A 115343-nucleotide genomic window follows, 5' to 3' on the forward strand; every position below is an offset into this window, starting at 1 on the left:
TTGCTAGGATTGAACTTAGTCATTCATTTCGTCATAATAAACATCGGTTTTGCTTAGGATCTGCTGTACCTGCTCATACTGCTTTTTTGTCAATCCTGTATCGTTCAAGAAGAAAAGCCCGCTCCACTTGATTTTTTTTACAGAAGCCAAGAATGGTTCCCATTGAAGAGGATTATTGGTAAACGGTACATAGACCAGTTTGGGATTGTTTTGCAGCGCTGCAGGGAAGCTGGTAAACTTGTTGAATGAAAAATTGGCCTTCTCTAAATTTTTAAGGGTAGCAATAGATTTTGGTAGCGTAGTCAACCCCGCGTTTTCGATACCGATTTGTTTTAATTCCGGCAACTGCTCAAATAAATCGGGCAGATCGTTCAGCTTAGTTTCACTTTTATAATGGCCAGAAAGGGATAGGAAGTTCAGTTTGCCAAGACTAAAAATTTCTTTGGGAAAAGCGGTAAATAGATTACCATTTAACCCCAATTGTTTTAAATTCTTGAGTTGTGCAAAGGATGCAGGCAAAGTCGTCAAGGGGTTGTTGCAGTCGAACTCTTCCAGTGCTGTCAGGTTTGAAATGTTTTCCGGAAGTGTGCTGAGCTCATTTTTGCTTAATGTGATTCTTTTCAGCGTGGGGTGGACAGTTTTGATCTCAGGAAAGCGATTGATAGTCAGGTTGTTGATTTCCAGTTCTTCCAGCTGACTACCCTCGTCAACCACCTTCTGTAGGATGCCGCTGTCGAGCTTCTTTCCTGAGATGGAAGAACTCAGCGATAAGGTTTGGATCTGGGAAAGATCGGTATTCAACAGTTCTTCGAAGTTCTCCAACGTCAGTTCTTGCCCATCTGTCTTTTTGATGCGCACCTGATCAGCAGCCTGCATGGGCATGGTTATCATGCCGGCTTCCATACTTTCCGAAGTACCCGCCTGTTCGATTACTCTTTGTGCTTCGGGAATGGGGTTTACCACTGGCGGCGGTACTTCTTTTTTCTTTTTCTTTTGTGCTGAAACGCTTAGCGTAAGTAAGGATAAGCTGAATACGATAATATATTTTTTCATGTTGGATCGACTTTGTGTTCATGCAAATATGCATAGCTCGATAAAGCAATTATTCGACCAATTTATATCCGCATGGCGCTGGTTTATGATTCGCTCTTTTTTTTCTAACATTCGATCCGTTCTTTTGGGTAGAGACTTTGTTTTATGCTATTATTTGCAATTTCTTTGTATACCCAATCGGGTATATTTATTTGTATTTAGTAACAATTATACCCAATCAGGTATAAAATTTAAGTCGGTTTATTCTTAATAAATAGTGTTGTTGGCCAACAGTTACATCCACAACAGGTAGCCAGTTAACGGACTTTCCGAAGTAAAGCCATTCACGTTGTCCAAAAAAAGTTTAATTTATACGATGTAAGGGAATAAACGTATCTTTGACAATCCTAATGTGGAAAATAATTAATTAGCGTTTCCCCCTATTAAAAGTATTGGCTGAATTGAAACAAAGATCCTTTTTTTTAATGGTTTACTGTCGCCTTTTGTTTTCGCTGGCGATAATTATGCTGTGCACAAAAGCGCATGCGCAGGAAAAAAGCTATTTCTTTAACAATAGGGGCATCAAAAACGGTCTTTCCAATGGTCGGGTGATTGCTATGGCCGAAGACCAAAATGGTTTCATATGGTTTGGTACGGCTTCAGGATTGAATCGCTTCGACGGCTATGACTTCAAGGTATTTCTACACAACGAGCAGGATAGCACCAGTATCAACGATAATTATATCGATAAAATAGTCAAAGGACCGCTCCACTCTTTATGGATCTATACACCAAAAGGCTGGAATAGATACAATGCGGCCAATGAACAGTTTGAATCCAAGCCCAAACGTTGGCTCGCCCAGCTTGGATTGCCCCACGAATGGTTCAAAACAATTGTTGCCGATCCCATCGGGAATTTTTGGTTTATCTACCCAGGGGAGGGGATTTATAAATACCTCATCCGGGAGAAGAAGTCGCAGCTTTTGAATATGCAAAACAGCAGCCGACCGCTTTACAGCAATGCGGTCTCCTCACTTGCATTTGATTCCAAACAGCAGAGCTGGATAGTGTATGCAGATGGAACAGTTGACGTACGAGGGGATTCGGATAATCAATTGGTCAGAAGGCTTCATGTGCCTGCAAGTAATGGCGAGCAAGGCTATCAACTTTTTATAGATGCACAGGATGATGCCTGGATCTATGTGCCCGGTAAGGCGAATGCAGTTTATTGGCTTTCTGCTGCAGATAACAGATGGCTGACACTGGATCGAAAAGTCGGTCAGCTTCAACTCAATAACGATATCGTTAACGGCATCGTGCAGGACGATAGGGGCAACATATGGATTGCTACAGATCACGGTGGAATTAACCTCGTTGATAAACAAAAGAGAACCATTAGCTATATCTCGAATGATTTTGGTACAAAAGAAATTTTGCCGGGAAATGCGATACAGTCGTTGTTAAAGGATGCGTCAGGAACAATCTGGATGGGGACCTTCAAAGCGGGAATTAATTCTTACAGCGAGACAAAGTCTTCGTTTCCACAATACCGTCATGATCCGAATAACCTAAAGAGTTTACCTTTTGACGATGTGAATTGTTTTGCCGAGGATAGACGCGGCAATCTATGGATCGGTACCAATGGGCGGGGTTTACTCTATTACGATCGGGCAGCGAAAACATTTACAAAGTTTCTGCAGGCCAACAATGGAAGCGGGCCTTCAAGTAATATTATTGCGAGCTTATATGTCGACCGCGATAACAAGCTGTGGATCGGTACTTATTTTGGTGGACTGAATAGTTACGACGGTCAGCGATTTACTTACTATCGACACGATAGCAAGCGGCCAGGGAGCTTATTGGAGGATAATGTGTGGGAAATATTTGAGGATCGGGAAAGACGTTTGTGGGTGGGAACATTAAATAATGGACTTCAGCTTTTGGACCGTAGCACAAATACCTTCGTGGATTACCGCTACAATCATCCCTTTAACTTTTCGGTCAATGCCATCATGGAGGACCGGAAGGGAAACCTGTGGGTAGGTGGTTCGGCCGGTATTGAACTGTATGATCGGAATCGAAAATTGTTGCAGCATTTTAGCTATCAGCAAGGTGCAGCAAATAGCTTGTGTAATACCACGGTACTGGATGTCATCGAGGATGCAAAGGGTTTGATCTGGATCGCAACACGCGATGGCTTATCGATTTATAGTCCGGAACAAAAAAAGTTTTTCAAATATCATAAAGCGGATGGCTTGCCCCACCAGACGATCTTGCGTCTCATTATGGATCATCAGCATGCGATCTGGGCCAGTACACCTAATGGCTTGTCCAGAATCTCTCCCCAATACCTAAAGGATGGTGTTAAATTGTCGTTTCGGAATTACGATGAAACGGACGGCCTGCAGGGCAATGTCTTCAATGATGACGCAGCATTTATCACCAAAGCAGGTGAATTGGCATTTGGTGGCAGTAATGGGTTCAATCTTTTCTTTCCACCTAATGACCAAGTGAAAGGGCATAGTTATCCGTTGTTGTTTACCGATCTCCAGCTGTTCAATAATAGTGTGCGTGTGGGGGAGCACTATGAGGGCAACCTAATCCTGTCGGAGAGTATATCCACCACCCATAAACTGGCTTTAAAATACGATCAGAATGCGTTTGCGATCCAATTTGCAGCGCTCAATTTTGTCAACGCCGGAAAAATAAACTACAGCTACCGGATGCAGGGGTTACATGACCAGTGGGTCAGCGTGGATGGGAACAGCCGAAAAATAAGTTTTACGGGATTAGCACCCGGAAAATATACGCTCGTGGTGCGTGCCGAAGAAAGTGGTGCTGCCGATCCAGTATACGCCAAGCTGGATATTGAGATTAGGCCCCCTTTTTGGGCGAGTGCCTGGGCATATGGTTTTTATGGCTTGGTCATCGTACTGGGACTGGTATGGGGGCGTTATCGGATCATCAGCCGTACCCGCCTGAAATTTAAGCAAGAACAGCAGGAACAGGAGCAGCTGCGTAGGCAGGAGCTGGATGCGATGAAGATCCACTTTTTTACCAATGTTAGCCATGAGCTTAAAACTCCGCTGTCCTTGATCCTGACACCAGTAGAAAAATTGTTGGATCAGCCTTATTCCGAAAATGAGCAACGGCAATTCAAATTGATCCACCGAAATGCTCGGCGCCTGCTCAATTTCGTTGATCAGCTGCTGGATTTCCGGAAACTGGAGCTTGGTGAGTTGCATCTGCATAAAAAGAACCTCCGGATTTTTGGGCTTTGTAAAGAGGTCTACGATTCATTTCTCGATCTGGCTGAAAAACGTCAGGTGCAGTTCGCCTTCGAAACCTTGGGCAAGGATGTTTGGGCCGCCCTAGATCCGGATAAAATGGAACGAATTCTGTTCAACCTGTTAACCAATGCTTTTAAATTTACACCCGAAGGCGGGAAGGTGACCTTATCTGTCGACACCAGAGGGGATGATAGGCTCGAAATCCGCGTCAGCGATACGGGGATAGGTATTGCTGACGATAGGTTGGAAAAGATCTTTGAACGTTTTTTTCAGAACGAACTGCCCAAACATATGATCAACCAGGGAAGTGGTATTGGACTGGCCATCAGCCGGGAGTTTGCCAAGCTGCATCAGGGTACCCTGCATGTTGAAAGCGAAGTCGGACAGGGAAGTACATTTGTGCTGCAATTGCCGTTGCAAGATATCCAGGATCGGAATGAAGCAGTGTCCGATGATGTACTAGCGGAAGACATAGGCTCCGCTCTTTCGATGCAAAAAACCGTACTGTTGGTGGAAGACAACGACGACTACCGCAGTTACATGAAGGAATTTCTCCAGCCGTATTTTCAGGTTATTGTGGCCTCCAACGGAAAGGAAGGCTGGCAGAAGGCCCTTGCAGAGCATCCCGATCTGATCGTCAGCGATCTCAATATGCCAGAAATGAATGGTGCGGAGCTCTGCCAGAAGATTAAGACAGACAAACGGACGGCTTTTATTCCTTTTATCCTGCTGACTGTCGTCAATTCCGAGCAGCGGCAGCTCCAGGCCCTCGAAATGGGAGCCAACGATTACATCACCAAGCCGTTCCGCATGGAAATGCTGGTTTCAAAAATGAAAAATCTACTCGCTCAGCAGGATCGCTTTAAGGAAACCTATCAAAAGCAGGTTTCAGTAGCCCCCAGTGAGCTGGACACGGCTTCACTCGATAATGAGTGGATCACAAAAGTGCTGGCCTACGTAGAGGCTAACATGGGCAATTCGAACCTCTCCGTGCAGGGACTTGGTGAGGCATTTGCCTTGGGCAGAGCGACCTTGTACCGGCGGATTTTTGACTTGACCGGCAAGACACCAGTGGAATTTATCCGGAGCATCCGTTTGCAACGGGCGCAGCATATGCTCGAGACCGGACAGTGGTCGATCGCTGAAATTGCCTACCAAGTGGGCTTTACGGATCCCAAATATTTCACCAAAGTTTTTCGTGAAGAATGCGGGATTACACCATCTGCCTATCAGGAAAAACACCGCCAGAAGCTTTAAAAGGGGAGAAGTGAAACATTTTTCCCCCTATATTCTGCGAAAATTCATCCCTCAAGCATAGCCAATATCCTAATTTTGATGCAATGCTGTAACCAATTTATTGATTGACCACTCAGGTTACCGTAAGGGAAATAATTTCAAAATTATAAACGAACTGATAAATATGATTTGTTTGTCCACTGACAGTCATTCGACTTGTCTTGAACGCTCGACAGTACATTTTTCTAAAAAGGTAGCCTTTTTAGGGATATTTATGGCGTCCATCACCTGCATGGCTCATGCGCAAACCCGCATTTCTGGAAATGTGGTGGATGAGCAGCGGCGTCCGCTGACTGGCGTTAATGTCAGCGTCAAAAATTCGAATAATGTGACACTGACTAATGTCACGGGGGATTATTCGATAAAAGCACTTCCCACCGATACGCTTATCTATACGTTCGTCGGTTACTTGCCGCAACGTAGGGTCGTAGGCGATCTGAAAGCCATCAACATCCAATTGTATAAAGATAATATTCAGATGGAGCAGGTGGTGGTTGTCGGCTATGGTAAACAGAAACAACCGACCGTGACAGGTTCCGTCAGTGTGGTAGCAGGTAAAGATCTGGTACAAACGCCGGTAGCCAATGTCAGTAATATGCTGGTCGGTATGGCGCCGGGTATCACTGGGATACAGAACAGCGGTGAGCCTGGACAAAATGCGACAACTTTGCGTATCCGCGGGACATCCACTTTGAATGGTGCCAATCCGCTTGTCGTTATCGACGGTGTGCAACAGCCTGCGGAAAATCCATTTACCATGTTGAACGCCATTGATGCCAACGATATTGAGAACGTCAGTATCTTAAAGGATGCCTCGGCGACAGCGGTATACGGTATCCGTGGCGCTAATGGCGTGATTATCGTTAGCACTAAGCGGGGCCGCTCGGGAAGACCTGCTTTTAGTTTCTCGGCCAACACGGGGTTTACGCGCGCAACATCGCTCATGGGCATGACCAATTCGCATGACTTTGCTTCCAGCAGAAATGAATCGATCCGAAAACTGGATGCTTCAGGAAACGGTTCGTATAATAATATGTTGTTTTCGGAAGATGAGCTTTGGAAGTTTAAAAACAACCGCGATTATACAGCAGCAGAAATTGCAGCCATGCCACTCAACGAGCAACAGAAGCAGCAGCTGCAAAACAGTCCGGCACTGTATTACACCAGTCACGATTGGTACAAAGAACTCTTCAATGGCACAGGACGTCAAAATCAATACAACTTAAATGTTTCGGGAGGCAGCGAACGATTTAAATATGCCAGTTCGATCGGATATTTTGATCAGACGAGTATTCTGAACTATACAAAAATAGCCGGAGCAGATGTGGATCCAAAATTCTCTAGATACACTTTCCGTAATAATTTCGATATTGAGGTGGTCAAAAATCTGGATATCAGTGTCAACATCAGCGGCCAATTCCTAAAGAATAAAATTGCCAACCCCAAGTCGGATAATTTTAGTAACGTGCAGGGATCTGACCTGGCTTCGCGATATCAGTCTTTATTGCTCAACTTGAAGCATGGGCCTTTTATATCGCCCGGAATCGTTGACGGACGAATTGTCCTGAACTTTCTTGGAGCCGATGGCAGCGCAACGAATCCCATCGGTACGGTAAGAGGGGGAAATGGAGGCTTCCCGAGTCAGGTGATTAATCCGCTCAATCTTGTAACGCGCGGCTACGGCGTCACACAGGGAACCAACCTCAGTGCGCAGACGGTGCTGAAGCATAAAATGGACTATCTGACGCGTGGTCTTAAATCCCATTTCACGGTGGCTTACGACGATAATTATGCAAAAGGATATACCGTGACGCCAGGCGTGCCGACTTATTCGGCTTACCGAAATCCACAAAACCCGACAGAAATCGTCTACATCGGGGGCATGGTGAGTACCGATAATAGTCTCACCGACTACCTATTCAATTCCAGTTTTAGAAAAATGTATTATGAAGCTGGCGTAGACTATAACCGCGACTTTGGAAAGCATAATGTATCGGGGCTCGTCTTGGCGAATGCCCAAAAATACATTGATAACAACCTAGCTTTTAATACACCATCGGGTTTAATGAGCTTAGTTGGGCGTGCTACCTATAACTATGCCGAACGCTATTTGGCCGAGGTGAATATGGCCTACAATGGGACCGAACAGTTTGCTCCCGGTAAGCGTTTTGGCTTCTTTCCCGCTTTCTCTGCGGGCTGGATTATCTCCAAAGAGTCTTTCTTGCAAGACAACAGCGTCTTGAGCTTTGCCAAGATCAGAGCCTCCTATGGTGAGGTCGGTAATGATCAGATCGGTGGGATGCGTTACCTCTATTTGGCCAATTCATGGAATTTAGGGGATCAAAACAATGGCTATTATTTTGGAAGCACAGATGGCTCGGCAACCAATCCGCATATTCCAGGGGCGATTGAAGCGTCGGTCGGAAATCCGCTGGTCACCTGGGAACGGGCAAAAAAGAGCAACGTACAGCTTGACCTGAAATTTTTCCGTGATAAATTATCCTTTTCAGGGACTTATTTTAATGAAAAACGGTCCTCTATCCTTGTTCAGCCTAGCATTATTCCAGCGAATCTGGGCGTTGCCGGTACCCCGGTCTCCAATGTTGGTCGGGTAAGCAATAGCGGCTGGGAGTTTGAATTGGGCTGGGACGATAAGTTAAGCGAAGACTTTACCTACTTCTTAAAAGGAAATTTCTCCTACGCACGCAATAAAATAGATTACATGGCCGAAGCGGCTTTCCCATATCCTTGGATGAACCAAACGGGATACATGATCGGCCAGCCAAAGGGATTGGTCGCGGATGGGTTTTACAACAATGCTGCCGAACTGGCCAACCGTCCTTACAATAGCTTTAGCAATCTGGTGGATGTTGGCGACCTACGCTATAAGGACATCAATGGCGATGGTATTATCGATAACAACGATATGATCCCAATTGGCTATCCTTCTTTTCCGCTGATCTCGTACAACTTCCGTTTGGGTGTGACCTACAAGGGCTGGGACTTAAATACACTATTTATCGGTACCGCAAAAGGCTCTTATGATATCAGTAACACCTACTACGGCGGCAATCGTATCGTAGAGGAAGTTAATAATGGTCGATGGACGCAGGAAAAATATGAAAGTGGACAGGAGATCCTTTACCCGGCACTAAATGCTATTGACGGTGTATCCCAAGCCTCGAAAGTACGGAGTACATTCTGGCTGCGCTCAACAGACTTTTTGCGTTTGAAAAATGCTTCTGTAGGCTATACCGTCCGCGACAGCAAACTCTTGCAGCGTGTCGGGCTAAGCGCCGTGCGGGTGTATGCCAGTGGTAATAACCTCGTCACCTGGACCAAGCTCGTGAAAGGGATAGATCCCGAGTCGACTAGTCAGAATAGCAACGGCTATATATTCCCGCTTGTGAGAACATACAACCTGGGTGTGAACATTTCATTTTAAAACTTACAGATATGATCGATATAATACAACGCTATTGGCAAAAGGCTTTGTTTGCTTCCATGTCCATGGTGATCTTGGGAAGCAGTATATCTTGCCAAAAAGATTTTTTGCAGGTCCCTCCCGGGGGTAATCCGACGGTGGATACAATTTTTAACCAGTCCGCCAACGCTTATAATGCCATTGCGGGTGCCTATTTTGCCTCTTTGCGCCAGGGACTGAACTGGAACGGCTATTATTCACCGAGCACCGATGATCAGCTGGCGGGCAGTCAGGCTTTTTGGGTGCAGATCCCCGGCAGTGTGGCGGCGGTATCTATTCTTGGCGGTGGCTTTACCCCCAATTCAAATAGCCAGGACATGGGATCCAATGGTGGTTACGGCAACGACGGTTACACCGACAACTTTCAGGCGATCCGCAAAGCGTACCTCGTCAAGGAAAATATCGGCCGGGTGTCTGATATGAGCGACTCGGATAAGAAAATCGTACAGGCCGAAATGCAGGCGCTGGTCGCTTACCGCTATACGCAAATGTTTATCATGTATGGTGGGGTACCGATAATCTCCAAAAGTTTTCCACTGACTTCCTTAAACAATCTGGAAGAACTGGCCATCCAGCGCGCGCCGATAAAGAATGTATTGGACAGTATTGTAAGCTGGTGTGATCAGTCTGCGGCCATCTTACCTTCGCGCTGGGCAGATAATTCACTGGGCAGGATGACCAAGTCGGCAGCATTGGCAATTAAAGCAAAAGCTTTGCTCTATGCGGCGCGTCCATTATTCAATAATGCAACACCTTATCTACAGTTGGGGGCAAACAATGCGCTGATCTGTTTTGGGAACAATGATCCACAACGTTGGAATGTTGCGCTCGAAGCCAGTGAAGCCCTGATCAAAGAAGCCGAAGGGGCGGGGGGATTGCGTATTATCAATACGGGAAATCCGCTGGCTGACTACGGTACAGCTACTTCCACACCAAGCAACCGGGAAGTAATCTTAGCGTTCAAACAACAGGTGCCATCGTCTGGTGGTGCTGGTCCATACAATATTTTTAATGTTGTCAATTTTCATTATCAGGCCAATGGAGCCGTGTTGTCGAGCAGTATGCTGGAAAACTACTACAAGGCAGACGGCACAGAGCAGAGCTGGCCAGGGGTAGGTCAGACGGCTCCGTTTTCGGAATACCTTACCAAGTTTAAGGAGATGGAACCACGCATGCGCGCTGATTTCAACGGTTGGGAAATGCAGGCCGACAACAACCCCGGCGATCCCATCTGGCACATGAACGAGCATTATAAGGACGTCAACCATTTCGGTGCCGGACAGCCGACCAAGTTTTATTATAAAGCAGGGCGTCGTGAATGGTTCGACTTTCCGATTTTCCGTCTGGCGGCATATTATTTAAGTTCGGCAGAAGCATATAACGAAATGGGGCAACCTGTTGCAGCCCTCAGCCGCCTTAATGTAATCCATCAGCGTGCAGGACTACCGGCTGTTACTGAAACCAATAAAGATAAACTGCGCAAAATCATCCAACGGGAATGGGCGATTGAGTTTATCCAGGAAAAATACCGGTTTAACGACCTGAAACATTGGAAGGATAGCCAGATCGACAAGGGTATCATCGGTGGACCGATCCGTTTTCTGGTTTTTAATAACGGTGGTGACGCTTTGCCTTCGGGAAATACCAATTTTGGAAATGCGGTACGTTATAATGGGTTTTGGCATCCGAGGCAATTGTTAAATCCTTTCCCACAAGGTGAGGTAAACAAAGGTTATCTGATCCAGAATCCGGGCTATTAATTGATAAGACTGACCCTATTAGAAGACTTTAAACTATGAATACCTATTCAATGATAAAAAAGGCTACCGCCTTACTTTTTGCTGTTTGGTCGGGAAGCACTGCGCTGATGGCCCAGCAACCGGGCGAATGGATTGCTCCGGATTCTACCGACAGCCAAAAAGTAAAAAATTATGCTACAGTACGTGGACAGGAACTGGAAAAGATACCTGTGGCAAACTTAACCAATACCTTATATGGACATCTGAATGGACTGATGGTAGGCCAAACCAATGGACAGCCGGGGTACGATCAGGCAACACTCATGATGCGGGGAAGAGCAACGTACGATCAGGCTGCCCTGGTCTGTTACGTGGATGGTTTTCAGGTGGATATATCGTTCTATTTTCAATACCTTGCCGCCGGTGAGATCGCAAGTGTGACCATCTTGAAAGATCCGGTGAGTCTAGCCACATTTGGCATGAAAGGCGCCAATGGCGTGTTGTGGGTGACGACAAAACGCGCCAATACCGATACGTTTCGCATTGATGCGCAGGTAATATCTGGCATTCAGCAGGCTGTCAAGATCAGGAAGCCTTACGACGCTTATCAGTACGCCAATCTATACAATCAGGCCATCAGTAACGATGCCTATGCGCTCAATGGCAACCGCTTTCAATGGTCTCCGGTCTACAGCGATCAAGCCCTACAGCAGTACAAAGATGGATCCGGTACCAATGTGGACTGGCTCAACGAGTCGCTGCGAAATAACGGCCGCTACACCAATACCTATGTCAATATGCAGGGCGGCATGAAGGAGGTGGCTAAATATAACCTCTACCTGGATTATATGGATCAAACGGGACTCTTTAATATCCCGGGTGGCGCTGAAGCAAGCCGCAATACAGGCCTCAAAAGGTATAATCTACGCTCGAATGTGGACCTGAAGTTCTTTAAAATCTTTACTGGAAAGATTGATCTGGGCGGGCGTATCGAAAGTTATAGCCAGCCCTTTAGCAACAACACGTACGACAATGCGCAGAATTTTTGGAAGCGGCTGACGACTTACCCCAATAATATCTATCCCGTGCGCGATGCGCTGACAGGACAATGGTCGGGTAATGCACTTTATCCAAATAATCCGGTTGCGGAACTGAATGCCTTGGGTATGTATGCTTCGCATGACCGTACATTACAGGGAAACTTTAGCCTGCGCGAAGATCTGAGCTTCCTGACAGAAGGCTTGTACCTTGAACAGGCGGTTTCTTTTAACACCTGGTCGCGTGTGATCCAGAATAAAACCGCTACCTATGCCCGTTATTACGAAGGTAAACAGGCTACCGCCGATCAGAATACACCGATAGTTTTCGGAACCAACACCCCTTATGGGCAGTTGACCTGGCGGCAGTCCAACCTTTCGGCTGGATATAAAAGGCAGTTCGGTAAACATCATATTAACGCCGTGGTCAATTACTATGCAAGCGATATGATCCCTGATGCCAATGAGGATGCGTCAAAAATTGCTTACCACTATCAGCAGATTTCTGGAAGGGCATCTTATGCTTATCAGGAGAAATACTTCGCCGAACTCGGCTGGGGATACAGCGGATCGGATGCTTATGCACCGGGAAACCGCTGGAAATTGTATCCTGCAGCATCTTTAAGCTGGGTACTATCGGAAGAGGATTTCCTTAAAGATAATCCGGTGATCAACTATGCCAAGCTGCGCATCGCCGCGGGAAAGACCGGCAACGACCAGACACTGCAGGGTAGATACCTCTATCAGCAGTATTATCGTTTCCTCCCTGGCAGTGTAACGGGCAACAATAGTCTGTCTTTTAATGGTGGACTGGGATTAGGCCGTCTGGCTACGCCAGATATTACCGCTGAGCAAAGCATGAAATACGAACTGGGACTGGATATGCGGCTACTTAAAAATCTTGATTTTCAGGCGACTTGGTTTAGCGATCGCAGATCGGGCATCATTACACGAAACAACCTCATAGCGGGCTACCTGGGCTATACCGGCGCAGATATGTTGCCGCTTCAGAATATTGGTAAGGTGAACAATGAAGGGATTGAACTGGGGCTGAGTTATCAGGAGCAGATCGGAGCGCTACAGCTGAACCTGGGTATGATGGCGACCTATGCGAAAAACAAGATCGTTTATCAGGCCGAGATACCCAATAAAAATGCCTTCTCCAATACAACTGGGCGTGCTATCGGTACACCCATGGGGCTGGTGGCGGACGGCTTCTACCAATTTGAGGATTTTAACGCCGATGGCAGCCTGAAAGATGGACTCGCCAAACCAAGCTTCGGTCCGGTGCAACCGGGGGATCTGAAATACAAAGATCTGGACCAGAATGGCTTTGTCGACCAAAGCGATGTGACAGCTATTGGCAAACCGGCCTATCCTAAATGGTATTATGCATTCAACCTGGGCCTAGCGTACAAAGGCATTGATCTATCGGCTTTATTTCAAGGAGCAGCAGGTATGGATATTAATTTATTGGGTGCCGCTTACAATCAGGTGGTTCCTTTTGTGGGAAACACGACAATTTATCCCATTGCCGGAAATGCTTGGGCATATTATCCAACGGAGGGCATTGATACCCGCAATAACGCAACTTTTCCGCGGTTAACGACGCAGAGCAATGCGAACAACTATACCAATTCAACCTTTTGGATGAAAAATGGAGACTTCCTCAAGTTGAGGTCGCTGCAGGTCGGGTATACCTTACCATCCGCTGTATCGGAGAAATTGCACATGCAGAAGTTCAGGGTGTTCCTGACCGCTGTTAATCCATTTGTCTGGTCTTCATTCTACCGGAAATACCAAATGGACCCGGAGACACCTGCGGGCTATCCGGCGCTGAAATCTTATAATCTAGGAATTTCATTTACCTTTTAATTGTTTATCCCATGTATTTACGTGATCATATAACCACCAAAATAGCAATTGCGATAGCAGTGCTTAGTCTCTCGGGCTGTGGGAAGTCGTTTTTGGATACGCGTCTCGACACGCAGCCCACCGAGCATAATATCGATGGCAACTACGCAAGTCTGATGCAGCTGGCCAATACACCCTATGCTTATCTGTCCCAGCGAAACGAATTTGCGGCGCTGGACGGAAATCTCTTTGCTGCGGCTACCGATGAAGCCCAGCAGACCAATACTATAGGAGACGTTTACTTGTTTAATAATGGCAACTGGGGCGCGTTTAATAATCCCGACGATCGTTACAATATGTATTATTCGGGCATCTATGCCGCAAATTATTTTTTGGAATACATCGACAAAAAAGGGGGTGACTACAAAGCCTTGCTTGCTGTCAACCGCGATACCATCACGCAAGAATCGCGTACTAAGTACCTGAACGATGTAGCCTCCATGGGCTGGTCAATAGCTGAAGCACACGTGCTTCGGGCATACTATTATTTTGAGCTGATCAAGCGCTATGGCGGCGTGCCTTTATTGACCAAAACGTTTAGCGTGAATGAGAAGCCAGCTATTGCTGCTTCTTCGTTTCAGGAGGTCGTCGAATATATCGTGACATCTGTCGATAGCCACGTAAAAGACCTGCAGCCAAACTGGAAAACCTCACAATTTACAAATCTGGATGGCCGCTTTAATCAGGGTGCTGCGCTTATGCTGAAAGCGCGTGTGCTGCTCTATGCCGCCAGTCCGCTGCATAATCCGGGTAATGATATTGCCAAATGGCAACGTGCTGCAAAAGCTGCTGCGGAGGCATTGCAATTTGCCGATCGCATGGATGATGCAGGTGGAAAAAATGCGCTCGACAACAATTACAGAAATTATTTTCTTGGCAACAATACGCTCAATAGTGCCGAAACCATTATGGCGATCCGCTACACGGCCAGCAACGATCTGGAACGTGCAAATTATCCGATTGCCACACCCGGCGGATTGAGTGGAGTTACACCGAGCGAGAATCTGGTGTCGGCCTACGAAAAGCTGGACAACTATTCAGCGAGTAAGCCTTATGATAATCGGGATCCACGTCTCGGCTATACGGTCGTGGTGAATGGAAGTGAGTGGAACAACCGTACGATCGATCAGACAGCCGGCGGAACGGATGATAGGAGACGTGCCAACGCGAGTAGAACGGGGTATTACCTGAAGAAATTTGTTAATGACAATGTCAATCTGGTCAATAACGCAACCAATCCGCACAACTGGCCACTGTTCCGCTACGGCGATCTGCTGCTGATCTATGCCGAGGCAATGAATGAAGCTTATGGCCCCGATCAAGCCAATGGCTGGGGGCTTACTGCCCGGGAGGCAATTAATAAGTTAAGAGCCCGTCCGGGGGTTGATATGCCAGCGGTGCAGGCCAGCGGCAAAGCGGAGTTGCGTACAGCGATCAAACACGAACGTCAAGTGGAGCTGGCCTTTGAAAATCACCGCTATTGGGATTTGATCCGTTGGGGCGATGCCGCCACCGTATTGAATAAACCGATCTATGGTGTTACCGTAACAAAAACAACTTCTGGTACGCTGCAATACGAAACGAGACAAGTTCAAAATAGGGTTTTCATAGCGCCAAAGATGAACTTCTATCCTTTTCCGCAAGCGGAAATCCATATCAGCGGCGGGACACTAGTCCAAAATCCAGGCTGGTAATAGAAAAGCAAGCAAGCAAGCAAGCAAGCAAGCAAGCAAGGTTATGGAAGTTTATTAACTAGTTGAAAAAACAAAAAGAGGAGTGAACAGATGAATCTACTCAATTATAAGAATAACATGTACAGGATATTTAGTGTCTGGGCTATGGCCTTGACTCTGGCGGCCTGTCAAAAGGATGATTCGGCAAAGGAATATGGCGAGTCGCTCATTTACATGCCGCAGAGCGTTAATTTTTCCATGGGATCAAATGCGATCTATCCCGTTCCGGGATCATCCAATGGGATCAGTCCAACGGGAATGAACTATACCGTCGATGAACAATCCAACAAAACAAAAATCCTATTAGGTGCATCCGTATCCGGGACAGCGAAAGGCGCTTTTAGCGTTGACGTTAAAGCGAATACAGATACCGTTGAGCAGCTGTTAAAGCAGGGGACCCTTGGCGCGGATTACAAGGTGCTTCCGACCAAAAACTACCGCTTGCCCAATCGACTGGATGTGCCGGAGAATGGGTCTGCAACCTTTTATCTGGAAGTGGACAACAGTGTTATTACAGACCCGGATAATTTTGGTAAACATTTGGTTGTAGCGGTACAGATTGCCAATCCAAGCCGTTATACCTTGGATCAAAAACGAGCAACTACTGTGGTGGATATCAATATTGCAGGCCTGTTTCCGTCTGCAAATACAACATCGGAGATCAATGTAACGCCGGGCGCTACCATCACCATCGCTGGACAGAATCTCGACAAAGTGACCGCTTTGAAGTTTTCCAACAGCGAAACGGCAATTCCTATCCTTGCACAGTCTGCAAATAGTCTACAGGTGAAAGTGCCTGAGATGGGTGGCATCCCGCGCTCAACGATTGATTTGGTAACACCATTTGGAACAACAAAGAGTGCATTTGAATTGGTCAATTTAAATCTTGCCCTGCAGGTGTTTACGGATACTTATGGCGCCAATATCGGAGCCAATAAAGATGGCGACGATTACGGATCTAGTCAATCAATATCCACCAGCGTCTTTAAACGGGGAACCTCTTCGTTGGCAATTAAATATGCAGCAAATAATTACTCTCCCGGCGGACTGGTCAATACGGTTGGCTTTGAAGATAAAGGTTATAACTACATTACGTTCTGGGCGAAAGGAACGACTTCTGGTGCTGGGAATGAAGGGATACAAATGGCTTTAATGGGCGACGGAATGCCGGATGGCTATGGAAATGATTTTGCCGGAGTGGGGATTATCGTCACAAAAGAGTGGACCTATTATAAAATTCCAATCGGCAAAGGTGCCGCTAAACCGATGTGGAGTAAAGGAACGACCTTCCGAAAATTTGGATGGCGATTGAATAACTGGAACGTTCCGCAGGATGAAACAATCTATTTTGATGACATTCTATTTGTAAAATAAAAATTAACGCATAAAACTTATATCATAATGATGGCTAAAAAATCTTATTTATTGCTCATAACACTTTGTTTTTACTTGTGCTGCTGCTCAAAAAACAATGCCGAAATTATTAACGGATCTGCTGAGATTCAATCGCTGGATGCGGCATTTATGCAAGTGTCAAAAGCTGCCGTTGCAGGAACTACGTACGAGGCAGAGGTGTATCTTCCGTATGCTGGTGGTAATGGAGCAGCCTTTGAAAATGGAGCGTCCATCGCCTCAACCGGTGTCTTGGGCTTGACGGCGACCTTGCAGCAGGGGCGTTTGGAAAAAGGCTATGGCTCATTGCTATATAAAATAAGTGGTGTCCCGGCACAGGCGGGGACAGCATCTTTTGCTCTAACTTTTGGTGGTAAATCGAGTGTTGTTGCGCTCGAAGTCAATCAAAAAGCTGATGCTAGCTTGCTTTACTGGGGATTCTTTGATGATTCGGGGACGCCGATGCCTTTCTACAACGGCTTTGGTAAGAATCCGAGTATGGCCATGATGTTTAATGGCTGGACTGCGGATGGTAGTCGCGAATTTCCTTCGGCATTTTGCCAGGAAGCTTCCGCAGCGGGCTATGTACCACACGTAACCTGGGAACCCATGATGGGCCTCGATGAATTGATGTCCGGAAAATACGATAACGACATCAAACGCTATGGGGAAGCATTGGCTAAATTTGGTAAGCCGGTCGTACTGCGATTTGCGCACGAATTTAATGGGGACTGGTATCCCTGGAGCATGCAGAATGATCAAGTGGTACCCGTAGCTACTTATATCAAAGCCTTTCGCTATGTGCACGATAAGGTGCGTGCGGCAGGCGGTACAAATGCACGTTGGGCCTGGGCACCTAATAATGCCAATGGCAGTAAAAATCCGCAATCGGTAGAATCCTACTATCCGGGTGATGACTATGTGGATTTGATCGGTATGGACGGATACAATTTTGGGACCTCTCAGAGCTGGTCTACCTGGCAGTCCTTTGCACAGGTTTTTGGTCCACTTTATAACAAGCTAACTACTGCTTTCCCCAACAAACCTATTTTTATTGCTGAAATGGGCTGCTCATCGACAGGCGGTGATAAAGCCGAATGGATCAACGATATGTTTGTCCAGCTGGAAACGCAGTTTCCGAAAATAAAAAGTTTTGTATGGTTTAATATCAACAAGGAAACAGACTGGCGCTTTACCAACGGACAGGATGCGATAGATGCATTTAAAAACGGCCTAAGTAATGCTAGGGTAGGGGTAGACCCAACACTGGGTGGTGTGATCCAGTAAAGAATTTACATCAATAGGAATTACGATGAATTTATTTAAAACCTTCAATCAGCGAGGACAGTTTAGGTCTGGATAGGTTGATCGATTTGTATTCCTATTCGAAAGGCAGCCTATCAACTACAGATAGGCTGTTTTTGGTTTTGAAATTAGTGCGGACTGCATTGAATTTATTTCTTTGAAAACGATTGAACGACGGGAAATGTTTATTGCTTGACATCGATTCGGTCTATGGGAGACGCTGCCCAATGTGGCAGATTTCCCTATGTCTATCTATTAAAGCGGATTTCCTTATAACGGATAGTCCGCTTTTTTCTTCGACTGAATACTTCTTTTTTCAGCATGGAAAAACAATTCCATTAAGATAGCTGTACTCTATAAAAATTTAAAAGATGAAGGATAAATCGCAAATGCAGAAAATTGCACGGTATGGTTTAGGTGCATTTTTAGTTGTGGCGGGAATTGGACACCTGACATTTTCTCGTAAAGAATTTCGGGCTCAAGTGCCAGATTGGGTGCCGATCTCCAAAGACGACACCGTTGTATATTCTGGTTACGCTGAAATTGCCCTGGGGGCAGCACTCATACTGGCGCCTGCTAAACAGCGGTCGAAGGTTGGAAAAATTGCTGCTGCTTTTTTTACGGCTGTATTTCCTGGAAATATTGCGCAATATACCGATCGCCGTGATGGATTTGGTTTGGATACGGACGGTAAACGCCTGGCACGCTTATTTTTTCAGCCGGTGCTGGTAGCATGGGCATTAAAAAGCACAAGCGATACATAGATTCGAACAGTCTATAGCAGATCATTGTTTACGGCGGGTCCTCTGCGCAGGGGAGCAGCTTAAATGCATAAAGGTTGCTGGAGCTACTCCAGGCAACCTTTAATTTTTGTAATCTATTGCACGACGATTTGACCTGCCTAGATCCTGCTTTTAAACATATTTAATCGATTATCAATTTTCCTAGTTCCGAATTTCTCTTCGCATAAAAATGAAATAGGACCAAGCAAAGCAGATCATCATGGCTGCTGTAAGCCCACTGATCTGCGGCCATACCATCAGGAAACTCTCGCGAAAGGAAAGTGGTGCAGGAATGGCGCCAACCATCTGTTCCATGGCAATGGGGCCGAGGCTGCGTACCGATGGCATCAATAAGGTCGTAGTGGCATCGGTGTAAAGCTGGCTGGGCGATAGGCGGAGCAGGTTAAGAATGAGTTCGTTGTAGCTCAGGTATTCCTGCTCTGAAATGTAATTGGGATTGGGTAAAAATGGGCGTATGGCCAAGTTGACCAAAATCGGAAAAAATACCGTAAAAAACAGCCAGATGCCGATGGCTGTCAACGCTGAAGTTGCTGGCTGCCTAAAACGAATGGAAAGCAATATCGACAGACTGAGCCAAAAGGCAACATATAGTATGCTGATCAGGGTGAATCCTAAGATGCGCAGGAGTTCCTGTGGTTCTATCCGCACACCTGTGCCGATTAATCCTCCCCCGATCATGAGCAAGACGAGTGCGGTAAACAAGGTGCTCACAACAATCAGCGGAGCAAGAAACTTGGAAATTAAAAGGCTGTCGCGATAGATGGGCTGTGCCACAAGTCGTGTTAAAGTGCCGCTGTTATACTCGGAGTTAATGGCGTCAAAGCCGAGGGCTATACCCAATAGGGGAGCCAAAAAATTCAGAAACACATGGAATGGAGGGATCGAGTTATCCGTAGTTGTAAGCAGCTTGAGGTAAAGGAATGACTGGTCGGGATCTTTCATATTACCGACAGCTTCTTTAAGTCCTGAAGATGAAACATACAGGGATGCGCCAAATGTCAGTACAATCAGCAGGATCAGCACGATAAAGCGCCAGCTGCGGATATGTGTGGCAACCTCCTTATTGATCAATACATTCATCATTTTTATAATTTACTATGTTCGAAATACGTATGATAGATTTGGTCAAGCGCATAATCATTGCGCTGTACAGAAACAATTGCAGCGCCATGCTGTACCAGGATACGGACGGCATCGGCGGTGTTGTCTTTTTCTGATTTCAACTTAATACTGTCGCCGTCTAAAGAAAGAGTCCGAAGCCCGGGGAGTTCTTGGAGCGCCGACTCAAAGCGTTTACTGTCGCCACTATTTTCAAGCATGATAACTGTACTGACGCCTTCTTGTTGCTGGAGGTTGTTTGCCAAGCTGTCGATGGAGCCTTCGACCAGCAGTTTACCTCCTACAAAGATACCCACTCGATCGCAGACGCGTTGTACTTGATGAAGATGGTGCGAGGAGAGCAGTACGGTGAGGTTCTGCTCTTTGCTGAGCTGTTTGATCAGTTCCAAAAATTCGTCCACACCTTTGGGGTCAATACCCAGAGTTGGTTCGTCGAGTATAGCAACAGCGGGTGCTTTGATGAGCACTTCAGCCAGGCCGAGCCGCTGTTTCATTCCACGCGAAAAGGCAGCGGTTTTTTTGTGCATTTCGTTTGCCAAGCCCACTGTTTGGAGCATTTCTTGCGACTTTATGCGCGCTTGAGCTCTTGGTAGCCCATTGAGTTCCGCAATAAAACTTAAGTTTTCCAAAGCGGTCATTTCGGGATAAAAACCCACATTGTCGGGTAGGTAGCCTACCTTTCTTTTGACAGCGATAGGATTTCTTGTGGCATCATGTCCGCAAACGTAGGCTTTGCCAGAGCTCGGCTCGGTAAGTCCGAGCATCATTAAGATACTTGTCGTTTTACCTGCTCCGTTGGGCCCAAGAAGTCCAAAGATTTCACCCGGATAAATCTTTAGGTCCAAAGCGTCCACTGCTTTCGTTTTGCCATAGCTCTTTGTCAAACTTGACAGTTGAATAATAGGATCCTTCATGTTGAGAGTCTTTGGGATTATCAAATCAGGATTTATCTTCTTCCATATTTTCGGATGAGGTAATATATCAGTCCTATTGCCGCAAAGATGACCAATAGTCCGATCCAGCCAGAAAGTAGCGAAGTTTTAACAATAATGCGAAACGAAAGATCTGTAGTGCTGTTAGCAGACTTGACATCGAATTTAGCAGCATAATCACCGGCGATTGTTTTGTCCGGAACTTTAAGATTTACTTTGACATCAACGGATTTCCCCGCTTCAAGTTGCTTGATTGTAGCTGGGGTGAATGTGGCTTCCCAGCGGGTGGGCAGTTGTGATCCCAGTTCCAAGGTGTTGAGGGGAAGTGTTCCTGTGTTTTTAAGTTGCAGAACAATTTCTTTGTTACTGCCTGATACGACTTCGTCACTGAGCCTGCCGGTAGGCGTAGTCATCTCCAGCGCATAAGACCCTTTAACGACAGCTTCCAATTCCAGTTGGAAATTATCTATCGGTGAAGTTGCTTTAAGAGGAATTTTATATTTATCGGGTTTAGCGGTAATTGGGCAACTAATTTCGATGCCGATTTCTTGCGTTTTGCCCGGTTGCATCTGAATAGAGGTTACGAGCGATCCATCTACGCGATAGCTGATCTGCCAACCTTGCGGTAGCTGTGCATCTAAGTTGTAAATAAGGGTCTGGCTACTTGCGTTGGTTAACGTGGTGTTGTAGCGGAATGGCTCATTGCTGGGAGCTTCGATATTGAGCAACCTTGCTTCGAAGCTTGATTTGCTGGGAGCAGCAACCTGCGCTGAGAGGTAAAAACTGTTTGCAAACACCACAAGTGCAGCAAAAAAAGGCCTGAAAGATAGACGTGGGCGTTGGTTTGTAATTAGTAATTTTGTAAACATGATCCAATAACTAAAATTTATGTTTTAAGATAGAATAATAGCTTTCAAAAAATGCCGGTTCGGATTCCTGTGATTTCTTGAGGAAAAAACCGTCGCCAAATTATAAATCGATTGGAAGAAAATCAAGTTTTCCTTCAAATTTATTGTAAAAAATATGTTGGATTCTCTCAATCCTATTCTAGATTCAAGGCTCTGAAGGCCTTTTTGGTGATTGCCTTGGTGTTGTCTGCAAGTTCATCCAAGGTACAATTGATGGATCGGACTGGAATTTGTATATCCGCTTCTTCATGGAGTAACAGGTCGATGCGCAACAATCTGTTCGGTGTATGTTCCGTCGAACCGAGCAATTCATTGAAGAGTTCATCTACAATTTTGGGGCAGTTGCCCAGGTCAAAAGTAGCAAGCTTAATGTAACTATCCTTGCAGGGAATATGCACTTCAATGCTATAATTGTTCAATCTTTTCATGATTTCGGTAAGTTTGGAAAACAAAGAAGTTGGTCCCGTTCTGGAGACCAACAGCATACTAGTTGGTATTATAGGACTTAGGATATGTAAATTGTTCGAGGTTCCTTTTGTTTGGCTTCCTCTTTTTTTGGAATTGTCAGTTTGAGCATACCATTTTCATAATGAGCCTCAATGTTATCCTGATCCACCACATCTTTTTGCAGCTCGAAACTCCGTTGGAAAGATTGATAACTGAATTCCCGACGCGTATAATTGTCTTTTTGTTCTTCATGCTGCTCTTCCTTGGCGGAGGAAATAGTTAGAAGATTGCCATCAAGCGTAATTTTAAAATCCTCTTTGGCCATTCCTGGTGCTGCCACTTCAACTTCAAAGTTGTCGCCATTTTCCTTGATGTTTACTGCTGGGACCGTGGTGCTGGTAGGCGAGTAGTTTTTGTTGCCCCAGTTTAAAAGTTCACGGTTAAAATCATCAAACATGGGCGAGAACATCGATAAATTGTTCCAGTTTCTTTTTGCTAATTTCATGATAAACCTCCTTTTAATTAAGTGAAAACAACTTATTAAAATTAAAATTTTCAGCCGGCCGACTGTATCCGAACAATTGCAAAAAAAATACCACGGTGAAAAAGCTGAAATTTTTTCATGAAAACTGAAATTTTTGCATTTTTACTGACAAAATTTAGGTAAGAGTTGTCCGTTTAAATAATTATATTCGCATCAAATAGATCAAGTAACTAACCTGAAGATCGAATAAACCGCATGGAAGAAAAGAAATTCAATGAATTGACCAATGAAGAGTTGTTGGTTCTCAAAAAGAAATCCAAATCCACTAAAGTAATCAATGGTTCGATCATTGGATTTTGTGTGGGTATTGCTGGGTATAGCCTGTTCGTTGCCGGAATTACATGGCCGACGATTTTTCCACTGGTATTGGCTGTAATTGCCTATAAATATCTTGGTAAAAATGAAAAAGCTTTGGATGCAGAATTGAAATCCAGAAATCTCAGTTAGAAAAAAGGAAAACGATTACCGTTTCGCTGTTGTTTAATTTTTAAAAACAACAGCTATGAGAAGAGAACAAATAGAGGCATGGATTGCGCAGGGCTACAATGTATTGGATCATCATAAACCTAAAGTTGTGGAGGGTGATATCTGGGCGTATCTCAATCAATGCGATGGGCAAGGTACCGATGTATATGCACTTTCTGAACTGCAAAAATGGTCGGACGGCGAGCTTGCGCAGATGGAACTGAAAAAATATGTCGATCACTGTGGGCAGCTGGGCGAGAAGTTGTTTCTCCGTAATGAAGCAATTCGAAATAAAGAATTCGATAAATATGAGGCCTTTTTGAAATTGTTTTTTGCTGATAGTGCTGAAAAAGACATGGAGGAGGTAAAGTTTCTGGCTGATCGTATAAAACGGGTGAGTAAAGAAGAAATGGAAAAATGGGTGGTGTCAAATTATGTAAACGTGCTGCTATCTGATCTCCATTATCTGGACTATGGCGCTATTATCAACGGCATGGTGCTTCCTTCGGAAGAGGTTTTTATGTATACAGAAAATGGTCTCAATGAAACCATAGATTGCCACGTAACTCCCATGGAGTATTTCTCCCATACTGATCATGAAGATTACTGGATCAATCCAAATGTAAAGAAAGCATTATAGCTATGTATTATAAGAATTAAAATAAATTATATATCTGCTGGTATGTGACATCGTTATTCTTGTAAAGTGATGGCGTGCTGAAATTGACAGCGCTATAGCGCTAGATGATGTGCCGCTGCTCGGCAGCTACCGCCAATGTATGCTGCAAGTCTACAACCGCTCCGATGACGATAATTGCCGGATGCCCCATGTTATGTACTTTGCTTATCATGACAAGATCCTTGACTTTGCAGCATACTTGTTTCTGCTGGGGCAAGCTCGCATGCTGTATAATGGCAGCTGGTGTTTCCCCTTTTCCGTATAGTACGTAGGTGCGTGCGATTTCGTCGAGCTTACGCATTCCCATATAAATGACTACGGTCGATCTGCTTTGAACGGCGAGCGGCAGATCGGCAGAAAGTGTTCCATCTTTTTTCATACCCGTCAATGCCCATACCCCTTCACTTACACCACGGTGTGTTAGCGGAATGTCGTTGAGTCCAGCGCCTTGCATGCTGCTGATGCCCGGAATGTAGCTGATGTTAATAGATCGGTGTTGTACGGTGAGCCATTCTTCAAAACCACGTCCAAAAAGATAGGGATCTCCGCCCTTAAGTCGTACCACTCTTTCGAATTTGCTACAATAATATAAGATAAGTTCATTTATATCCTGCTGTGGGACGTATTTTCCATATGGATGTTTTCCAACATAGTGTTTTTTACAGTTTTTGTCTGCTATTTGTAGGATTTCCCTATTAATTAGGTTGTCATATAAGAGTACTTGAGCACTTTTTATCGCTTTATAAGCTTTTATTGTCAATAATTCTGGATCTCCAGGTCCGGATCCTACTATAAATAGGGTTTTTTGCTTTAAATTTTCCATTTTATTTATTTTTCAATCGTTTATATGTATAAAAATAATAAAAAATATGATAAAAATCATGTTTTAATGTATTTTTAATATGTTTTTTATGAAAAAGTATTATAAAAATCATATTTATTTTGATTTTTTAATTTTTTATTCCATAAATTAGTCTTGTTGAAACTAGAAATTGATTTTTATACAATAAAAACAGGGTCATGGATAAAAAAAAGGTTGTTATTGTCGGAAATGGGATGGTCGGTAATAAGATTTGTGAAAAATTAAAGCAGAAATCGAATGATTTAGATATCGTTGTCTTCTCAGAAGAGCAAATTCGAGCCTATGATCGTGTGCATTTGACTGATTATTTTAAATATTCTTCAGTTACTGAACTTTTTTTGTTGAAAAAAGAGTGGTACACTGAAAATAATATAGAAATCCATCTAGGTGATCCTATTGTCGGTATAAATGTTATAGAAAAAGAAGTTGCATCTCTAAAGGGGATTACCGTGAAATATGATTATTTAGTTTTTGCAACAGGTTCTGCACCTTTTGTTCCTCCAATACCTGGTATCGACAAAGAAGGTGTATTCCTCTACCGTACAATTGAAGACCTGGAATTGATTAAAGCATATGCGGCTAAAGTCAAGACAGGCACAGTTATGGGCGGGGGACTTTTAGGATTGGAAGCGGCTAAAGCATTGGTAGACCTTGGTCTTAAAGAAACGGCTGTGATTGAATTTGCCCCCCGTCTGATGCCCCGTCAGATTGACGATAATGCCAGTAAACTTTTGCAGCATAAGTTAGCAGCATTGGGTTTGACTTGCTTCTTGCAAAAATCCACAAGCCAGCTGTTGGGTGATCATCATCTCACTGGAATCGCTTTTAACGACGGGACCTCGCTGGAGACAGATTTATTGGTAATATCTGCTGGTATACGTCCTCGTGATGAGCTTGCCAAGAAAATAGGCCTTGCGGTCGGCGAGCGTGGCGGAATACGAGTTAACGCACACATGCAGACCTCGGATCCTGCGATTTATGCAATCGGCGAATGTGCCTTGGTGGAAGATATGGTCTATGGACTCGTTGCACCGGGTTATGAGATGGCTGAAATTGCGGCGGCTCATATCGTTGGTGATATCAAATCCTTTAAGGGGTTTGATATGAGTACCAAGCTAAAATTGATGGGAGTTGATGTAGCGAGTTTCGGAGATCCTTTTATCAGCGAACCTTATGCGCATACGATCGTACTGGAGGATCGCAATAAGGGGATTTATAAGCGGTTGAATATCAGTACAGACGGCACGCGCCTACTGGGCGGGATACTCGTCGGAGAAGCTGCAAGTTATAACATGTTGCTTCAGACGGTTAATAATAGTTTGCCGTTGGCAGAACACCCAGAACTTCTCCTTTTTGGGCAACAGCGTGACAGTAAAGCGCCTTCTTCTGGTCTGGAAGCTCTTCCGGATGATGCATTGATCTGCAGTTGCGAAGGTGTCACCAAAGCCGCAATCTGCAACGCGGTGGCCACAGGAGATTGTGAAAATGCGGATGCAGTAAAGAAATGTACCAGAGCGGGGTCGGGATGTGGAGGTTGTGTGCCTATGGTCAAAGACCTGGTCAACTACACCATGAAACAGCAAGGAAAATATATTCGGGGTACCATCTGCGAGCATTTCGACCTGAGTCGCCAGGAACTTTATGATCTGATGAAGATCCACGAACTGAAAAGTTACGAACGGGTGTTGGATGCACTGGGACATGGGCATGGATGCGAAGTCTGTAAACCTTTAATCTCTTCCTTGCTTGCCAGTCTCTGGAATGAAATGATTTTGGGAAAGGGCAATGATGTGGCTCAGGACAGCAATGACCGTTACCTGGCCAACATACAGAAGGGCGGGACGTATTCAGTTGTTCCGCGTATTCCAGGAGGTGAAATTACCCCCGATAAACTGATTGTAATCGGGGAGGTGGCTAAGAAATACAATCTGTATACAAAAATTACTGGTGGACAGCGCATCGACCTATTTGGTGCACATCTCAATGATTTGCCCTTTATCTGGGAAGAGCTCATTACTGCAGGTTTTGAGAGTGGACATGCTTATGGTAAGGCGCTTCGGACCGTTAAAAGCTGCGTTGGAAGTACCTGGTGTAGGTTTGGGCTGCACGACAGCGTTTCTTTTGCGATACGGATAGAGGAACGTTACCGTGGGCTCCGCGCGCCACATAAGATTAAATCAGCCGTTAGCGGCTGTATACGTGAGTGTGCCGAGGCTCAGAGTAAGGATTTTGGAATCATTGCGACCGAAAAAGGATGGAACCTCTATGTTTGCGGCAATGGCGGTAGTAAGCCGCAGCACGCGTTATTATTGGCATCGGATATTGATAGCGAAACGTGTATTCGTTATATAGACCGTTTTCTGATGTTCTATATCCGCACTGCAGACCCGCTGACGCGAACGGCTACCTGGCTCAACAAAATGGAAGGCGGAATAGATTATCTCAGGAATGTTGTGGTAGGGGATAGTCTGGGGATGGGTGATACGTGGGAGCAGGATATGCAGCTACTCGTCGACAGTTATCGCTGCGAATGGAAAGCAGCTGTAGAAGATCCTGAAATTCGAAAACGCTTTGTTCATTTTGTAAATGCACCTGATGAGAAGGACGATACTGTTCGCTTTGAAAGTTTTCGCGGACAGAAGAAAGCCGCCGATTGGAACATTAGGACTTATTAAATAGCTAATCGCTAAACTTTTTAATGAAATCATATGAGTACGAAAATTGACATGCAATGGCTGAAGGCTTGCCGGATAGAAGATGCCATTGAAAACGGTGGAGTCTGTCTTAAATTGAACAACGAGCAGGTCGCACTATTCTATTTCGCCCGTCGCAACGAGTGGTATGCTACACAGAATGAATGCCCGCACAAGCGGCAGATGATTTTAAGTCGCGGAATGCTGGGGTCTTTGGGAGACACGCCTAAAGTCGCTTGTCCGTTTCATAAAAAAACCTTTGCCTTAGATACAGGTGAATGTCTTTCGGGAGACGAATGCGCAATAAAGACCTATCCGGTAAAGGTGGAGAACGGGAGTGTGTTTATCGGAATGACCGCTTAGGTAAAAAAAAGTTAATCGAAAATCTTATTAAACAAAATACGATGGATTATATCAGCCCCAAAGAGGTAGCAAGTGCGATGATGAACACCGCTATCTACAAATCTTCGCTTCCGATCAAAGACCTCTTGATACGGGGAGCGCTGTCAGGTGCCTTACTGGCAATTTCTGTTACTCTTGCCCAATTGGCTACTTCCCAGACCGGGTTGGGTTTAGTTGGTGCATTTGTTTTTCCAGTAGGATTTGTGATTATTGTCATCCTCGGTCTCGAACTGGTGACGGGAAGCTTTTCCTTGGTACCATTGGCGTGGTTTGAAGGAAAGATCAATTTTAAAGCGATGGTCTCAAATCTTTTCTGGGTTTTTCTAGGTAATTTACTGGGTAGCGTACTCTTTGCGATTTTGTTTTGGGCTGCGAGCACGGAGACTGGTCAATTGAGCCAGCTTGGAAATATCGAACATAGTCTGATGCTAATCAGTGAAAAGAAAACACTGGGATACAGCGCCCATGGTGCTTCGGGTTTGTTTTCGGCTTTTGTCAAAGCCATTCTATGTAATTGGATGGTGTGTATGGGTGTGGTGATGTCCATGACATCGAAGTCTACGCTTGGAAAGATATTGGCGGCGGGTATTCCGATCTTTATATTCTTTGCTTTAGGTTATGAGCATGCTGTGGTCAATATGTTTGTGATTCCCGCAGGAATGATGTTTGGAGCAAAAGTAACGATTTCCGACTGGTGGCTGTGTAATCAGCTGATTGTTACGGCTGGGAACATTGTCGGTGGACTGCTCTTTACTGGGATGGCCATTTATTACACGTATCATCAAAAAGAAAAAGTGTCGGCTTCGCAAACTTAAATTTTATGGATCAAATGAAAAAACTGTTGACGGTATGTTTGCTGTTAATGATTAGCAGTCAGATGTATGGTCAGGAAAAAATAGTAAAAGGCAGTCTATTTGAAGGAATTGTTGTGGCAGGATATGCTGACCATGGTGCCTACATCAATTGTACGGGGCCAGCGGTGAAATATACATTCGCACCCAAGAGCTGCCTATTGGTCGGTTTATTGCCTAGCTTAAAGCTGAAAGAAGATCAGGTTGAATCGGGGAAGCCAAAGAACTCCTGGATCACGCCCTCTCTGGGATTTGGTTTAACCGCTGTATTCCGACATATTGCCATTCAGTTGCCAGCATTCTATACCGCAAAAACGAGTGCTGCTGATGGTAAATGGAGGTTGGGAGTCGGTATAGGGTATAAATTTTAAGGTGATGTATTTTTAAGGGAATATATGATTTGGGGAGTCGTTGGCTTTTCTAGCTAGTTTAACTCCCCATTGTTTTCTTCTGATAGATCCTGTAGAAGCTGGAGGTTTTTAATAAAAATGTCTTTTTTGTCCATCATGATGGCTCCTAATTCGATAAGTTCGCTCAGTGTGCGATATACGGTCTCGTATGTAGCGCCTACGTAGGAAGCTAAGTCTTTTTTGCTTAGGGATAACCCAATATATCCATCCTTATGTTCCTCGCTGAAAACACGGTGAAGTAACAATAGGCTCCAGGCAAGACGATTTTTAACAGCGAGCTGTGTCAGGCGGGTCATCTTTTGTTCAGAAAGATGTAGTTCGTCGGCAAAAAACAACATCAACCGGTAACTCAGCTCAGGATTTATGCGTAGTGTGGACAGGAAGAACGGCATTTCGACGAAGCAGAGCTGCGACACTTCCAGGGTTGTAGCAGAAATAGGGTACACAGTTTGTTCGGTACTGACCCCACGATGGCCAACGATATCTCCTTTTTTTGCAAATCGTACAATGGTTTCTTTATCCCCGAGATTGCGATGAACTTTGACGAGTCCAGACTGGACAAAATAAATACCCTGAACCGATTGCCCTTCGGTGATAAACTGTTCACCTTTTTTTAATTTGATATTCTTCCGATGAAGGTCGATCTGTCCGAGCCAGTCTTGTAAGACATAACGGCACATAAGGCAGGAGTGGTCGCAGGTATTTACTTTTTTCGATTTCATCAAAATCTAATTTGTATAGTGAGACGGTATTTTGTCGGTCCAAAGGTATTACCTATTCGTTTAAATTCCTATATTACCTTTTATAAAAAGGTGATATAGGATCATTTAATTTATTTCACCATAAAGCTGTAGGTATATTTCCTTCAGATAAAACGATAGCATGTTTTAAATTGTTAATCATGCAGGTACACTGTTTTAAATTACTGAATACACATGAAAAAGATCGAACTAGTCCCACTCGTTGGGATTCAAATTGAAGGTATTGGTCCGGTTAATCTCGGTGCGGGCCGTGCTGAAGTTCAAAGTGTACTTGGTACTCCTTCAGATGCGCTGGACGACCAATATTATTATGATGAACTCGAATTGAGACTTGATTTTAATGATCAGGGAACATTGGAATTTATAGAAAGCATCAATGGACCCAATCCGGAAAAAACGGAGATCAGTATCTACGGTGTTAATCCATTTCAGCTGGAAGCGACTGAACTTGTAACGATCTTAACGGATAAAAACCAGGGTGAGGTTGATGATGCCGAAGCGGGATACTGCTATACATTTTTAAATAGCTCTGTTGGTGTCTGGCGACAGATTACTGAAGAGGATGTTCAGGAGGAGATTGAGGAAATCAAAGCCGATGGCGAATACGAAGATAATGCGGATATGCTATTGGAGGATCTTGAAAAATCAAAATTCTTTTGGACAATCGGCATTGGAGTAGCGGGATATTACGCAGATTAAATTGAAGTAATTTATTGAAAAAATTGCCTAAACTCCAGAGGACTATGCTGTGTATTCTTTTTAAAGACTTTGCTGAATGACTGCGGATGCTCGAAACCTAATTCATAGGCAATTTCACTGATGGACTGGGAGCTGGTGCTCAAGCGCAATTTGGCATACTCGATCATTTTGTGCTGAATATGCTGCTGGGTGTTTTGTTGTGTATAGATGCGGAGCAGGCTGCCAAGATAGTTTGGCGATAGATTGAGCTGTTGTGCCAGAAAGCCAACCGTTGGAACCCCATGTTGTTGTAGCATATCCTGTTTGAACTGTGCAGTCAGCAACTGCTCAAATTTAGTGACCAGTTCCTGTGTCGATCGTTTGCGGGTAATAAACTGCCGTTCGTAGAATCGTTCGGCATAAATCAGCAAGCGCTCAATCTGTTTGATAATGAGTTCGCGGCTGAATTTATCGATATTAGACTGATATTCCTTTTCTATATTCTGAAGAATATCGACGATTACGGACTCTTCCTTGTCGGAAAGAAAAAGCGCTTCATTGACTTGATATTGGAAAAAATCATACTGGTGAATATGTTTTGCCAATTCGCTGTTCCAGAGGAAATCGGGATGGATCAACAGGATCCATCCACTGGGTTGCGCCACTACTTCCTGATTAATTTCCACCTTTAAAAATTGTAAGGGTGATACAAAGGAAAGAATACCCGAATCAAAGTCATAGTGCTGCTGACCATAGTTAAATCGGGCATTCACATTTCGCTTTAAACCGATCGAATAAAAATGTTGTATCCAATTCAATTTGTTGTCATTAACAGGGTAATGTACCTGACTATAGTCCACTAAGCTGATTAACGGATGCTCTGGTTTGGGCAGACCGCAAAAGCTGTGAAATTCCGACAAGGAATGAAAGCGAAATGTATTCTCCATAGGTGTAAATTTACTTATTTTCTATTTTTATTGGCAGCTAATTTCCTTTTTATACACAAAGTGCGATGTCTTATTCGGCCGATTTGTCAAAACCGGTTGATACGGTATAGCTTTTCCACTTTTCAATCTCCGCTGTCAACATGTTGATTTTATTTTTTGCCAGTTCATAAGCATCCTGGCCCATCAGTAAATGGACAGGAGGTTCTTGCAGTTTGCTCACCTCGATCAATAGTGTTGCGGCTTTCTGTGGATCGTTAACCTGATTTCCATTGATCTCGTGTTGGTGTGTGGCTTCGCTTTCGCGGGCGGTAATGTACGCAGCAATTGGATTGGCTGCGGTTTGTAGGGAGCCTTCGGATAGAAAGTCGGTTCTGAAGTATCCTGGGTAAACTACAGTTGTATGTACACCAAAAGGTTTCATTTCGGTCGCTAGGGCTTCGCTAAAACCAGCTACTGCGAATTTCGTGGAACAGTATACACCAAAGGCTGGGTAATTACCAACCAGACCGCCGATCGAGGCTATATTGAAAATGTGTCCCGATTGCTGACCGCGCATATGGGGGGCAATGTGACGGATGACATTAAGTGATCCAAAAACATTGACCTCGAAGTTGCGGCGTGTTTCTGATTCGCTCAGTTCTTCAAGTGCGCCGGTCTGACCATAGCCAGCATTATTGACGAGCACATCAATTCTTCCGAAATAATCAATGGCCGAAAGTACTGCGCGGGCAACATCTTTGTCATCCGTAATGTCTACTTCTAGCGGTAGAAAGTTTTCCACTTCACCAATTTCATTTTCCAGCGCCTTTTTTGTCCGCGATGTGGCAACGACAAGGTAATCTTGCGCAAGCAGCTCTTTAACTAAATTGAGACCTAACCCCTTAGAGGCACCGGTGACAAACCATACTTTTTGTGATTTCATGTGTTTCTGTTTTTAAATAAAAGAATAGTACAAAGGTGGTGAATCGCCGCACGACAGATGTAGGCAGATCAACGAATGTTGTAGCCAGATCGGGGATAAGGTGTTTTTTTTTCTTTAAAACAATTTTTGCTTTAGCGTGCTTTATTTAGGAGTGATACCAATACTATCAAGACTGGTATCTCAAAAAATGGTTAAATTCTAAAGACGTTGATATGTTACAAAAAAATGATGTTGCACCCGATTTTACCTTGTATGCAACACCGGATCAAAAAATTAAATTATCTGAATTTAAAGGACGTAATGTGATACTGGCATTTTATCCGGCAGACTGGAGTCCAGTGTGCAGTGATCAGATGGCCCTGTACAATGAAATGCTTAAGTATTTTAAGAAGTATGATGCCGAAATCATGGGCATTTCCGTTGACAGCAAGTGGTGTCATATGGCATTTGCAGAATCGCGTAAGCTTCATTTCCCGCTCTTAGCTGATTTTGAAGGCAAAGGTGAGGTTGCCAAGAAATATGGTGTTTACGACGAAGAAGAAGGCGAGTGCAAGCGCGCACTTTTTGTGATAGATAAGGAGGGTGTTATTGCGTGGAGTTATTTATCGCCTACTGCTGTTAATCCAGGAGCTGACGGTATTATCGAGGCGTTGGAAAATCTCAAATCAAATTAACTATGTCATTAAAACCAAAAGTCAGCAGCGCTGACCATATACTAGGTAATGGTCAAGCCGATTTGACCATTGTTGAATATGGCGACTATCAATGCCCACATTGTGGAACAGCTCATCCTATCATAAAAGAAATGATGGCTGAACTCGGAAGTCAGATCCGGTTTGTCTTCCGCAATTTTCCGTTGTCAGAAATGCACCCTTATGCCAAATCCGCGGCGCTGGCAGCGGAAGCAGCTTCACTTCAGGGTAAATTTTGGGAAATGCATGATGCTATCTTTGAAAATCAAAATGCCCTCAATGACGAATGGCTCCTGGATATGGCCCAAAAGCTGGATTTAGACATGGATAAATTCAGATCGGCTCTAAAAGATGAGTCGTTATTAGACCGTGTGGAAGGAGATTTTGAAAGTGGTATGATGAGTGGAGTGAATGGGACGCCAACGTTTTTTGTCAATGGCCAGAAATTTGACGGCGGAGCGGAAGATCTGGTACACGTGTTGGGCGAAAGCTAAGTGTATCAAGTGACGGATTGCAATTCAATTATTAAATAACAGAAATAAGAAAGTAAAATTATTCATCATGGCAACATTTAAAGTTCAAGACGGAACAGAAATTTATTATAAGGACTGGGGTACAGGCCAACCGATCGTTTTTCATCACGGCTGGCCTTTATCTAGTGATGACTGGGATGCGCAACTAATGTATTTTCTTCAAAAAGGATACCGTGTGGTTGCGCACGATCGCCGTGGACACGGGCGTTCGACACAGACTGCGGACGGGAACGATATGGATACCTATGCTTCAGATATTGCGCAGTTGGTAGAAGCATTGGATTTAAAAGACACTATTCATGTTGGCCATTCAACCGGTGGAGGCGAAGTGATTCGTTATCTAAACAATCACGGTACAGCGCGTGTTTCAAAAGCTGTGTTGATCAGCGCAGTTACGCCTACGATGGCTAAGAGCGCAACTAACCCCGATGGCGTGCCCATGGAAGTGTTTGACGAAATAAGATTGAATACAGCCACACGTAGGCAGCAATATTTTCAGGACTTTACCCTTGCTTTTTATGGCTATAATCGCGACGGAGCGGATGTGAAACAAGGTGTAATGGACAACTGGTGGCGACAAGGGATGATGGGGGGCATAAAAGCTCAATATGATTGTGTCAAAGCTTTTTCTGAAACCGACTTCACTGAGGAACTGAAAAATGTAGAAATTCCTGTACTCGTCCTGCATGGTGAGGATGACCAGATCGTGCCGATCGATATAACAGGTAGAAGAGCAGCGGAGCTGGTAAAAAACGGTACATTGATTACTTATCCCGGATTCCCACATGGAATGCCTACTACAGAAGCAGAAACCATTAACAAAGATATCCTAGCTTTTATTCAAGAAAATTAAAGGAGTTTAATCTCCTGGCCAAAAGGCATGGATATAAACAGAAAGAACTGCTACTAATGGGCAGTTCTTTCTGTTTGTATTAACCAAAAACTAAATTTATATGAAATAATTCCTTGCATAATCTGTTTAGCAGTTGATATTGGTGGTATTAATTAAATATTTATTAACATTACGGTAAATTATAAACCAAGTCAAAGTGCCAACTTTGGTGCAAAATTCTAAACCAGATTAAAAATGCAAAAGACATTACTAATCAGTATGGCATTGAGTCTCTCGTATCCCACTTGGGCTAACGTAGAGCGTAATCATGTCAAATTGGCTAAAGAAACGCAAGATGTTGCAGTTCAGTTTACCGTAAGAGGGGTGGTAAAAGGCAAAGAGGGAACATTCTTGTCCGGAGTCACTATCACGAATTTAACTAGCCAAAAAAACACTTCAACAAATGGTGCAGGTCAGTTTGTGATCGAAGCCAGTGTAGGGCAAAAACTCAAATTGACGGCCATAGGCTACAGTGAAAAGATCGTCAATGTGACAGGTGGGCAGATCGATGTCAACATGGAATCCAAAGACACTGAGCTGGAAGAAGTCGTTGTGGTCGGTTATGGGACTCAGAAAAAAGTGAATCTTACTGGTGCTGTAGACCAGGTGGGTTCAGAAGCTTTTGAGGGACGTGTACTGGGCAATGCAAGTCAGATGCTTCAAGGGGTAATTCCCAACTTAAATGTAACCCCAGCAGATGGTAAACCTAATCGGGCGCCAAGTTTCAATATCCGTGGTACAACTTCTATTGGTCAGGGAGGAAGTGCACTTGTTCTTATCGATGGTGTCGAAGGGGACCTTTCCGCTATCAATCCTAATGATATCGAAAGTGTAACGACGCTCAAGGATGCTGCTTCATCTGCAATATACGGTTCCCGCGGAACATTCGGGGTTGTACTTGTCACAACCAAACGTGCCAAGTCTGGAAAAACGTCTATTAACTATTCGGGCAGTGGTTCTTTTCAGAAACCGATCGCTTTACCCAAATTTGTGACGGATGGCTACGAATATGCTTCGCATTTCTTTACAGCCTATAATGCCTGGAACAATTATTCCTCTATTCCGAGCAAGCTCAACAAAACACAAATCTTTACAACAGATTGGCTGGAGGAATTTAAGAGGAGAAAAGAACAGGGAATTACGGAGCAGGTCACGGTGGATGATAAGGGCAATTATGTTTACTATGGTAATGAGGATTATTATGGCATGCTGATCAAGGACAATACCTTTGTCCAGGATCATAACCTCTCTATCAGCGGTAATTCGGAAAAAATGGATTACTACATTTCTGGCCGTGCTTACGATTATAATGGCATGTATCGTTATAATAGCGATAAATATAAGACCTATAATACACGTGCAAAAGCCGGACTTCAGGTGACAGACTGGTTGCGGATCAGCAATAACATCGATTTTAACTACGCCAAATACAGGGATCCTTCCACAGCGGGTGAAGGTGGTAATATCTGGCGTAATATTGCCGATGAAGGGCACCCTTCTTCACCAATTTTTAATCCCGACGGATCAATGAGTTTCTCGGCAGCCTACACCGTAGGGGATTTCATCTACGGCAAAAACGGTACCAACACAGCCAATCAGGATCTCCGCAATACCACGTCTTTTGAAACCAAGTTTTTAAACAATACTTTTCGTGTAAAGGGGGATCTGACTTTCAGAAATCGTGATTTTAGTTCGGTAAGGGTTCGTGTGCCTGTCCCTTATAGCACGCAGGAGGGAAAAATGCTGCGGTTGGAAACAAGCATGAATGATAATATTTATCAAGTAGACCAACGTTACCGTTACTTGTTCGGAAATCTTTACAGTGAATATGAACGTACACTAGGTGACCATTACTTTAAAGGTTTGCTCGGTTATAATTATGAACAACGGACTTATAATTCAACCTATATCACCAAGACCGGTCTGCTTAATGACGACGTAGAAAATATCAACTTGGCAGTAGGGCAGAATACTACAGCAACGGCGGGATATAACAAATACCGCAATGTCGGTGTATTTATGCGGGCCAATTACATCTTCAAAGACCGTTATCTTTTTGAATTCAATGGCCGGTACGATGGTTCATCCAAATTCCCGACCAACCAACGGTGGGGATTGTTCCCGTCTGCATCCGTAGGCTGGCGTATATCGGAAGAACCTTTCTTCCAGGTGGACAAAAAGGCGCTGTCTGACCTGAAGCTAAGGGCCTCCTATGGTTCCCTTGGTAATGGTAATGTGGATCCTTATTCCTATCTGGATATCTATGAAATCAAGATTATGGACCGGGTACTAAATGGTCAGAAACCTTCCTATACCTCGGTGCCTAAAGTTATTCCGGATAACTTAACTTGGGAAACTGCGCGTACGGCCAATCTAGGTCTTGATCTATCTTCGTTAAATGGGAAATTGACCCTTACCGGAGATATCTATCAGCGCAAGACCCTCAATATGTATACCCTTGGTGTCGCATTGCCGGATATTTTTGGAGCGGAGTCACCAAAAGGGAACTATGCGGATATGACAACCAAAGGTTTTGAACTGAGCTTGACTTATAAGGATCGATTTGATCTTAATGGCAGTCCGTTCAACTGGTCTGTGCGCGGAACGCTGGCAGACTATAAATCCAACATAGACCGTTATGAGAATAAGGAAGGTTTAATCAAAGACGGTTCCTATTACGAAGGACAGCGGATTGGTGAGATCTGGGGTTATGTAACCCAGGGATTATTCCAGAATCAGGCGGAGATTGATGGAGCAGCAAAACAAAAACTGATCAAATCGTCCAACAATGGAACAATCTATCCCGGGGATGTTCGTTTTACAGATCTCAATGGCGACGGTGTGATTGATTATGGAAACAATACAATCTACAGTCATGGTGATAGAACGGTCATCGGTAATGCCGATCCAAGGTATATCTATAGTTTTAACCTCAATTTGGATTGGAAGGGGATCTACTTTTCTTCATTTTTCCAAGGAGTAGGCAAGCAAAATTGGTATCCGAGCAATGAGTCGATTTTCTGGGGACAGTACAATAGACCTTATAACAATTTGCCGGAATGGCACCTCAATAATTACTGGACAGCAGATAATCCGAATGGCTATTTTCCACGTTATGCCGGCTATAACGAGTCTATTAAAACCACCCCCCAAACCAGATACTTACAAAATGTGGCCTATATTCGGATGAAAAACTTACAGATCGGGTACAGCTTTCCTAAGTCTGTGACAAACCGATTAAAAATCAGTAGTCTTCGTGCAGGCCTATCGGGTGAAAACCTATGGACCTGGTCGCCGCTTTACAAAAAGACGAAGGATCTTGATGTCGGCAACCTGGGCAAATCGGATCCTGAAATCGGAACAGGGTCCGGTGACGGATTTAATTATCCGATCATGAAGAGCATCAGTTTTAACTTATCTATTGGCTTATAGTTTTATATCAACATGAAAAGATTGTTTTATATACCTGTTGTTGCACTTTTGTTCAGTTCTTGCGAACTGAATGAGCTGCCAAAGGCAGGAGCTACCGAAGAAGATATCTTTGGTAGTGAAAGTGGATTGAAAAATTACAGTAACTCCTTCTATCGGAATATCACTTCGGGAAGTGACGCTTATAAGGGCGATGCAATGGCCGATTATTCTGCCGTAAATAGCCTAAATGATTTTATGGTCGGCGGTGCTTATAGCGCGGAAATCAGTTCGGGCTGGTCATGGACGACCTTGCGCAATATCAATCAATTGATCGCCAAGTGCAACAGTCCCAAATTGACTGATGCCATAAAAAATAATTATATCGGCCTGGCCCGCTTTTTTAGAGCTTGGTTTTATTATGAAAAAGTGGTGCGATTTGGCGATGTGCCTTGGGTAGATCATCCGCTGGCAGTGGATGAAACAGACATCCTCAAGGCACCACGCGATTCGCGCGAGGTGGTCATGAAGCATATCATGGAAGATCTGGACTTTGCCTACACCAATATCACCAATACGGGAGGCGACGGCAGTACGGTTAATAAATGGACAGCACTTGGTCTAAAGACAAGGATTGCACTATTTGAGGGTACATTCCGTAAATATCATAAACTCAATCTTGCTACACAGCCGGAGGTGTTTTTTCAGATGGCAGTAGATGCTGGAAAGATCTTAATGGAAAATGGCCCTTATGGACTTAATATCTCTGCAGATCCCAAGACCTCACAGCGGATGCTGTTTACAAGCAATGCACCTGTGACAAAAGAGGTTATGCTGGCGGTAACCTTTAGCAAGGATCTTGCGCTGTTGAATGATGCGAATTGGTGGTGGACGTCGGCTACCTATGGCCCCCGACTCAGTTTGGTAAGACCCTTTATCAATACCTTTTTGAATGTTGATGGTACCCCTTATACGGATAGACCCAACTTTCAGACGGAGGAGTTTTATGAGGAATGTCAAAATCGTGACTTGCGGCTTGCACAGTTGATCCGCACACCGGGTTACTCGCGTAATGGACAGGTGGCACCTCCAAATTTTGCGAGTTTCACCTATACAGGTTATCAACCGATTAAGTATACATTGGATGATTCATATTATGACAACGGCGGGTACAATACGAATGCGGTTCCGCTAATGCGTTATGCGGAGGTGTTGCTAAATTATGCCGAAGCGAAACAGGAACTCGGTACCTTCACCGATGCGGACTGGTCCAAAACCATTGGTGCACTTCGAGCAAGAGCAGGGATAAGTAGTGGAATCAATAGCTTGCCGACAAAAGTTGATAGCTATCTAAAAAATACATTCTTCCCTGAAGTAAACAATCCTGTGCTTTTGGAAATCCGCCGGGAAAGACAGGTGGAACTGGCACTGGAAGGATTCCGTTTCAACGATTTGAAACGCTGGAAGCTTGGACCGCTAATGGCCAATTTACCCTGGACAGGTATCTATATTCCAGCGCTGGATAAATTGATCGATATCGATCATAACGGTACACCTGATGTTGTCTTTTATGAAGGCAGTAAATCTGCTCCTTCGATCACTGTTCCAGCAGGAGTTGCCAAGGTGGCCATTGGAGGCAAGAGCACCAACTTCCAGACGATGACTTCAGACAATCATCTGGAATGGTTTAAAGCGGTGAAACGTACCTGGGATGATAACAACAAACAATACCTATACCCGATTCCTTCAGCGGCAATCGTGTTAAACAGTAATTTGACGCAGAATCCGGGTTGGAGTAAATAAACATTATTTGATCCGTTCTCTAATGATAAAGCCCCTTGCAGCATTACATGAGGCTTTATCATTAGAGTTTCCTGAACCAGTTATGTGAAAATATTAAACTTTTATAAATCAGAATTATCGGATTTTGCTGTTGCTATCGACGCTCCTGATATACCCCAATTTCATGAACGACAGCGCGATCTTTTTCAGGTTTGATGCTGAAACGTAATTTTTGTCCCAATACTTGGTCAAAGCGAAACATCTTGATGCGCCCCTGCTGCACGGCTTTGGCTGCGATAGGTTGCCATTTACCATCCTTCAGGTAAGATAGACTGTATTGTGAAGGATGATCTTTCCCTTCGGTAATAACGACACTGTTGAAGCTTTTGCTGCGTTCAAAATCCATTTCATACCACAGCTCCCCCTTAACGAGCGGGTTGGAGACCCAAGCGCTTCCAAAGTTATCATCGTTAGCAAAATCCATGATATTCATATCGTCACTCCAGCTGCTGTATGAAGGTACTTGCTTAGCGATATTGTGGTCGACAATAGGAGCTTGGTAGTCTGGTAAGGTGCTGTAGTTGGGCCTGTTTTTGTACAATGTGCCGATTTTTTTTAAGGCGTCGAGCGCATTCTGATCCATGAGACCATCACTGTTTGGGGCTACGTTGAGCATAAAGTTACAATAGGCACTGTTGTAGGGGATAATGAATTTCTCAACCAGCTCATTGACATCCTTAACGGCAGTATTTGGGAATGAGGTTTTCCAGAACCAATTCTGCTGCAAGGGAAGGCAGGCCATAGCAGGGAGTTTGTTGTGTTCTTTGGAAATAAATTGCCCCGCTCCCTGTTCGTAAGATTTGATATCTGTATAAAAGAGGGCATCACCGGGGTATTTTGCGGAATTGAGGTCCATCAATAGGCATTTGGGCTGTAATGATTTGACGAGGTAATAGATGTCATCGAAAGGAACATCGTCGTAAGAAATGCGTGACCAAGGGGCATCCCAGCCATCAATCACCAAGGCGTCAATTTCTCCATATTGAGTGAGCAATTCGGTCAGCTGATCTTTGATCAGCTGGATATGGGCTTTGGTAATTGTGTGCGGCCGTATACCTTGGTGCATATCCAGTATCGAATAATACAACATTACCCGAAGACCATTTTTGCGAAAGGCTTCAGTAAACTCTTTAACAACATCACGATGTAAAGGTGTATTCATGACATTATAATCTGTAGTTTTGGTGTTCCAGATCGGGAAACCACTGTGATGCTTGGTTGTCAGGCAGCCGTAACTCATATTTGCCGACTTGGCCGCTTTGGCCCATTGGTCTGCGTTGAGTTTGGGTGATTTAAACAATTCAAGAGCAGCATTGGGGTCTGACCAGTCCTGTTCCATAAAAGTTGGCATCCCGTAATGGATAAACATGCCAAATCCTAGATTGACAAAATCGAGCTGGCTCTGCTCAAGTATTTTTTTTGAAAAACTGGTTTGCGCAAACAGGCTTTGGCCCAGCAGGAGGAAACATAGACAGAGTAGTGTCTGGGAAATTTTGGACATAATTTGCTAATTTGTTAGGCTGTAAAGATAGGGAAAGAAGAAGTATCTTGTGTTTAATAGAAACCTAATGAAAGCCTAATAAAAGCCTAATGGTATCTTGGATCGATAAATAGATGTTATTTTTAAACCATGAACAGCGCCGGTAGAAATATATATCCCTGGGCATTTGGCACCAGCTTCCTGATCTTGACCCTGTTGATCGGTTTTTTGATCTTCAATACGTATAAGCTTGAAGATAAAAATTACCAGATTGGACAGCTCAATCTGATTCAGAATGCCTATGGTGCTGCAGTAATGGACGATAAGATATTCCCCGGTGGTAACACGATATTCCAAACTTCATTGGTGCCATGTCTTTCGATCTGGTCTAAAAAGGTGCCTACTGGTACATTAGATTCCTCTAAATTTGCTCAGCAATGTATGGAACCTTTTCTCAAACGCTTGCGGCAAGAGCAATCACTGGATAGTATTTTTCAGCAGATCGTACAGGAACAGCAACTTGATAAAGATCTTATTTACCTGTTTCATTTTGATAAATTGGAAGTTTACGATTCCACAGCTAAGGTTTGGAAGGTGTTTTATGAAACGGAACGTGATAATCCTGCTGGCGCCATAGCTGGTCGACTAGAAAATCCGGGGCTTAATAATCGGGTATTTGAACTATCGGTGAGTGATAAAAGTCCATGTCCCTATCGGTTTACCTATAGCCTATATGTAGATTATGAAAATCGGGGCTGGCGGATTGTACAACGGATGGCACCCGTATTTTTGCTGTCTTTGACCTGTATTGCGGTCATTGTGCTTCTTAGTTACCGGACTTATAGCAATTGGATCAGCCAGCGTAAGCTTGCCGATCTCAAAACAAGTTTTCTCAACCATATGCGCCATGAATTCAATACCCCACTGACGACAATACTGATCAGTGCGCACAGCCTGATCGACCCTGACACCAACAAAGATGAGCGCGAAGTGACACAGCTGGGACTAATCGTGGAGCGGCAGGCAAACCGACTTAAGGCTTATTTTGAACAGGTCATGGGATCTGTTGCCTTAGAGGAGCGACAGCCAAAAATCGTTCAGCTTCCGCTGAACCGGCTCACACAGCAGCTGTTGGATGAGCTTCGCTTGCGGTATCAAGATGAGATCGAAATCCGATACGAAGCATTAATGTCTGATATTGAAATGAAACTAGATCTAGATGATTATTTTTCGATCTTAGACAACCTTGTATCCAATGCCATCAAATTTAATGACAGTAATGAAAAATACATTTGGTTTACCTGGCGCTGCACAGAAGACCAATACTGTCTTCAAGTAGCAGATAATGGGTCTGGTATAAGCCCTAATGAACGGGCTAAAGTATTTACAGCATTTTATCGGGGAAGATTATCGGGAAATAAACCGGGGCTTGGATTGGGACTATATTACATCAAATCCTGTTTGGACCGTTTGGGATGGACAATTCATATGGAAGAGGGGGCAAGTGCGGGTACGATTTTTTATATTTACATGGGTAATGCGGCATCCAATGGCAAAAGACAAGATTGATATTCTTTTGATCGAAGACGAACCCGATTTGGGAGAGGTTTTTTCGCGCTATCTGCGCTACAAAGGATTTACGGTGCTTTGGGAAAGTACTGCTGAAGGTGGCTGGGAAAATTTTCAGCGCGTTTCTGTCAAACTCCTGATCATCGATATCCAGTTGCCTGATGGTAACGGTTTTGATCTTGCGCAACGGATGATTGCTAGCAATCCAGGACAGCCTGTTTTCTTTTTGACAGCCCTCCATGAGCGCAACTCCCGATTAAAGGGGCTTTCTTTAGGCGCGGTTGATTATATTTCCAAACCTTTCGATATGGACGAAATATTGCTTAAGATCCGCAATCTATTGAAAGTAGCATCTGTTTCCGAGAAAGATCCGGTTTTACAGCTAGAATTGGAGATTGGCAGCTTGAGGCTCAATATGGAACGGTTTACGCTGGAAAACGCAGTGAAAAAGGTGCAAAAACTCACCGTAAGGGAAGCAGAACTGCTGCATTACTTAATTTTGAATAAAAATATGTTGGTCAGCAAAAAAGATTTGCTCTTAAAGTTTTGGGGGAATACCGACTTCTTTAACGGTAAAAGTTTGGAAGTTTTTATCTCCCGGCTTCGCAAGTTGTTGCAAATAGATCGTAAACTTCACATCGAAAGTATCTATGGTGCAGGTTATATATTACATGAAGATGTATAATTACGTGACCATTTCAAACTGTCTTTTACACGAAAAACAATACAATGATATACGAAAACATTCTAAAAAATGTGTCGAAGTGCATTACGTTGACCGCGGAGGAGATCGCGCAGTTTACGGGTATACTCACGACAAAAAAGTTTCCCAAGAAGACCATGTTATTGAATGAGGGAGAAATCTGTCAGTTTGAAGGTTACGTGCAAAAAGGCTGTGTGCGGATCTACTACCTGGATGAAAATGGCTTTGAAGTAACGTTAGCCTTTGCGGTGGAAGATTGGTGGATTAGTGATATTGCATCTTTTCATTACCATACACCTTCCAGTCTCTATATGGAAACACTGGAAGATAGCGAATTTTTAATGCTGACACCGGATACTAAAGAGAGATTATTAGAGACTATTCCAAAATTTGAACGCGTATTTCGTATGCTTGTCCAACGTAGGCTTGCTGTCTTACAGAATAGGTTGATCCATACGATGGCCAAACCAGCGGCAGATCGATACCTCGAATTTATCGCACTTTATCCAACTATATCGCAACGAGTACCTCAGTATTACATTGCATCTTATTTAGGTGTTTCACCCGAATTTGTCAGTATTATACGCAAGCGGCTTGCCGCAAAGAAATAGAGGCAGCAGTATTGCCAGTGGCTCAATCTCTTTGGATGTAGTTTGAATTGGTTAAATATCGAGGTTATTTTTAGGCTTGAGCTTTATAGGATATAAAAATTGAGCTTCTCGGCAATTGTATTCTTTAAAACGTGTTGGATATTTGCTAACTTTAGGCTTGGGCTCCTATTGGATTGGTATGAACCCGTTTATACAGCCAATTTAAAGCAGTAAAAATGAGTATAGCAGACAATGATTTTGGGAATGCTTTTTTGTATTCCTGTTATTTTGAGAAAGTATTTGGTCATGAACAGTTCATTCCCGAACACGTCGTTTTTTTTCAGATTTCCGGAGAAACGCATCTTGACCATCAGAAAGGAAAAATGATCGCTACTGAAGGACAGATCGTTGTCGCCCGCAAAAACCAATTGGCCAAAGCTTTTAAGTATCCCGCTAAAGATGATATCTATAAATCTGTTTCGGTAGTTTTGCAAGCCAATCGGCTGAAGCAGTATGCGATGGATCATCATCTAAGTTCGGATAGAAAGTATGCGGGCGAGTCTAATATTGTACTGGAAAGCAACCTGTTTATCAAAAGTTATTTTGAATCACTGACACCCTATGCAGAGGCAGCAGACCGTGTGAGCCCTCAGATGGAACAGATCAAGATCTATGAATTAATTACTTTACTATTGGAGAGTTATCCGCAGCTTAAGGAGCTCTTGTTTGACTTTTCGGAGCCCCATAAGATAGATCTTGAACAGTTTATGGTTAAAAATTACAGGTACAATGTACCTCTTGAAAACTTTGCCAAGCTGACAGGACGCAGTTTGGCTAGTTTTAAGCGTGATTTTGAAAAGATATTTCAGACATCACCCCGAAAATGGCTACAGGAAAAGCGTCTTTCCGAGGCCTATTATCTAATTGAAAGTAAGCGTCAAAAGCCCGCTGATTTTTATCTTGATCTCGGTTTTGAAAACCTTTCTCATTTTTATGCTTCTTTTAAGGAAAAGTTTGGGATAACGCCAGCCACCATCAATTCAGTCGCTTAGCACTATTTTTTCCACCAATAGCTGGGCGCCGCCTGAACCTGATCAATGCTGATCACCTGACCGATCATTGGAGTTAGCAAGGATTGCTGTTGTTTTGTTGCTTCTATGGAAATGCGCTCCAAGGGTTCGTACCACGCATGATTGGCCAGTACAAACTTGGAGGAATGAACAGGAAATAGTACGGAAGCTTTGAGGTCATGTGCTGCTTGAACAACCTCTTCTGGCATCATGTGGATATGTTTCCAGCTGAGGTCATATTGGCCATTTTCCAGAATAGCCAAGTCGAAAGGTCCCAATTGGTTTCCGATTTCTTTGAAGTGGCTATCGTACCCGCTGTCCCCTCCCAAATAGAGCTTTTTTGTGGGAGTCTGGAGCGAATAGGAGGCCCATAATGTATTGGCCGTAAAGATGCCACGGCCTGAGAAATGTCGTGCTGGAGCGACTGTTACGTGAAAACCGTCCCCCAGGTCTACCTCATCCCACCAATCTCTTTCGATGATCTGTTCAGGGCGATAGCCCCAATATTCAAGGTGAGCACCAACACCAAGACCAACAATGACCTTTCCAACCCGGGGCTGTAATGCCTTTAGCGTTTTATAGTCCATATGATCGTAATGGTCGTGCGATATAAATAGGAAGTCAATCGCTGGTAGGTCCGATACAGTAGATACATCCGTGCCTTTAAAAGCCTTTACACTGCCGGGAATTGGAGAGGCGCTGCCGCTAAATACAGGGTCTACGAGAATGTTTTTGCCATCTACATGTAGCAAGTAGGAGGAGTGGCCAAACCAAACAAGTCCATGAGGCTGCTCGAGTAGTTTCTTCCAGTCGACATGTACTGTGGGTATATTATATTGGGGACTTGTCTCTTTCGAACGCTTAAAAAGATAATCGTATAGCGCTACAGTCCAAGGCTGCGAGAGCATGGGTGTTGGACTCATATTACGAAATTTCCCGTTTTTAAATTGCTTGGATAGCTGTATGCGCTGCAGTCTTTCGCCCGAAGGCCTTTTGCCAAATTGTGGATGCATCATAATGTATAGTCCGATGAAAGCAATGAAAACGGCCAGTCCTAGGATTATTCTTTTCAAAAATCGAAGCCACTTATTGCTGTTGTTTCTTGTTGTCATCTACATGTTTGTATGGCAACAAAGATAGGACTCAAAAGAAGGCTGTTTTTTTGCCGATAGCTCAATTTTATGTGCTGTACGGCTCACATACCGGGGATAGCACCACAATGTTGATTGTAAAGATGTCTGCCCCCGCAGTGGAGGCAGACGTCTTTTCAGCCCTTATAAGGTTTCTTAGCCGCCTCAATAAGTTCTTTCATTTCTAATTTGATATAGTCCACGTTTGGTGTAGATCCTGTTAAAAAGTAACGAATATTGCCTTCTTTGTCGATGATAAATTTTGCCGGAATACCTTTAACACCAAATTTCGCCGCCATTACCTCTCCAGTTTGCGGATCTTTTTGATCATCGTAAAGCACTTCAAACGGATAATTATTTTTAGTGATAAAGGAGACCACATTTTCTTTGTAATTTTTATCGCGTTCCCAGGTATTCATGAACAAAAATTGAACATCTTTATCATTTGCATACGATTCTTGTGCAGCTTTCATTCCCGGAAATGAGCGGACACAGGGTTGACACCAGGTTGCCCAAAAATCTAATACCACCACTTTCCCTTTTAAACTGCTCAACGAGACTTTCTCACCTTTCATATTGAGCAGCTCAAAATCAGGTGCGGGCTTAAAAACTGCCATTTCTTTGATATGGTTACGAATGTTCTGCGTTAATTCCGTTTGCAGGGAAGCGTTAAAACGTTCGTAGCCTTGATCAGAACCGTTCAATTCGGTATACAATTTCTTAAGATCATTTTCGACAGCAAACTGCCCTTTAGCATATAATTTGGTCAGAATATTATAGGCCTCTAGCTTTCTTCCAGTACCCATTAGTGATTTGTAATAGACCATTGCAAGACCATCCGCTTGTTCTGGAGCGACTTTTAAAGCATTCTCTATATAATTGAGTGCTTCGGCATATTTTTTCTGTGCAACGAGGATATTGACATAAGCGGACATGGAGCTCGCATAGCCCATACCTGCAAAACGGGCTTTATTATCTTTTTCATTCTCTGGAAGCGTTAAATAATAATAGCTATCGTCCATGGCAGTTTTTAAGAGCGGTGCCGCAGTTGCCGTGTCGCCCGCACTCAACAAAATTTGTCCCACAGGGATATAGCCGTTTCCGCGCCAGAATCGTTCTTTGAGCTCGCCCAAATAATGTACAGCTTTTTGTGCATTTCCGTCGTTGGCAAAGCTCTGTGCCAAAGTAGCCACTACATAATCATAGGTGAGGGGCTCTTCGCTGAAGTTCTTAACTGGCCACTTTTTTATAAGTTCATTATACGCTTTCTCTTTTGCCAATGGCGTACTGGCAGTGTAAAAAACATTGGTTATAAAGGCATCGCGGGTTAGTGATCCTTTTGGGTATTTTTTCTTTGCCAATTCCTCGACCGATGTTTGAAGATCTTCTTTGCCTAAAGAGCGCAGAATATTGATCGTCGTGCGGTAGTCTTCTTCAGACTTATAAGTCTTTAGCTCGCTCATTAATACATTTGCGAGCGAATCCTTTTGCTCTATTGTCCCTTTTTCTATAATAGGCAGATAGTGTTGGTATTTGTTTTTTGCGGGTTGTTGTGCAAATGCTGCTGTTAGCGCAAGCGCGAAAGCAGCCGTCAAGATTTTTCTTTTCATTATATATATGATTTTTAAGTTCCTTAATTTTCGTATCCTGGATTTTGTGTCAAGCTTCTATTGATTAAAATCTGAGCTTGTGGGATTGGAAATAAGACATCCGTCGCTTGCCAGTTTGATTTGATTGGAGCCAGTACAGCGTTAGCGCGATCGGTGCGTTTGAGATCAAGCCAACGATGGCCAAACTCACCAAAAAATTCATGGAGGCGTTCGGTCTCTATAGCAGACAATAATTGGGTTTGGTTTAAGCTTGTGTTAAGTCCCGCAAGTCCCGCACGACTGCGTACGGCATCTACATCCGTTCTTGCCTCTGTTAATTTTCCGAGCTTGGCCCTCGCTTCCGCACGGATAAGATATTGTTCAGCTAAACGTAGCATAATGTGATATTCGGATCCTGCGCCTGAGGACGCTTTATATTTGGTTATGGCATAATAGGTTTTATTGGATACCGTCTTTGAACTTGTCCAATTGGTCTTTCTTAAATCAGGTGTAGGCAAGGTCTCAAAACTGTTGTATACAGCATCTGGCAGTGTGTATCCCGGTGTCACTGTAGCTGTCGTTATATAATTGGCACCGAATGTGGTCACTCCAGTCTGATTTCCAAGTTGGAGAATAACCTCATTGCTCGAGTTTACAAAGTTTTTATCAGGTGTAGGCATACCGTAGTCAGTTGACTGCAAAACTTTAGTTGCATAAGATTCCGCATTTTGATAATCTTTTTGGTAAAGGTATACTCTGGCCAGTAAAGCGCTGGCGGCAGCCTTATTGGCGCGTCCTCGTGGACTGGCAGTAGCATCATAGGTTGGAGCCATTTTGCTCTCCGCATCTTTAAGATCTGCAATAATCTGATCATAAACTTGCTGTGCGGGCGTCCGTGGAAGTGCGGCGTCTTCAAATGCATGCAGGTCATCGCGCAACTGTAACGGCACATCACCATACAGATTGACGAGATAGAAATAGGCATAAGCTCTAAAAAATTTTGCTTCTCCCAAGAGTTGATCCTTTACACTTGGGGCAAGGGAAGTGGATGCTTCGAGACCGGATATCGCGTTATTCGCATTTTTGATAAGCTGATAGGTATTGTACCAAAAGTTGGCAACATGACCATTTGTATTCAGCAGATTATTACTCGCGAATTCGGAAGTATTGGGGTCGGCCGAATTGTACTGAAGATCGTCGGCTGCCAACCCGGTATAGAAAGTTGAGGTACCGGGAAGATTAATGCTTAATGTTGTGGTATACAACCCCCTGATCACGCTATTTGCAGAAGCATCCGTAGCGAACGCTTCACCCGCTAGCACTTGATTTGGAGGAGCACCCAACTCCACGAATTTTGAACAGGAGCTGACAAGCAGCGTTGCACTGGTGATGGCGGATAAAAATATATTGTTATTGATGTTTAATTTCATGGTTTCTAGTTTTAAAATTGACAGTTAAATCCAAATACAATCGTACGCAATGGTGGCAGTACTTGAGCAATCGTTCCAGTTCCTAAACCCGGAGGCCCACCTTGAACGGTTGTTTCGGTATCCAAAACATATTTGTTTTTGGCCCAGGTAAAGAGGTTTTGACCTTGCATAAAGACATTGCAATTGGACATTTTTAGTTTGGAAGTCCAGCTTTTCGGTAAGTTGTACGATAAATTGACCGACCTTAATTTTAGATAGGAAGCATCCCCATATACAGCATCAGAACTGGTATACTGGTTGTAAGATTTGCTTAATTCAGCCCCATCATTCGATACGCCAGGTATTGTTGGAATAATGGCACCTGGGATGTTTGCGTTGGTGTTCGTTGGTGTCCATCGGTCCAGCCAGTAATCGTTTTGATTGACCAAAGCCCCAGGTCTTGAGTTGAGGATTTTGGTTAAGCCAAACCGGTGATTAAATTGAAAGAATACGCCAAGTTCAAAGCCTTTGTAAGAAAAGGTATTGTTAAATCCACCATAGAATGGCGTACCTAAGTCAGCAACATAGCGGTCATCAAGTGTAATTGCTCCATCACCATTGCGATCTTCGTATAAAGCTCTTCCTGTTGCCGGGTCGACACCTTGATAGTGGTACAAACGGATCATATTGAGGGGCTCACCCACCAAGAAACTACTTGCATAGAAGGTGTTTTCAATTCCAGGAAATTCGACAAGTTTGTTTTTATAAAATGTCAAGTTTGCCGATGTTTTCCATGTAAAATTTTCATTGGTTACATTGGTGGTATTTAGTTCCAATTCCAAACCTGTATTTTGGATCAAAGCGGGTAAGTTTTCTTTGTAACTATTGTAACCTGTTTGGGTGCTCAAAACTAAATCGGTGATTTGGTCGGAAGAGCGATTCCTGAAAAAGTTTCCTGTAAACAAAATTCGATCTTTTAAGAAGCCCAGATCGATTGCAAATTCCAGTTTTTTGGTCGTTTCCCATTTAATGTATTCATTCGGAAGCGATCCCACGTTCATGGAAGGATTGTTAAGGTAGGGCGTTACTGATGAGTATAGCGGGAGGTACAGGTAATTTGAAATCTGGTCGTTACCAGTTGTTCCATAACTTGCCCTCAACTTACCAAAGCTTAAAAATGGCAGGTTATCCTGCACAAAGTCCTCTTTTCCAAAAACCCAACCTAATCCAATTGCGCCGAAATTTCCGAATCTATTTTTAGGGCCGAAGCGAGATGAACCGTCCCTTCTGAAAGTTCCATTAAACAAATATTTCTCTTTCCAGTCGTAATTTACTTTTCCGAATACTGCATTGTATTTATAATAAACAAGGTTGTTACTTGCTGTAAATTGTCCTGCGGCTCCAAGCGAACCTAAAAGAGCATCGTTTGAATAATTGGAACCATTGGTGGTCTGTGAGCGTGATGAGTTCTGTTGAAAGCTTGTTCCGATCAATGCCGTCAATCTACCTTCACCCACATTTTTCACATAATCCAGTGTCGGCTCAATAATCCAATTTTCGGCCTTTGTATTGGAAAAGCTGGAAGCACCAAGCGGGTTAGTGACGGTATTATTTAAGGACGTGATTGGTCGTTGATTATTTTGGTTCAATTGGGTGATGGTGTAACCAAAATTTGCTTTTGCCGTTAATCCTGGTATGATTTTATAACTCAAGTTGGCATTGGAGATCAGGTTATTGGTATTGCCAAAGTATTTCCGTTCGAGCAAGGCGATCGGATTATCAATAAATGTCGTTGATGGTAACCAGTAGTATTTTCCATTGTCGCCATAAATGGGATAATTCGGTGCCAGATTGTAGAGTGATGTCACATCCGACGAAGGCATATCCGAATTATCATTGGCATAGCTAACCGATAAAGCGGCATTAAACTTTTTATCGGAAGAGGTGTGATCCAAATTTAGGCGGGAGGAAAAGCGGCTATTTTTACTGTCTCCATAAAATACGGTACTTTCGCGTCTATATCCCGAGTTGAAGAAAAACCGTGTGGACTCGTTTCCGCCAGACATATTCGCTTGAACGTCGGTGATATGGCCTTTATTTCCAATCAGCATTTTCTGCCAATCCGTCGATTTGTTTTGATCCCATAACATAAGATCTGGCGCATTGTCGGCAGTAGGTGTCACGCCAGCATTGGCGAAAGCCTCTTTTCTTAAGCTCAGATATTGTTCTAGGTTTAACATGGGGATAAAGCGGTTGACCTCAGTAAATCCAGTATTGAAGTTGACACCAATACGGGTGCGGCCTGCAGAACCCTTTTTTGTCGTAATCAAGACCACACCATTGGCGCCCCGACTACCGTAGATCGCGGTGGCATCTGCATCTTTCAGCACATCGATTCGCTCGATATCCGCCGGGTTAATCATACTGAACGGACTTAATCCCCCCGAAGAAGCTGATATCCCAAAGGAATTGAGGTTATCCGTAGCAGGTTGTCCGCCGTTAAAGTTGGTAAATGGAACCCCGTCAATAACGTACAGCGGAATGGATCCAGAGGTCGTACCGCTTAATGAAGCCTGATTTCTGATCTGGATCTGAACGGCACTTCCGGGTATACCGTTGTTTTGAGCGATTAATACCCCGGACAATCTTCCGGATAGGGCAGCGAGTGGATTACTGACCGGTTGCGAAGTAATATCTTTCGCTGTGATTGAGGCAACCGAGCCGGTATTCAGTCGGCGTGTTGTTGTGCCATAGCCAATGACAACGACTTCTTCCAAACTACCTTCTTCAGGCTTAAGTTTGATCGGTGTAGGACTCGCAATAAGCTGTTTTGCTGGAATTTCGACCTTTTGATACCCTATAAAAGAAAAAGTAATAATAACATCGTCATTCGGAATACGCAGTCCCCATTGTCCATTAACATCGGTCGCTGTACTCGTTTGCATGGTGCGGTATTCTGCTTTTTGCCAGTCTTTAATGATCACAGAGACACCTGCTAGTGGCGTTCCATTTTCGTTGACTACTTGTCCTGCTATTTGTCGTTGATTTTGTTGTTTTTCCTTTACAGCGATAATATTGTTGTCCAATAGTTCCCATGTTAAGTTGCTTCCGGCAAGCGATTGGGAAAGAATATCTTTAACACTGATTTTCTTCCCGACAATATTGACCTTGGCGTCAGGTAAGATCGATTTGCTAAAGAACATTTTGTATTTGCTCTTCGCGTTGATGGTTTGAAAAACATCTTCAAGCTTTCCGCCCTGGATGGAAACATCGATTTTTTCAGTTTGAGAATAGGCAAAGCTTTGTACATGCAGGGTGCTTAGGCAAACAAGCAGTAGCGCTAATCGCGACTCTTTTCTAAATTTGGGTTTTGTTTTGATCATGTGAGTTATATAGGTTGATATTTTTAAAATAGTTCTAATTGATTTTTCCCCGTTTTCTTAATTTGAAAGTAGTTGACAGTTTGTAATGCTTTAAGAATATTTTCGAGTTGTTCGTTTTCGAATGTCGCTGAGTAGCGTTTGCTGGCAATTGCTTGATTTGTAATTTTAATCTCCACCCCGTACATGCGTTCTAGTTTCAATGCGATATCAAGTAATCTTTCATCTTGGATTGTCATACGGTTTAATAACCATTCAGTTTCTAGAGCAGACCCATCATTTTCAGCAATAGCGAATGGCTGGATAGCTATGGAGATAGGAGTCGCTACAGATTTATGGACGCTGGAGGAAGATGCCTCTCTGGATTCAGCTGTTTTTGTGATAACAAATTTTTGTTTAGGTTTTAAAATGAATTTCCGGGCGTTGGCTCCTGTTTTCCAAATCGATACCTTACCACGCACTAAAGCTGTTTCGGCATCATTTTCTTCCGCATAATCACGTACATTGAAGGCAGTCCCCAAGACACTGATTTCCATTCTCGGTGTATGAATAAGGAAAGGTTTAGCAGGATCTTTTGTGACATCGAAAAATGCTTCCCCGATTAAAGTCACTTCGCGTGTGCTTGAGTCTTTGAATGAAGTAGGATATATTATTTTGCTTGAAGCATTGAGTGTAACTTTTGTTCCATCTTGTAATACAATTTGACGCTGTTGTCCATTCGATAGGGTGACCTCTTGATTGTTGGGCGTTTTTGTTTTGTATAAATATACACCAGCAAATGCAATACACAAGACGGCAGCGGCGGCGGCAATTTGAGATAAACTGAAAGAGCGTTTCTTTCTAACCGGTAATCTAGCCATGATACCGCTATGAATACGATTTTTTAAGGCGTGCTGCACTTCTTCAGGAAGTGTTTTGAGAAGACTCGGCCGTGATGAGAATGAATCGAAAAAGCGCTCTACGGTGTCGATCTCTTGCGAATTGGCTTCGCCCTTTAAGTATTTGTCAATGAGCTTTTCAAGCTCTTGGTTAGGATATTGCATAAGATGAGTACAATGTTCACTACAATAGTGTCCCTGAGGGGGTAATATGTACTAGTGCAAATCTTGGTTTGTTTGTAAATTGCTTATTTACAGTTGAATAAAATTAAAAGAAGTGTCAGAAAATGCTGCATAACAAGTTTCTTTAGTTTGTGTATTGACACACCGAGATGATTTTGGACTGTATTTTGGGAGGTTTCCGTTAGATCGCTGATTTCTTTTGTGGTGAGTCCGTCGAGATACCGCATTTTAAAGATTTCTTTTCTTTTTTGCGGAAGATTGGCTACCCATTGTTCAATCAAAGATTTTAGATCCTTTTCGTCGTACAGGTCTCCCTCGGTACCATCTTGTCTTTGGTAGTATGAGGGATTTTCTTCAATAAGTACTGTTCTTCGTCTATTTTTTTTATATGTTTCGAAGACTTTGTATTTCATGCAGGTGAAAAGGTAGGCTTCCACATTGTGGATTTCTCTATTAGAGCAGTGTTTCCAAAGGTCGATAAATATGTCTTGTACAATTTCCTCACAGGAAGCTAGGTCTTCAAGCCTTTTATACGATTCATCTAACAGTACTGACCAATACTTATGATATAAAATGTTGAAAGCCGCTAAATCGCCTTCTCTCAGCCCAATCAATAGGCTTTCGTCATTGTGAGATGCATATTTATCGTTTTTCATGACATTTGAAGTGTGAAGCTGAGTTCCTCCAAGCCACAGCTTTTAAAGGAACTTACTTTTTTCAATTATACTGATTTAATTATATAAGGACAAGCTGTATCGGTATTTTTTACTTAGTTATAATCAATGTAGTGACCATTAGTTTGGAGTGATTTGACGCCTTTAATACACCTTAGCGATCATATTTTTTTGATTAGCACAAAAAAGCCGCCTTTTTAAGTTTTTATCCGTGACATCAACAATGACGGTTAAAACAACTGACATGTTTAGGAGGGTTTATATTCATAACAAATTGGTCTTTAGTTTGTATTGATATCAAAATTAGGTTGAATAAAACTAAAATAAAATTCACTTTCAATTTTTCGAATAAATTATTAAATAAGCATTTATTTGTATCGGTTGGCTGAATTTTACATAGTTTATTCAATAGATTACAATAAAAATTCTGTTTTGATACTCACCTTTCGAATTTAAGATGTCATGACAATTTAAAGGTGAACACACTCGTTTGTCGATAGGCCGCAAATAATCGATGGGCACGAAGACGATATATGGTCAGAAACAATTAACTTTAAGGGCGGAACACTGTTTTGCTCTTAAACCATCAAATATTCAATTGTTTAAAATGTTAACGAAAAATATCAAACGTAAAACCAATACCTTGTTACGTACAATATGTTGCTGTTCTTTTCTTTCGTTCAGTATGCTAAAAGGTTTTTCTCAATGTAAAATGACGAAAGACTATGTGGACTATGTCAATCCATACATGGGAAATATCAGCCATTTATTGGTGCCGACCTATCCGACCGTTCATCTGCCTAACAGCCTGCTGCGTATTTATCCCGAGCGAGGAGACTATACGTCAGACCGCCTATATGGTTTGCCGCTGATCGTCACCAGCCATCGTGGTAAATCGGCTTTCAACCTCAGTGCAATGGTTAAATTGCCGGATAGTTTGAAACCGGTACAATTGTACAGTTACGATCAAGAGGAAATCCATCCGTATGCCTATTCCGTGTTCTTGGATCAAGAGCAAATTCAGGTAGACTATGCGCTGTCGCACCAGTCTGGACTTTATACCTTTACTTTTCCCAACACCTCGACAAAATACCTTCAGTTCAACTCGCAGCAGGGAAAACTTCAATGGGATGGCGAGGGACTTTCGGGGGTACAGGATATTGGAAATGGTACCAGTGTGTATATTTATGCCATTCCCGAGTCCAATCCTGTTGCGGTGAAGCGATTGCAGGGCCAACAACTTGAAAAAGCAACAGAAGCTGCCGGTAAGAATTCGTGTATGATATTGGAATTTAGTCAGGCCGGCACTAGCTTGCGCATGAAATATGGTGTTTCATTTATTGATGTCGCACAAGCAAAAGCCAATTTGAAGCGTGAAATCAGCGATTTTGATCATCAGAAGCTTGCTGATAAAGGGCGTAAAATATGGAACGATGCCTTAGGTAAAATTGCTGTGGAAGACGGCAATGAATCCAATAAGCATGTGTTTTATACGTCTTTATACCGCAGCTACGAACGCCCTGTCAATATTTCTGAAGATGGTCGTTATTATAGTGCGTTTGACGGGAAGGTACATCAGGATGAGGGCAAACCTTTTTTTACCGATGACTGGATTTGGGACTCGTATCGGGCACATCATCCTTTGCGAGTATTATTGGATCCGGGCACAGAATCCATGATCCTGCATTCTTTTGTCCGAATGTCGGAGCAAATGGAACAGCCTTGGTTGCCCACTTTTCCTGAGATTACGGGCGATAGTAGACGGATGAATTCCAATCATGGCGTGGCCACTTTGTTGGACGCTTACCGCAAAGGAGTGCGTAATTTTGACATAAAGAAAGCCTATCTGGCTGCTAAAGGTGCGATTACCGAAAAAACATTGGCCCCCTGGTCGGGTAAGCCCGCAGGTAAATTAGACCATTTTTTTAAAGAGAAAGGATATATCCCGGCGTTGTACCCGGGTGAAAAAGAGACCATACCAGAAGTAAACGGTTTTGAACGGAGACAGCCTGTCGCTGTCACCTTGGGAACCTCTTACGACTTATGGTGTTTGGCACAGCTTGCTCAAGAATTGGGTATACAGGATGACTATGAGCTTTTTATGAAACAGTCTTTCAACTATAGAAATCTTTTCAATGAGCAGACCAAGTTTTTTCATCCTAAAGATGACAAGGGAAATTTTATCATGCCTTTTGACTATGTATTTTCTGGCGGACAGGGAGCACGGGAATATTACGGTGAAAACAATGCCTGGATCTACCGCTGGGATGTGCAGCATAATATTCCCGATCTGATCAAACTGATGGGTGGGAACGAATCTTTTGTCAAGTACCTTGATGAGATGTTCCAGCAGCCTTTGGGGCGTTCAAAGTTTGACTTTTATGCACAGCTTCCAGATCACACGGGAAATGTCGGACAATTTTCCATGGCAAACGAGCCGGCTTTGCATATTCCTTATCTCTATAATTATGCCGGACAACCTTGGATGACACAGAAAAGGATCCGCAAGCTTATCGGTGAATGGTTTAGAAACGATTTAATGGGGGTACCGGGAGATGAAGACGGTGGTGGAATGTCAGCTTTTGTTGTCTTTTCGCAAATGGGCTTCTATCCGGTTACGCCAGGTTTGACGTCCTACAGCATTGGATCTCCATTTTTCCAGAAGGTCAGCATACAGCTTCCAAATGGTAAGTCTTTTGTTATTATCGGCAAAAATGCATCAGCAAGAAACAAATACATTCAGTCGGCCAAATTGAATGGAAAAGAGCTGAATGTTGCGAAGTTGAGCCATTCGGACCTATTGAAAGGAGGCTCATTGGAGTTAGTGATGGGAGATAAAGCAAATCGAAATTGGGGAATAGCAGAGTAACACTGTTTTTTTCTAAATCTATATTTTAGAAATAAGCAAGCAAGCAAGGCGGTTAAGTGTGATATACACTTAACCGCCTTGTTTGCTATACACAAGTAGGCAATATGTTAAACAATGATACGAAACTTTTAGACTGAAAGTCAAACGCGTTTATTATATGAAAAGCAACTGGATCGTTGTTGTACGTTTCTACGCAATGATCTGCTATTTTTTGTCGAGTTCTTTTTTGAAAGCGCTTGGGGATTGACCATATTTCCTTTTAAAGGCCGAAGCGAAATAAGATGCCGAGGAAAAGCCGACACTGCTAAATATTTCGTTTATGGTTAGGCCCTCAGCGATTAGGCTCTTCGCTTTCTTCAATCTTCGCTCAATAATATATTCATTGACACTGCAGTCGAGTAACTGTTTGACTTTGCGGTAGAGCTGCACGCGGGATAGATGGAGGTCGCCGGCAATACCGTCGACACTCAGTCGCTGGTCTGATAGCTTGGATTCGACAATCGCAGCTAAGTTATTCAGAAAGCGTTTGTCGTTATCATTGACTTGCTCAGCTTGTGCGTTATCAAACTGTTCTACATTGCTGCTGTATTTTTCTTTAAGCTGATGACGTGACTGGAGGATGTTTGAAATGCGTATCCGAAGTAATTCAGCGTTGAATGGCTTAGTAATATAGTCATCGGCCATCAATTTACTTCCTTCGAGCATCGTATCTTCGTTGGCGAGCGCACTCAGTAAAATAACGGGAATATGTGCGGTCTGATAAAATGCTTTGATATCTTTTAGAATATCCATACCGCTACCATCAGGAAGCATGATATCCGTAATGACTAAATCTGGAAAATGAGTCTTCATCATGTTATTGGCTTGTTGGACATCTTTTGCTAGAAACAGATTGTATTCCCCCTCCAATAGCGAACGAAGATAATCTCTGATTTCATCATCGTCTTCGACCACCATAATGCTTTTTGACGTGTTGGACCGAAAAGAAAGATTGTTGTCTTTCACCGTTCGTGTAGTGTCCAGTATATCCTGTTGCTGCATCGGTGACTTTTCTGCGTTATCGAATTTAACGAGTTCGGCAGGTTCATAATGATTATTTCCAATGGGCAAGCGAAGGGTAAAGATTGAGCCGTGACCAGTTTTGCTGCTAACCGTGATTTGGCCATGATGCAGTTCGACAATCTGTTTGCTGTAGGCCAGGCCGATTCCGGAACCATCACGACTACTTGCGCCCTGATAAAAAGGATCAAAAATATGCTCAATATCGCTAGGGGCAATCCCCAACCCATTATCCATCACGCGTAGATAGAAATAGTCCTTAAAATTGTTTTCCTCCAATATAATTTCGATTCGGCCGCTCGCCGCCGTGTGTTTTATCGCGTTGGATAATAGATTGGATAAGACTTGTTCCATCAGGTATTCGTCCATCCAGACTTCTTTCAAGCGCGTTTTATTGACATAACTGATCGAGATCCTATTTTTCTTAAATAGCGGTCTGAAACTAGCTATTATCTGTTGAATAAAAGTGTCAATCTGAACAAGGCCAGCATGCAGTTTAATCTTCGATTTACTGATACGGTGGATATCAATGAGGTCGCTGACCAAACGTTGTAGTTTTTTTGCATTTCGCCTAATGCGTGACAATTGTTCTTTTACCCCTTCGGTCAGATCTGTCCGTAGTTGAAGGTCTTCGATAGGTGCAATGATTAGCGTCAGTGGAGTTTTGAATTCATGCGAGATATTGGTGAAGAAATTATTTTTGATTTCTGCCGCTTGCTGAATTTGACTGTTCATTTCGACGATCTGTTTTTGTTGCGCAAGAATCTCGCTATTCTGGATTTCCAGATGTTTGTTCTTTTCCCAGTTGCTTCTGATCACGATAATAGAAATTCCCCCAAAGACAACAGCTAGCACCAAGCTAACGACCAATACATTAAGAACGGACTTTTGGCTTTGGTAAATTTTATTCTGTTCCGTAATGAACTCCTGTCTTTTGTCAATATCGAGCTGCTGTTGTTTTATTTTATCCGACTGCAGGGCAAGCAACTCCGCGTTGGTTTTATCGATGACAGAGGTTGCGAGTATATTCTCGCGTCGGTAGTTTTGGTGGTTGATGATAGCCAAGGCCGTTCGAATGGCTTCGGCTCCGCCAGTGGGGTAGAGTATAGAAGCGAACATTTTGCCCTGTATGATCTGTTCAAGGCCATTTCCGGGACCAGGAAGGGCATCAACACCGATTATCTTAATGTCCTTTTTGATCTGGGCTTCGTCCAATGCTTTTTTTACCCCCATGGCCATCTGATCATTGAAGGTGAAGATGATATCACTCTGGATCATTTGGTCTATATGCTTACGCGTTTCCAAATAAGCTTTGTTTTTTTCCCATCCGCCGTGAATGATTCCGCTCGTTCGAATCCCTTTAGCATCTCCAATTTGCTGCATAAAGCCTTTTTCACGTTCTATGGAGGCGGATGTACCCGATAATCCAGTAACCAGGCCGATCGAACCATTGTTTTGTAAAATGGTGCGGCTATACTGGCCCGCCAGTTTTCCGATGGCAAGATTGTCTGCCCCCACATAGGCATTATATTGGCCTGAGGATGTCTTACGGTCAGTTACGATGACGGGTATATTGCGTTGAAATACCGAATCTACTATAGGGGTAAGGGGCTCGGCCTCATTTGGCGATACAATCAGAAGATCGATATCCTGTTTGACTAATTCCCGAATTTGATTAATCTGGACATTATTGTCGCCATGGGCATCTCGATAAAGAAAGTCAATATCAGGATTGAAGGAAAGTTCCCTTTTCATTTCTTCGAGCATGGTTTGTCGCCAGGCATCATTTCCGATACACTGTGAAAAAGCAATAATCCGCTTTTTCTTCTGGATCATTGGTTGACATCCACAAAAAAGAAGCAGGATCAATATGCCACCATAAATGAAATATTTTCCCATGATTTTTTTCCCTTCAATATCCGAATATACATTATTTAGTTTTTTTAGGCTAACCCCGTCTTTGTTAGTGTATTCTTTACACTGATATGGAAACTTTCAAAAATGTATCATTTTCTAAATTTTCTGTTTAAAAAGTGAAAGTTTTAAAAAGTAACGATAGGGTAAGGTTCAGGTTTTCAGTGTTTTAACGTTTTTTAAAAAATGTTACATAAATAAATGTTTTTGCGAGGCTCAAATTTAAGTTAAGATGAAACCAGGGTTAAATTTGGATTAATCAATTATAGATCATCACATGAACAAAAACACGGTACTAGCTTGGTCCTTTGTAGTGGCTTTAGGCGGATTTTTATTTGGATTTGATACGGCGGTTATTTCAGGAGCAGAAAAGGCCGTGCAGGAACACTGGCATTTAAGTGAGTTTCAGCATGGATTGACCATGGCCATTGCATTGATCGGAACGGTTGTCGGCGCAGCATTAGGTGCATTGCCTTCTGATAAATTGGGCCGCAAAAACACCCTATTTGCTGTTGCTGCTCTTTACTTTATTTCAGCGATTGGCAGCGCGCTGGCAAATGACTGGACAATATTTATTCTATTCCGTTTTCTGGGCGGTATAGGTGTTGGTGTTTCTTCAGTAACTGCACCCATTTATATATCGGAAATCTCCCCGGCAGCATCCCGGGGTAAGTTGGTTGGGCTTTTTCAGTTTAATGTTGTATTGGGCATTTTGATTGCCTATCTGTCCAACTATTTTATTGGTCAGGTTGGCGAAGAATCCTGGCGCTGGATGCTGGGGGTGCAGTGTTTTCCGTCGTTGTTATTTTTCTGTCTGATTTTCCTCGTCCCGGAAAGTCCAAGATGGTTGCTCCTCCACCGGGGGAATTTAGCTGAAGCAACACGGATTATGAAAAAAATTAATTCGGATGGTTACGAGCTTGAGATTTCAAAAATTCAGGAGTCTAAAAACAATTCCAGAGGAGAAGGCAAGCTCTTCGTTCGCGAAAATGCCAAACCTATTTTATTGGCTTTTTGTTTTGCGCTGTTCAATCAAGTTTCAGGTATCAACGCCATTATATATTATGCGCCCCGTGTATTTGAAATGGCAGGCTTGGGATCACAAAGTTCATTGCTTTCGACAGTGGGTATAGGGGTTGTCAATTTTATTTTTACGTTGCTGGCGATTAATTTTATCGATAAGGTTGGCAGAAGAAAGTTAATGTTGGTAGGCTCGATCGGCCTGATTATTTCATTGGCACTTGTTTCCCATGCTTTTTATACCAACCAGACCACGGGGTTTGCGATCACCATCTATCTGATGAGTTTTATTGCCTTTTTCGCATTCTCGCAAGGTGCGGTGATCTGGGTGTTTATTTCGGAAATTTTTCCGAACGATGTACGTGCCAAAGGACAGACATTTGGCAGCCTGACCCATTGGGTCATGGCGGCAATTATCACGTTTTGTTTTCCTGCCTTGACAGAAATGCTCGGCGGCGGCGGTACCTTCTTGATCTTCGCCCTATTTATGGTGCTGCAACTTGTTTATGTGCTCAAGTTTATGCCGGAGACAAAAGGGAAATCATTGGAAGATCTCGGACATACCATCAATCTACATTAGTCTTTAGCTGGATTAGGCTGATGGGCGAGTGACAATGTGATAACGAGTCGTGTGTGTCTATTGTCAACATTGAACGTAAAGGGAACTAAAATAATCAATTTGTTACGTGGTTTTGGCACTCAGCCGAAGCTTTGTGAAAAAAGAAGAAATATGAAAAACGGAGAAAAATCAATACAGGGTATTTGTTTTGGCGAGGTTCTTTGGGATAATCTTCCTACAGGTAAAAAATTAGGCGGTGCACCTTTGAATGTGGCTTATCACCTCAATAAACTGGGTGTTACTACGCGTATGCTAACACGTATAGGGCGTGATGAAAATGGTTATGAACTACGTAAGGTATGTGAGGATCTGGGTATCCCGACCGATTTCTTCCAGTACGATGAGTTGTTGCCGACCTCAACCGTAGAGGTTTCGATCGATGCCAAACGTGACGTGCATTACGATATCGTTTATCCGGTTGCTTGGGATAGAATAGCGGTGGACAATGTTGTTCTGGATGCTGTTGCCACGGTGGACTTTTTGGTATATGGCAGTCTGGCCTGTCGGGATGAAGTAAGCTTTCAAAGCTTACTGTTATTGCTTGAAAAGGCCCGCTTTCGGGTGATGGATGTCAACCTGCGTACACCTTATTTTGGTCCGGAAAAAATACATACACTGTTGGCATATGCTGATTTTGTGAAAATGAATGCCGAGGAGCTGCATATTATTTCCGAATGGAATGGCGCTACGGAAGCCTATACCGATCAACAGCGTGTAGACTTGATCATGGCGCGTTTTGCAATTCAGGAGGCAATTGTAACCTATGGTGCAGATGGAGCGGTGTATCATTATAAAAAAGATAATATCAGTTATCATTTTCCAGCCTTGAAAGTTCAGGTAGAAGATACCATCGGAAGTGGTGATTCGTTTTTGGCAGCTTTCTTAACAAAGAGGTTTCAGATGCAGGAAGGTGTCCAGCTGGAGGAAGTATTGGAATTTGCAGCGACCCTGAGTGGGTTTGTGACACAGAGCCGGGGGGCTTGTCCTGAATATAACGATGAGGTCATCAATCGATTTCAATGGTTGCATCCGATCTTCAATGGATGTCAGAAGCAACAGTAAGTATACTGCTTCTTTAAGAAGCAGTATACACGCTATCATAGTAAAATAATCAATCTAAATAATTAACCATTTACTCATAACCAATTATGTTTACAAGACAGAAAGCGATGCTGCTCCCGTCTTTGGCACTTTTTTCTGTTGTCGCATTTGCGCAGCAGACTGAAATCCGGGGAAGGATTACGGATAGTGGGACAGCAGCACCTATAGTGGGGGCATCTTTAGTGGTGAAGGGAACCACAATAGCCACCAAGACAAATGAAAAGGGAGAATTCGTCCTCCAGACTTCGGGCAATCAGGGCACATTGGAAATAAGTTATGTCGGCTATGCTACTCAGACAATTTCTGTAGCCGGAAGAAAGTTCCTCGATATTCAGCTTGCGAGCACCGAAAAAGGACTCGATGAAGTAGTTGTTACGGGATATCAAACGGAACGGAAGAAGGATTTGACGGGTGCAGTGAGCGTTGTTAATGTTGCTGAGATGATGAAGGCTCCGGAAAATAACCCGATGAAAGCGCTGCAAGGAAGGGTAGCTGGTATGACAGTAACTTCGGATGGTAGTCCAAGTGGAGCGGCAACAGTGCGTATGCGCGGAATCAGTTCCATCAACAGTAGTCAAGATCCCTTGTATGTCATTGATGGAACCCCCACACAGGGAGGAATGCATGAACTTAATGCGAATGATATCGAAAGTATTCAGGTTTTAAAGGACGCTTCTTCGGCGAGTATCTATGGCTCACGCGCAGCGAATGGGGTTATTGTTATCACCACCAAAAAAGGAAAGCTAGGTGCACCAAAACTTACGGTGGATGCCTTTGCCACAAGTACACATTTCAATAACCGGATGAAAGTGCTGGACGCACAACAATATGGTCGTGCACTATGGCAGGCAACCATCAATAACGGTGGAAACCCCAATGGAAATAATATTGGTTATCAGTTTGAATGGAATAACGACGCCAATGGCGTGCCGCAGCTCACTACTGTTTTTGTTTCCAAGTATATTGATCGTGAACATACGATGTATGCTTCCGATACCGATTGGTTTAAGGAAGTTTCGAAACCAGGACTGCAACAGTCATACAATGCGACATTGAGCTCCGGAACAGAAAAATCCAGCTCCTTTTTCTCTTTAGGTTATTTGCAGAACAGCGGGACACTCCGTTACACTGATTTCCAGAGAATATCCGCCCGGATGAATGCTGACTACAAATTGTTTGATGGAAAACTGGTTGTTGGTGAGAATTTTACGGTAAACAATACAGGTGAAGTGCAGGTACCTGGCGATGTGCTTGACCTTTCGTTGAAAGCATTACCCATTATTCCTGTCCATACAGTAGATGGAATAGGTTGGGGGGGACCAGCACTAGGAATGAACGACCGCCATAATCCAATGCGTGTACTTTACGACAATCGAAATAATAAATACAATTATTGGCGCTTGTTTGGAAATGCCTATGCCGATTTACAGCTAATAAAAGATCTGCATGTTCGAACCAGTTATGGCCTGGATTACAGTAATTTTTACAAACGTAACTTGGAAGTATCTTATCGCTCGGGATTTATGAACAGCAGCCGAAGTGGCGTTAATATGGAGCAGTCTCATGGGATGAAGTGGACTTGGTCCAATACAGCGACTTATCGGAAGACGATCGACAAACATACTCTAGATGTGCTAGCTGGTATCGAAATGAACCGTCAGAACGATATTAATTTTAACGCGTATACTGCTGGTGATGGTGCATTTGCCATAGAGACACCAGAGTACATGTGGCCAGGTGTGAGTACCGGTACAGCAGCAGTAGGAGGTGGCTCTACAGGCTTCTCGTTGCTCTCCTATTTTGGAAAAGCCAATTATTCCTATGACGAGCGTTATCTGGCTTCTTTCACCGTACGGCACGATGGCTCTTCCCGCTTCGGTAAAAATAACCGTTTTGCCACTTTCCCAGCGGTAACGGCAGGCTGGCGAATATCTTCTGAACGCTTTATGGCAAGTACAAAAAATTATATTTCTGACCTCAAGCTACGGGTTGGATGGGGGCAGACAGGTAACCAAGGGATAGGTAATCTGGCTACCTATGCCCTTTTCGTCCCCGAATATGGTGTTGCTGATCCCACATGGAACATCGTGGATGGTACAGCATACGATCTCTCGGGTACAGGAACTGGAAAATTACCATCGGGATACCGCAAAATCCAAACGGAAAATAATGATCTAAAATGGGAAACCACAACGCAGACGAATATTGGCTTGGACTTTTCACTGTTTAAACAAAGTCTCTATGGTTCGATTGACTGGTATGTCAAAGCAACAAAAGATATGTTGATCAATCCAGCCTACATCGGTGTGGTCGGAGAGGGCGGTTACCGCTGGGCAAATGGTGCATCCATGGAAAATAAAGGTTTGGACGTATCGGCCGGATATCGTAATAAAACAGCCTTTGGACTGGATTATGATGTGATGGCTGTCTTCTCGACGTATAAAAATAAGGTGACACATTTGCCCGAAGCAGTAGAAAACTCCTATGGCGGTCGTCAGGGGGATAATATTATCGGCCGTCCGCTGGGATCGTTTTATGGCTATGTCACCGACGGTATTTTTCAGAATCAGGACGAGGTGGATGCGCACGTCAATCAGACCGGTAAGGGGATTGGACGCTTACGTTATGTGAATGTATATGATGCGGACAATCAGATTACGGACATGGACCGTACTTGGATCGGTAGTCCTCATCCTGATTTTTCCTATAGTTTGAACATTGTGCTAAAATATAAAGGTTTTGACCTATCGGCGTACTTTCAGGGGGTACAGGGGATAGATGTCGAAAACTGGCTGAAAAAACAAACGGACTTCTGGAGTGTGGACGACGTCAATTCCAATAAAGGCGTACGTCTGCTCAATGCTTGGACACCACAAAATCCAACATCAACGATTCCCGCCTTACAGACGACAAACAACAATGACGAGGGCCGCCTGTCAAATTACTTTATCGAGAATGGATCTTATATGAAACTCCGGAATCTATCTCTGGGCTATACCTTGCCAACAGCAACAGCCTCTCGCCTGCGTATGAGCCGGCTAAGGATCTATGTGACCGGTCAGAACCTATTTACCGTTAAGTCAAAGAATTTTACAGGTGTAGATCCTGAAAATGTAGGTTGGGGGTATCCAATTCCAACGACCTGGACAGCCGGGGTAAATATTGGATTTTAAAAAGGGGAAAAATAAGGCTATACACTTATAAATAATTTATACGGATGAAAAAAATAACCACTAAAATAGCGATACTTATGGTTCTTGCTGGACTACTTCCAGGATGTACCAAATTTTTGGATCAAACACCCAATGGTGTGCTGAGCTCCGATCAGGTTAAGGAGCCAGAACGATTATTGACAGCGACTTATGCCGCTTTGGGCAATGATCATTATGATGTCCCTTTTAGCTTATGGCCCTATGGTACGGTTCGGTCGGACGATGCTTATAAAGGTGGATCGGGACCACAGGATATCCAGACCTTTCATTTTCTTGAGGTCTCCAATAACATTACAACCAATTTCGCGGAGTTGGATAAGTTATGGTTTCAATTGTACGTTGCGATTTCGCGTGCCAATACAACAATCAAGACCATACAGGAAATGGACAATTTCGACGGGAAGGAAGAAAAACTGGGTGAAGCACGTTTTCTGCGGGGGCATTTTTACTTTATGCTCAAGATCCTTTTCAAATATGTGCCTTATATCGATGAAAATGTACCAGTAGACAGCTATGAAACCGTATCGAATAGGGCCTTGACTAACGATGCGCTATGGCAAAAGATTGTGGAGGATTTTCAGTATGCGGTAGATCATCTTCCTCCTGTGCAAACGGAGGTCGGTCGGGCCAATCGTATCGCCGCTGCGGCTTATCTCGCTAAAGCTTATCTGTATAAGGGATACCGTCAGGACAATGCCGAACGTAATTTGGTGACAGGTATCGATGCGGGAGATTTGAAAAAGGTTATACAAAATACCGATATTGTGCTTTCATCGAACCATACGCTGGAAACCGACTTTGCTTTTAACTTCTTGCCGGGCAAATATGAAAATGGGACGGAAGCCCTGTTTTCAGTTCAGTTTTCAAAAGATGACGGGACAAAATTTGGGCGTGTTAACTTTTCTGATGTGCTCTCTGTTCCTATGGGGGTGGGCTGTTGTGATTTCAATAAACCGAGTCAAAGCCTTGTCAATGCGTTTCGCACAACGGGTAAAGGTCTACCACTGGATAATTATAATGCGTTGAATAGCTTTAATACCTCCGAGAAGTATGACCCGAGGTTATTCCATACAGTTGCAATCCCGGGCTTACCGTACAAGTATAGTAGCAAAAGAACATACGAAGAAAGCTGGAATCGTAATCCGGCGGAGTATGCTGTTTATGCCTCGTTAAAAGAAAATGTTGATCCCGACTGTGATTGTTTCGTTCCGATGGTACCCTTCTATGCGAATACAAAGAATCGAATTGTATTGCGCTTTGCCGATGTGCTGTTAATGCGGGCAGAGGCGCTTATCGAGCTGCATCGATCGGCTGAAGCACTGCCATTGATCAATCAAGTGCGTACGAGGGCAAAAAATAGCACCGCACTGACGGGCTATGCAAATGATAAAACGCTGATCGAAACCTACAAAAATGGTGATAATATTGTGTGGACCGAAGATAATGCCCGGAAGGCGTTACGTTGGGAAAGACGTTTGGAGCTTGCAATGGAAAATGGAAGGTTCTTTGATCTGGTACGTTGGGGAATTGCAGACCAGGCCATGAATGCTTATTATGATGTAGAAAAGTCACGTCGATCTTATTATTCCTCGGCACATTTTACAGCAGATAGGAATGAATATCTGCCGATTCCCGAAGCACAGATCAGATTAAGTAAGTATCTGTATAAACAAAATCCAGGCTATTAAATAGGCATTTATTGTTGAACGATTAGCATAACCAATTATTCCAATGAACACATTAAACAATTATATAAAAGTAGGGATTACCATCCTGTTTATCGGGCTTCTCGCTGCCTGCAAGCGTGATGCCGATAGCACACTCAATTTGAGTGCAGATGTAGATGTACTTTCTTTCAAGGTCGGCAATACCATTGGGAAAGTAGATCAGGCAAAAGGTACCATTCTTGTTATGGTTCCTGAAGGTACAGATCTTTCTGCGGTAGCTCCGACAATTGAATTGCCCAGCAATGCAAAGGTTTCTCCAGCTTCAGGCATCGCCCAAAATTTTTCATTTTCTGGCACAACACCGATTACTTACCGCGTGTTTAATGGTAATCTTTTCAATAGCTACCAGGTAACCGTCAAAGAAATCAAAGCAGAAATAACGGCATTCCGCATCGGAGAAAAAGCAGGGATCATTGATCAGAAAAATAAAAGCATTAAAATTTACCTACCCCTGGGGACAGACCTAAAGAATCTATCACCTGCGATAGAATTTACAGCCGGAGCAAGCATAACGCCCAATCAGAGTGGGCCCGTAGATTTAAGTTCCCCCATAAAATACAGCCTTGCGTATATGGGGCAGACTTTCCAATACACGGTAACTGCCCTATTGGGTACAGAACCCAAACAAATCCTTATGATTTATAATGGCGAAACCAGCGTTCCTCATTTCGACGGGTTAGGGGTGAGTACGGTGGATTCACCTTATCCCAATCCGAAAACCACTGGAATTAATGCAACACCTTTCTGTGCGTCTTTTGTGCGGGACAATAAAACTGGTGAAGGCTGGCACGGTGGAGCACTCTGGAATGCAAATAAAGTGACGATCAATCCGGCGGAATACGGGCGTTTCTCGATGATGGTATTGAAAGATGTTGCTGGTGATGTGCAATTGGAAATTCAATCGGATGGCGAACAGAATAAAGATTGGTTGCGTGCCAATTATTCGAAAGATCATGTCGGTGAGTGGCAAGAATTGGTTTTTCAGATTCCTGCTGGAAGAAAGGCTATTATTAACAATATACTGGTAATGCCACATGAGCATCCTAATGGGCAGCCCGTGGCATTTCCTACCCAACGGATGTATTGGGACGAATTGAAGGCATTACCCAAAGAGTAATCGAGTACAAACAAAACAAGTTATTATAAAAACAAAAATGATAGCTAATCAGGGATTAATAGAAAGATTTAAATCATGAGACCAAAAATGTATTTGCTTCCGACAGTATTCTTGCTCAGCTTGTTAACAAGCTGCAAGAATAGCGACGAGCGTTCGACAGTGGTAGATAAGCCCATAACAATACAACCTGTGGACAGTTCTACGGCTTGTATTTCGGGGCAGGAGGCTGGCCCATATCAACGATTCTATAGGCCTCAGCAGGGGTTTGTGGGCGATCCCATGCCTTATTACAATGCCAGCGATAAAAAGTTCTACTTGTTTTATCTCTATGAGAATGCCAACAGACACCCGATTTATAGCACGCGAACAAGTGACTTTGGAACATTTGAGGGCTATACCGAAGTATTGTCGTCGGGCGCTGTGGGGAGTCAGGATGAATGGATCGGAACAGGAAGTTTTATCAAAAAAGGAACAGTGTATTACTGTTTCTATACGGGGCATAACAGTGTTTTTACTCCAGCAGAAAAGATCATGTTGGCCACGTCCACTGATTTAATGAATTGGACTAAGCAACCAGCTATGGCACTGCAGGCTGCGGCGGGCTATGATCGAAATAATTTTCGGGATCCACAGGTTTATTGGGATGAAGGCCGAAATGCCTACGTGATGCTAGTCACGACGCGAAAAGATGGAAAAGGAATCCTTGCACGTTATCAGTCAACCGATTTAAGCAGTTGGTCTATGATTGAACCGCTCGTTGCGACCACAGGGACAGTAGAGAAATATGGAATCGAAACAGATGCAGAACTATTGGAATGCCCGGATTTATTTAAAATGGGCAATAAATGGTATCTCTTGTTTTCGCGGATCAACCGGGATGAACACCGCAAGACATTTTATCGTGTTGCGGATTCTCCGGATGGCCCCTGGACGATCTGTCGGGATGCCGAAGGTCATCATGAAACCTTTGATGGACTTTATCTCTATTCGGGCAAGACGGCTAGCGACGGTACGACACGTTATCTTTCCGGCTGGTGTTCGACCGGGCAAACAGTAAATAATAACAACGAACTGCCCTGGGCTGGAAATTTAATTTCACACCAGTTGGTTCAGGGAGCTTCAGGACGTTTATATCCTAAAATTCCGGAAGCCCTAAACAGTAAATTCAATAAGGAAGTTGCCTTTGAAAAACTGAGCAATGTTGGTCAAGTTTCCGAATCGAATAAAACCTATAGTTTGACAGCGCAATCGGGCGGAAGAAGTTATGCACAATTTAACCGGAACACTTCATCCGTTAAAATGACAATGACCATTGATGCTTCCCAATCCAGTCAATTTGGTTTTTCATTTGGCGCATGTGATGATCCGACCGAAGTGTATAGCATTGCTTTTGATCTGACTTCATCCAATCGTTGGAATATGCCCGCACTGTTTATGAACAAGGAGGCACGCGATGGCGGAGGAAGTAAAACAGAGCTCAATTTTACGCCACTTACAGTACCGACCAACCGGATTTTTAACGTGAAAATTATTATTGAAAAATCGATTGGTATCGTATATGTGAATGATCGTGTTGCTTTTACCAACCGGATCTATAAAATGGATCAAAACCCTTGGACTATTTTCGCGGATCAAGGAACAGTAAAAGTGAATGAGTTGAAAATCGAAAAATCTTCCTGACAATTTATAGGATATTTGCTTAGTGGAGCAAACAATAACCTAATTAGAAATCTAAACAAAAGAACAATGATGAGATTAAAGAAATACAGTGTTTTAATGCTCCTGCTAGGTGTTTTTGGTACAAGTCTGGCACAGACGGGACAGCATAAACAAGGGGATCCCGAAGAGAAGTATCGCCCACTTTACCATTTTACCCCACAGCAGGGCTGGATGAACGATCCCAATGGACTGGTCTATTTGAACGGTAATTATCATCTTTTTTTTCAGCATAATCCCGAAAAGCCCGTTTGGGGGCCTATGCATTGGGGCCATGCGATCAGTAAAGATTTAATCCATTGGGACGAGCAGAAGATCGCATTGTACCCCGACAGTTTAGGAACTATTTTCTCTGGTAGCGCAGTGATCGATAAAGACAACACGGCAGGTTTTGGAAAAGGTGCTATGGTTGCCATTTTTACCCATCACAATCATCAGGAAGAGGATCGAAAAACAGGATTGCATCAAAATCAAAGTTTGGCTTATAGTTTGGACCAGGGCCTTACTTGGACAAAGTATAAAGGAAATCCAGTTTTGCCGAATCCTGGTATATGGGATTTTAGAGATCCAAAGGTGATGTGGCATGCGCATAGCCAACGTTGGATTATGACCTTAGCTACAAAAGATTGTATTACTTTCTATTCTTCCAAAGATTTGAAAACATGGCAGAAAGAAAGTGAGTTTGGCAAAGAGTTGGGGGCTCATGGCGGTGTCTGGGAATGCCCTGATCTTATCCCCATGGACTATAAAGGAACTATAAAATGGGTTTTGTTGGTCAGCATCAATCCAGGTGGACCCAACGGTGGTTCTGTAACACAATATTTTGTGGGTGACTTCGATGGGCATCAGTTCCGAACAGCGGATACTAAAATAAAGTGGTTGGATTGGGGACCCGATAATTATGCCGGCGTAACTTGGAGTAATCTAGGGGATAGGCACCTGATGATTGGCTGGATGAGCAACTGGCAATATGCCAATTTGGTACCCACTACAAAATGGCGTTCTTCCTCAACCATACCCCGTGTTTTATCGTTGGATAAAATTGGACAGTCGTTCTATGTTGCAAGTACGGCGCCCAAAGAAATTGAAACTGCATTCCGACTGCTTAAAAAATACCATGGCGGCGGAACGAAGGAAGTTTCGTTCGGGCAACATCTCCCACAAGCGTACCGTTTGGACCTCAAAGATTTGAAGCAGCAGTCTTTTAAAGTGATCCTGTCAAATGAATCTGGTGACGAATTGTTTATTGGTTATCGTGAAGACCAAAATGCATATTACATCGATCGCTCTAAGTCCGGTGAAGTGTCGTTTAATGAGGAATTCCCAAAGATAGCTTCAGCACAACGCCTGCTGAACAACGGAACGCTCTCTTTCAGCTTGTATGTTGATGTGAGCTCTGTGGAGCTTTTTGCAGACGAGGGGCTAACGGTAATGACCAGTTTATTTTTTCCGAACAGGCCAATAACCAAGCTGCGTGTCCTGGGAGATAAAAAGCTGGAGTTTAAAGAACTGAGTATCTCCAAATTCAATATGCAATAAGACTTAATTGCTTAAGAATATAAGCCTGTCCGACTTGGTTGGACAGGCTTTTTTTTGCCCTTTGGACAGCCCTTTTGTTATCAACAAGAGTTCTTAACTAACTAATAGAAGATGTAAATGTAACAATCTTCTGTCTTTCAGTAATTTAATTTGAATTCATGTGCTTATTGATTAATTTAATGACCAAATAATCAATTGTGGACAGCGCTCAATAGTTATCTAATAAGTCTTTTGCGCATATTGGTATCAACCTAAACCAATGAGATATGTAAGGTTTGGTACTTGTCCAACTGATCCAATATTACACAATGTTAAATTTATCATTTCGTAGAAACGAACTTCGTTTTTTTGTATTGCTATTGTGCTTAGGCCTTTTGTCTAGGCAAGTAAAGGGGCAAAGTCATGTTAAGGACTTTAGTTTGAGTGATGGACAAAAAGTGCTTTTTTTAGGCAATAGTATTACTTACGCGGGGCAATATGTCGCCATGACCGAAAGTCTATTCCTGAGCAGTCACCCGAAAAGGAAACCTCAGTTTATTAATTCGGGCTTACCAAGTGAGACCGTTTCTGGACTCAGTGAACCGAATCATGCCGATGGAAAATTTCCACGCCCCTGTCTATTTGATCGACTGGACAATGTGCTTGATAAAATCAAACCTGAGGTGGTTTTCGTCTGTTATGGCATGAATGACGGCATTTACCTCCCTTTTGATGCTATCCGTTTTGAAGCCTATAAAAATGGAATTATCCGTCTGCACAAACGTTTGGTCGATCAGGGCGTCAAACGCATCCTATGGATGACACCTCCAGTGCATGATGATCCGAAGCTTCGGCTCAATGGCTACAATAAAGTATTGGATCGTTATGCCGAATGGCTTATTGGCTATGCCAAAATGCATTCCTGGGAAATCATAGACCTCCATTTTCCCATGCGTCGCTACTTGGAAGCTGGGATCGAGAAAGACGCTCAGTTTAAGCTGGCCGCAGATGGGGTGCACCCCGGAGAGCTGGGGCATTGGCTAATGGCTAAGGAAATAGTACAGCACCTGATGCCTGATTTCTCGATTGAAAGCACATGGGATGACAATTTGCACAATCAACCAAATCTTCGCCAGTTATATACGCTTGTTTTGAAAAGGCAGACGATGATGAAATATGCATGGCTGACCTATACAGGTCATAAACGACCTGGACTATCCAAGGGAATTCCAGTAGAAGATGCTAGAAAAGCATATGCTGTTATTCAGGATGAAATTAAAGCGTTGGGTTTCTGATCGGCGATAGCTTGCGATCCGAATAAATGAACTTTTAAGTATAAATCTATATCATGATGAAAATCAATTTTCTTAAGTGGAAGTGTGCAGCAGCTGTGGGAATGTTGCTGTGCATGACCGATGTTGCTGTGCATGACCGATGTTGCTATTTCACAGACCAAATCACCACCTTATGAAGGTGTTGCCGGTTGGCAGGAGACGCAAGATAAACGCATGGAATGGTTTAAAGAGGCCCGTTTTGGACTGTTTATCCATTGGGGATTGTACAGTGCAGCAGGTGGTTCTTTTGAAGGGAAACAATATCCACAACATTATGCCGAATGGATACAAACCTGGGGGAAAATTCCCAGTAAGCAGTATGCCGAAGTACTGAAACCAAAATTTACTTTAGGTTCCTTTGACCCAAAATCCTGGGCACGCCTTGCAAAAAAAACGGGAATGAAGTATATGGTACTGACCTCCCGACACCACGAAGGCTTTAGCCTATTCAATAGCCAGCAACCTTATGCCTTGAAAAATGATGTTACGGGTACGGCAAATTTGTCGCCGAAAGGAAGAGATCTTTACCGCGAAATTATGGATGCTTTCCGTCAGGAGGGAATGAAAGTAGGAGCTTATTATTCGCTCCTGGATTGGCAACATCCCGATTCTTATGAGGCCTTTCAGCTGAACCCGAATGTGGATAAGCATCAGCCAGATCATGAACGTTATAAAGCCTATCTCTATGGCCAAATTAAAGAACTTGCTCAAAATTACGGGCGATTGGACATGCTGTGGCCCGATTTCAGCAGCAAACAGCATGAGGGGGAAGCCTGGGGGACAAAGCATATTTTGACAGACCTGATCAAATGGCAGCCCAATATTATTATCAATAACCGATTCTGGAATGGACTTGAAAATAGGAATGGCGATATTGGTACTCCAGAGAAATATATACCGCCAACCGGCTTGCCCTGCATGTACTGGGAGGTAAGCCATACCATGAATGAAAGTTATGGTTACAGTGCGCACGATAAAAATTGGAAAAGCTTTCCCAAGATCATGCAATTATTTGTGGAAACGGTGAGTAAAGGAGGGAATTTTTTGTTAAATGTCGGACCCGATGGTGACGGAGCCCTTCCTCAACCTGCAGTGCAAATTATGGAGCAAATCGGGGAGTGGATGAAGATCAATAGCGAAGCTATTTACGGGACCACCGCGAGCCCTTTCCAAGCCTTGGATTGGGGGTATTGTACCCAAAAAAATGGGAAGCTGTATCTGCATGTTTTTGATCGCCCGGCCGATGGAAAAATAAATCTGCCCATCAAAAATAAAGTGACGGCTGTCTACGCCCTAGCTTCACCTAACATGAAGTTAAAATCTACTTTAGAAAACGGAAAACCAGCAATTCCTGTCGATATCTTCGATAGTAAGAAAGGACCGAAGGTTATTGTTGTCGAAATCCAGGGAAAACCAATTGTTGAGGAAAGCCTGACCCAGACACAGGCAGATGGACGTATCGTGATGAACGCAAATAATGCAAAATTACAGGAAGGAAAGGGATTAAAAATTATTGGTGCACATACCCATGATCCAAACCGCCCGAACGCCATTGGTCAATGGAAAGACCTTGCGGATAAAGTATTTTGGGATATCAAAATTCAAAAACCAGGGAAGTATCGTGTGCTCGTCAATTATCTGGCGAATAGCAAGCAGCACGGTAAAATTGTGCTTTCGATGCTCGGACAGCAGCTCCCATGGACGTTTGTCACTGAAAAAGAAGCTAAATTTAAGGAAGTGGCCATGGGAACCATTGAGGTATCCCAGCAAGTAATTGGTGAGCCCAGTACGAAGGTGATTTTGCAGGCTACAGCCATCGAAGGCGATACTTTGCCAGAGATTGCTTCGATTACTTTGGTTCCTATACAAGAATAAACTATCTTTAAGAAAACCTGAACAAATCATCCATACATAAACCATTTTGCCGTCAAGGACTGAAGAAGTACTATAGGGACGTGCAGAAGAATAAACTATCCATAAAGAATGAAAAGAAGAGAATTTATAGCCAAGGGAATTGTATCCTCTTTGGCTTTTACAATTGTCCCGCGCGTTGTGTTGGGAGGCAATGGATTTCTTGCGCCAAGTGATCGTATCAATCTTGGGTTTATTGGTGTCGGAAAACAATCCTATACCTTGATGAATGGCCTCAATCGCTGCAAGGAAATCGCAAGTCTGGCGGCCTGCGATGTAGACCGAAAAAAATTAGCTGCATTTATTGCAGCGACAACGAAAAAACAAACGGAATTGTCAAAAGCACAGACCGAGATCAAGGCCTATCATCATTATCGGGAACTATTGGATCGGAAAGATATTGATGCTGTTGTCATTGCAACGCCCGATCATTGGCATGCGCAGATTGCAGTTGATGCGGCTAAAGCTGGCAAAGATATTTATTGTGAGAAACCCCTTGCATTGACCATTGCCGAAGGCCGTGCCATGGTCGATGCAACCCGAAAATATAAACGTGTATTTCAGACGGGCAGCATGCAGCGTTCTTCCTATAATTTTAGACAGGCAGCAGAACTGGTTCTCAATGGCTATATCGGCAAAATCAAGGAAATCAATGTTTCTGTGGGCGAACCGGTCAAACAATGTGACCTTCCCTCCATGCCAGCCCCCGATTATCTCGATTGGGATATGTGGGTAGGACCTTCACCTTATCGCGGCTATAATCCGATATTAAGTCCACCTTTAGAGGACGATAAATGGGCTTGGTGGCGTGGTTACCGCGATTTTGGCGGCGGCTATATCACCGATTGGGGAGCACATATGTTTGATATTGTCCAATGGGCATTGGGCATGGATGATTCTGGACCCGTGGCGTTCAATCCTCCTAAAACACCGAATAGTAACAGTGGGCTCTCTTTTAGCTATGCAAATGGTGTTATCGTAAATCATAAACAATGGGGGGTACATAATGCGATCCAGTTTATCGGTGAAAAAGGGAAGATTGAGGTAAGCCGGGAGTTTATACGCTCGAACCCGGATAATTTAGCAAATCTTAAACTGACTTCTTCTGATCGTCGTTTGTATTATAGTGATAATCACTATCAGGACTGGGTTGATGCGATTAAAAAAAGAAGTAAGCCTATCTGTGATGTTGAAATAGGTCACCGGACGAGCTCAGTGTGCAATGCCATCAATATTGCATATGAACTGCAAAAGGATTTAAAATGGAACCCGCAAAAAGAACAATTTGATAACGAATATGCCAATCTCCTGCGTAGCCGACCTTACAGAGGAGAATGGGATTTTAAAAAGTTTTAGTAAAGAAAATAGGCGATTGTTTGTAAACAGGCTTAGCAAAATACGCTAAGCCTGTTAAGCATCCGCTCACAATTTTTTGATCAAATAGTGGGGAAAGATTCGTACCTGCTTCGTACCTTATTCGGATGCAATACAGATATGGCACAGCTATTGACTAGCTATTGACCAGACTCTGACCAGGAATTATCTGGTCAACTTTCGATCAATAACCGTAGCAAGATTGTCCACATCCGAAGGTGATACGAACAATACGAAGACGACCCGAAAACAGCATTAGGGATATAGGCAAAAAAAGGCCATGCAAAACAAGTTGTTCTGCTGACGGTTAACTGTCGAAAGCGAGTATATTGAAGAGATTATTCACACGATTTGATCACTAGATCGCTTTTCTTATCGGGAGATAAAAAAACATGGCCCGCTGATTTAAAACAAAGAGGACAAAAAGAAAATTTGCTATTCTGGAGAGATAATTGCTTTATTTGTACCCAACAATTATTACATTCGAACAGCAAAGGGAATCTTGATATGTCGCAATTAACAATAGTAGATCTTGCCAAAAAACTCGGCTTGTCAAAATCGACCGTTTCCCGCGCATTTCGGGACAATGTGGATATTAATCCGGCGACCAAAGCCCGGATATTGGCCATGGCCGAAGAAATTGGTTTTTCGCCCAATGTCTATGCAAGCAGTCTGAAAGCAAATAAAAGTCTGACCATCGCAATTATTATTCCCGAATTTGGTAATAAATTTTTCTCGCAGGCAATCAAAGGAATCGAGGCTGTGGCACGCTCTAAGGGTTATCATACGTTAATTTACGTCACGGATCATCAGGTCCAAAACGAGGCCTCAATTGTCCGCTCATTGGCCAATGGACGTGTGGATGGTGTTATTATTTCAGCTTCAGGTGAAGGTAAAGATCATTCGCATTTGCAGCTTTTGGCTGAAAGGGGAATACCGGTTATGTTTTTTGACCGTGCATATGACGACTGGAAGGGCGGATACATCACAGGTAATGACCTTGATTCTGCTTACTTGGCAACTAAACACTTGATCGATAACGATTGTAAAAGGATTGCTTATCTCGCGATCAATCCGAATGTCTCCATAGGTAAGGTGCGTAAAGATGGCTACGAAAAAGCGTTACAGGAAGCTGGAATTCCGATTAGAACGGAACTTATTCTGGATACGGTTAACGATGCCGATCAAAATATGAAAGCTATTGCCAGGTTGATCAAACAGGAAAAACCCGATGCCATCTTTGCCGCTGTAGAGCGCCTTGCCATTTCGAGTATACGCGTCGCCAAGCAGCGCGGAATCCGTATTCCTGAAGATCTCAAAATCATTTGTTTTTCTTGTCTGGATATAGCCGACCTGATTGATCCTGCACTGAGCGTAGTGAAGCAGCCAGCCTATGAAATGGGCGAATTAGTAACAAAATACCTATTGGAAAAGATGGATAATCCCGAAAATAATAAGTTTGCTAATTCGGTTTATCTTGATTCCCAGCTTATTTTTCAAAAATCTAGTCTGAAATAAGAAAAGAAATATTTGTTTTTTGTTATCCCATTATTTAGCTTTGAATACTTTCGGGAACATTCCCGGAAGTATTTAAATAATCAATTTGTATATAACTATTGGATAGGGAAATCCAGTAAATCGCAACAAGCGATTTCTTTTTGCCTTGATATCGGGAACGTTCCCAGTATCAGATTCCAAGTAAAGCTAATTATCGATGGGGAAGCATATCTCTCGTTTAATAGGATATTTCTGGCTGATTATCCTCTTATCATCATGTGCAAATAAAAAAGATATCGTGGATGTCGAGCAACCGCCTGTTATTGAACAGCAGGAATCTGGTTTGGTACATCTTTCCGCCCCATTTATCTTTTGGGATCAGGAAATCACGTTGCAATTTGATCTTTCGAAAGGAAATGCTGCGCTAAAAGGTAGCACAGCCGATCTCTACTTACACGCTGGATTGATTTCTGTCAATGGGGGCGGCTGGCAACATGTGGCAACAGACTGGTCGAACAATGAAAACACCTATAAACTTAAATTTGTTGCTGCTGGTTTATATACCTTCACATTTACTCCCGCTAAATTCTTTCACCTGAATAATGGAGGAGAATTTGGTCAGATAGCAATTTTAGTCCGCAATGGTGATGGATCGGTGGTCCAAAGAAACAAAAATAATTCGGATTTATTTCTGCCTCTTGTGGCGACCAATGCAGAGGCTATTCGTTTTGTGTCGCCCGCATTGCAACCCACAGATCCCATTGCAACGGATCAATTATATACCGCTGGTGAAAGCGTGAAGCTGAAAGTTCAAGCAACGCAATCGGGAAAAATTAGTATCTGGGACAATGGCGTGCAAATCGCCGCGGCAGATGCCGTTCAGTCGCTGGAAAGATCCCTCCGCTTAGAAAGCGATGGATTGCACCAACTTGAAGCACGCCTTGAAACTGATGGTCAGGTGACGATGACCAAAATTGCATTATTTGTAGAGGCTAAGCCAGCTATTGCAGTACTTCCAGCAGGAGTTAGTCCTAACGGAACGACGATCAGTAAGCAAAAAGGACAAGTTAGTTTTGCATTGACAGCCCCTTCTAAAAGAAGTGTCTATGTATTGGGCGATTTTAACGGTTATAAAGCTTTGCCCGCGTATGCGATGAGTCAGACACCGGATGGTAAAACCTGGTGGACCACGGTATCAAATGTCGATTTCTCCAAACAACTGACGTATCAATTCTTGGTGGATGGTCAACTTTATATTGCCGACCCCTATGCCGAATTGATCCTTGACCCACAAAACGATGCGTCACTTGGATTGATGGCGGGTGCTGTACCTGCTTATCCTGTAGGTGCACAAGGAATTGTGGGGGTATTGGATCTTCCGGCCAAGTCGTATTCGTGGAATACAGCAGCATTTAAGAAGCCTGTCGAAGGTGACTTGGTCATTTATGAATTGTTAGTCCGCGATTTTGTCAAACAGCATCAGTATACCACACTCAAGGATTCCTTGTCTTATTTAAAGCGCTTAGGGGTGAATGCTGTTGAATTGATGCCTGTTCAAGAATCGGAAGGAAATTCCACCTGGGGCTATAATCCTTCTTTTCATCGTGCGTTGGATAAATATTATGGCTTGAAAAATAACTTCAAGGCCTATGTCGACGCTTGTCACGAAAACGGTATTGCCGTTATTTTGGACGTTGTTTTTAATCATGCTTTTGGTCAGTCGCCACTTGTACAGCTTTATTTTGAGCAGGGTAATGTAGCTGGAAGCAGCCCATGGTTCAATACGGTTGCTAAGCATCCGTTTAATGTAGGCTTCGACTTTAACCACGAAAGTGTTTATACACAGAATTTTGTGAAGGATGTGTTGACTTATTGGATGCAGGAATATAAAATCGATGGTTTCCGATTCGACTTATCCAAAGGTTTTACGCAGAAAAATTCGGGTACGTCAGAAAGTGATTTAGCTGCCTGGAATGCGTATGATGCATCGCGTGTAGCCATTTTGAAGCAATACCAGCAGCATATTCGCAACATTGATCCGTCGTGTTATATTATTCTGGAACATCTCGGTGGCGATCAGGAAGAAATGGAACTGGCGCAATCGGGCATGTTGCTGTGGAATAATATGAATCATGCCTTTAACGAAGCGGCGATGGGATGGACCGCCAACAATGGTTCTGATCTCGGAAGATTATTTGCTTCCGGTCACGGCATGGCACAGCCTTCTTTTGTGTCTTATATGGAAAGTCACGACGAGCAGAGACTCCTGTTTAAGTGCTTAAATTATGGAAACTCATCGGGCAGCTATAACATCAAGAATCTAGGTACTGCACTAAAACGTATGGAACAGGCAGCTGTGTTTCTATTGGCTTCACCAGGACCTAAGATGATCTGGCAGTTTGGTGAATACGGTTATGATGTTTCTATCGATGAAAATGGCCGCACAGGTGAAAAGCCTTTGTTGTGGAGCTATCTCCAACAAGACGATCGCAAAAAGCTCTTTGAGACCTATGCGCAACTCACTCGTTTCAAAACCAAAAACAGCATTTTCCAAAACGGGACAGTCGTCACATCGGCGATGAAGGATGCGGTTAAATATTTTGTACTGGAAAAGGAAGGACAACAAGTAGGCGTACTAGGCAATTTTGGGGTAGAAAGTACTGCATTTGCATTGCCACAGGCACTACAAAAGCATTGGGTCGATAATTTTACGGGAAAAGAATTCGACTGGTCCGGTCAGTCAACATTGACACTCTTGCCAGGCCAATACCAATTGATAAGCAAAACAAAACTAAATAAATAAACAGTTATTTTATGAACAAACAGCTATTACGTCCATTTTGGACCTTGAACCTGCTTCTTGGGGTAAGTGCTTCGGCAATAGCCCAACAGGCTACGCTTCAAGGGCGAATAATGGACCAAAAAGGGAGTGCCTTGGTTGGTGCCACAGTGCGCTTCGAAGATATTCAAAGATCGCTGTCTACTACAGCGAATGGGGATTTTAGCTTGGATAGACTTCAAACGGGGAAATTGCGTCTCAAGGTGAGTATGGTCGGCTATGCGACTTTGGATACGTTGATTCAGGTAAAGGAGGGACGAAATCCTTTAAGCTTATACCTGAAGTCCAATACAAGTGCTTTGGAGGAAGTTGTTGTGATTGGTTATGGTACACAAAAGAAGAGCGAACTGACGGGATCCATCAGTACAGTAAGTGCCAAGGATTTTCAAAAGGGACAAATCACTTCGCCCGAGCAACTGATTATGGGTAAAGTGCCGGGGGTTCAGATCACCACCAGTGGTGGGCAACCGGGTGCAGGAAGTACAATCCGTATTCGTACAGGGGCTTCATTGAATGCCAGCAACGATCCACTTATTGTTGTTGATGGAATTCCATTGGCTGGTGGTTCGGTCTCTGGGGTAGCAAACCCGTTAAGTTTGATTAATCCAAATGATATTGAGACTTTTACAATATTGAAAGATGCCAATGCCACAGCCATCTATGGCTCGCGAGCGTCGAATGGTGTTATTTTGATTACAACAAAAAAGGGCAGTCGCTCGGGCACGCAGATCAACTTCTCGACACAGAATTCACTGGCTACCGTAGCCAATAAAGTAAAGCTACTCAACGCTGATCAAATCCGTGACTATGTCAATACAAATGGCAGTGATGCCATGAAAAAACTGTTAGGAACAGCCAATACCGATTGGCAGGATGTGATCTATGGCAATGCATTTACCACAGACAATAACGTTAACATTGCTTCGAAGGCAGGAAATATGCCCTACCGTATTTCTGCGGGATATATGAATCAGGATGGGGTACTAAAAAATGATAACTTGAAGCGAACTACTGCTGCATTGGCCTTAACACCAAAATTTCTGGACAATCATCTTTCATTGGATGTGAATGTACGTGGTACGTGGTCAAAATCTAAATTCGCGACTCAGGATGCAATCGGTACAGCCATTCAGTTTGATCCTACACAGCCGGTCTATGTAGATGATAAAAATAGTTTTGGAGGGTACTACGAGTGGATTCAGGGTGGAAAACCTAATCCCAATGCACCGCGAAATCCTTTGGCCTTATTGGACCTACGCAAAGATAATGGCGATGTGTTTAGAAGTATTGGAAATGCGAAAGTGGATTATAGTTTTCACTTCCTGCCAGAGCTGCATGCCAACTTAAACGTCGGATACGATCTGGCACGTTCAAAAGGCAACACATTCACGCCAGCGATCGCTGCACGTAATTTTAACGAGGGTGGTGAGCGAACCCAATATAAAACCGATATCAACAATAAAACCCTTGAGTTTTACCTCAAATACGACAAAGAACTGCCGGCAATAAGAAGCAATATTGACGCAACATTGGGGTATGGCTACTATAAAAATAGCAGTAAGGTTTATAATTTTAACCGTACAAATGCAGAAGGTGATAAGATCCTAAATGAGCCAACACGGCCGTTTGATAGACCTGAAAATCTGTTGATCTCGTATTATGGTCGTTTGATCTATACTTACGACAATCGCTATGTTGTGTCCGGAACATTGCGCACCGATGGTTCATCACGTTTTAGTCCTGACAACCGTTGGGGTTATTTCCCATCTGTTGGATTTACCTGGCGGGCAAAGAACGAAGGATTTTTGAAAGAAGTCGCTTCAGTTTCAGAATTGAAAATTCGTTTAAGTTATGGAAAAACGGGACAGCAAGATGGTATCGCCAATTATTCTTATCTACCTAATTATACCATTAGTGGCAATGAATCGATGTATCGCTTTGGTGATGAATATTTTTATTTGAATTCTCCTGTTGCCTATGATCAAGATATCCGTTGGGAAAGTACAACGACCTATAATGCCGGAGTCGATTTTGGTTTTGCCAACAATTTATTCTATGGTAGCATAGACTATTACTCCAAGAAGACCAAAGACCTGCTCAGTACCATTCCAGTTCCTGTAGGATCAAACTTTAGCAATTTCCTGTTGACCAACGTTGGCAATATGGAAAATCAGGGTTTGGAGTTTAACTTGCATTATGTCCCCGTGAAAACTGAAAGTTCATCGTTGGATCTTGGTTTCAATTTGACTTACAACAGAAGCAAGGTGACAAACCTGACACAGAGCGATGATCCGAATTTTATCGTCGAGACTGGTGGTATCCGTGGGGGGACAGGTGGCAATATTCAGGCACATAAAGTGAACTTCATGCCAAATAGTTTTAATGTGTTCCAGCAAGTATATGATGAACAAGGGCATCCTGTTGAAGGCGTCTATGTTGACCGTAATGGGGACGGGGTGATCAGCGATAACGATCGTTATCTGTATAAATCACCTTTACCAAAATATCTTTTAGGTTTTACTGCAGCATATAGTTACAAAAAATGGTCTGCAACAACCGTTTTGCGTGCTAACCTAGATAACTATGTGTACGATAATGTTTCTTCCAACCTAGGTAGTGGTGCGAATGTCAGTGATCAGGCAGTATTGGTTATCAACAATGCACCGGTGGACTTTTTGAACACCAATTTCTTGCTTAAACAGCTGCAAAGTGATTACTATATCAAGAATGCTTCGTTTTTGAAAATGGATAACGTCAATCTGAGTTACAATCTTGGAAAATTTATCCGAAACAGTAATGCTTCGATGTCTATTTCTGCAACGGTACAGAATGTATTTACGATCACCAAGTATAAAGGGGTTGATCCGGAAATATCCAATGGTATAGATGACCGTTTCTATCCCAGACCAAGAACGTACGTGGTGGGTGTTAATGTAAGTTTTTAAACAATATGACAATGAAAAATTTAAATAAATATATAGGCGTTTGCTTGCTTGCTGTCGCATTGAGCAGCTGCCACAAGGATTTGGACTTAAAACCGACCAACGATGTTACCGCAGATGTTGCTTATAAGGATTTTCAGGGGTACACTTCCTCTTTTGCAAGATTATATGGATCATTGACCCTCACCAGTACTTCGGGACCTAATAATTCCGATCTGGGTGGATTGGATGCCGGCACGTCTGATTTTTTGCGTCTTTTTTGGAATGCACAAGAACTGACAACGGATGAGGCTGCTTGTGCATGGCTGAATGACCCAGGCATCAGTGGGTTAGATTATCTGAATTTTGATGACAGCAATCCTATGCTGCGGGGCCTTTATACGCGTTGTGTTTATAGTGCCACACTCGTTAACGAATTCTTAAGAGAGAGTACAGATGCTAAATTGGCTGAAAGAGGTATCTCGGACACTGATAAAGAGGAGATTGCTTATTATCGCGCTGAAGCGAGATTTTTGCGGGCTTATAACTATTGGGTACTCCTTGATTTATTTGGCAATCCCCCATTTGTAACCGAGGAAACCCCTGTTGGTAAAGTTTCTCCACCGCAGATTAAAAGGCCTGAGCTTTTTGCGTATGTGGAGAAAGAGCTATTGGAAGTAGCAGGTCAGCTAAAAGCTCCGAAACAGAATGTCTATGGTCGTGTGGATCAGGCGGCAGCCTGGGGATTGTTGGCTCGCTTATACCTCAATGCTGAAGTGTATTTGGGAGCAGGTAATAAGAAATATACTGAAGCGATTACGTATTCGGAAAAAGTTTTGAATTCGAACTATAGTTTGGGCAGCAATTACCGGGAGCTGTTTTATGCAGACAATGACGTGAACAATCCGGAATTTATTTTTTACCTGCCTTACGATGGGACCAAGACGCAGAGCAAAGGCGGGACAACATATCTAATCAATGCGGCGATAGATGCGACAATGAATCCGACATCTTTCGGTGTACCGGGTGGAGGTTGGGCCGGAAATCGCACTCGTGATAATATTGCGACTATTTTTGGTGATTATTCTGGCGAAACAGATAAACGTGCCATGTTTCATTTAAATACAAGTGTTAAAATTGAAGATATCGCTGTTTATAAACAGGGATTGGCAGTTACCAAATTCCGTAATGTGAACAAGGATGGTAAAACTGCTCCTCCAGCGGCCGAAGGTTTCGTGGCATCTGTTGACTTTCCGTTGATCCGTTTGGGAGAAATGAACCTGATCTATGCAGAGGCAACTTTACGGGGCGGTGCTGGTGGTACTGTGGCGAAAGCACTCGACTATGTAAACAAATTGCGTGTGCGTGCCTATGACAACAACAGTGGCAACTTGGCTAACCTTTCGTTAGATGGTATTTTAAATGAACGTGTGAAAGAATTATACTGGGAAGGATTTAGACGTTCGGATTTGATCCGTTATGGCAAATTTACAGGTGATAATTATCTCTGGCCTTTTAAGGGTGGTGTGCTCGCAGGCCAGGCAGTTGCTGGGTATAGAACACTGTTCCCACTTCCCGCTTCGGATATTATTGCGAACGCGAACCTGGTACAAAACCCAGGATATAATTAATCAATTCCTGTAATAGACAATTGTTGACTGATGAAACTGGGCAATACAGATTGGTCTGCGCATAAGCGGCTGACGATTGAACCTTGCTTTCATCAGCTATTGAAAATATAAATCAAACAGATGAAAATTAGACACTATATTGGAATTCTGCTGCTACTTATGGTGGCATTCCAGAGTTGTAAAAAAGACGAGACCCGCGCCATATTGGCGAGCGGTGAGGGCATACAGCCAGCCAGTTTAAGCCTCGATAAAAATGACATCGCCTTATCAAAAGATAATGCAGGCGATACGGTGCTGCACCTTGCAGTAGTGCCCGCTGATTTTGGATTTCAGGCAGCGGTAACGAATGTACTTCAGTTTGGACTTAAAGGGGACAATTTTAAAACTGTGAAGGAAGTGGTCATTCCTAGTGGTCGTACCGCGCTAGGTTTTACAGGTTATGAACTGAATAGCTATTTACTCGCTCTTGGCGTTCCAACAGGAACAGTATCGGAATTTGATGTACGTCTCAAGTCGAGTATTAATTCGAAAATTACAGTAGTGTATTCGGCTTTAGCTGGCTTGAAGGCGATCCCTTTTGCTTCGACTAGCTATTTGTATGTTCCGGGATCTTATCAGGGATGGGATCCGACCACTGCTGAATCAATTGTATCACCGACAAGTAATGGGATTTATACTGGAATAATTAGTTTTCCGGAAGAAAATTCAGAATTTAAGATCACGACTGAACGTAACTGGGCGAATTCCTATGGACAGACTGCAGATGGTAAGCTCGCTTTTAATGGTGGAGGTAATTTAAAAGCTCCACGTGCCGGTAATCTTGAATTGGAAGTAAATACAACAGCCAACACCATTTCTTACAAAGACCATAGCTGGGGTATTATTGGTAGTGCCTCACCGAAGGGATGGGATGCCGATACGGATATGAAATACGATAACGCCAATCAGGTTTGGAAACTCACAGTAAGCTTGACTGCAGGCGAGATTAAATTTCGTAAAAACCACGACTGGGGAACCAATTTTGGTGGTGCAAATGGAACACTAGCCGCTGGTGGCGCAAATATCGCTGTTGCCAGCGCGGGTACCTACGATATTGTGTTGAATTTAAATGCAAATACCTATACGTTGACAAAAAAATAGTAGCTCATGTTAAAAGTAAAGAGAAAGATTGCCCTAGTATTCTTGGCGCTAACACTTGTAGGATGTATCCCTCTAATGGGGCAGTCCATACAACGCGTAGAACCCTTAAACTGGTGGGTAGGCATGGAAAATCCAAACTTGCAGCTCGTTGTCTATGGGCCCCAAATAGGTAAAAGCGAGGTAGAGGTAGAGGATAAAGGTATAGAGCTTGTTAAGGTCAATCGTGTAGAAAATCCCAACTACCTGTTTTTGGATGTCAAGGTAGCTGCCTCGGCCAAACCAGGATGGTCAACGTTTACCTTTCGTCAAGGAAAGAAGAAACTGACCCATCGTTATGAGTTGAAGCAAAGAGATCAAAAAGTAAAAGCGCAAGGCGTGAACAGTTCCGATTTGATCTACCTGATCATGCCCGATCGTTTTGCCAATGGAAATAGAGCAAATGATCAGGTGAAGGGCATGTTGGATATGAGCTTAAACCGCGATTCGATGTATCTGCGTCATGGTGGTGATCTCGAAGGTATTATCGGTAAACTGGATTACCTACACGATCTTGGCGTGACATCGTTGTGGTTGACACCCGTGTTGACCAATGATATGCCACAGGCTTCTTATCATGGGTATGCCAATACCGAAACCTATCATATCGATCCGCGTTTTGGTAGCAACGATACTTATGTACAATTGGCCGACGAACTGCATAAACGTCAGATGAAATTGATCTTTGATGTGGTACCTAATCATATAGGGAGTTATCATTGGACAGTGAAGGATAAACCGATGGCTGACTGGCTCAATGAATGGCCGACCTACACGCAGACTTCCTACAAAGACCAAACTGTTTTTGATCCCTATGCATCTGCAGACGACAAAAAGAAAATGGTCAAAGGATGGTTTGTTCCCACAATGCCCGATATGAATGAGCAGAATCCTTATGTTCAAAATTATTTGACGCAAAGTCATATCTGGTGGATAGAGACCGCGGCAATAGATGGATTCCGCATCGACACCTATCCGTATAATGATCTTGATTTTATGAGTCAATGGACAGACCGCATCCTGCAGGAGTATCCAAAATTCACCTTTTTTGGTGAAACGTGGGTCCATGGTGTTGCTAATCAAGCTTATTTCCTAGGCGGGAAGCGGGTTGGCCAAGATGTGGATTCCAAGTTGATGGGAGTAACAGATTTTCAACTTAACTATGCTATAGGGGAGGCCCTTAACCAAAAGACCGAATGGACTACAGGTGTGAATAAATTGTATGCAACTTTGGCTTCCGACTATCAGTATCCGCAACCTGAGCGTAATGTACTTTTCCTGGACAATCACGATAAAGATCGCTTTTTCTCCGTCGTTGGGGAAAATGTGCAGAAGTACAAATCGGCACTGGCCTGGCTGATGACGACTAGAGGTATTCCACAGTTATACTATGGAGCGGAGATTCTGATGAAAAATTTCTCCAATCCCGATGGTTTGCTAAGGGAAGACTTTCAAGGTGGTTTTGTGGGCGACAAAAGGAATAAGTTTAGCCCCGAAGGCCGGACTAAGGCAGAGCAGGATATGTGGACTTTTGTTCAAACGCTAGCCAATTATCGTAAAAAGCATACTGTATTACAGACTGGTAAAACGATGCAGTATGTGCCCGAAGATGGCGTGTATGTGTATTTCCGCTACAACGAACAACAGACGGTTATGGTAGTCATGAATTGCAATGATACCACCAAGACACTCAAATTGGACCGCTTTAGGGAGAGAAACAATAACGTAAAGTCGTATTTGGACATTATCCGAAAAGAAGAAACCATTCCGGTAGGCAATATCCTACAATTGGGAGCTTATGAGACTAGGGTTTTTGAGCTTAAGTTTTAACATAAATAAAATTCTATAGAATTCATTTTTCAATGATTAATTATAATAATGTAAAGGCCGTAATATTCGATTTGGACGGTGTGTTGGTGGATACAGCAGTCTACCATTTTGAAGCGTGGCATCGATTAGCGGAAGGCTTGGGCTATTCGTTCAGCACGGTTGACAACGAACAGCTGAAAGGTGTGAGTCGCGTTGAATCTCTGGAGCTGATTTTGAAATGGGCTGGACTGGAGAAGTCTAAAAGCGAAAAAGAAGCATTGCTGCAGCAGAAAAATGATTGGTATCTGGAATTGATCGATCAGCTTAGTCCAGTACATTTACTTTCGGGAAGTTTGGAACTATTGCAAAAACTGCGGGAAAGAGGAATTAAAATTGCTCTTGGTTCGGCAAGTAAAAATGCGTTGGGCATTCTTGAAAAAACCGGAATTGTCGGTTATTTCGATGCCTTGATTGATGGGAATGCTGTTCAGCTTTCCAAACCTAATCCCGAAGTTTTTTTAAAAGGCGCCGACGCATTGGGGATAGCGGCATCAGCATGTTTGGTGTTGGAAGACGCCCAGGCTGGGATCGATGCCGCTAGGGCAGCTGGCATGCAGGTTATCGGTATCGGAGAAGCCGAAAACCTCAAAGGAGCAGATTTGGTCGTAGCTGACTTAGGGAGATTAATAGAGAAATTTTAGATTAAACCAGCAAATTACCTTTTGACAACGGTAAATGAATCGCGTTAAAAATAACGCAAGGATTTTTTACACTGGAGTTCAGGAGGTGTTGAAAACAAGAAATCAATGAAGACATATATCAAACATAACCCTTGGCAGATTATTGAGGATACGTTTCATCCGGAGCATAATGAATTTTCGGAAAGTATCTTTGCTATTGGCAACGGTCGGATGGGGCAAAGGGCTAATTTTGAAGAAGAATTCAGTGGAAAATCATTACAGGGATCTTATTTGGCGGGAATTTATTATCCCGACAAAACGCGTGTGGGCTGGTGGAAAAATGGGTATCCAGAATACTTCGCCAAGGTCATTAATTCTGTGGACTGGATTGGCCTGGATATCCGAATTAACGGACAAGTGCTTGATTTAGCCAAAATAAATGTCAAATCTTTTGAACGCCGCCTCGATATGCAGCAGGGTGTTCTATACCGTAGCTTTGTTGTTGAAATGGCAGATGGTGCTCAGATTAAAATCCAGGCAAGCCGGATGTATCACTTGTTTGCTTCTGAAACGGCATCTTTGCAATACAGCATAGCGGCACTTTCGGGCGATGTTACGCTCGAGGTTGTGTCGCGTTTAAATGCACAGGTGATTAACCGGGATAGCAACTACGATGAAAAATTCTGGGAAAGCATTGACCAGGGAAAGTCTGGGCTTGGTGTTTTTGTAGCTGCCCGAACCAAGAAAACTGGTTTTGAAGTTTATGCGATGCTCGAGACCACTGTAAGCACCGGGTCAGTGGTACGATCAGCAGACGAAACGGTAACGCGCCCAGGCTGTATGGCAGAAGTCTACACTCTTAATCTCCCCAAATCACACATTTGTAGGATAGAGAAGCGTGTCGCCATTGTTACTTCACAAAATCATTCGGTTGCTCAATTGCAGGAAGTTGTTCAGGATCATTTGCAGACACTAAAACAATTTGATTTTGATGAGTTGAAGGAAAAGCAAGCGGCCGCATGGCACGTGATATGGTCAGAAAGTGATATTGAAATCAGTGGTGATGTTGCTGCACAGCAAGCCATAAGGTATAATATTTTCCAGTTGAATCAAACTTATACGGGTGAAGACGAGCGACTTAATATTGGGCCAAAAGGATTTACGGGAGAGAAGTATGGCGGTGTTACTTATTGGGATACCGAAGCATACTGCATCCCATTTTACCTTGCGACGCAATCGCCAACGATCGCACGTAATTTGTTGATTTATCGTCATCAGCAATTGGATAAGGCTATTGAAAATGCCGCAAAACTGGGCTTTGGGCATGGGGCAGCCCTCTACCCCATGGTTACGATCAATGGGGAGGAGTGTCATAACGAATGGGAGATCACCTTTGAAGAAATCCACCGCAATGCAGCCATTGCGTTTGCAATCTACAATTATGTGCGTTATACGGGTGATGAGGCATATATTTGGTCGCACGGACTGGAGGTTTTGGTTGCAATTAGCCGATTTTGGGCACAGCGCATCAATTGGAGTGCTGAACGTGAGCAATATGTGATGTTGGGGGTGACTGGACCAAATGAGTACGAGAATAATGTAAATAACAACTGGTATACCAATCGTATGGCTACTTGGTGTCTGGAATATACACTAGAATGTTTAGAAAAATTGGCCCAGCAGCAATCCGACGTGGTGAGCGCAATGGAAGCGAAGTTGGAAATTAGACTGGAAGAGCAGCAAAAATGGCGGCATATTATTGCCAAGATGTACTACCCTTTTGATGCGAAACGAAACGTGTATTTGCAGCAAGATGGCTTTCTGGACAAAGAGCTGATTCCTGTGGTACAACTTGATCCGTTGCAACGTCCGATCAACCAGCACTGGAGCTGGGATAGGATTCTACGTTCCTGTTATATCAAACAGGCCGATGTATTGCAGGGTTTGTATTTTCTTGAAGATCAATTCGATGTGGACACTATCGGTCGGCATTTTGAATTTTATGAGCCATTGACCGTGCATGAGAGCTCACTTTCTCCCTGTGTACATGCGATATTGGCGGCTAAACTCAATAAAGCGGAAAAAGCATATGAGTTTTACCTACGGACTTCACGTCTGGACCTGGATGATTACAACAACGATACCGAAGATGGTCTGCACATTACCTCGATGGCCGGTACTTGGATGACGATTGTGGAAGGTTTTGCGGGTATGCGAATCAAGGACGGAAAATTGTATCTGAACCCAATGTTGCCCAACGAATGGGAAGGCTATAAATTCCGGGTATTGTTTCGCGGCGCGACATTGTTGATTGCTGTAGATCGGGTTGGTTATTCGATCGATAATATCAGTGATACTGCAGCGCATATCCAGACCGTAACTGGGGCTTTCGTGTTAGCTGGAAAATGTAGCATTCGGGTGTCGAACGATCGGTAAATCAATATTTTCAGCAGCTTAGAAAAGGATTCTTATGCTGCTGAATCGCGATTAAATGATAATTAAATTGTATTTTGTGTTAAATTTTGATAGCCTATTATGGGAAAAAAACCTGAATTAAACATAAGCCAGGTCATCAATATGAGTTTTGGATTTTTGGGGATACAAATGGGGTTTGCGCTTCAGAACGGCAATGCTTCGCGTATTCTTCAAACCTTTGGTGCCGATGTGGAGCACTTGTCTTTATTCTGGCTCGCGGCGCCAATAACGGGTATGATTGTTCAGCCCATCGTTGGCCATTATAGCGATCGAACCTGGAATAGGTTGGGACGTCGTCGCCCGTATATTTTGGTGGGTGCCCTGTTAACTACCCTGACGTTATTTTTAATGCCTAATGCGGCATTATTTACCACGATGCTGGCACCACTTTGGATAGGAGCGGGGTTATTGATGTTTATGGATGCTTCTATTAACGTCACGATGGAGCCATTTAGGGCCCTGATCGGCGATAATTTACCAAGTAGTCAACGGAGTGTAGGATTTTCGGTACAGACTTTTTTAATCGGTGTCGGAGCTGTTTTAGGATCGTTGCTTCCGTTTATATTGACGAAGTATTTTGATGTGGCAGGAACTTCGGAAGTGGGGCAGGTACCAAGCAATGTTATCTACTCATTTTATTTAGGTGGCTTTGTACTGCTTTTGTCAGTATTATGGTCTGTATTCAAAACTAAAGAGTATTCGCCAACAGAACTTCAGTCTTTTTCAGATGCTATTTCAATAGACCAGGCATCTGCGCCTAAATTTGGTTTGCGATCTATTGCGAGTGATATCGGCAAAATGCCCCTGATTATGCGCAAGTTGGGCTGGGTGCAGTTTTTCTCCTGGTTTGCACTTTTTATGATGTGGGTATATACAACTCCAGCGATTGCAGATTCGGTCTTTTATCTTCGAGAAGGAAGTCGGCAGGATCTTTATATGGAGGCCGCCAATTGGGTGGGGGTACTCTTCGGTATTTACAATGGCGTGTCGGCCCTTTATGCCTTGTTTATTCCGCGGATCGCTAAACGTTTAGGTCGTAGTAAAACCCACGCCCTGGGCCTTTCCGTTGGCGGACTTTCGCTCATTTCGTTATTCCTGATCAGAGATGCTAATTTATTGATTGTTCCGATGATCGGCATTGGTATAGCTTGGGGTAGTATTTTAGCAATGCCCTATGCCATTTTAAGCGATCATTTGCCCGCTGGTAAAATGGGAGTTTATATGGGACTGTTCAATTTCTTCATTACGCTGCCTCAGATTGTGTGTGGTTTTTTTGGTGGAATGATCATCAAATATTTATTTCATAGCCAATCCATCTATGGCCTGTTGTTAGCCGGAGTATTTATGTTGCTGGCAGCATTCTTTGTTCCTAAGAGTAAACAGTAAGGTGTTATCGTAGACGTATAGGGCGTTTTGCGTCTACGATTTTTTGTCCTTCTTTCGAGCCTTCCATTCAAATTGTTACGGATGGCAGGTTTTACTCCATCGGTAAATCTTGATGGTGGTACTAAAAGGACGTTCATTACTTAGCGTTTTCAACAATGTAACTGCTCGGCGACATGCCATAATGCTTATTGAAGTCTCTTGAGAAATTGGATTGTACGGTATAACCTACCATAATTGCTATTTGGCTAATGTTGTACTCTTTCTGGGTAAGCAGTTCTGCGGCCTTTTTCAATCGAGAAATATTGATCAATTCATTGGGGGTGAGATCGGATAGCCCTTTAATTTTACGGTAAAGGGTTGGGCGGCTCATATGCATCAGTTTGGCAAGTCCATCCACATTGAGATCTATCACTGAAATATTTTCATAAATTACAGTATTGAGCTGGCTGATAAAGTCTTTGTCGGGTGCCGATACATTGATATCCATTAAGTTGGATCCAGAAGAATTGGTCATATAATTCTGGATAATTTTGCGGTTCTTGAGGATATTACGTATTTGTACCATAAGGAATTCGAGCGAGAAGGGTTTTTCGATGTAAGCATCAGCACCATTTTTTAACCCTTGAATCTTTGAATCGAGCGCATTTTTTGCAGTCAGAAAAATCACGGGAATGTGGCTGTAGAGGATGTCTGTTTTAATGCGTTTGCATAGTGCAAGTCCATCCATAATCGGCATCATAATATCAGTTAGTACGAGTTGCACATTCTCTTTGTCTAAAATTTCGAGCGCTTCAGCGCCATTACCAGCTCGTAAAATTGTGTAACTTGATTTTAATTCCTTATTGAGGTAAGCCATTATTTCTTTATTATCTTCAACGAGCAGGATTACCGGTTTTTCCTCTTGTTGCTCATCTGCTTTACCAATGAATACATGCTCGTCAAAATCCTCCTGAAATGATTGGATATCCAGGGATTGTTCCTGAAAGATAGGGACGGAGAGCAAAAATATATTGCGGTTTTCTTCCATATGAACAAGAGATAATGTTCCTTGATGCAGTTCGACCAAAGAACGGGAAAGGGGCAGGCCAATTCCTGTTCCGGTATCTTTGTCGGATTCGTTTAGTCGATAAAAGGGTTCAAAAATTTTTTCTTTTTTCTCAAAGGGTATAAGGAGACCATCATTTTTAAATTCAATATTGAACATAATGTCATCGCTATTGAATGGAAGCAGTTTGACATAGACTTCTTGCTCCGCGTATTTTATTGCATTGTGGATGAGGTTTGTAAATACTTTTCGAATGGCCTCTTCATCTACATAGGCTGTGAGACTGATACGTGGAAGGCTGAGATCATAGCGTAAATGTTTGTCTTTGGCTAGGTAATTGAAATCGTGAAATACCTCGGCTAGAAGGGTATTGATGTCAGTTTTTGTAAAGATAAGGCTCATATTGTTGGTTTCTGCTTTTCTAAAATCCAGTAACTGGTTGGTGAGGCGAATTAATCGCGTTGTATTTTTTTCGATCAGGGCAAGGTCTTGAGCCGTCTCCTGATCGGTGAATTTTTGATTATTTATTATTTTCTCCAGGGGCATTTTGATTAAGGTGAGCGGGGTACGAATCTCATGAGCGAGGTTCGTAAAAAACTCTAGCTTGAGTGTGTATATTTCCTGCTCTTTTTTCCGTTCGAAGCTATCCATCTTTTGCGCATTATTGGCCTTTAAAAGCAGTAGGTAATAGCGTAATACCAGCAGTGTAATTGTACCAAATGTCAGAAAATAGAGCACGTATGCCCAGCGAGACAGCCACCAGGGGGGCGAAACAATGATGCGCAGTTTTTTTTCGGCGGGATTCCAAACCCTATTATTGTTTGCACCTCTGAACTTAAAGATATACGTCCCTGGCGGAAGTTTATTGTAATAGATTTTTTGATTCCCTGTAATATCGGTCCACTCTTTGTCGTAACCTTCCATGATATACCGATAGGCGTTGCTTTTTGGTGAAGCAAAACTTAACGCTGTAATATTAAAGCTAATATTGGATCTGTCGTAGGTCAGTTGGATTTCTTTTGCTATGGAGATGGATTCTTTTAGTATCCCATTTTCACGAACAGCTATGTTTGCATTGTTGATTTGAATGCCACTAATAAATATTGGGGGGACAAAGTTGTTCTTAATGGATTTTGTAGGGTTGAAACTTACCATTCCTTTTATAGTTCCGAAATATAAAGTCCCGTCATTATCCTTGAAAGCTGAATTATAATTAAATTGATCTGCGGGAAGTCCATCTCTGGATGTGTAAATGATCCTACGAGGCACTCCTTCATCTAATCTGACCAGACCACCGCCGGTAGATATCCAAATGCTTTTGTTGTCATCTTCCAGCACCTTAAATACTTGATTGGAAGGTAATCCCGATTCGGTCAGATAATTGGTAAATCGACCATCCCGGCGGTATTTTGAAAGGCCGCTTTCTGTACAAAACCATAAGTTTTTTTTGCTGTCTTCAAATAGGCCATTGACATAATTATTGACGAGTGAATTTTTGTTGCCTTGTTCAGACAGTAACTGCTGAATTTTTCCCGAACTGTGGTTATAGCTGTAGACGCCGCTTCCATAGGTATTGATCCAGAATATACCCTCTTCGTCTTCATAAATACCTTGTATCCATGCAGTAATAGGGAGGAGGTCAAAACGGTCACGAGTTTTATTGTAGACATATAAGGCGCGATCGGTTCCTACAAATAGGTGATTGTCTCTGGATTTATAGAGGCAAACGGCAAAGCTGCTTTGTAATGGTCCATCACCAATGCGGTCATAATGCTTTTTTAATTTTCCTGTTCTTACGTCCAGAATGTCAATACCATGAGTTGTGGAACCTACCCAAAGGTCGTTGCCGACAGTTGCCAAACCGTGAACGTTATTATGCGCAATACTTCCCTGTGTGCCATTCGCAACAAAGTGCTGAATCTGGTTTGTTTGCGCATCTATCTTATTTAGACCGCCATCTTCTGTTCCTATCCAGAAATTTCCATCGTGATCTTTGGTGATATCGTGCACGATATTGCCTGACAGGGCAGATTTTCCAAATCCGGATAAATACTTTTTGAAATTATCAAATTGGTTGCTGTATTGGTTAAAACCACCAAAATATGTTCCAAACCAAATATTGCCTTCCCGATCGCGATAGAAATTTAAGATCGCATTGTCCGATATGGCAAATGGGTTGAGCAGATCTTTTTTAATGTGTTGGATCTGTCCTGTGTGGATGTCAAATGTATATATTCCAGTTTCTGTTCCGATCCAATATACTGATGCTGTCTGTTGAATAATGCAGTTTGCCTGGATAACTTTGTTAGGGTAATGGTTTGAAAATAAATTTTTTAATGTTCCATTTTTGAAGTCAAAGAGATAGGCCGAATTGATCGTCCCAATCATCAGTAGCGAATCGTTGATTGCATAGACGGTTTTGGTATTTGCTAGCGCTCGCCGATCGATCTTTTTGAGATCGACATTGACAAATTTATGGGTGCTAACCTGATATCGTTGTATTGTACTATTGTTGTCTGCGATCCACAGCCCCCCTTTCTTACTGCTGGTGATAGCTACCAGCGCAGTTTTGTTATGATCACATGTCGTAATTTCTTTTGTTGCGGAACTATAACGGTAAAGTTTGCCATTGGAAAGCAACCAGATAAATCCTGCATATTCGTGTAGGGCATTTACTTCACCGATTGGTATACCCTTGAATGGTTTGAAATTTTCTTTTGCGGGATCGTAACAGTAAGTACCGCGAGTCGTTCCCACCCACAGGACGCCTTTGCTGTCGGTGAGCATACTTAAGATAGAAGAGCTTCCGATGCTTGTCGAATCTGAAGCATTGTGTCTAAATATCTTAAATTGATTGCCATCGAAACGATTGAGGCCATTTCTTGTACCGAGCCATAGAAAGCCCTGACTATCCTGTGTAATACACTTGACGGAACTATTCGAGAGTCCATCGTTTGTTTGATAATTTTTAAAATAGATGGATTGTGCCCGCCCGTGGATACACGCTAGGAAGGTATATAAAATTAATATGGTGGTTATTCTTTTCAAAATTGATTACGTTCAACTAAAAATAGTCAATTAAAAGATAAAAAAGCATTTTACTGATACGCTTTGATATAAAATTGAGACGCTGTGATTGGACGAGCTACTGAGATTTGTGCATTTTTATATCAAGATAATAACCAAATATAAACGTATGTTGTGCCCAAGAATTATGACAGGTAGAGCCTGTGCCCCTATGCGAACCAATATTTCTATGATTTTGCCTCACAGACTCGTTGATGCAACAGTCGGCCAAGTAAACGTTCATTTTGGATGAGTTTTAACATCTATCAATAGCATTAAATCACTTAATATGAGCTGTGCATCATACATGCACGACATAAATCAATTAAACCACTAATCAAAAAGCGTATGAAAAATAAACTACTTGCACAATGCGCAATGACACTTACATTTCTGCTTGTATCTTTTATTGCATTTGCCCAGACGAAAGTCTTAAAGGGGAAGGTTGTGGATGAAACACAGGGTCCATTGGCAGGAGCTACAATCAAGGTAAAAGGAGGGACTGCCGCTACAACAACAGACACAGAAGGTGTCTTTACATTGACTGTTCCCGAAGATGCTAAATCACTGGAAGTCTCTTTTATCGGATATAGTTTAAAAGAAGTGCCTATTGTAGGAAATGAAGTTACTGTAGCTTTGGAACCTAGTGCTGGTCAGGGCCTAGAAGAAGTTGTGGTGATCGGTTATGGTACCGCGAGGAAAAAGGATCTAACGGGATCTATGGTCACTATTGGCGCTAAAAATTTTAATAAAGGAATCATGACAAGTCCTGATCAACTGATACAGGGAAAGACGCCCGGTGTGATGGTAATTAATAATACGGGGCAACCTGGCGGGTCAACAACAGTACGTATCCGTGGGAACTCATCGATCCGGGCAAGTAACAATCCGTTGTTTGTACTTGACGGTGTACCTATGTCCGGCAATTCGCCGCTGCCCGAGGGGAGAGGAGGTTTTTCTTCCGATAGGGGAAATCCGTTGACCTATTTGAATCCAGGTGATATCGCGAGCATGGATATTCTTAAAGATGCTTCGGCGACCGCCATCTACGGTTCTCGGGGTGCAAACGGGGTTGTCATTATTTCAACGAAAAGGGGGAAAGTAGGGCAACCTGAGGTTTCTGTAGGAGCGTCTGCAGGTGTTTCAACTATGCGGGAATATCCCGACGTATTGGATGCTGGTCGATTTAGAGAAGCGCTAAATTATTATACGCCATCTGAAGTTGCAAATGCTGATTTTGGTGGCAATGAGGATGCTTTTAAGGCGATCACACGAAAAGCGATCACGCAAAATTACTATGCTGATGTAGCAGGTGGAACCGAATATGGAAAATATCGTCTTTCGGGTGGATATTTAAATCAAAACGGTATTATTCGTGGATCACAACTGAAGAAATATACAGCTAATTTTAACGGTAATTTCCGTTTTCTGGAAAACAAACGATTGGGATTGGATTTTGCAGTCTTTTTGACGCAGATGGACAATCGGTATTCGCCGATCAATGCGATGGTGGGTTCGGAAGGAAATGTGATCTCTCAGGCCTTACAGTGGAATCCAACACGTCCCTTAAGAGACGATCAAGGCAATTTAACATTTGTTAGTTCAACAACACGAAACCCCTTAACGAGTATTGAAGCCTTTAAAGATTTGGCAACAACGAATACCATGGTGATCAACTTGGCGCCATACTATAAAATTACAGACGATTTGGAATATCGCTTTATTTATAGTGCGATGCGACAAACTGGAAATCGCCAAGGGATGTACCGCGCAGGACTTATTGATCCTTCAGCTGTAAACAATGAGCAGGCCTTTATTTCAAATAATGGAGAAACCAACTTACAAATGACGCATATGCTCTCCTACAATAAACAAATCAATTCAGATTGGAGTGTCAATGCGGTAGCAGGTTATGAGTATTTGGATTATAACTATAATAATAACATATCCTTTGGCGGAGGTTTTCGTTATATGGGATTAGATTATTTTGACTACCTACAATATACACCTGTTTCCACACGTGAAATATCGTCGTACAGAAGTCCGACCAACCAATTGCAGTCGATGTTCGTAAGAGGGGGATTCAATTACTTGGATCGCTATTTATTGACAGCAACGGTGCGTAGAGATGGTTCTACTAAATTCGGATCAAACAACAAGTATGCTATGTTTCCTTCCCTGGCGGTAGCTTGGAACATTAATGAGGAGGAGTTTTTAAAGTCTTCCGGTTTATTTAACCAATTGAAAGTCCGTTTAGGATGGGGAAGAACAGGTAATCAAGAATTCCCTTCGGGTGCCTCGTTAAATAGATTGGTATTCGGGAACCAAAGTGTAAGCCAGGCTAATTATGGAAACGCTGACTTGAAATGGGAAACTTCCACAACGCTAAATGCAGGTATCGACTTTGGAATTTTGGGCAATCGTCTCTACGGATCAATCGACTATTTTAATAAAAAAACTACAGATGCGCTATTTGAGCAAACACTCGCACAACCGGCTCCAGCAGGACGTATATGGGTGAATTTGGACGGCGAAATTGTCAATAAAGGAGTGGAAGTAGCATTGACAGGTACTATTATCAAAAACGACAATTGGACTTGGGATTTGACTGGAAATGCTACTTTTCTTAAAAATAGTGTGAGTGGGTTGGTGGGATATTACGAAACAGGAGCGCTACGGGGGCAAGGGTTCTCAGGTGTATTGGGGCAACGTATGGTGAATGGACAGCCTCTTAATGTTTGGTACTTGGCGGATTATCAAGGGATAGACCCACAAACCGGTATGAGTATGTATCGCGGACAGGATGGAAGTATCAGTACTGCCAACGATCCTGCTATTAATAAATTTTATATGCATAGTCCAAATCCTACCACTTTACTGGGACTATCAACAAATGTAAATTACAAACAGTTTTCTTTGGCGGCCAATATGAACGGTGCTTTTGGACATTATCTATTTAACAACACAGCGGCAACAACCTTGGGACTGAGTAATTTGTCATCACGTAATATTGGATCCGCATTTTTTAACACTGGAGTTAAAGAATCTACATCCAATTCTGCAGCACCTTCTACGCGATTTCTTGAAAAAGGAGATTACTTAAAAATGGCTAATCTAACTTTAAGTTACCGTGTTGGTAATGTAGGCAGAACGCTTAAGAACTTAAATGTATCCCTAACTGGACAGAATCTTTTTATAATCACAAAGTATACTGGATTTGATCCAGAAGTGAATACCGATGGTGCAACAAATGGTATCCCATCGTTAGGTATTGAATATTTGCCGTATCCACCGGCAAGAAATGTTCTATTGGGGGTTAATTTTTCGCTTTAAGCATATACTGTAGGTCATTTGTATGAATGTCTTAAAATCGAAATGGATGAACAGATAATAAATTTAGACGGATAAAAAAGATGAAATTAAGAACTTTATTATATATCGGAATAATTGGCTCCATTGTAACAAGTACATTTTCTTGTACTAAATTAAAGGAGGAATTTAAAGGAGAATTAGAAGAGGGAACATCCAATGTGGATCCTGGAAGCTTATTGATCACTGCTTATAATTCATTGAATACACCTTATCAGCAGGAACAGCGCTGGGTGATGCAGGAAATCTCATCAGATGCCGCCATGGCTCCAACGCGTGGTGGTGACTGGGATGATAATGGTATGCATCGTGCGATCCATTTACATACCTGGAATGCAGACAATGGTTATATGAACAACACTTTCGTCAGTTTAGGGACAGCCATCTATAATGCGGGCAATGTGTTGCGGTATAATCCGAGTGCGCAGCAAGGGGCAGAAGCGAAGTTTATTCGTGCGTTGGTCATGTTTGATATGTTGGATCTCTATGGCGTAGTGCCCATCCGGGAAGGAGCCTCTTTTGAAGATTTTAGAATCGCACCAGAGGTGTTACAGCCACAGGCGGCTATTGACTATATGGTTAAGGATCTCAACGAAATTATAGCGAGTTTGCCTGCAAACGGGCCGAAAGCGGCTTATGTAGCAAACAAAAATGCTGCAAAAGCCTTGTTGATGAAAATTTATCTTAACAAAGGGACGTTTTTAAATAGACAATCGCCAGCTTTTGCGGCGGAGGATATGAATAAAGTAGTATCGCTTGCTAAGGAAATTGTCGCTACTGGTGCTTATTCAATTTCACCAAAAGGCAAATATTTTGACAATTTTGCACCTGACAACGACGAAAAGTCCACAGAGAATATTTTTACTTTGTACAATAAAAATGGAGATCGGGGTGGAAATGTGGACCGTACATGGAATACAATTGCGCATTATAATATGAATCCGGGGGGATGGAACGGTTGGTGTACCTTATCAGACTATTACGATAAATTTTCTGCATCGGATGAACGAAGGGGAATTTATTATGAATATGCAGCGGATACGACGTCCAATAAAAAGAAGGAATTTAAACGTCAAAATGTTGGTTTTTTTGCTGGGCAACAATATAATTGGAGTACAAACAAGCCATTGATGGCTAGAAATCCAGCGAACGCACCTTTAGTTTTTACACGCGAAGTAACAATCCGTACCTCAGGTGCAACGTTGGAGACAGCCGGTATTCGTCCAATGAAGTATGCTTTTGACTATGGTGTTACTGGGCAACGAAATAACGATTGGGTGGTATTTCGTTATGCTGATGTCTTGTTAATGCAAGCAGAGGCAATACTCCGAGGAGGGACAGGGACTGCTGCCGAAGCTCTTGCGCTGGTTAATGGAATTAGACTCAATCGTGGTGTAGATAATCTTACAGCCATGACGCTTGACAATTTGTTGGACGAACGTGCTCGCGAGTTATATTGGGAAGGGTGGAGAAGACAAGATTTGATTCGTTTCGGTAAGTTCTTACTGGCCTGGCAGGAAAAGGCTGCAGATGCTGATCCGAAAACTTTGGTTTATCCGATTCCAAGTCAGCAGCTTGCGGTGAATCCAAACTTGAAGCAGAATCCAGGCTATTAAGCTGAAGGACTGTTCGTAACAAACAAGGTGGCTTCATCCTAATTGTTTAATAGAAGAAGGTATTTAGCTGGTGCGGAAAACTCCAATCGGCTAAATACCTTTTTTATGATTGAAAGGTATCTCTGCTATTCAATTTTCAAAGCGATATTCCGTTAGAGCGCAAACGCGATGTCAGTTAAAAAGTAAAGGATAAAAAGTCGGGATGGCCGGATTTGAACCGACGACCTCCAGCACCCCATGCTGGCGCGATACCGGGCTACGCTACATCCCGAATTAATCCAAGTGGAAGGCCTTTTTTCAGGGCCGTTGGCTAGAATAATTTTGGTAGCGCTAAAGTAATAATTATCGAACAAAAATAAAATCTAAAAGAAGAAAAAAAGCCATTGAACTTGCAAGAGCACTATTTGTAATCTTTTTTGAGATCGAGGTATTGACTCAAAGTCTAAATGCAGGCTTTATCTTTGCTGTAAGAGCTTTATCTTTGCTGTAAGATTTAATAGGTCCTTTTGGGAAATAGGAGAGTATGGAAAGCTGCAAGTGAGCGTAAATGCCTAATACATTTTACGGTAGAGCGTCTGCGGACTTTATATTAAAATGATAAAACTATTTGTTAACAGTGTTGTTCTATAGATAGCTTTTAAACATTTAACATTTTATATAAACGCCCAATATCCATCGGATAGCGGGCGTTTATCTTTGTATAGCTGGATGAAAACAGTTTCTAAGATACTGTTGCAGTCTTTAATACATTACGGTAAGGGTAAGAATGGAAGATGTGTCTACGGGCAAATCGACCTAAAGAATCTGCATTGACAAATTTAATATAATCGTTTCGCTGAACACCGAAATACTCATATTGGCTGCCGTCTTGAAAAGTGACAGTCAATATTTGTCCTTTCCAGTCAATATCTTGAATACCTGAATTGGTAATTGTTTCTGTGTAGATGGGCAATTGTTGCTCTAATGTTTCAGAACAGATGCTTACCAGAAAGTGGTATGCTTCGATCATCGCAACACTTTTTTCCTCTGCAGCCAAACGACCTTCTTCATCATTGACAAATTTATCTGGATGACATTCTTTCATGATCGTCCGGTAAGTAGATTTCAGGGTTTTGAGATCCACAGATTTATCTACGTTAAGTAACTTCCGGTAGTCGGCAATTTTTTTCATGGCGGCAAAGTTATGCTTAATAATCAGATTATTCGCTATAAAATAGGAAAAAAACTTATTTTTTCAATAACGTTTTTACGTAGAGCTGCTCGACCTTCTCTCTAGCCCAAGGTGTTTTTCTTAAGAAAGTTAACGAAGATTTGACACTTGGATTCTCATTGAAACATCTGATAGCTATGCGTTGACCTAATTCTTCCCAACCATAGTACTCTACTAAATATTCTATAATGGTGTCAAGTCTTTTACCGTGTAGTGGATTATTAATTTGTTCTTGCATGTCGTAAAGATAATAATCTTCAATTGATGGATCGTGCTAATTTTTACTATCAATTAGTTGTGCAGCCAGTTCCTTTAACGCTGTACGGAGTTGTTCATCCCAGATTTCTCCCGCACTGTCCAGTTTGCCCCTTACTCCTTCGATGAGTAGGTTTCTTTTTTCATCAATTTGGGCTCCTAATCCGCGCATGATGTGTTGCAGTTCGACGTGTGCATGTTCACCTTGTGCAGCGGCGGTGATGATACCTATGGGCTTATCGTTGAAAACTGTGGTTGCTGCGCACCACTCAAGTAGATTTTTTAATCCACTGGGCACACTGAAAATATATTCGGGACTGCTGATCAAAACAATGTCTGCTTCTTGAATAATTTGGCGTAATGCAATAATTTCAATAGGTGGATGGGACTGGCTCTCATCTGGATCAAAATGCGGCAGTTCTTTCAGACGATCAAATAGCGTGAAATGGATATCGCCATTAATCTCTTTTTGTAGGTGCTTTATAATATGATGATTGGATGAATGGGTACTGGCGCTACCTACAATTGCAAAAATAGTTTTCATGTGAGTCTAAATCTAATCAACGGTTGTCTATATCCGCTGTGTTTGTATTTTTCTTATATGCTGAATGAAGAAACTAAATTACAATATTCGATTCAAACGATTTACTTTATTCTCCGATTCGCTGTAATTTTTAGATTGGTTTGTTTTTGATCCAACTTTCCTCAGTAAGGATAGCGGATTTCAGTTGAAATTATGGAAGACGGTGATTGGATCAGAAAATAAAAAAAGGATGGTGGACCAACACCATCCTTCATTGAAAAAATGATTAATTAAAAGCATCAACATGCGTTATGCATTGCTTTATATTAATTTTAACCATCGCTAAAATAGGATTAAAAATTGCTTATTGCAAATGGGGGAATGGATATAGCATGCCTTGTTGATGGAGTATCCAGATGGAACTAAACTGAAGCTTGACTATTGGTGGTGTGTTTAGTTTGGTCAGCTAAATAATTAGCGTAGTTTGTTTTTGATTGAGCCTGAACTTTTGTAGTTTGGCTGCTATAAACCTTTTATAAATATGATGAACCTAAAAAATCATTTGCTATTTGTGGTATCGACTTCCTGTTTGTTTTTTTCATGTAAAGGAAACGGGGACAAGAAAGAAATGCATGCGTTAAAATCAAAATCTTTGGCCGGTACGTATAAGTTAATTGACAGCAAGACAATTAAAGGAAAGGATACTGTGACAGCTTTTACAGACAGCAGCAAAACAGAGATGTTTAAAATGTTTAATGATGACCACTTTTCTTTTTTTAATCATGATAAGGAAAAAGGCAAAGGGAAAGAACCTTTGTTTGTAGCGGGCGGCGGGACCTATTCCTTTGATGGTGTTAAATATCAAGAAAGTTTGCAATATTGTTCCATACGTGATTGGGAAAGGAATACATTTGATTTTCAACTCAAGATAAAGGGGGATACATTGATTCAAACAGGCGTGGAAAATCTGCCAGAATTAGGAGTTCACCATACTATTGTAGAAACCTATCTTAAAGTCAGATAGTCAATATTGGTATAAAGGAGTTATAGCATCGGTATCAAGCTATTTTAATCATGCAGATACTTAAGATCATTGTTCTGTTTTTTTTTGCAGTACAGGATCGTCTAAACGGCATTTTAGGTACTTTTAAAATTATTTGTAAAAAAAGTGAAATTATATTGCAACATTTTCGGGAGGGTGTCGACTACATAGTAGAAACATAAGAATTAACAGAATTAATTTTACAACGTGCAAAATCAGCTTAGCGATAAAGATTTATTAGCGATGTGCCAAACGGGTAATGAGTCTGGGTATGCGCAGCTTTATCATCGCTATGCAAAAAAGATCTTTAATTCTATTTATCGGATTTTGGCCAATCAGGAAGAGAGTGAAGATATTTTGCAGGAGACTTTTGTTGACTTTTTTTCAAGATCGGAAAAGTGGCATTTGGTTCTCAGTGTGGAAGCTTGGTTGAGAAGGATGGGCGTGAATAAGGCCATTTCACTGTTAAGGAAGAATAAACAGTATTTTACGTCGGTGGACGATTTGGAAATTCAGGATGATGGCGAAGATGAATTACTGGAAAAGGAATGGCGTGAATGTCGTTTAACGGATTTGGAGCAGGCGATCGACCAGCTGACGGGGGTGCCCAAGATGGTCATTAACCTTTATCTGTTTGAAAATATGAGCCATGACGAAGTCGCGGAAGCATTGGGAATGACAGCAGTTGCCGTCCGTAGCCAATACCATCGCGCAAAAAAGAAAATTTACGAACAATTGAAGGAAAGGTATAATTATGCGGGATAATTTAAAAGATTTTGTGAACGCTAATCGGGAATCATTTGATCAGAGAGAACCTTCGGCTGACTTATGGAATAAAATAAGACCGCAAGTAGTTCCACCTGTTCAGCAAAGAAAGATTAAGCCTCTTTGGAAGTGGGCTAGTATTGCTGCAGCGGTCTTGTTGGTAGGAACAGCAGCATTTATCGCTTTTAACAGACCGGGCGACTTAATGACTGAAAAACCTGTGGCTGCTGTACGTCCTCATGTTGTTCGTGAAAATGAAGGCGATAAAAAAGCCGTTAACGAAACAGTAGGACGCGCTGATAACGATAATTCAACTAAATTGACTTCGTCTATGGCAATAGCGGGTAGGCAAACCAAAAGAAAGCAGTTGGCAACAGCAAACATAACGACCTCTGGTTTAGGTAAAATGCAAGAGAAAATTGATTACGTTGAGATGCTTCAGGATTCGAGTTCCGCAAGCGCACGTCTAAGTGCTGTCTTAGCGTTGAAAGATGAAGGTAGGTTAGATCGGAATAGTAGAGGAGCATTGGAAAGGACTGCTGTATCGGATCAAAATAGTAATGTGCGTATAGCTGCAATCGAAACGATATTAAGTGGACTGAGCCAAGAAGAACGTCAGCAGAAAGTTCAGGACTTCTTTGTGGTGCAAAATGATCCCACGTTGCAAATGGAGCTTATGCAAATGATGGTTCAGCAAGATGATCCAAAGATGAAAGCGACAACAAAAGAAAAGTTAACTGAAATTGTGGAGGATCCCTTCACCTTGAAATTTGTGAAAGAACAGGCGTATGCGGTATTATTAAATCAATAGATGAATAGATTCAAGAACGTCCACTTGTGTAGGCTCGCTTACGAGAAGGTAGAGCAGATGGCTTGGTTAATAATAAGGAAGAAAAAATAAATTGAGATGAAAAAGTTAAGGATAATGATGATTGGGATAGCACTTATTTTTGCAAGTGCATTACAGGCCCAGGTAAATGAAAGTGTGGAAGGAGTTGCTGCGCCAAAGCCTCCTAATCCTCCTAAAAAGGCTAGAGCGGTTTCAGGCGTTGCCGTAAGTAATAGTACTAATTTTACATTCAATTCTTCAGGATTCGGCGGTTCTAATGGACCCAAAAGCTGGAAGGAAATTAAAGTGCCTAATTTAGGAAGTAAACTCCTGTTAAAGTTGGATAATGTTTATATCGAAGGGTATAAGGGGAAGGATGTGCTGATTACCGCTAAGGTTGAGGATAATGAGGGAAATGATCGTGCAAAAGGCCTACGTGTCGTTAATGGTTCTGGATTATCGGATAATTCGGGACTCGGAATGAATATCAAAACAGAAGGTGGAGTGACCGAAATAAGCATGGTCGGGATGCCCCTAGAGGATTCTATCCGAATCAAGATACCTATGGATCTACCATTGACGATAAAAGGGGGGCGTGGTGCGATGTTCAATGCTGGAGTGATCGAATTGAAAGATATGCGCGCTGAGGTGGAAGTTTCCAATACGATGGGAAATGTGAATTTGTTGAACGTAACGGGACCAATCAATGTGAAGGTTGCACAGGGAGATGTAACAGCCAAGTTTGTTCAACCGGTCAAAGGACCTATTTCTCTTGTCGCTGCAATGGGCGCTGTAGATGTTGCTTTTCCCAAGAATTTTGGGGCAAATGTGGATGTGAAATCAGCAATGGGAAATATCTATGCCGCAGATGAATTCCAATTTGAAAAAAGCGCTGAGGAGCCCCAGTCAATCCCTATGGGTAATGCAGTGAAGGGCAAAATGAACGGCGGTGGACAGGACGTGATTTTGAAAACATCCCTGGGAGATATCTATATCAGGACGCAGAAATAGTAAAAGTAGCCTGTTATCGATAACAGGCTACTTTTTTAGTTCCATACGTACGAGGTACTGATCATTCTCATCTTCATATAAAATTTGGACTACCCAACCCATTTCGTGCGAAATTTTAATCAATAAATCCTGATCTAAATACAGCCATTTGAAGAGATCGCCTCGGGAGCCTTTGTATTCATACTGATATTGGATTTCCCCGAAATAGTGGGCCGGCTTCTTGACGTTGTAATCTTTATACAAATAACTGATATCGGACGAATCAAAAATCAGCTGCCCATTTTCCGTCAATAGTTCTTTACTATGCGCTAGTAGTTTTCGAAAGCCCTCCACATCTCCAGCAATACCAATCCCGTTCATCAGCAGCAAAAGCGTATCGTATCGCTGCCCTTTAAATTTATAAAAGTCTTCGCAGATAATATGTTGTACCCCGCGTTGCTGCATGATATGGCAAGCGGTTTGGGATTCTTCCAATGCATCCACTTCAAAGCCTTTTTCTTGTAAATATAGACTATGGCTGCCTACTCCAGCGCCCACATCCAATACACGTCCATCGCATAGCGATAGACCAATAAATTCTAGCTCAGGGAAATCATCAGGTTCCCGAAAGAAAATCTCTACCGGCATTTCGTCTTTATCGCCATAGCTGGTATGGAGTATGAGGGGGAATTTTTCTTCTTGATGTACAAAGTAATCATCAAGGGCTTCACCGTATACGTCTCTATGCATGGTCATCATCAATCATTAATACTTTCTTTGCAATATAAATGGAGTCTTCATCTCCTGTATGTTTCATCGGTTCGTCAGATAATTTGATGACGGGACTCCATTGATCATCTTCTGGCAAAGCATCTGTCATCTTGATGACAATATTCATTGGTTTAAGACCTACATCATTCGTAAAATTGGTGCCAACGCCAAAGGAATGTAAGATTTTACCCTCACAGTAGCCCGCAATTCTTTCGACTTTTTCATAGTCTAGGCCATCAGAAAATATAATGGTCTTTGAAAGCGGATTGATTCCATTTTTGTTATAGTGTGCAATAACTTTATCTGTAAATTCAAGAGGATCTCCACTATCATGTCGGACTCCATCAAATAATTTGGTTAACTTTTTATCGAATTGCTGAAAGAAGACTTCTGTTGTATAGGTGTCCGATAGTGCTATTCCGAGGTCGCCCCGATACACATCAGACCAATGTTCCAGTCCCAGGAGGTTGGCCATTTTGTAGCCATATTTAGCGGCGTGAAACATAAACCATTCATGGGCATGGGTGCCGATGGGCTTCGTTTCATATTTCATTGCTAAATAGACATTGCTGGTGCCAATAAATGTTTTTTCGCCATATTGCTTGAGAGTACGAACGACCAAATCATGCACTTCATGAGAATGGCGTCTTCGGGTGCCAAAATCAGCAATAGTAATATTGAGTTTTTTATATTTCTCGATTTTATCTTTCGCTGTGGCGATTACGTCCGCATCGGAGGAACGTTGTAAGCCCTGGGATTCATAAAAAAGTTCACAGATAAGAGACATCAACGGAACTTCCCAGAGGATAGTGCGATACCAGTACCCTTCGATAACGACTTCTAGATCGGGGCCATCCTGAAATATTTTGACTTCTTCAGGATCATATCGGTAACCTTGGAGAAAGTCAAAATAGGTTGGGTCGATATAGGGACAAGTTCTGGCAAAAAAAGTCTTTTCGGCTTTTGTTAGTTTCAAATTAGCCATTTCGTTAACAGCCTGCTTCAAGAGGACATCAAAACCCTCAGGAAACTTGTGGTGTCCCCGATTGATAAAATGATAACGAGCCTTGGCCTTTGGAAACAACTTGACTACAGCATGCTGCATCGTGAATTTATAGAAATCATTATCTAATATAGAGGTAAATGAAGCCATCCTTATCGATTTGTTTTTTTGTTTGAAGCGGTAAATTTACTAATTAACGTGAAATTGTGTGGATTGTTCATGATAAATATCAAAAGACACATATGTAAAAGGCGGGTGAAATTTTTTATTTCATCCGCCTTTTATGAATTATCATGTTATTCGGTCATCCTTATCTTGTTCTAGATCTTTCAGAACCCTGTGAAGAACGTCCGGAGCTACGCTCAGCTGAGCTTCCAGAATTTCTTGATCGCGATACAGACGATGAATTATCTGTATTGGATCTGCTTCTGGTGTTTTCATAACTCCGATTTTGAGACGGTTGGGCCACTGGTTGAGACACCGGTTGGTTCGAACGCGTCCGGCTATCGGAATTTCGACTTTGTACCGGCTGAGACATGGGCTGTGTCGAACGTGTGCTGCTACCATCATAATTTCCGTTCCGTTGCGGTGCTGTTGTAGGTTGAACTACGCGTGGCGGTACAGTCTGATCGGAACCGTTCTGCCTCCCTCTACTGGTAGATGTAGGGTTATTGTTGTTTGGAGCATCCGATTGCCGACCTGATCGCGTCCTAAAATCATAGTTACTCGAATTAGGTTGTGTACCATTCGTATTTCTATTTGTCGCCCCGTTGTCTCCGCTTCTAGTGTTATTGATTGAACTGCGGCTCGAGCCTGTACTGTTGGCATCATTACGGGACCTTACAGAAGCATTTCCACTGTTGTCAATATATAACTCACGACTTCCTGATCTTGAATCGATGTTATCGCGGTTGCTGATAACGCGATTGGTACGATCTGATATCTCGCTATTGTTATTCCGTGTTCGGGTAGAGGCATCCACTACCTTCGTTGGACGTGCAGACGACCGCGTATTACGATCTACAGCCGGACGGTACATACTGATTTCATTGCTGCGATTGCTGCTACTACGAACCGATCCAGGTCTATCAGCATTTGCTATCCTATTTACTGTGATGTTTCTTCCTGTTGAGCGCTCGATGTCTGCTCTTCGCGGGCCGCCAACATAATAGTTGTTGTTAATGATCGTTGTATTGTTGATAACTGTGGTTCTGTTATAAATGTTATTGTAATTTCTACGATTCACATAATAACGATCCATATCCCTGCTCATGAAATGATTGACTCCCACAAATGTCCAGAAGTTCATTGGAATATTGACGGATACATTGATATTCATACCTGGTCCCATGGGGGCCCAGCCGTAATAGTCGCTACTTTGACGCCAATTTACCCATGCCGGTCCCCATTCATAGTCAGGAACCCAGCCCCATCCATAGCGATCATTGTAATTCCAGCGACCGTAGTGAAATGGTGCCCAGCCCCAGTCATAGTTGGATACCCAGGTATTTCCATAGTCAGTCATCGTCCAATAACCATTTGTAGCATAGGGTTGAAAGTTAGGGCCAACGTCCGGAATCCAAACGTAACCATAATTCGGGTCATTAACCCATTGTCCATAAGGCGATAGTTGATCATAAAACAGCTGGAATGAGACGCCAGCGTTGTTATAATGGTCATAATTGTTATATCCACCGCGTTGGGCCATCGAGGTGGCACAGCTTGAGAAAGAAGCGATACCAATAAACCCCAGTACCCAATATTTTATGTTGCCTAAATTTTTCATTTCTGTAATATTTTAAAGTGTGACAAAACTCTATGCCGTAGTCTTTGTTATTATGACAGCATAACGAATAAAATGGTTTAATCGGTACATTGGAAATCTGATTATTTTTACGTGAAAGTCAAATTGATGATCTTTTTACATAAACGACAATTTAGATACATATTTTTATTTACCTTTACCGCTCGAATTGCTACGTGTTTGTTCAGCATAAGACGTGTTTTAAGACACATTAATTTGAAATAGACATCATTTAAATGGCTAAAAAACTTCAGACTTTTTTTCTAGAATTCGCAAATATTCACCGTTTTTTGCTACGGTTTTGGCGCGAATTGGTAACTCCACCATATGAATTCAAAGAAATTGTCCGCCAGTGCTATGAAATAGGCTACAAATCTTTGCCTTTGATCAGTTTAACGGGATTTATCGTGGGCTTTGTTTTTACAAAACAATCACGTCCTTCTTTGGAGGAATTTGGGGCAACTTCGATGTTGCCTTCGTTAATTTCGATCGCTATTGTTCGTGCATTGGCACCATTAGTTACGGCTTTAATAGCTTCGGGCAAAGTGGGGTCTCAAATTGGTGCGGAATTAAGTTCGATGAATGTTACAGAGCAAATAGATGCCATGGAAGTTTCTGGAACCAATCCTTATAAATATCTTATTGTAAGTAGAATATTGGCTACAACGATCGGAATTCCTGTGCTCTGTTTTTATGTTGCCGGCATCGGTCTTTTAGGTGGCTATCTCAGTATGATGAGTAAAGATGACTTGAGCTTTTTGAGTTTTTTTACACAGGTTTTTGAAACGATAGCATTTAAAGATTTAGGAGCTATGGTGTTGCGTGCTGTTATATTTGGTTTTACGATAGGCGCTGTAAGTTGTTATTGTGGTTATTTTTCTTCCAAGGGGACAGAGGGTGTTGGTAAAGCTGCCAATGCGGCCGTTGTGGCGTCAATGTTCCTTGTTTTTATTGAGGAAATAATTATTGTTCAGATTTTATCGTTCTTTGGATAGTGAGCTATGGAAAAGATTCAATCAAACATTGACCATTCGAAGCCGGTCATTGAAATAAGGAATGTTAGCAAGTCTTTTGGTGATAACCATGTGCTTCGGGGCGTTAATTTGGATTTATATAAAGAAGAGAACCTTGTTGTATTAGGACGTTCGGGTACAGGTAAATCTGTGTTAATCAAATTAATCGCAGGATTATTGAGGCCGGATGAAGGTACGATTAATGTACTCGGAGATTCTGTGACAGAATTAAATGATCGTGAACTGCGTGAATTACGGCTAAAAATAGGGTTTTCTTTTCAGAATAGTGCGCTTTATGATAGTATGACCGTACGTGAAAATCTAGAGTTTCCGTTGGTTCGTAATAAGCGTAATTTGACGCGATCTGAAATCGATCATGCAGTAGAGGAGGTGTTAGATGGCGTTGGACTTTCTCAGGCCATCAATCAGATGCCATCGGAACTTTCTGGTGGACAACGTAAGCGAATTGGTATTGCGCGCACGTTGATTCTGAGGCCAGAAATCATGATGTATGATGAGCCAACGGCAGGATTAGATCCGATTACTTGTCTGGACATTAACGGATTGATCAACGAAGTTCAGGAAAGATATAAAACAGCATCAATTATTATCACGCACGATTTGGCTTGTGCAAAAGAGGTGGGAGACCGTATCGTGATGTTGTTAGACGGTAAGTTTGAGAGACAGGGGTCTTTTGAAGAGATTTTTGATACAGAGGACGCTCGCGTAAGAGCGTTTTATAATTATAATTTTATTCTATAATATACATGAGTAAGGCAGAAAATAAAAGAGCAATCATTGTTGGTGTTTTTGTTTTTTTAGGCGTATTGATTTTATTGGCGGGTATTTTCATTTTGGGTAGCCAACAAAAGAAATTTACTAAAAATATCGAGATTACGACTTCGTTTCCTGACGTCGCTGGGTTGAAAGTAGGAAGTAATGTATGGTTTTCTGGAGTCAAAGTAGGTATTATTAAGAATATCCACTTTAAGAGCGTGCAGGATGTTGAGGTGGTATTAACGATTGAGGAAAAATCTGCTGAGTATATTCGGAAAGACGCTGTGACAAAGTTAGGCTCGGATGGATTGATCGGCAATAAGATTGTTGTTATCTCTGGAGGGTCGCAGAATGCCCCTACTGTTGAAACAGGTGATTTTTTGCGTTCAGCAAAAACCGCAGATATGGAAGCAATGATGGAAACATTGCAGGTTAACAATGAAAACCTGGCTAAGATTACCACTGACTTCGTGGAGATATCACGAGGATTGGCCGATGGCAAAGGAATGGTTGGTGCCATGTTGACGGATACCTCCATGGTGAATACTTTACGTGCTACACTATTGTCCATCAGTGCTGCTATGAATAATGCAAATAAGGCTTCTGCAAATCTAGTTACCCTGACAAATTCTTTAAATAGTAATAAGGGACTGATTCATGATTTGACGACTGATACCGCTATTTTCTCTAGTTTACGTCAATCTGCTGCACAATTACAAGGGGTCTCTCAGACAGCAAATGCATTGATAAATAATTTGAACAACGCTTCGGGCCGATTAAATGATAAAGATAATGCAGTGGGCGTTTTGTTGAATGATCCTGAATCGGCAAATCAAATCAAATCAGCAATTAATAACTTGAATTCGAGTACATCAAAGCTGGATGAAAATATGGAAGCGCTGCAGCATAATTTCCTACTGCGCGGTTTCTTCAAAAAGAAAATGAAAGAAGATGCGAAAAAGGCTGAACTGCTTAAATCAGATACAGCGAAGTAAGTTGAATGATAGAACTATGAAAAGGCTTTACGCTTGCGTAGAGCCTTTTTTTAATCATATTGGGGGAGCCCGTTTAGAATTGAAAATATGAATCACACTGAAATTGCAGAGAAGGACGTTATTTACGAAGACAATCACCTCATAGCGATAAATAAGAAGGCGGGGGATATTGTGCAAATTGATGAAACGGGAGATATATCGATGGAAGATATGGTGAAAGCGTATTTAAAGAAGAAATATGATAAACCAAATGAAGCTTTTGTCGGTGTTATTCATCGTTTAGATAGACCGGTAAGCGGTATGATACTTTTCGCCAAAACGAGCAAGGCTCTTGAGCGGATGAACAAGTTTTTTCAGGATAGAGAGGTGAAAAAAACTTATTTGGCAATAGTCAGACAGCGACCACGAAAAACCGAAGGGAAACTTATTAATTGGCTGATCAGAAATAGACAAACACGGGTAACCAAGGCGTTTCCACGCGAGGTGAAGGGAGGAAGTTATGCGGAGTTAGATTATACGTTGGTAGGTGAATTAAATGGTTTTTATTTATTGCGCGTAGAGCCGCTGACCGGTCGTACCCATCAGATTCGTGCCCAACTCGCTGCTATGGGCTGTCCTATTGTTGGTGATAATAAGTATGGATATCCAAGAGGTAGTTCTTTGGGGAGTATTTGCTTACATTCTCGTTCATTAGCGTT

At 42.8% G+C, this 115343-nt stretch carries 79 protein-coding genes and 1 tRNA gene (1 of these 80 cut by a window edge); 54 read left to right on the plus strand and 26 right to left on the minus strand.

Annotated elements, in window-relative coordinates:
- Window positions 1–15 precede the first annotated feature (15 nt).
- Window positions 16–1053 carry a leucine-rich repeat domain-containing protein gene (locus B3E00_RS05545; protein ID WP_293937546.1) on the minus strand — a complete coding sequence of 346 codons (1038 nt, stop codon included), beginning with the start codon at window positions 1051–1053 and terminating at the stop codon, window positions 16–18.
- 503 nt (window positions 1054–1556) lie between these two features.
- Here B3E00_RS05545 and B3E00_RS05550 point away from each other — a divergent pair.
- The 8 genes from B3E00_RS05550 to B3E00_RS05585 all read left to right on the plus strand — a co-directional run bounded on the left by B3E00_RS05550 (window position 1557) and on the right by B3E00_RS05585 (window position 18986).
- The gene (locus B3E00_RS05550) at window positions 1557–5579 is read left to right on the plus strand and encodes a two-component regulator propeller domain-containing protein (RefSeq protein WP_293937548.1); all 4023 of its coding nucleotides are present in this window, start codon (window positions 1557–1559) and stop codon (window positions 5577–5579) included.
- A gap of 172 nt (window positions 5580–5751) precedes the next feature.
- On the plus strand, window positions 5752–9063 hold the full coding sequence (locus B3E00_RS05555) for a SusC/RagA family TonB-linked outer membrane protein (protein ID WP_293937550.1): 3312 nt from the start codon (window positions 5752–5754) through the stop codon (window positions 9061–9063).
- 11 nt (window positions 9064–9074) lie between these two features.
- Window positions 9075–10862 (plus strand): RagB/SusD family nutrient uptake outer membrane protein, encoded by a 1788-nt coding sequence (locus tag B3E00_RS05560; RefSeq protein ID WP_293937552.1) that lies wholly within the window; start codon window positions 9075–9077, stop codon window positions 10860–10862.
- A 35-nt stretch (window positions 10863–10897) separates the two neighbouring features.
- Complete coding sequence (locus tag B3E00_RS05565; RefSeq protein ID WP_293937555.1) at window positions 10898–13753, plus strand: SusC/RagA family TonB-linked outer membrane protein; 2856 nt, start codon at window positions 10898–10900, stop codon at window positions 13751–13753.
- An 11-nt stretch (window positions 13754–13764) separates the two neighbouring features.
- Entirely contained in the window at window positions 13765–15486 is a 1722-nt protein-coding gene (locus B3E00_RS05570; protein WP_293937558.1) for a RagB/SusD family nutrient uptake outer membrane protein, read from the plus strand.
- Window positions 15487–15576: 90 nt separating this feature from the next.
- Window positions 15577–16899, plus strand: coding sequence for a DUF1735 domain-containing protein (locus B3E00_RS05575; protein WP_293937561.1), 1323 nt, complete (start codon window positions 15577–15579; stop codon window positions 16897–16899).
- A 27-nt stretch (window positions 16900–16926) separates the two neighbouring features.
- Window positions 16927–18204: a glycoside hydrolase family 26 protein gene (locus B3E00_RS05580; RefSeq protein ID WP_293937564.1), complete on the plus strand. Its 1278-nt coding sequence runs from the start codon at window positions 16927–16929 to the stop codon at window positions 18202–18204.
- 389 nt (window positions 18205–18593) lie between these two features.
- Window positions 18594–18986, plus strand: coding sequence for a DoxX family protein (locus B3E00_RS05585; protein ID WP_293937567.1), 393 nt, complete (start codon window positions 18594–18596; stop codon window positions 18984–18986).
- 180 nt (window positions 18987–19166) lie between these two features.
- Here the strand turns inward: B3E00_RS05585 and B3E00_RS05590 are convergent, their stop codons facing one another.
- The 5 genes from B3E00_RS05590 to B3E00_RS05610 all read right to left on the minus strand — a co-directional run bounded on the left by B3E00_RS05590 (window position 19167) and on the right by B3E00_RS05610 (window position 22936).
- Window positions 19167–20108, minus strand: a complete 942-nt coding sequence (locus B3E00_RS05590; protein ID WP_293937570.1) for an ABC transporter permease — start codon at window positions 20106–20108, stop codon at window positions 19167–19169.
- A gap of 2 nt (window positions 20109–20110) precedes the next feature.
- Complete coding sequence (locus B3E00_RS05595; protein WP_293937573.1) at window positions 20111–21058, minus strand: ABC transporter ATP-binding protein; 948 nt, start codon at window positions 21056–21058, stop codon at window positions 20111–20113.
- A gap of 32 nt (window positions 21059–21090) precedes the next feature.
- Window positions 21091–21945 (minus strand): NEW3 domain-containing protein, encoded by an 855-nt coding sequence (locus B3E00_RS05600; RefSeq protein WP_293937576.1) that lies wholly within the window; start codon window positions 21943–21945, stop codon window positions 21091–21093.
- A 173-nt stretch (window positions 21946–22118) separates the two neighbouring features.
- A complete protein-coding gene (locus B3E00_RS05605; protein ID WP_293937578.1) occupies window positions 22119–22412 on the minus strand; it encodes a hypothetical protein in 294 nt (97 codons plus the stop codon).
- Between the two features lie 77 nt (window positions 22413–22489).
- On the minus strand, window positions 22490–22936 hold the full coding sequence (locus tag B3E00_RS05610; protein ID WP_293937581.1) for an Hsp20/alpha crystallin family protein: 447 nt from the start codon (window positions 22934–22936) through the stop codon (window positions 22490–22492).
- Window positions 22937–23170: 234 nt separating this feature from the next.
- Here B3E00_RS05610 and B3E00_RS05615 point away from each other — a divergent pair, with 234 nt between their 5' ends.
- Complete coding sequence (locus tag B3E00_RS05615) at window positions 23171–23422, plus strand: hypothetical protein (RefSeq protein WP_293937583.1); 252 nt, start codon at window positions 23171–23173, stop codon at window positions 23420–23422.
- Between the two features lie 55 nt (window positions 23423–23477).
- Window positions 23478–24080 (plus strand): hypothetical protein, encoded by a 603-nt coding sequence (locus tag B3E00_RS05620; protein ID WP_293886715.1) that lies wholly within the window; start codon window positions 23478–23480, stop codon window positions 24078–24080.
- Between the two features lie 100 nt (window positions 24081–24180).
- On the opposite strand, the gene cobA is transcribed toward B3E00_RS05620, so the two are convergent.
- Window positions 24181–24942: a uroporphyrinogen-III C-methyltransferase gene (cobA, locus tag B3E00_RS05625; protein ID WP_293886713.1), complete on the minus strand. Its 762-nt coding sequence runs from the start codon at window positions 24940–24942 to the stop codon at window positions 24181–24183.
- Window positions 24943–25139: 197 nt separating this feature from the next.
- Here cobA and nirB point away from each other — a divergent pair, with 197 nt between their 5' ends.
- From nirB to B3E00_RS05645, 4 genes are read left to right on the plus strand one after another with little or no spacing between them, the layout of a single operon-like run.
- Entirely contained in the window at window positions 25140–27656 is a 2517-nt protein-coding gene (nirB, locus tag B3E00_RS05630) for a nitrite reductase large subunit NirB (RefSeq protein WP_293937586.1), read from the plus strand.
- A 33-nt stretch (window positions 27657–27689) separates the two neighbouring features.
- Entirely contained in the window at window positions 27690–28037 is a 348-nt protein-coding gene (gene nirD / locus B3E00_RS05635; protein ID WP_293886709.1) for a nitrite reductase small subunit NirD, read from the plus strand.
- A 41-nt stretch (window positions 28038–28078) separates the two neighbouring features.
- A complete protein-coding gene (locus B3E00_RS05640) occupies window positions 28079–28891 on the plus strand; it encodes a formate/nitrite transporter family protein (protein WP_293937589.1) in 813 nt (270 codons plus the stop codon).
- Window positions 28892–28896: 5 nt separating this feature from the next.
- Window positions 28897–29298 carry a hypothetical protein gene (locus tag B3E00_RS05645; RefSeq protein WP_293937591.1) on the plus strand — a complete coding sequence of 134 codons (402 nt, stop codon included), beginning with the start codon at window positions 28897–28899 and terminating at the stop codon, window positions 29296–29298.
- Between the two features lie 53 nt (window positions 29299–29351).
- Here B3E00_RS05645 and B3E00_RS05650 read toward each other — a convergent pair whose 3' ends face one another.
- The gene (locus B3E00_RS05650; protein WP_293937593.1) at window positions 29352–30059 is read right to left on the minus strand and encodes a Crp/Fnr family transcriptional regulator; all 708 of its coding nucleotides are present in this window, start codon (window positions 30057–30059) and stop codon (window positions 29352–29354) included.
- A 213-nt stretch (window positions 30060–30272) separates the two neighbouring features.
- On the opposite strand from B3E00_RS05650, the gene B3E00_RS05655 reads away from it, so the two are divergent.
- Window positions 30273–30797, plus strand: coding sequence for a hypothetical protein (locus B3E00_RS05655; RefSeq protein ID WP_293937596.1), 525 nt, complete (start codon window positions 30273–30275; stop codon window positions 30795–30797).
- An 11-nt stretch (window positions 30798–30808) separates the two neighbouring features.
- On the opposite strand, the gene B3E00_RS05660 is transcribed toward B3E00_RS05655, so the two are convergent.
- Both B3E00_RS05660 and B3E00_RS05665 read right to left on the minus strand, forming a co-directional pair.
- Window positions 30809–31723, minus strand: a complete 915-nt coding sequence (locus tag B3E00_RS05660) for a helix-turn-helix domain-containing protein (protein WP_293937599.1) — start codon at window positions 31721–31723, stop codon at window positions 30809–30811.
- 70 nt (window positions 31724–31793) lie between these two features.
- Window positions 31794–32645 carry an SDR family NAD(P)-dependent oxidoreductase gene (locus tag B3E00_RS05665; protein WP_293937602.1) on the minus strand — a complete coding sequence of 284 codons (852 nt, stop codon included), beginning with the start codon at window positions 32643–32645 and terminating at the stop codon, window positions 31794–31796.
- 212 nt (window positions 32646–32857) lie between these two features.
- On the opposite strand from B3E00_RS05665, the gene B3E00_RS05670 reads away from it, so the two are divergent.
- From B3E00_RS05670 to B3E00_RS05690, 5 genes are all read left to right on the plus strand, one after another.
- Window positions 32858–33319: a redoxin domain-containing protein gene (locus B3E00_RS05670; protein WP_293937605.1), complete on the plus strand. Its 462-nt coding sequence runs from the start codon at window positions 32858–32860 to the stop codon at window positions 33317–33319.
- Window positions 33320–33321: 2 nt separating this feature from the next.
- A complete protein-coding gene (locus B3E00_RS05675) occupies window positions 33322–33831 on the plus strand; it encodes a DsbA family protein (protein WP_209579015.1) in 510 nt (169 codons plus the stop codon).
- Window positions 33832–33898: 67 nt separating this feature from the next.
- Window positions 33899–34723: an alpha/beta fold hydrolase gene (locus tag B3E00_RS05680; protein ID WP_293886695.1), complete on the plus strand. Its 825-nt coding sequence runs from the start codon at window positions 33899–33901 to the stop codon at window positions 34721–34723.
- A gap of 234 nt (window positions 34724–34957) precedes the next feature.
- The gene (locus B3E00_RS05685) at window positions 34958–38194 is read left to right on the plus strand and encodes a SusC/RagA family TonB-linked outer membrane protein (RefSeq protein ID WP_293886694.1); all 3237 of its coding nucleotides are present in this window, start codon (window positions 34958–34960) and stop codon (window positions 38192–38194) included.
- A gap of 12 nt (window positions 38195–38206) precedes the next feature.
- A complete protein-coding gene (locus B3E00_RS05690) occupies window positions 38207–39973 on the plus strand; it encodes a RagB/SusD family nutrient uptake outer membrane protein (protein WP_293886693.1) in 1767 nt (588 codons plus the stop codon).
- A 133-nt stretch (window positions 39974–40106) separates the two neighbouring features.
- Here the strand turns inward: B3E00_RS05690 and B3E00_RS05695 are convergent, their stop codons facing one another.
- A complete protein-coding gene (locus tag B3E00_RS05695; protein ID WP_293886691.1) occupies window positions 40107–41513 on the minus strand; it encodes an alpha-L-fucosidase in 1407 nt (468 codons plus the stop codon).
- Between the two features lie 129 nt (window positions 41514–41642).
- Between B3E00_RS05695 and B3E00_RS05700 the strand changes: the two genes are divergently transcribed.
- From B3E00_RS05700 to B3E00_RS05715, 4 genes are all read left to right on the plus strand, one after another.
- Window positions 41643–43061, plus strand: a complete 1419-nt coding sequence (locus B3E00_RS05700) for a sensor histidine kinase (protein ID WP_293886689.1) — start codon at window positions 41643–41645, stop codon at window positions 43059–43061.
- A complete protein-coding gene (locus B3E00_RS05705; protein ID WP_293886687.1) occupies window positions 43042–43746 on the plus strand; it encodes a response regulator transcription factor in 705 nt (234 codons plus the stop codon). The genes B3E00_RS05700 and B3E00_RS05705 overlap by 20 nt, the downstream gene beginning before the upstream one ends.
- Window positions 43747–43790: 44 nt before the next feature.
- Window positions 43791–44375 (plus strand): Crp/Fnr family transcriptional regulator, encoded by a 585-nt coding sequence (locus B3E00_RS05710; protein ID WP_293886686.1) that lies wholly within the window; start codon window positions 43791–43793, stop codon window positions 44373–44375.
- 215 nt (window positions 44376–44590) lie between these two features.
- Window positions 44591–45406, plus strand: coding sequence for a helix-turn-helix domain-containing protein (locus B3E00_RS05715; RefSeq protein ID WP_293886684.1), 816 nt, complete (start codon window positions 44591–44593; stop codon window positions 45404–45406).
- A 2-nt stretch (window positions 45407–45408) separates the two neighbouring features.
- Here the strand turns inward: B3E00_RS05715 and B3E00_RS05720 are convergent, their stop codons facing one another.
- The 6 genes from B3E00_RS05720 to B3E00_RS05745 form a co-directional block, all read right to left on the minus strand.
- Entirely contained in the window at window positions 45409–46536 is a 1128-nt protein-coding gene (locus B3E00_RS05720; protein WP_293886682.1) for an MBL fold metallo-hydrolase, read from the minus strand.
- 155 nt (window positions 46537–46691) lie between these two features.
- Entirely contained in the window at window positions 46692–48164 is a 1473-nt protein-coding gene (locus tag B3E00_RS05725) for a redoxin domain-containing protein (RefSeq protein WP_293886680.1), read from the minus strand.
- 23 nt (window positions 48165–48187) lie between these two features.
- On the minus strand, window positions 48188–49573 hold the full coding sequence (locus tag B3E00_RS05730) for a RagB/SusD family nutrient uptake outer membrane protein (RefSeq protein ID WP_293886679.1): 1386 nt from the start codon (window positions 49571–49573) through the stop codon (window positions 48188–48190).
- A gap of 11 nt (window positions 49574–49584) precedes the next feature.
- Window positions 49585–52935, minus strand: a complete 3351-nt coding sequence (locus B3E00_RS05735; RefSeq protein WP_293937608.1) for a SusC/RagA family TonB-linked outer membrane protein — start codon at window positions 52933–52935, stop codon at window positions 49585–49587.
- A 23-nt stretch (window positions 52936–52958) separates the two neighbouring features.
- Window positions 52959–53975, minus strand: a complete 1017-nt coding sequence (locus B3E00_RS05740) for a FecR family protein (RefSeq protein WP_293886676.1) — start codon at window positions 53973–53975, stop codon at window positions 52959–52961.
- An 83-nt stretch (window positions 53976–54058) separates the two neighbouring features.
- Complete coding sequence (locus B3E00_RS05745; protein ID WP_293886675.1) at window positions 54059–54649, minus strand: RNA polymerase sigma factor; 591 nt, start codon at window positions 54647–54649, stop codon at window positions 54059–54061.
- 625 nt (window positions 54650–55274) lie between these two features.
- Here B3E00_RS05745 and B3E00_RS05750 point away from each other — a divergent pair.
- Window positions 55275–57536 (plus strand): GH92 family glycosyl hydrolase, encoded by a 2262-nt coding sequence (locus tag B3E00_RS05750; RefSeq protein ID WP_293937611.1) that lies wholly within the window; start codon window positions 55275–55277, stop codon window positions 57534–57536.
- A gap of 204 nt (window positions 57537–57740) precedes the next feature.
- On the opposite strand, the gene B3E00_RS05755 is transcribed toward B3E00_RS05750, so the two are convergent.
- Window positions 57741–60494 (minus strand): hybrid sensor histidine kinase/response regulator transcription factor, encoded by a 2754-nt coding sequence (locus B3E00_RS05755; RefSeq protein WP_293937614.1) that lies wholly within the window; start codon window positions 60492–60494, stop codon window positions 57741–57743.
- Window positions 60495–60786: 292 nt separating this feature from the next.
- On the opposite strand from B3E00_RS05755, the gene B3E00_RS05760 reads away from it, so the two are divergent.
- The 19 genes from B3E00_RS05760 (at window position 60787) to B3E00_RS05850 (ending at window position 93572) form a co-directional block, all read left to right on the plus strand.
- Window positions 60787–62109, plus strand: coding sequence for a sugar porter family MFS transporter (locus B3E00_RS05760; protein WP_293886672.1), 1323 nt, complete (start codon window positions 60787–60789; stop codon window positions 62107–62109).
- A 150-nt stretch (window positions 62110–62259) separates the two neighbouring features.
- On the plus strand, window positions 62260–63210 hold the full coding sequence (locus B3E00_RS05765) for a carbohydrate kinase family protein (RefSeq protein WP_293937617.1): 951 nt from the start codon (window positions 62260–62262) through the stop codon (window positions 63208–63210).
- 86 nt (window positions 63211–63296) lie between these two features.
- On the plus strand, window positions 63297–66422 hold the full coding sequence (locus B3E00_RS05770; protein ID WP_293886668.1) for a SusC/RagA family TonB-linked outer membrane protein: 3126 nt from the start codon (window positions 63297–63299) through the stop codon (window positions 66420–66422).
- 44 nt (window positions 66423–66466) lie between these two features.
- Complete coding sequence (locus B3E00_RS05775) at window positions 66467–68149, plus strand: RagB/SusD family nutrient uptake outer membrane protein (protein WP_293937620.1); 1683 nt, start codon at window positions 66467–66469, stop codon at window positions 68147–68149.
- A 43-nt stretch (window positions 68150–68192) separates the two neighbouring features.
- Window positions 68193–69305, plus strand: a complete 1113-nt coding sequence (locus tag B3E00_RS05780) for a hypothetical protein (protein WP_293886665.1) — start codon at window positions 68193–68195, stop codon at window positions 69303–69305.
- Window positions 69306–69380: 75 nt separating this feature from the next.
- The gene (locus tag B3E00_RS05785; RefSeq protein ID WP_293886663.1) at window positions 69381–70985 is read left to right on the plus strand and encodes a glycoside hydrolase family 32 protein; all 1605 of its coding nucleotides are present in this window, start codon (window positions 69381–69383) and stop codon (window positions 70983–70985) included.
- 66 nt (window positions 70986–71051) lie between these two features.
- Complete coding sequence (locus tag B3E00_RS05790) at window positions 71052–72560, plus strand: glycoside hydrolase family 32 protein (RefSeq protein WP_293886661.1); 1509 nt, start codon at window positions 71052–71054, stop codon at window positions 72558–72560.
- Between the two features lie 308 nt (window positions 72561–72868).
- Window positions 72869–73834 (plus strand): SGNH/GDSL hydrolase family protein, encoded by a 966-nt coding sequence (locus B3E00_RS05795; RefSeq protein WP_293937623.1) that lies wholly within the window; start codon window positions 72869–72871, stop codon window positions 73832–73834.
- A gap of 132 nt (window positions 73835–73966) precedes the next feature.
- The gene (locus B3E00_RS05800; protein WP_293937625.1) at window positions 73967–75748 is read left to right on the plus strand and encodes an alpha-L-fucosidase; all 1782 of its coding nucleotides are present in this window, start codon (window positions 73967–73969) and stop codon (window positions 75746–75748) included.
- 108 nt (window positions 75749–75856) lie between these two features.
- Complete coding sequence (locus B3E00_RS05805) at window positions 75857–77140, plus strand: Gfo/Idh/MocA family protein (protein ID WP_293886656.1); 1284 nt, start codon at window positions 75857–75859, stop codon at window positions 77138–77140.
- Between the two features lie 525 nt (window positions 77141–77665).
- Window positions 77666–78676 carry a LacI family DNA-binding transcriptional regulator gene (locus B3E00_RS05810; RefSeq protein ID WP_293937627.1) on the plus strand — a complete coding sequence of 337 codons (1011 nt, stop codon included), beginning with the start codon at window positions 77666–77668 and terminating at the stop codon, window positions 78674–78676.
- A gap of 196 nt (window positions 78677–78872) precedes the next feature.
- A complete protein-coding gene (locus B3E00_RS05815; RefSeq protein ID WP_293937630.1) occupies window positions 78873–81458 on the plus strand; it encodes an alpha-amylase family glycosyl hydrolase in 2586 nt (861 codons plus the stop codon).
- Between the two features lie 11 nt (window positions 81459–81469).
- Window positions 81470–84439, plus strand: coding sequence for a SusC/RagA family TonB-linked outer membrane protein (locus tag B3E00_RS05820; RefSeq protein WP_293886650.1), 2970 nt, complete (start codon window positions 81470–81472; stop codon window positions 84437–84439).
- Window positions 84440–84450: 11 nt separating this feature from the next.
- Entirely contained in the window at window positions 84451–86046 is a 1596-nt protein-coding gene (locus B3E00_RS05825; RefSeq protein ID WP_293937633.1) for a RagB/SusD family nutrient uptake outer membrane protein, read from the plus strand.
- Between the two features lie 120 nt (window positions 86047–86166).
- A complete protein-coding gene (locus tag B3E00_RS05830; protein WP_293886647.1) occupies window positions 86167–87186 on the plus strand; it encodes a SusE domain-containing protein in 1020 nt (339 codons plus the stop codon).
- 6 nt (window positions 87187–87192) lie between these two features.
- Entirely contained in the window at window positions 87193–89052 is a 1860-nt protein-coding gene (locus B3E00_RS05835; RefSeq protein ID WP_293937636.1) for a glycoside hydrolase family 13 protein, read from the plus strand.
- Between the two features lie 32 nt (window positions 89053–89084).
- The gene (pgmB, locus tag B3E00_RS05840) at window positions 89085–89732 is read left to right on the plus strand and encodes a beta-phosphoglucomutase (protein ID WP_293937638.1); all 648 of its coding nucleotides are present in this window, start codon (window positions 89085–89087) and stop codon (window positions 89730–89732) included.
- 105 nt (window positions 89733–89837) lie between these two features.
- On the plus strand, window positions 89838–92147 hold the full coding sequence (locus tag B3E00_RS05845) for a family 65 glycosyl hydrolase domain-containing protein (protein WP_293937640.1): 2310 nt from the start codon (window positions 89838–89840) through the stop codon (window positions 92145–92147).
- A gap of 99 nt (window positions 92148–92246) precedes the next feature.
- Entirely contained in the window at window positions 92247–93572 is a 1326-nt protein-coding gene (locus tag B3E00_RS05850; protein WP_293886641.1) for an MFS transporter, read from the plus strand.
- Window positions 93573–93708: 136 nt separating this feature from the next.
- Here the strand turns inward: B3E00_RS05850 and B3E00_RS05855 are convergent, their stop codons facing one another.
- The gene (locus B3E00_RS05855; protein ID WP_293937642.1) at window positions 93709–97665 is read right to left on the minus strand and encodes a hybrid sensor histidine kinase/response regulator transcription factor; all 3957 of its coding nucleotides are present in this window, start codon (window positions 97663–97665) and stop codon (window positions 93709–93711) included.
- Between the two features lie 366 nt (window positions 97666–98031).
- Here B3E00_RS05855 and B3E00_RS05860 point away from each other — a divergent pair, with 366 nt between their 5' ends.
- Together B3E00_RS05860 and B3E00_RS05865 are read left to right on the plus strand one after the other, a co-directional pair.
- Window positions 98032–101016 carry a SusC/RagA family TonB-linked outer membrane protein gene (locus tag B3E00_RS05860; RefSeq protein ID WP_293937645.1) on the plus strand — a complete coding sequence of 995 codons (2985 nt, stop codon included), beginning with the start codon at window positions 98032–98034 and terminating at the stop codon, window positions 101014–101016.
- 80 nt (window positions 101017–101096) lie between these two features.
- The gene (locus B3E00_RS05865; protein ID WP_293886638.1) at window positions 101097–102668 is read left to right on the plus strand and encodes a RagB/SusD family nutrient uptake outer membrane protein; all 1572 of its coding nucleotides are present in this window, start codon (window positions 101097–101099) and stop codon (window positions 102666–102668) included.
- 197 nt (window positions 102669–102865) lie between these two features.
- On the opposite strand, the gene B3E00_RS05870 is transcribed toward B3E00_RS05865, so the two are convergent.
- From B3E00_RS05870 to B3E00_RS05885, 4 genes are all read right to left on the minus strand, one after another.
- Window positions 102866–102939, minus strand: a tRNA-Pro gene (locus tag B3E00_RS05870).
- Between the two features lie 450 nt (window positions 102940–103389).
- A complete protein-coding gene (locus tag B3E00_RS05875) occupies window positions 103390–103839 on the minus strand; it encodes a KTSC domain-containing protein (protein ID WP_293882497.1) in 450 nt (149 codons plus the stop codon).
- Window positions 103840–103894: 55 nt separating this feature from the next.
- Window positions 103895–104116, minus strand: coding sequence for a VF530 family DNA-binding protein (locus tag B3E00_RS05880; protein WP_209579053.1), 222 nt, complete (start codon window positions 104114–104116; stop codon window positions 103895–103897).
- Window positions 104117–104152: 36 nt separating this feature from the next.
- Window positions 104153–104677 (minus strand): NADPH-dependent FMN reductase, encoded by a 525-nt coding sequence (locus B3E00_RS05885; protein WP_293882495.1) that lies wholly within the window; start codon window positions 104675–104677, stop codon window positions 104153–104155.
- 520 nt (window positions 104678–105197) lie between these two features.
- Between B3E00_RS05885 and B3E00_RS05890 the strand changes: the two genes are divergently transcribed.
- The 4 genes from B3E00_RS05890 (at window position 105198) to B3E00_RS05905 (ending at window position 108303) form a co-directional block, all read left to right on the plus strand.
- Window positions 105198–105680 (plus strand): hypothetical protein, encoded by a 483-nt coding sequence (locus tag B3E00_RS05890; protein WP_293886636.1) that lies wholly within the window; start codon window positions 105198–105200, stop codon window positions 105678–105680.
- A 225-nt stretch (window positions 105681–105905) separates the two neighbouring features.
- On the plus strand, window positions 105906–106463 hold the full coding sequence (locus B3E00_RS05895) for an RNA polymerase sigma factor (protein ID WP_293882491.1): 558 nt from the start codon (window positions 105906–105908) through the stop codon (window positions 106461–106463).
- The gene (locus B3E00_RS05900) at window positions 106453–107274 is read left to right on the plus strand and encodes a hypothetical protein (RefSeq protein WP_293882489.1); all 822 of its coding nucleotides are present in this window, start codon (window positions 106453–106455) and stop codon (window positions 107272–107274) included. Before B3E00_RS05895 ends, B3E00_RS05900 begins: the two co-directional genes overlap by 11 nt.
- A 96-nt stretch (window positions 107275–107370) precedes the next feature.
- Entirely contained in the window at window positions 107371–108303 is a 933-nt protein-coding gene (locus tag B3E00_RS05905) for a DUF4097 family beta strand repeat-containing protein (RefSeq protein WP_293882487.1), read from the plus strand.
- 27 nt (window positions 108304–108330) lie between these two features.
- On the opposite strand, the gene B3E00_RS05910 is transcribed toward B3E00_RS05905, so the two are convergent.
- The 3 genes from B3E00_RS05910 to B3E00_RS05920 all read right to left on the minus strand — a co-directional run bounded on the left by B3E00_RS05910 (window position 108331) and on the right by B3E00_RS05920 (window position 111842).
- Window positions 108331–109032, minus strand: coding sequence for a class I SAM-dependent methyltransferase (locus tag B3E00_RS05910; RefSeq protein ID WP_293886635.1), 702 nt, complete (start codon window positions 109030–109032; stop codon window positions 108331–108333).
- Window positions 109025–110206: a nicotinate phosphoribosyltransferase gene (gene pncB / locus B3E00_RS05915; RefSeq protein WP_209579060.1), complete on the minus strand. Its 1182-nt coding sequence runs from the start codon at window positions 110204–110206 to the stop codon at window positions 109025–109027. The genes B3E00_RS05910 and pncB overlap by 8 nt, the downstream gene beginning before the upstream one ends.
- A gap of 160 nt (window positions 110207–110366) precedes the next feature.
- Window positions 110367–111842, minus strand: coding sequence for a DUF6600 domain-containing protein (locus B3E00_RS05920; protein WP_293886634.1), 1476 nt, complete (start codon window positions 111840–111842; stop codon window positions 110367–110369).
- 254 nt (window positions 111843–112096) lie between these two features.
- Between B3E00_RS05920 and B3E00_RS05925 the strand changes: the two genes are divergently transcribed.
- From B3E00_RS05925 to B3E00_RS05940, 4 genes are all read left to right on the plus strand, one after another.
- Window positions 112097–112855 (plus strand): MlaE family ABC transporter permease, encoded by a 759-nt coding sequence (locus B3E00_RS05925; protein ID WP_209579062.1) that lies wholly within the window; start codon window positions 112097–112099, stop codon window positions 112853–112855.
- Window positions 112856–112861: 6 nt separating this feature from the next.
- Window positions 112862–113635, plus strand: coding sequence for an ABC transporter ATP-binding protein (locus B3E00_RS05930; protein ID WP_293886633.1), 774 nt, complete (start codon window positions 112862–112864; stop codon window positions 113633–113635).
- 5 nt (window positions 113636–113640) lie between these two features.
- On the plus strand, window positions 113641–114645 hold the full coding sequence (locus tag B3E00_RS05935; RefSeq protein WP_209579064.1) for an MlaD family protein: 1005 nt from the start codon (window positions 113641–113643) through the stop codon (window positions 114643–114645).
- An 87-nt stretch (window positions 114646–114732) separates the two neighbouring features.
- Window positions 114733–115343, plus strand: partial view of an RluA family pseudouridine synthase gene (locus tag B3E00_RS05940; protein ID WP_293937649.1) — the 5' portion only. The gene runs 91 nt beyond the window's last position; only the first 611 of its 702 coding nucleotides appear in the window; its start codon is at window positions 114733–114735; the stop codon falls past the right edge of the window.

This window comes from Sphingobacterium sp. UBA5996, assembly GCF_002429765.1.
Lineage (GTDB): Bacteria > Bacteroidota > Bacteroidia > Sphingobacteriales > Sphingobacteriaceae > Sphingobacterium.

Coding starts and splice junctions, on each gene's coding strand:
- B3E00_RS05545 (WP_293937546.1), bottom strand. CDS start 1,053: ATGAAAAAATATATTATCGTATTCAGCTTATCCTTACTTACGCTAAGC.
- B3E00_RS05550 (WP_293937548.1), top strand. CDS start 1,557: ATGCTGTGCACAAAAGCGCATGCGCAGGAAAAAAGCTATTTCTTTAAC.
- B3E00_RS05560 (WP_293937552.1), top strand. CDS start 9,075: ATGATCGATATAATACAACGCTATTGGCAAAAGGCTTTGTTTGCTTCC.
- B3E00_RS05565 (WP_293937555.1), top strand. CDS start 10,898: ATGAATACCTATTCAATGATAAAAAAGGCTACCGCCTTACTTTTTGCT.
- B3E00_RS05570 (WP_293937558.1), top strand. CDS start 13,765: ATGTATTTACGTGATCATATAACCACCAAAATAGCAATTGCGATAGCA.
- B3E00_RS05575 (WP_293937561.1), top strand. CDS start 15,577: ATGAATCTACTCAATTATAAGAATAACATGTACAGGATATTTAGTGTC.
- B3E00_RS05580 (WP_293937564.1), top strand. CDS start 16,927: ATGATGGCTAAAAAATCTTATTTATTGCTCATAACACTTTGTTTTTAC.
- B3E00_RS05585 (WP_293937567.1), top strand. CDS start 18,594: ATGAAGGATAAATCGCAAATGCAGAAAATTGCACGGTATGGTTTAGGT.
- B3E00_RS05590 (WP_293937570.1), bottom strand. CDS start 20,108: ATGATGAATGTATTGATCAATAAGGAGGTTGCCACACATATCCGCAGC.
- B3E00_RS05595 (WP_293937573.1), bottom strand. CDS start 21,058: ATGAAGGATCCTATTATTCAACTGTCAAGTTTGACAAAGAGCTATGGC.
- B3E00_RS05600 (WP_293937576.1), bottom strand. CDS start 21,945: ATGTTTACAAAATTACTAATTACAAACCAACGCCCACGTCTATCTTTC.
- B3E00_RS05605 (WP_293937578.1), bottom strand. CDS start 22,412: ATGAAAAGATTGAACAATTATAGCATTGAAGTGCATATTCCCTGCAAG.
- B3E00_RS05610 (WP_293937581.1), bottom strand. CDS start 22,936: ATGAAATTAGCAAAAAGAAACTGGAACAATTTATCGATGTTCTCGCCC.
- B3E00_RS05615 (WP_293937583.1), top strand. CDS start 23,171: ATGGAAGAAAAGAAATTCAATGAATTGACCAATGAAGAGTTGTTGGTT.
- B3E00_RS05620 (WP_293886715.1), top strand. CDS start 23,478: ATGAGAAGAGAACAAATAGAGGCATGGATTGCGCAGGGCTACAATGTA.
- cobA (WP_293886713.1), bottom strand. CDS start 24,942: ATGGAAAATTTAAAGCAAAAAACCCTATTTATAGTAGGATCCGGACCT.
- nirB (WP_293937586.1), top strand. CDS start 25,140: ATGGATAAAAAAAAGGTTGTTATTGTCGGAAATGGGATGGTCGGTAAT.
- nirD (WP_293886709.1), top strand. CDS start 27,690: ATGAGTACGAAAATTGACATGCAATGGCTGAAGGCTTGCCGGATAGAA.
- B3E00_RS05640 (WP_293937589.1), top strand. CDS start 28,079: ATGGATTATATCAGCCCCAAAGAGGTAGCAAGTGCGATGATGAACACC.
- B3E00_RS05645 (WP_293937591.1), top strand. CDS start 28,897: ATGGATCAAATGAAAAAACTGTTGACGGTATGTTTGCTGTTAATGATT.
- B3E00_RS05650 (WP_293937593.1), bottom strand. CDS start 30,059: ATGAAATCGAAAAAAGTAAATACCTGCGACCACTCCTGCCTTATGTGC.
- B3E00_RS05655 (WP_293937596.1), top strand. CDS start 30,273: ATGAAAAAGATCGAACTAGTCCCACTCGTTGGGATTCAAATTGAAGGT.
- B3E00_RS05660 (WP_293937599.1), bottom strand. CDS start 31,723: ATGGAGAATACATTTCGCTTTCATTCCTTGTCGGAATTTCACAGCTTT.
- B3E00_RS05665 (WP_293937602.1), bottom strand. CDS start 32,645: ATGAAATCACAAAAAGTATGGTTTGTCACCGGTGCCTCTAAGGGGTTA.
- B3E00_RS05670 (WP_293937605.1), top strand. CDS start 32,858: ATGTTACAAAAAAATGATGTTGCACCCGATTTTACCTTGTATGCAACA.
- B3E00_RS05675 (WP_209579015.1), top strand. CDS start 33,322: ATGTCATTAAAACCAAAAGTCAGCAGCGCTGACCATATACTAGGTAAT.
- B3E00_RS05680 (WP_293886695.1), top strand. CDS start 33,899: ATGGCAACATTTAAAGTTCAAGACGGAACAGAAATTTATTATAAGGAC.
- B3E00_RS05685 (WP_293886694.1), top strand. CDS start 34,958: ATGCAAAAGACATTACTAATCAGTATGGCATTGAGTCTCTCGTATCCC.
- B3E00_RS05690 (WP_293886693.1), top strand. CDS start 38,207: ATGAAAAGATTGTTTTATATACCTGTTGTTGCACTTTTGTTCAGTTCT.
- B3E00_RS05695 (WP_293886691.1), bottom strand. CDS start 41,513: ATGTCCAAAATTTCCCAGACACTACTCTGTCTATGTTTCCTCCTGCTG.
- B3E00_RS05700 (WP_293886689.1), top strand. CDS start 41,643: ATGAACAGCGCCGGTAGAAATATATATCCCTGGGCATTTGGCACCAGC.
- B3E00_RS05705 (WP_293886687.1), top strand. CDS start 43,042: ATGGCAAAAGACAAGATTGATATTCTTTTGATCGAAGACGAACCCGAT.
- B3E00_RS05710 (WP_293886686.1), top strand. CDS start 43,791: ATGATATACGAAAACATTCTAAAAAATGTGTCGAAGTGCATTACGTTG.
- B3E00_RS05715 (WP_293886684.1), top strand. CDS start 44,591: ATGAGTATAGCAGACAATGATTTTGGGAATGCTTTTTTGTATTCCTGT.
- B3E00_RS05720 (WP_293886682.1), bottom strand. CDS start 46,536: ATGACAACAAGAAACAACAGCAATAAGTGGCTTCGATTTTTGAAAAGA.
- B3E00_RS05725 (WP_293886680.1), bottom strand. CDS start 48,164: ATGAAAAGAAAAATCTTGACGGCTGCTTTCGCGCTTGCGCTAACAGCA.
- B3E00_RS05730 (WP_293886679.1), bottom strand. CDS start 49,573: ATGAAATTAAACATCAATAACAATATATTTTTATCCGCCATCACCAGT.
- B3E00_RS05735 (WP_293937608.1), bottom strand. CDS start 52,935: ATGATCAAAACAAAACCCAAATTTAGAAAAGAGTCGCGATTAGCGCTA.
- B3E00_RS05740 (WP_293886676.1), bottom strand. CDS start 53,975: ATGCAATATCCTAACCAAGAGCTTGAAAAGCTCATTGACAAATACTTA.
- B3E00_RS05745 (WP_293886675.1), bottom strand. CDS start 54,649: ATGAAAAACGATAAATATGCATCTCACAATGACGAAAGCCTATTGATT.
- B3E00_RS05750 (WP_293937611.1), top strand. CDS start 55,275: ATGTTAACGAAAAATATCAAACGTAAAACCAATACCTTGTTACGTACA.
- B3E00_RS05755 (WP_293937614.1), bottom strand. CDS start 60,494: ATGGGAAAATATTTCATTTATGGTGGCATATTGATCCTGCTTCTTTTT.
- B3E00_RS05760 (WP_293886672.1), top strand. CDS start 60,787: ATGAACAAAAACACGGTACTAGCTTGGTCCTTTGTAGTGGCTTTAGGC.
- B3E00_RS05765 (WP_293937617.1), top strand. CDS start 62,260: ATGAAAAACGGAGAAAAATCAATACAGGGTATTTGTTTTGGCGAGGTT.
- B3E00_RS05770 (WP_293886668.1), top strand. CDS start 63,297: ATGTTTACAAGACAGAAAGCGATGCTGCTCCCGTCTTTGGCACTTTTT.
- B3E00_RS05775 (WP_293937620.1), top strand. CDS start 66,467: ATGAAAAAAATAACCACTAAAATAGCGATACTTATGGTTCTTGCTGGA.
- B3E00_RS05780 (WP_293886665.1), top strand. CDS start 68,193: ATGAACACATTAAACAATTATATAAAAGTAGGGATTACCATCCTGTTT.
- B3E00_RS05785 (WP_293886663.1), top strand. CDS start 69,381: ATGAGACCAAAAATGTATTTGCTTCCGACAGTATTCTTGCTCAGCTTG.
- B3E00_RS05790 (WP_293886661.1), top strand. CDS start 71,052: ATGATGAGATTAAAGAAATACAGTGTTTTAATGCTCCTGCTAGGTGTT.
- B3E00_RS05795 (WP_293937623.1), top strand. CDS start 72,869: ATGTTAAATTTATCATTTCGTAGAAACGAACTTCGTTTTTTTGTATTG.
- B3E00_RS05800 (WP_293937625.1), top strand. CDS start 73,967: ATGACCGATGTTGCTATTTCACAGACCAAATCACCACCTTATGAAGGT.
- B3E00_RS05805 (WP_293886656.1), top strand. CDS start 75,857: ATGAAAAGAAGAGAATTTATAGCCAAGGGAATTGTATCCTCTTTGGCT.
- B3E00_RS05810 (WP_293937627.1), top strand. CDS start 77,666: ATGTCGCAATTAACAATAGTAGATCTTGCCAAAAAACTCGGCTTGTCA.
- B3E00_RS05815 (WP_293937630.1), top strand. CDS start 78,873: ATGGGGAAGCATATCTCTCGTTTAATAGGATATTTCTGGCTGATTATC.
- B3E00_RS05820 (WP_293886650.1), top strand. CDS start 81,470: ATGAACAAACAGCTATTACGTCCATTTTGGACCTTGAACCTGCTTCTT.
- B3E00_RS05825 (WP_293937633.1), top strand. CDS start 84,451: ATGAAAAATTTAAATAAATATATAGGCGTTTGCTTGCTTGCTGTCGCA.
- B3E00_RS05830 (WP_293886647.1), top strand. CDS start 86,167: ATGAAAATTAGACACTATATTGGAATTCTGCTGCTACTTATGGTGGCA.
- B3E00_RS05835 (WP_293937636.1), top strand. CDS start 87,193: ATGTTAAAAGTAAAGAGAAAGATTGCCCTAGTATTCTTGGCGCTAACA.
- pgmB (WP_293937638.1), top strand. CDS start 89,085: ATGATTAATTATAATAATGTAAAGGCCGTAATATTCGATTTGGACGGT.
- B3E00_RS05845 (WP_293937640.1), top strand. CDS start 89,838: ATGAAGACATATATCAAACATAACCCTTGGCAGATTATTGAGGATACG.
- B3E00_RS05850 (WP_293886641.1), top strand. CDS start 92,247: ATGGGAAAAAAACCTGAATTAAACATAAGCCAGGTCATCAATATGAGT.
- B3E00_RS05860 (WP_293937645.1), top strand. CDS start 98,032: ATGAAAAATAAACTACTTGCACAATGCGCAATGACACTTACATTTCTG.
- B3E00_RS05865 (WP_293886638.1), top strand. CDS start 101,097: ATGAAATTAAGAACTTTATTATATATCGGAATAATTGGCTCCATTGTA.
- B3E00_RS05875 (WP_293882497.1), bottom strand. CDS start 103,839: ATGAAAAAAATTGCCGACTACCGGAAGTTACTTAACGTAGATAAATCT.
- B3E00_RS05880 (WP_209579053.1), bottom strand. CDS start 104,116: ATGCAAGAACAAATTAATAATCCACTACACGGTAAAAGACTTGACACC.
- B3E00_RS05885 (WP_293882495.1), bottom strand. CDS start 104,677: ATGAAAACTATTTTTGCAATTGTAGGTAGCGCCAGTACCCATTCATCC.
- B3E00_RS05890 (WP_293886636.1), top strand. CDS start 105,198: ATGATGAACCTAAAAAATCATTTGCTATTTGTGGTATCGACTTCCTGT.
- B3E00_RS05900 (WP_293882489.1), top strand. CDS start 106,453: ATGCGGGATAATTTAAAAGATTTTGTGAACGCTAATCGGGAATCATTT.
- B3E00_RS05905 (WP_293882487.1), top strand. CDS start 107,371: ATGAAAAAGTTAAGGATAATGATGATTGGGATAGCACTTATTTTTGCA.
- B3E00_RS05910 (WP_293886635.1), bottom strand. CDS start 109,032: ATGCATAGAGACGTATACGGTGAAGCCCTTGATGATTACTTTGTACAT.
- pncB (WP_209579060.1), bottom strand. CDS start 110,206: ATGGCTTCATTTACCTCTATATTAGATAATGATTTCTATAAATTCACG.
- B3E00_RS05920 (WP_293886634.1), bottom strand. CDS start 111,842: ATGAAAAATTTAGGCAACATAAAATATTGGGTACTGGGGTTTATTGGT.
- B3E00_RS05925 (WP_209579062.1), top strand. CDS start 112,097: ATGGCTAAAAAACTTCAGACTTTTTTTCTAGAATTCGCAAATATTCAC.
- B3E00_RS05930 (WP_293886633.1), top strand. CDS start 112,862: ATGGAAAAGATTCAATCAAACATTGACCATTCGAAGCCGGTCATTGAA.
- B3E00_RS05935 (WP_209579064.1), top strand. CDS start 113,641: ATGAGTAAGGCAGAAAATAAAAGAGCAATCATTGTTGGTGTTTTTGTT.